97 protein-coding genes (1 of these 97 cut by a window edge) are annotated in these 114,337 nt (G+C 66.2%); 50 read left to right on the top strand and 47 right to left on the bottom strand.

Features of this window, described 5'->3' with window-relative positions; genetic code table 11:
• A protein-coding gene (locus A3AG_RS0126460; RefSeq protein ID WP_018008303.1) for a methyl-accepting chemotaxis protein crosses the window boundary here: on the top strand, positions 1-339 show its 3' end. 753 nt of this gene lie to the left of the window's left edge; 339 of the gene's 1,092 nt are visible here — the last part of the coding sequence; the start codon falls outside the window, past its left edge; it ends in the stop codon at positions 337-339.
• A 169-nt stretch (positions 340-508) separates the two neighbouring features.
• Here the strand turns inward: A3AG_RS0126460 and A3AG_RS0126455 are convergent, their stop codons facing one another.
• The gene (locus tag A3AG_RS0126455; RefSeq protein ID WP_018008302.1) at positions 509-1,846 is read right to left on the bottom strand and encodes an aspartate aminotransferase family protein; all 1,338 of its coding nucleotides are present in this window, start codon (positions 1,844-1,846) and stop codon (positions 509-511) included.
• Positions 1,847-2,488: 642 nt separating this feature from the next.
• Entirely contained in the window at positions 2,489-3,505 is a 1,017-nt protein-coding gene (locus A3AG_RS32045) for a helix-turn-helix domain-containing protein (protein ID WP_018008301.1), read from the bottom strand.
• Between the two features lie 235 nt (positions 3,506-3,740).
• On the opposite strand from A3AG_RS32045, the gene A3AG_RS0126445 reads away from it, so the two are divergent.
• The 14 genes from A3AG_RS0126445 (at position 3,741) to A3AG_RS0126375 (ending at position 19,383) form a co-directional block, all read left to right on the top strand.
• The gene (locus A3AG_RS0126445; protein WP_018008300.1) at positions 3,741-4,859 is read left to right on the top strand and encodes an aromatic ring-hydroxylating oxygenase subunit alpha; all 1,119 of its coding nucleotides are present in this window, start codon (positions 3,741-3,743) and stop codon (positions 4,857-4,859) included.
• Positions 4,860-4,887: 28 nt separating this feature from the next.
• On the top strand, positions 4,888-6,552 hold the full coding sequence (locus A3AG_RS34895) for an aldehyde dehydrogenase family protein (protein WP_051073572.1): 1,665 nt from the start codon (positions 4,888-4,890) through the stop codon (positions 6,550-6,552).
• 179 nt (positions 6,553-6,731) lie between these two features.
• Positions 6,732-7,631, top strand: coding sequence for a TorF family putative porin (locus tag A3AG_RS0126435; RefSeq protein WP_018008299.1), 900 nt, complete (start codon positions 6,732-6,734; stop codon positions 7,629-7,631).
• 46 nt (positions 7,632-7,677) lie between these two features.
• Positions 7,678-7,989 carry a CBU_0592 family membrane protein gene (locus A3AG_RS0126430; RefSeq protein ID WP_018008298.1) on the top strand — a complete coding sequence of 104 codons (312 nt, stop codon included), beginning with the start codon at positions 7,678-7,680 and terminating at the stop codon, positions 7,987-7,989.
• A 336-nt stretch (positions 7,990-8,325) separates the two neighbouring features.
• The gene (locus tag A3AG_RS0126425; RefSeq protein WP_018008297.1) at positions 8,326-9,984 is read left to right on the top strand and encodes a trimethylamine N-oxide permease; all 1,659 of its coding nucleotides are present in this window, start codon (positions 8,326-8,328) and stop codon (positions 9,982-9,984) included.
• An 88-nt stretch (positions 9,985-10,072) separates the two neighbouring features.
• Entirely contained in the window at positions 10,073-11,026 is a 954-nt protein-coding gene (locus tag A3AG_RS0126420) for a PDR/VanB family oxidoreductase (RefSeq protein WP_018008296.1), read from the top strand.
• 102 nt (positions 11,027-11,128) lie between these two features.
• Positions 11,129-11,593 (top strand): SRPBCC family protein, encoded by a 465-nt coding sequence (locus tag A3AG_RS0126415; protein ID WP_018008295.1) that lies wholly within the window; start codon positions 11,129-11,131, stop codon positions 11,591-11,593.
• The gene (locus A3AG_RS0126410) at positions 11,574-11,933 is read left to right on the top strand and encodes an ArsR/SmtB family transcription factor (protein WP_018008294.1); all 360 of its coding nucleotides are present in this window, start codon (positions 11,574-11,576) and stop codon (positions 11,931-11,933) included. The genes A3AG_RS0126415 and A3AG_RS0126410 overlap by 20 nt, the downstream gene beginning before the upstream one ends.
• 155 nt (positions 11,934-12,088) lie before the next feature.
• Complete coding sequence (locus tag A3AG_RS0126405) at positions 12,089-13,303, top strand: efflux RND transporter periplasmic adaptor subunit (RefSeq protein ID WP_026164490.1); 1,215 nt, start codon at positions 12,089-12,091, stop codon at positions 13,301-13,303.
• 11 nt (positions 13,304-13,314) lie between these two features.
• Positions 13,315-14,007 (top strand): ABC transporter ATP-binding protein, encoded by a 693-nt coding sequence (locus A3AG_RS0126400; RefSeq protein WP_026164489.1) that lies wholly within the window; start codon positions 13,315-13,317, stop codon positions 14,005-14,007.
• 12 nt (positions 14,008-14,019) lie between these two features.
• On the top strand, positions 14,020-15,174 hold the full coding sequence (locus tag A3AG_RS0126395) for an ABC transporter permease (RefSeq protein ID WP_018008291.1): 1,155 nt from the start codon (positions 14,020-14,022) through the stop codon (positions 15,172-15,174).
• A 16-nt stretch (positions 15,175-15,190) separates the two neighbouring features.
• A complete protein-coding gene (locus tag A3AG_RS0126390; RefSeq protein ID WP_018008290.1) occupies positions 15,191-16,357 on the top strand; it encodes an ABC transporter permease in 1,167 nt (388 codons plus the stop codon).
• Between the two features lie 271 nt (positions 16,358-16,628).
• Positions 16,629-17,819, top strand: coding sequence for a sodium/glutamate symporter (gene gltS / locus A3AG_RS0126380; protein WP_018008288.1), 1,191 nt, complete (start codon positions 16,629-16,631; stop codon positions 17,817-17,819).
• 13 nt (positions 17,820-17,832) lie between these two features.
• A complete protein-coding gene (locus A3AG_RS0126375) occupies positions 17,833-19,383 on the top strand; it encodes a TAXI family TRAP transporter solute-binding subunit (protein WP_018008287.1) in 1,551 nt (516 codons plus the stop codon).
• Positions 19,384-19,401: 18 nt separating this feature from the next.
• Here the strand turns inward: A3AG_RS0126375 and A3AG_RS0126370 are convergent, their stop codons facing one another.
• Entirely contained in the window at positions 19,402-19,635 is a 234-nt protein-coding gene (locus tag A3AG_RS0126370) for a hypothetical protein (protein WP_018008286.1), read from the bottom strand.
• Between the two features lie 162 nt (positions 19,636-19,797).
• Between A3AG_RS0126370 and A3AG_RS0126365 the strand changes: the two genes are divergently transcribed.
• On the top strand, positions 19,798-20,271 hold the full coding sequence (locus A3AG_RS0126365; protein ID WP_018008285.1) for a DM13 domain-containing protein: 474 nt from the start codon (positions 19,798-19,800) through the stop codon (positions 20,269-20,271).
• Positions 20,272-20,463: 192 nt separating this feature from the next.
• Here A3AG_RS0126365 and A3AG_RS0126360 read toward each other — a convergent pair whose 3' ends face one another.
• Complete coding sequence (locus A3AG_RS0126360; RefSeq protein WP_026164488.1) at positions 20,464-21,531, bottom strand: porin; 1,068 nt, start codon at positions 21,529-21,531, stop codon at positions 20,464-20,466.
• A 323-nt stretch (positions 21,532-21,854) separates the two neighbouring features.
• Here A3AG_RS0126360 and A3AG_RS0126355 point away from each other — a divergent pair, with 323 nt between their 5' ends.
• Complete coding sequence (locus A3AG_RS0126355) at positions 21,855-24,464, top strand: penicillin-binding protein 1A (RefSeq protein WP_018008284.1); 2,610 nt, start codon at positions 21,855-21,857, stop codon at positions 24,462-24,464.
• A 36-nt stretch (positions 24,465-24,500) separates the two neighbouring features.
• On the opposite strand, the gene A3AG_RS0126350 is transcribed toward A3AG_RS0126355, so the two are convergent.
• Entirely contained in the window at positions 24,501-25,841 is a 1,341-nt protein-coding gene (locus tag A3AG_RS0126350; protein WP_026164487.1) for a DUF1501 domain-containing protein, read from the bottom strand.
• Positions 25,842-25,858: 17 nt separating this feature from the next.
• The gene (locus tag A3AG_RS0126345) at positions 25,859-27,463 is read right to left on the bottom strand and encodes a DUF1800 domain-containing protein (RefSeq protein WP_026164486.1); all 1,605 of its coding nucleotides are present in this window, start codon (positions 27,461-27,463) and stop codon (positions 25,859-25,861) included.
• 200 nt (positions 27,464-27,663) lie between these two features.
• Here A3AG_RS0126345 and A3AG_RS0126340 point away from each other — a divergent pair, with 200 nt between their 5' ends.
• Together A3AG_RS0126340 and A3AG_RS0126335 are read left to right on the top strand one after the other, a co-directional pair.
• Entirely contained in the window at positions 27,664-28,587 is a 924-nt protein-coding gene (locus tag A3AG_RS0126340; RefSeq protein WP_018008281.1) for a DMT family transporter, read from the top strand.
• Positions 28,571-29,335, top strand: coding sequence for a helix-turn-helix transcriptional regulator (locus A3AG_RS0126335; protein WP_018008280.1), 765 nt, complete (start codon positions 28,571-28,573; stop codon positions 29,333-29,335). The genes A3AG_RS0126340 and A3AG_RS0126335 overlap by 17 nt, the downstream gene beginning before the upstream one ends.
• 32 nt (positions 29,336-29,367) lie before the next feature.
• Here A3AG_RS0126335 and A3AG_RS0126330 read toward each other — a convergent pair whose 3' ends face one another.
• The gene (locus A3AG_RS0126330; RefSeq protein ID WP_026164485.1) at positions 29,368-29,817 is read right to left on the bottom strand and encodes a group I truncated hemoglobin; all 450 of its coding nucleotides are present in this window, start codon (positions 29,815-29,817) and stop codon (positions 29,368-29,370) included.
• A 215-nt stretch (positions 29,818-30,032) separates the two neighbouring features.
• Here A3AG_RS0126330 and A3AG_RS0126325 point away from each other — a divergent pair, with 215 nt between their 5' ends.
• Complete coding sequence (locus A3AG_RS0126325) at positions 30,033-30,836, top strand: BPL-N domain-containing protein (RefSeq protein ID WP_018008278.1); 804 nt, start codon at positions 30,033-30,035, stop codon at positions 30,834-30,836.
• 12 nt (positions 30,837-30,848) lie between these two features.
• On the opposite strand, the gene A3AG_RS0126320 is transcribed toward A3AG_RS0126325, so the two are convergent.
• A complete protein-coding gene (locus tag A3AG_RS0126320) occupies positions 30,849-32,012 on the bottom strand; it encodes a hypothetical protein (RefSeq protein ID WP_018008277.1) in 1,164 nt (387 codons plus the stop codon).
• A 188-nt stretch (positions 32,013-32,200) separates the two neighbouring features.
• Here A3AG_RS0126320 and A3AG_RS0126315 point away from each other — a divergent pair, with 188 nt between their 5' ends.
• On the top strand, positions 32,201-32,515 hold the full coding sequence (locus A3AG_RS0126315; RefSeq protein WP_018008276.1) for a DMT family transporter: 315 nt from the start codon (positions 32,201-32,203) through the stop codon (positions 32,513-32,515).
• A gap of 21 nt (positions 32,516-32,536) precedes the next feature.
• Here A3AG_RS0126315 and bcsS read toward each other — a convergent pair whose 3' ends face one another.
• The 3 genes from bcsS to A3AG_RS0126300 all read right to left on the bottom strand — a co-directional run bounded on the left by bcsS (position 32,537) and on the right by A3AG_RS0126300 (position 37,683).
• Positions 32,537-33,208, bottom strand: a complete 672-nt coding sequence (gene bcsS / locus A3AG_RS0126310; protein ID WP_018008275.1) for a cellulose biosynthesis protein BcsS — start codon at positions 33,206-33,208, stop codon at positions 32,537-32,539.
• Between the two features lie 63 nt (positions 33,209-33,271).
• Positions 33,272-35,416 (bottom strand): glycosyltransferase, encoded by a 2,145-nt coding sequence (locus A3AG_RS0126305; RefSeq protein WP_018008274.1) that lies wholly within the window; start codon positions 35,414-35,416, stop codon positions 33,272-33,274.
• Between the two features lie 461 nt (positions 35,417-35,877).
• A complete protein-coding gene (locus tag A3AG_RS0126300; protein WP_018008273.1) occupies positions 35,878-37,683 on the bottom strand; it encodes a sulfatase family protein in 1,806 nt (601 codons plus the stop codon).
• A gap of 339 nt (positions 37,684-38,022) precedes the next feature.
• Between A3AG_RS0126300 and A3AG_RS0126295 the strand changes: the two genes are divergently transcribed.
• Complete coding sequence (locus A3AG_RS0126295) at positions 38,023-39,879, top strand: ABC transporter ATP-binding protein (protein WP_018008272.1); 1,857 nt, start codon at positions 38,023-38,025, stop codon at positions 39,877-39,879.
• A gap of 32 nt (positions 39,880-39,911) precedes the next feature.
• On the opposite strand, the gene A3AG_RS0126290 is transcribed toward A3AG_RS0126295, so the two are convergent.
• From A3AG_RS0126290 to A3AG_RS0126275, 4 genes are all read right to left on the bottom strand, one after another.
• Positions 39,912-40,718, bottom strand: coding sequence for a sterol desaturase family protein (locus tag A3AG_RS0126290; RefSeq protein ID WP_018008271.1), 807 nt, complete (start codon positions 40,716-40,718; stop codon positions 39,912-39,914).
• A 127-nt stretch (positions 40,719-40,845) separates the two neighbouring features.
• Positions 40,846-42,225, bottom strand: a complete 1,380-nt coding sequence (locus A3AG_RS0126285; RefSeq protein WP_018008270.1) for an MFS transporter — start codon at positions 42,223-42,225, stop codon at positions 40,846-40,848.
• Positions 42,226-42,385: 160 nt separating this feature from the next.
• Positions 42,386-43,660, bottom strand: a complete 1,275-nt coding sequence (locus A3AG_RS32030) for an iron-containing alcohol dehydrogenase (RefSeq protein WP_035849716.1) — start codon at positions 43,658-43,660, stop codon at positions 42,386-42,388.
• Positions 43,661-43,722: 62 nt separating this feature from the next.
• The gene (locus A3AG_RS0126275; protein ID WP_018008268.1) at positions 43,723-44,448 is read right to left on the bottom strand and encodes an alpha/beta fold hydrolase; all 726 of its coding nucleotides are present in this window, start codon (positions 44,446-44,448) and stop codon (positions 43,723-43,725) included.
• A 139-nt stretch (positions 44,449-44,587) separates the two neighbouring features.
• Between A3AG_RS0126275 and A3AG_RS0126270 the strand changes: the two genes are divergently transcribed.
• On the top strand, positions 44,588-45,301 hold the full coding sequence (locus tag A3AG_RS0126270; protein WP_018008267.1) for a GntR family transcriptional regulator: 714 nt from the start codon (positions 44,588-44,590) through the stop codon (positions 45,299-45,301).
• 133 nt (positions 45,302-45,434) lie between these two features.
• Here the strand turns inward: A3AG_RS0126270 and A3AG_RS0126265 are convergent, their stop codons facing one another.
• Positions 45,435-46,790 carry a c-type cytochrome gene (locus A3AG_RS0126265; RefSeq protein WP_240619972.1) on the bottom strand — a complete coding sequence of 452 codons (1,356 nt, stop codon included), beginning with the start codon at positions 46,788-46,790 and terminating at the stop codon, positions 45,435-45,437.
• A 235-nt stretch (positions 46,791-47,025) separates the two neighbouring features.
• Here A3AG_RS0126265 and A3AG_RS0126260 point away from each other — a divergent pair, with 235 nt between their 5' ends.
• Both A3AG_RS0126260 and aspA read left to right on the top strand, forming a co-directional pair.
• Complete coding sequence (locus A3AG_RS0126260; protein ID WP_018008265.1) at positions 47,026-47,760, top strand: RNA polymerase sigma factor; 735 nt, start codon at positions 47,026-47,028, stop codon at positions 47,758-47,760.
• 231 nt (positions 47,761-47,991) lie between these two features.
• Positions 47,992-49,413, top strand: coding sequence for an aspartate ammonia-lyase (gene aspA, locus A3AG_RS0126255; protein ID WP_018008264.1), 1,422 nt, complete (start codon positions 47,992-47,994; stop codon positions 49,411-49,413).
• Between the two features lie 246 nt (positions 49,414-49,659).
• Here aspA and A3AG_RS0126245 read toward each other — a convergent pair whose 3' ends face one another.
• The 6 genes from A3AG_RS0126245 to A3AG_RS32025 form a co-directional block, all read right to left on the bottom strand.
• Positions 49,660-49,881: a DUF2188 domain-containing protein gene (locus A3AG_RS0126245; protein ID WP_018008262.1), complete on the bottom strand. Its 222-nt coding sequence runs from the start codon at positions 49,879-49,881 to the stop codon at positions 49,660-49,662.
• A 476-nt stretch (positions 49,882-50,357) separates the two neighbouring features.
• Positions 50,358-51,317, bottom strand: coding sequence for a Bug family tripartite tricarboxylate transporter substrate binding protein (locus tag A3AG_RS0126240; protein ID WP_018008261.1), 960 nt, complete (start codon positions 51,315-51,317; stop codon positions 50,358-50,360).
• A 152-nt stretch (positions 51,318-51,469) separates the two neighbouring features.
• Positions 51,470-52,342, bottom strand: coding sequence for a citryl-CoA lyase (locus A3AG_RS0126235; protein WP_018008260.1), 873 nt, complete (start codon positions 52,340-52,342; stop codon positions 51,470-51,472).
• Positions 52,339-53,538: a CaiB/BaiF CoA transferase family protein gene (locus A3AG_RS0126230; RefSeq protein WP_026164483.1), complete on the bottom strand. Its 1,200-nt coding sequence runs from the start codon at positions 53,536-53,538 to the stop codon at positions 52,339-52,341. The genes A3AG_RS0126235 and A3AG_RS0126230 overlap by 4 nt, the downstream gene beginning before the upstream one ends.
• A gap of 22 nt (positions 53,539-53,560) precedes the next feature.
• A complete protein-coding gene (locus tag A3AG_RS0126225; RefSeq protein ID WP_018008258.1) occupies positions 53,561-54,580 on the bottom strand; it encodes a Bug family tripartite tricarboxylate transporter substrate binding protein in 1,020 nt (339 codons plus the stop codon).
• Positions 54,581-54,699: 119 nt separating this feature from the next.
• Positions 54,700-55,749, bottom strand: a complete 1,050-nt coding sequence (locus A3AG_RS32025) for an amidohydrolase family protein (protein WP_081610778.1) — start codon at positions 55,747-55,749, stop codon at positions 54,700-54,702.
• Between the two features lie 154 nt (positions 55,750-55,903).
• Here A3AG_RS32025 and A3AG_RS0126215 point away from each other — a divergent pair, with 154 nt between their 5' ends.
• On the top strand, positions 55,904-56,722 hold the full coding sequence (locus A3AG_RS0126215) for an IclR family transcriptional regulator (RefSeq protein WP_018008256.1): 819 nt from the start codon (positions 55,904-55,906) through the stop codon (positions 56,720-56,722).
• Between the two features lie 107 nt (positions 56,723-56,829).
• Here A3AG_RS0126215 and A3AG_RS0126210 read toward each other — a convergent pair whose 3' ends face one another.
• The 5 genes from A3AG_RS0126210 to A3AG_RS0126190 form a co-directional block, all read right to left on the bottom strand.
• A complete protein-coding gene (locus A3AG_RS0126210; RefSeq protein WP_018008255.1) occupies positions 56,830-58,371 on the bottom strand; it encodes an MltF family protein in 1,542 nt (513 codons plus the stop codon).
• Between the two features lie 331 nt (positions 58,372-58,702).
• Entirely contained in the window at positions 58,703-59,731 is a 1,029-nt protein-coding gene (locus tag A3AG_RS0126205; protein WP_018008254.1) for a tripartite tricarboxylate transporter substrate binding protein, read from the bottom strand.
• Positions 59,732-59,777: 46 nt separating this feature from the next.
• Complete coding sequence (locus tag A3AG_RS0126200; protein WP_018008253.1) at positions 59,778-62,249, bottom strand: CaiB/BaiF CoA-transferase family protein; 2,472 nt, start codon at positions 62,247-62,249, stop codon at positions 59,778-59,780.
• A 43-nt stretch (positions 62,250-62,292) separates the two neighbouring features.
• The gene (locus A3AG_RS0126195) at positions 62,293-65,610 is read right to left on the bottom strand and encodes an acetyl-CoA carboxylase family protein (RefSeq protein ID WP_026164482.1); all 3,318 of its coding nucleotides are present in this window, start codon (positions 65,608-65,610) and stop codon (positions 62,293-62,295) included.
• 62 nt (positions 65,611-65,672) lie between these two features.
• Positions 65,673-67,223, bottom strand: coding sequence for an acyl-CoA carboxylase subunit beta (locus tag A3AG_RS0126190; protein ID WP_026164481.1), 1,551 nt, complete (start codon positions 67,221-67,223; stop codon positions 65,673-65,675).
• Positions 67,224-67,407: 184 nt separating this feature from the next.
• Here A3AG_RS0126190 and A3AG_RS0126185 point away from each other — a divergent pair, with 184 nt between their 5' ends.
• Positions 67,408-69,162: a sigma-54 interaction domain-containing protein gene (locus A3AG_RS0126185; RefSeq protein WP_018008250.1), complete on the top strand. Its 1,755-nt coding sequence runs from the start codon at positions 67,408-67,410 to the stop codon at positions 69,160-69,162.
• Between the two features lie 59 nt (positions 69,163-69,221).
• Here A3AG_RS0126185 and A3AG_RS0126180 read toward each other — a convergent pair whose 3' ends face one another.
• The 3 genes from A3AG_RS0126180 to A3AG_RS0126170 are packed head-to-tail and all read right to left on the bottom strand — an operon-like array spanning position 69,222 to position 71,670.
• Entirely contained in the window at positions 69,222-70,070 is an 849-nt protein-coding gene (locus A3AG_RS0126180) for an SDR family oxidoreductase (protein ID WP_018008249.1), read from the bottom strand.
• Positions 70,071-70,117: 47 nt separating this feature from the next.
• A complete protein-coding gene (locus tag A3AG_RS0126175; RefSeq protein ID WP_018008248.1) occupies positions 70,118-70,879 on the bottom strand; it encodes an SDR family NAD(P)-dependent oxidoreductase in 762 nt (253 codons plus the stop codon).
• A gap of 50 nt (positions 70,880-70,929) precedes the next feature.
• Positions 70,930-71,670, bottom strand: coding sequence for an SDR family oxidoreductase (locus A3AG_RS0126170; protein WP_018008247.1), 741 nt, complete (start codon positions 71,668-71,670; stop codon positions 70,930-70,932).
• A gap of 282 nt (positions 71,671-71,952) precedes the next feature.
• On the opposite strand from A3AG_RS0126170, the gene A3AG_RS0126165 reads away from it, so the two are divergent.
• The 5 genes from A3AG_RS0126165 to A3AG_RS0126145 all read left to right on the top strand — a co-directional run bounded on the left by A3AG_RS0126165 (position 71,953) and on the right by A3AG_RS0126145 (position 78,276).
• Positions 71,953-72,846, top strand: a complete 894-nt coding sequence (locus A3AG_RS0126165) for an AraC family transcriptional regulator (RefSeq protein ID WP_051073574.1) — start codon at positions 71,953-71,955, stop codon at positions 72,844-72,846.
• A gap of 294 nt (positions 72,847-73,140) precedes the next feature.
• On the top strand, positions 73,141-74,772 hold the full coding sequence (locus tag A3AG_RS0126160) for an FAD-binding oxidoreductase (protein WP_240619971.1): 1,632 nt from the start codon (positions 73,141-73,143) through the stop codon (positions 74,770-74,772).
• 28 nt (positions 74,773-74,800) lie between these two features.
• Positions 74,801-76,024 (top strand): CaiB/BaiF CoA transferase family protein, encoded by a 1,224-nt coding sequence (locus A3AG_RS0126155; RefSeq protein ID WP_026164479.1) that lies wholly within the window; start codon positions 74,801-74,803, stop codon positions 76,022-76,024.
• A 70-nt stretch (positions 76,025-76,094) separates the two neighbouring features.
• The gene (locus A3AG_RS0126150; protein WP_018008243.1) at positions 76,095-77,078 is read left to right on the top strand and encodes a Bug family tripartite tricarboxylate transporter substrate binding protein; all 984 of its coding nucleotides are present in this window, start codon (positions 76,095-76,097) and stop codon (positions 77,076-77,078) included.
• A 175-nt stretch (positions 77,079-77,253) separates the two neighbouring features.
• A complete protein-coding gene (locus tag A3AG_RS0126145; protein WP_018008242.1) occupies positions 77,254-78,276 on the top strand; it encodes a LacI family DNA-binding transcriptional regulator in 1,023 nt (340 codons plus the stop codon).
• A 133-nt stretch (positions 78,277-78,409) separates the two neighbouring features.
• On the opposite strand, the gene A3AG_RS0126140 is transcribed toward A3AG_RS0126145, so the two are convergent.
• Positions 78,410-79,189 (bottom strand): FadR/GntR family transcriptional regulator, encoded by a 780-nt coding sequence (locus A3AG_RS0126140; protein WP_018008241.1) that lies wholly within the window; start codon positions 79,187-79,189, stop codon positions 78,410-78,412.
• Between the two features lie 248 nt (positions 79,190-79,437).
• Here A3AG_RS0126140 and A3AG_RS0126135 point away from each other — a divergent pair, with 248 nt between their 5' ends.
• The 7 genes from A3AG_RS0126135 to A3AG_RS0126105 are packed head-to-tail and all read left to right on the top strand — an operon-like array spanning position 79,438 to position 87,143.
• Positions 79,438-80,421 (top strand): 2-hydroxyacid dehydrogenase, encoded by a 984-nt coding sequence (locus A3AG_RS0126135; RefSeq protein WP_026164477.1) that lies wholly within the window; start codon positions 79,438-79,440, stop codon positions 80,419-80,421.
• Between the two features lie 37 nt (positions 80,422-80,458).
• The gene (locus tag A3AG_RS0126130; protein ID WP_018008239.1) at positions 80,459-81,919 is read left to right on the top strand and encodes an NAD-dependent succinate-semialdehyde dehydrogenase; all 1,461 of its coding nucleotides are present in this window, start codon (positions 80,459-80,461) and stop codon (positions 81,917-81,919) included.
• 29 nt (positions 81,920-81,948) lie between these two features.
• Positions 81,949-82,833 carry an NAD(P)-dependent oxidoreductase gene (locus tag A3AG_RS0126125; RefSeq protein ID WP_018008238.1) on the top strand — a complete coding sequence of 295 codons (885 nt, stop codon included), beginning with the start codon at positions 81,949-81,951 and terminating at the stop codon, positions 82,831-82,833.
• A gap of 20 nt (positions 82,834-82,853) precedes the next feature.
• The gene (locus A3AG_RS0126120) at positions 82,854-83,930 is read left to right on the top strand and encodes a tartrate dehydrogenase (RefSeq protein WP_018008237.1); all 1,077 of its coding nucleotides are present in this window, start codon (positions 82,854-82,856) and stop codon (positions 83,928-83,930) included.
• Complete coding sequence (locus A3AG_RS0126115; RefSeq protein WP_026164476.1) at positions 83,927-84,940, top strand: hydroxyacid dehydrogenase; 1,014 nt, start codon at positions 83,927-83,929, stop codon at positions 84,938-84,940. Before A3AG_RS0126120 ends, A3AG_RS0126115 begins: the two co-directional genes overlap by 4 nt.
• The gene (locus A3AG_RS0126110) at positions 84,937-86,085 is read left to right on the top strand and encodes a mandelate racemase/muconate lactonizing enzyme family protein (protein ID WP_018008234.1); all 1,149 of its coding nucleotides are present in this window, start codon (positions 84,937-84,939) and stop codon (positions 86,083-86,085) included. Before A3AG_RS0126115 ends, A3AG_RS0126110 begins: the two co-directional genes overlap by 4 nt.
• Before the next feature lie 59 nt (positions 86,086-86,144).
• The gene (locus A3AG_RS0126105; RefSeq protein WP_026164475.1) at positions 86,145-87,143 is read left to right on the top strand and encodes a tripartite tricarboxylate transporter substrate binding protein; all 999 of its coding nucleotides are present in this window, start codon (positions 86,145-86,147) and stop codon (positions 87,141-87,143) included.
• Between the two features lie 584 nt (positions 87,144-87,727).
• On the opposite strand, the gene A3AG_RS0126100 is transcribed toward A3AG_RS0126105, so the two are convergent.
• The 4 genes from A3AG_RS0126100 to A3AG_RS0126085 form a co-directional block, all read right to left on the bottom strand.
• Positions 87,728-88,702 (bottom strand): Bug family tripartite tricarboxylate transporter substrate binding protein, encoded by a 975-nt coding sequence (locus tag A3AG_RS0126100; protein ID WP_018008232.1) that lies wholly within the window; start codon positions 88,700-88,702, stop codon positions 87,728-87,730.
• Positions 88,703-88,725: 23 nt separating this feature from the next.
• Positions 88,726-90,411, bottom strand: coding sequence for a dihydroxy-acid dehydratase (gene ilvD, locus A3AG_RS0126095; RefSeq protein WP_018008231.1), 1,686 nt, complete (start codon positions 90,409-90,411; stop codon positions 88,726-88,728).
• On the bottom strand, positions 90,408-91,742 hold the full coding sequence (locus tag A3AG_RS0126090) for an FAD-dependent oxidoreductase (protein ID WP_018008230.1): 1,335 nt from the start codon (positions 91,740-91,742) through the stop codon (positions 90,408-90,410). Before A3AG_RS0126090 ends, ilvD begins: the two co-directional genes overlap by 4 nt.
• 108 nt (positions 91,743-91,850) lie before the next feature.
• A complete protein-coding gene (locus A3AG_RS0126085) occupies positions 91,851-92,858 on the bottom strand; it encodes a LacI family DNA-binding transcriptional regulator (protein WP_018008229.1) in 1,008 nt (335 codons plus the stop codon).
• Positions 92,859-93,077: 219 nt separating this feature from the next.
• Here A3AG_RS0126085 and A3AG_RS0126080 point away from each other — a divergent pair, with 219 nt between their 5' ends.
• Together A3AG_RS0126080 and A3AG_RS0126075 are read left to right on the top strand one after the other, a co-directional pair.
• Positions 93,078-93,575 carry a DUF2306 domain-containing protein gene (locus A3AG_RS0126080; protein ID WP_018008228.1) on the top strand — a complete coding sequence of 166 codons (498 nt, stop codon included), beginning with the start codon at positions 93,078-93,080 and terminating at the stop codon, positions 93,573-93,575.
• Positions 93,576-93,789: 214 nt separating this feature from the next.
• Entirely contained in the window at positions 93,790-94,725 is a 936-nt protein-coding gene (locus A3AG_RS0126075) for an alpha/beta fold hydrolase (protein WP_018008227.1), read from the top strand.
• Between the two features lie 134 nt (positions 94,726-94,859).
• Here A3AG_RS0126075 and A3AG_RS0126070 read toward each other — a convergent pair whose 3' ends face one another.
• A complete protein-coding gene (locus A3AG_RS0126070; protein ID WP_018008226.1) occupies positions 94,860-95,684 on the bottom strand; it encodes an alpha/beta fold hydrolase in 825 nt (274 codons plus the stop codon).
• A gap of 96 nt (positions 95,685-95,780) precedes the next feature.
• A complete protein-coding gene (locus A3AG_RS0126065; protein ID WP_018008225.1) occupies positions 95,781-96,356 on the bottom strand; it encodes a cysteine hydrolase family protein in 576 nt (191 codons plus the stop codon).
• A 186-nt stretch (positions 96,357-96,542) separates the two neighbouring features.
• On the opposite strand from A3AG_RS0126065, the gene A3AG_RS0126060 reads away from it, so the two are divergent.
• Positions 96,543-97,493, top strand: coding sequence for an AraC family transcriptional regulator (locus A3AG_RS0126060; protein WP_018008224.1), 951 nt, complete (start codon positions 96,543-96,545; stop codon positions 97,491-97,493).
• Positions 97,494-97,617: 124 nt separating this feature from the next.
• On the opposite strand, the gene A3AG_RS0126055 is transcribed toward A3AG_RS0126060, so the two are convergent.
• Positions 97,618-98,247: an HAD hydrolase-like protein gene (locus tag A3AG_RS0126055; protein WP_018008223.1), complete on the bottom strand. Its 630-nt coding sequence runs from the start codon at positions 98,245-98,247 to the stop codon at positions 97,618-97,620.
• Positions 98,248-98,421: 174 nt separating this feature from the next.
• Positions 98,422-99,036, bottom strand: a complete 615-nt coding sequence (locus A3AG_RS0126050) for a porin family protein (RefSeq protein WP_018008222.1) — start codon at positions 99,034-99,036, stop codon at positions 98,422-98,424.
• A 103-nt stretch (positions 99,037-99,139) separates the two neighbouring features.
• Between A3AG_RS0126050 and A3AG_RS0126045 the strand changes: the two genes are divergently transcribed.
• Together A3AG_RS0126045 and A3AG_RS0126040 are read left to right on the top strand one after the other, a co-directional pair.
• Positions 99,140-99,712 (top strand): DUF2975 domain-containing protein, encoded by a 573-nt coding sequence (locus A3AG_RS0126045; protein WP_018008221.1) that lies wholly within the window; start codon positions 99,140-99,142, stop codon positions 99,710-99,712.
• Positions 99,713-99,718: 6 nt separating this feature from the next.
• Complete coding sequence (locus A3AG_RS0126040; RefSeq protein WP_026164472.1) at positions 99,719-99,952, top strand: helix-turn-helix domain-containing protein; 234 nt, start codon at positions 99,719-99,721, stop codon at positions 99,950-99,952.
• 186 nt (positions 99,953-100,138) lie between these two features.
• Here A3AG_RS0126040 and A3AG_RS0126035 read toward each other — a convergent pair whose 3' ends face one another.
• The 3 genes from A3AG_RS0126035 to A3AG_RS0126025 are packed head-to-tail and all read right to left on the bottom strand — an operon-like array spanning position 100,139 to position 101,959.
• Positions 100,139-101,065: an NADP-dependent oxidoreductase gene (locus tag A3AG_RS0126035; protein WP_018008219.1), complete on the bottom strand. Its 927-nt coding sequence runs from the start codon at positions 101,063-101,065 to the stop codon at positions 100,139-100,141.
• Positions 101,065-101,493, bottom strand: a complete 429-nt coding sequence (locus tag A3AG_RS0126030) for a nuclear transport factor 2 family protein (protein ID WP_018008218.1) — start codon at positions 101,491-101,493, stop codon at positions 101,065-101,067. The genes A3AG_RS0126035 and A3AG_RS0126030 overlap by 1 nt, the downstream gene beginning before the upstream one ends.
• A gap of 25 nt (positions 101,494-101,518) precedes the next feature.
• Positions 101,519-101,959 carry a DoxX family protein gene (locus A3AG_RS0126025; RefSeq protein ID WP_018008217.1) on the bottom strand — a complete coding sequence of 147 codons (441 nt, stop codon included), beginning with the start codon at positions 101,957-101,959 and terminating at the stop codon, positions 101,519-101,521.
• A 92-nt stretch (positions 101,960-102,051) separates the two neighbouring features.
• On the opposite strand from A3AG_RS0126025, the gene A3AG_RS0126020 reads away from it, so the two are divergent.
• Positions 102,052-102,954 (top strand): LysR family transcriptional regulator, encoded by a 903-nt coding sequence (locus A3AG_RS0126020; RefSeq protein ID WP_018008216.1) that lies wholly within the window; start codon positions 102,052-102,054, stop codon positions 102,952-102,954.
• Positions 102,955-103,006: 52 nt separating this feature from the next.
• On the opposite strand, the gene A3AG_RS32020 is transcribed toward A3AG_RS0126020, so the two are convergent.
• From A3AG_RS32020 to A3AG_RS0126005, 3 genes are read right to left on the bottom strand one after another with little or no spacing between them, the layout of a single operon-like run.
• Positions 103,007-104,455, bottom strand: a complete 1,449-nt coding sequence (locus A3AG_RS32020) for an N-acyl-D-amino-acid deacylase family protein (RefSeq protein ID WP_018008215.1) — start codon at positions 104,453-104,455, stop codon at positions 103,007-103,009.
• Between the two features lie 16 nt (positions 104,456-104,471).
• Complete coding sequence (locus A3AG_RS0126010; RefSeq protein ID WP_018008214.1) at positions 104,472-105,554, bottom strand: asparaginase; 1,083 nt, start codon at positions 105,552-105,554, stop codon at positions 104,472-104,474.
• A gap of 32 nt (positions 105,555-105,586) precedes the next feature.
• Positions 105,587-106,576, bottom strand: coding sequence for a Bug family tripartite tricarboxylate transporter substrate binding protein (locus tag A3AG_RS0126005; protein WP_018008213.1), 990 nt, complete (start codon positions 106,574-106,576; stop codon positions 105,587-105,589).
• A 162-nt stretch (positions 106,577-106,738) separates the two neighbouring features.
• Here A3AG_RS0126005 and A3AG_RS0126000 point away from each other — a divergent pair, with 162 nt between their 5' ends.
• Positions 106,739-107,638, top strand: a complete 900-nt coding sequence (locus A3AG_RS0126000) for a LysR substrate-binding domain-containing protein (protein WP_115678512.1) — start codon at positions 106,739-106,741, stop codon at positions 107,636-107,638.
• A gap of 299 nt (positions 107,639-107,937) precedes the next feature.
• A complete protein-coding gene (locus A3AG_RS0125995) occupies positions 107,938-109,188 on the top strand; it encodes an MFS transporter (RefSeq protein ID WP_018008211.1) in 1,251 nt (416 codons plus the stop codon).
• Between the two features lie 171 nt (positions 109,189-109,359).
• Here A3AG_RS0125995 and A3AG_RS0125990 read toward each other — a convergent pair whose 3' ends face one another.
• Positions 109,360-110,235, bottom strand: coding sequence for a LysR substrate-binding domain-containing protein (locus A3AG_RS0125990; RefSeq protein WP_018008210.1), 876 nt, complete (start codon positions 110,233-110,235; stop codon positions 109,360-109,362).
• Between the two features lie 132 nt (positions 110,236-110,367).
• Between A3AG_RS0125990 and argH the strand changes: the two genes are divergently transcribed.
• Both argH and A3AG_RS0125980 read left to right on the top strand, forming a co-directional pair.
• Entirely contained in the window at positions 110,368-111,873 is a 1,506-nt protein-coding gene (argH, locus tag A3AG_RS0125985; protein ID WP_018008209.1) for an argininosuccinate lyase, read from the top strand.
• Between the two features lie 61 nt (positions 111,874-111,934).
• Entirely contained in the window at positions 111,935-112,903 is a 969-nt protein-coding gene (locus A3AG_RS0125980; RefSeq protein WP_018008208.1) for a Bug family tripartite tricarboxylate transporter substrate binding protein, read from the top strand.
• A gap of 286 nt (positions 112,904-113,189) precedes the next feature.
• On the opposite strand, the gene nfsB is transcribed toward A3AG_RS0125980, so the two are convergent.
• Entirely contained in the window at positions 113,190-113,843 is a 654-nt protein-coding gene (nfsB, locus tag A3AG_RS0125975) for an oxygen-insensitive NAD(P)H nitroreductase (RefSeq protein WP_018008207.1), read from the bottom strand.
• 158 nt (positions 113,844-114,001) lie between these two features.
• Here nfsB and A3AG_RS0125970 point away from each other — a divergent pair.
• On the top strand, positions 114,002-114,337 hold a 336-nt coding region (locus A3AG_RS0125970; RefSeq protein WP_018003754.1), incomplete at its 3' end, for a LysR family transcriptional regulator.

Below are 114,337 nucleotides of genomic sequence, written 5' to 3'. Positions count from 1 at the left end.
CTGGCACAGCGCAGCGCCGCGGCGGCGCGCGAGATCAAGCAGCTGATCGACGCTTCGGTGCAGCAGGTCGACAGCGGCTCGGCCCTGGTCGGCCAGGCCGGCGCAACCATGCAGGAAATCGTGCAGGCGGTGGCCAGCGTCACCGGCCTGCTGGGCGAGATCACCGCGGCGTCGGAACAGCAAAGCGCCGGCATCGCCGAGGTCAACCAGGCCGTGGCGCAGATGGACACGGTCACGCAACAGAACGCGGCACTGGTGGAGCAGGCGGCCAGCGCTTCCCAGGCGCTGGCCGGGCGGGCGACGGAGTTGCAACAGGTGGTGGGGGAATTCAGGCTGTAGAGTTTGCACAACCGTGGCGGGGCGGGAACTACAGGGAGGGATTGGGGAAACGGCGGGAGTCCCGACGAAGTCAGGCTTGCGGTATGCCACCCCCTGCCCTCTCCCCCGGCCCCTCTCCCGCAAGCGGGAGGCGGGCGCAAACACGCGGCAAACGCTGCGCTTCAGTGCCTCATGCCGTAACGCTCACCGGCAGCACCGACTGCACCGACGCCACAAAGCGGTCGACGATATTGTCGATATCCCGCGGCGTGCAGATAAACGGCGGCGCGAACAGCACGTGGTCGCCATGCACACCGTCGACGGTGCCGCCCATCGGATAAACCAGCAGCCCGTTCTGCATCGCCGCGGACTTGAGCCTCGCGTGCGTCTTCAGCGCGGGATCGAGCGTGGCCTTGCTGTCGCGGTCGGCGACGAATTCCACGCCGACGAACAGGCCGCGACCGCGCACATCGCCCAGGTTGGGGTGGTCGCCCAGCGCCTCCCGCAGCCGCTGGCGCAGCTGCTCGCCACGGGCCACCACGTTGGCCAGCAGCTTGTCCTCGGCGATCGCGCGCTGCACCGCCAGGGCCGCGGCGCAGGCGGTGGCGTGGCCGATATAGGTGTGGCCGTGCTGGAAAAAGCCGCTGCCGCCGACGATGGCGTCATAGATCCGGCGCGTCGACAGCATCGCGCCGATGGGCTGGTAGCCGGCGCCGAGTCCCTTGGCGATGGTGATGATGTCGGGCACCACGCCGTCCTCCTCGCAGGCGAACAGGTAGCCGGTGCGCCCCATGCCTGACATCACTTCATCGAGGATCAGCAGCACGCCGTATTTGTCGCACACGGCGCGGATGCGCTTCAGGTAGTCGCCCACCGGCGGCACCGCGCCAGCAGTGGCGCCCACCACGGTTTCGGCGACGAAGGCCGCCACGGTTTCGGGTCCGAGGTCAAGGATCCGGGCTTCCAGTTCGTCGGCCAGCCGCCGGGCGTATTGCGCATCGGTCTCGCCCGCCTGGCGGTCGCGGTACGCATAGCAAGGCGACACGTGGTGCGCTGGCACTAGCAGCGGCAGGAACGGCTCGCGCCGCCAGGCGTTGCCGCCGATGGCGAGCGCGCCGAGCGTATTGCCGTGATAGCTCTGGCGGCGCGCGATGAAGTGGCGGCGCGCGGGCTGCCCCACCTCGACAAAGTACTGGCGCGCCAGCTTCAGCGCCGATTCCACCGCCTCGGAGCCGCCCGAGACGAAGTAGACATGATCGAGATCGCCCGGCGCGGCCTGCGCCAGGGTCTCGGCCAGCGTCTCCGAGACCTCGGTGGTGAAGAACGAGGTGTGCGCATAGGCAATGGTGTCCAGCTGCGACTTGATCGCCTCGATCACGCGCGGATGGCCGTGCCCGAGGCACGACACGGCGGCGCCGCCGGAGGCGTCCAGGTAGCGCCGGCCGGTGCTGTCGATCAGTTCGATGCCCTGCCCGGCCACGGCAAGGGGCAGCTGCTGGCGCGGATTGCGATGGAATACATGGGTCATGATGGTGTGGTGGTGACAGTGTGGTCGGTGGCAACGCGGCGCAGCACGCGGCCTGGAAGATGCGGACAGCGCGCTGGCATCCCCCGCCTGTGCAGACTATTGCCAGACCTGCGCGCCGTTGACCCCACAAGGGTGGCGAGCGACCGCCGTCTTTGTGGCTGCCTTTGCTTTTGCATCTCGATATCCCATGCAGTAGCTGGGGTCCGCTCGGTCAGCCGCTGGCAGTATAGGGGCAGTTCCGCGGCTATTGCAACATTTGTTTCCTTGTCGAATGAAACGAGACAATTAAAACAGTAGCTCACTATCAACCTGTGAGCTGTGAAGCGATTTCCTCACCGAAACATTCGTTGCATAATGGGGAAGCGCCCTGCGGCACAGGCCCTGCATCTCCAGAAAGCGCCCTGCCGCCCAGGTTTTCCCCTCACGGCGGTGCCACGCCCCCCCCCCTGCAGCGCCCGTGGTCGGGCACGGCCACCAGGTCCCGCAGAACGCGGGCGGCGGCGGATCGAGCCATTGGTGTCCGAGCCCAGGGACAGGCGCGAGGGGCCGGCGCCAGGCGGACCGTCGCGCCGAAACAAAAAAGGGCGGCAACGCCCCCCTTCAATGACCCGGCCGCTGCCCGGCCAGCCTGCGCTACCAGCCCTATCCGGGCGTCACATCCTGTGACGCCCCCACCATGGTCAGCGCGTTGCCGTGCTCGTCCAGCGTGACCTCGCCTTCCTCGTGGATGTCGCGCAGGCTGCCGTCCGGCAGCTGGATGCGGTAGTCGACGCGATACGGCGCCTTGTCGACGATGGCGGCGCGGATCGCGGCCTGCACGCGCGGGCGGTCCGCCTCTACGATCGATGCGAGGTAGCGCTCCATGGTCACCTTGAATGCCTGCGGGGCCCAGCCGAAGATGCGGTAGGCCTCGTCGGTCCAGGCGCAGTCGTCGGTCTGGATGTTCCAGTACCAGCCGCCCAGATGGGCAATCTGCTGCGCCTTGGCCAGCAGCGCCTCGCTCTGGCGCAGCGCGGCCTCGGCGCGACGGCGCTCGGTGATGTCTAGGCTGACGCCGATCATCTTGACCGGGCGCTGGTCGAAATCGCGCACCAGCGTGGCCCGCGACGAGATCCAGCGCGTGTTGTCCTCATGCACCACGCGGAATTCCCATTCGTGCATCTCCTGCGCACCCAGCGTGCGCGCCAGCACTTCCTTCAGCCGCGCCACGTCGCCGGGATGCACGCAGGCCCAGAAGTCATCCATGTTGCGGATATGGCGGCCAAACAGAGAGACGTCGTTGGACGAATAGGTCAGGCCATCGGTCAGCACGTTCCATTCCCAGGTGACGATGCCCGAGACCTCCTGCGCAAACTTCATCCGCGCCTCGCTTTCCATGATCTCGGCGAGGTGCTTCTGGCGCAGTTCCTTGATATGCGGGTCCGATGCGGTGCTGGCCTCGAGGTCGGCGATGGCCTGCTCGCCGTAGCGCAGCCACAGCCAGTTGACGCCCAGGAAGCGTGCCAGCGCCAGCAGGCGTTCGTATTCGATCTCGCCGCCGCGCGTCCACTTGTGCACGGCCGACGGCGATACCGACAGGGCCTCGGCCACCTGCTTGAGCATGATCCTTTTGCCTTCCAGCACCCCCTTCAGGCGCGTGGCAAAAGTGTCTTCGGACATGGGCGCTCCTCCGCTTTTTTTCAACCGATGGTGAATTGAGTAACTCGAACCATACACCATCCCCGGATTTCGCGCGAATCGATAGTCAACATCAACTTTATTTGGAAATTTCATCGATTTTTTGAATTGCAACAACCCCGCTCGCCTCACTAGACTTCCCTTCACATCACCAATGGTAATTTAATTAACCATTAGTGAATTGATAAAGCATCAAGGCTAACGAGGAGACAATCCCATGCAAGAGACCGCCGCCCCCGCCTGTACTACGCCGCCGCTCGCCTACACGTTGCCGGCCCACTACTACACCTCGCAGGAAGTCTTCGAGCAGGAGAAGAAGACCATCTTTGCGCGCAGCTGGGTGTGCGTGATGCACAAGAGCCAGGTGGCCGAGAACAACCAGTACGCCACCGCCCAGGTTGCGGGCGAGAACATCTTCGTGGTGCGCGGCCGCGACGGCGTGCTGCGCGCGTTCTACAACGTCTGCCCGCACCGTGCGCATGAACTGTTCGCCGACGGCGCCGGCAAGGCGAAGAACGTGATCACCTGCCCCTACCACGCCTGGTCGTTCGGACTGGACGGCAAGCTGATCCACGTGCGCAACGCCGAGAACGTGCCGGGCTTCTGCAAGGACAACGCCGGGCTGACGCCGGTGCGCGTGGAAGAGTTCTGCGGCCTGGTATTCGTCAACCTCGACATGGACGCGCAGCCGCTGTCGGAGCTGGCCGCCGGGCTGAACGACGAAATCCGAGCGCGCTGCCCGGACGTCGACCAGCTGGTGCCGGCGCACAAGCTCAGCTACGAGATGAAGGCCAACTGGAAGGTGGTGGTCGACAACTACCTGGAATGCCTGCACTGCCAGACCGCGCACCCGGCGCTGGTCGAGTCGATCCGCATGGAGACCTACAAGCACGAAGTGCGCGGCCTCTACACCAGCCAGGTGGGCCAGACCCGCTCGGGCAGCGATGCCTTCACCTATGACAGCGACGCGCCCAACACCGACTTCGCCGCGTACTGGCTGTGGCCCAACGTGACGCTGAACGTGCTGCCGGGCGACGGCAACTACGGCGTGTTCTACATGTTCCCGGTGGATGCCGACACCACCATCCAGCACTTCGAGTTCTACTTCCGCGACAGCACGCCCACCGCCGAACAGGAACAGCTGATCGAGTACTACAAGAACGTGCTCAAGCCCGAAGACCTGAGCATCGTCGAATCCGTGCAGCGCGGCCTGAAGTCGCGTGGCTACCGCAACGGGCAGGGCCCGCTGCTGGTCACCGACGACAAGACCTCCGCCATCGGCGAGCACGGCGTGCAGCACTTCCAGCAGATGGTGCTCGACGCCCTGGCCGCCTGAAACCACCCGATCAACCGGAACCGCAGCAATGATCCAGACCCAGCTCTATATCGACGGCCAGTGGCAGTCGCCCATCGACCAAGGCACGCGCGCCATCGTCAGCCCGGCCGACGAATCGGTGATCGCCCAGGCCGCCGAAGCCACCCGCGCCGACGCGCGCCTGGCCATCGCGGCCGCGCGCAAGGCCTTTGACGGCCCGTGGCGCCAGACCACGATCCGCGACCGCGCCAGGCTGCTGAACAAGATTGCCGAACTGATCGACCGCGATGCCGAAAAGCTCGCCCACCTCGAATCGCTCAACACCGGCAAGACGCTGACCGAAAGCCGCACCGACATGGGCGACATCGCCGCCACCTTCCGCTACTTTGCCGGGCTGGTGGCATCGGAAGCAGGCGCCGTCAACGAAGCGCCGCACCACGTGATCAGCCGCACGCTGCGCGAGCCGGTCGGCGTATGCGGCCTGATCACGCCGTGGAACTATCCGCTGCTGCAGGCCGCGTGGAAGATCGCGCCGGCGCTGGGCGCGGGCAACACCGTGGTGATCAAGCCCAGCAACCTGACGCCGCTGACCACGCACCATTTCACGCAGCTGGTGGCCGAGCTGGACCTGCCGCCGGGCGTGTTCAACCTGGTGACCGGCGGCGCCGAGGTGGGCGCGGAACTGGCCGAAAGCCTCGACGTGGACCTGGTGTCCTTCACCGGCGGCGCCTTTGCCGGCGAGAGCATCATGAAGGCCGCCACCGGCAACTTCAAGCGTATCGGCCTGGAGCTTGGCGGCAAGAACCCGAACATCGTCTTCGCCGACGCCGACCTCGATGCCGCGGTCGACTACGCGCTCAACGCCGCGTTCTTCCACGCCGGCCACCTGGAGATGTACCTGCAGTACGAATGCACCAAGCCGGTCTCGCTGTACCCGGCGCTGCAGTGGTGGAACAAGCCGGCGATCGGCATCGAGTGGTACCTGCGCGGCACCGGCACGGCGGCCTCCAACCACTTCGAGGCCGGCGGCTTTATCCGCAGCAGCGACGAGTTCGCCTGGCCCAACCTGCAGTACCACTTCATCCCGCTGGCGATGAACTACGACGGCAGCAACCCGGTGAAGTCGCACGGCTTCCAGTGCCACGTGGGCTCGATGCGCTCGCCCAGCACCGGCTTCGTCAAGCTGGCCAGCCGCGATCCGCGCGTCAAGCCGCGGCTGCTGTTCAACTACATGGCGCACGACGTCGACTGGCGCGAGTTCCGCGCCGCGGTACGGCTGACGCGCGAGATCATCGGCCAGCAGGCGATGGACCAGTTCCGCGGCCGCGAGATCAAGCCCGGCATGATGGTGCAGAGCGATGCCGAGATCGACGCCTTCGTGCGCGCGCATGCCGAGACCGCGCTGCATCCATCCTGCACCTGCAAGATGGGCGACGCCTCCGACCCGATGGCGGTGGTCGACAACCAGGGCCGCGTGCACGGGCTGTCGGGCCTGCGCGTGGTCGATGCGTCGATCATGCCGAAGATCGTGACCGGCAACCTGAACGCGCCCACCATCATGATGGCCGAGAAGCTCGCCGACGTGATCCGTGGCCGTGCGCCACTGCAGCGTTCGACCGCGCCTTACTACAAGGCGACGCCCGCGCGCATGCGGACGGTGGCGGAGCGCGCGCAACCGCCTGCCGCGCGCATGCCCCTGCCCCTGCCTGCCTGACCCCAGCGGCGCGGCGCGCGGGCCTTGCGCCCGAATCCTGACTGCGGCACCTGTGCTGCCGGGACCTGCATCCCGGCGGGCAGCGTGCGCCCGGTCGGACGCGTCGCGCCACACCACCACCACCCAGGCCGGCAACCCAACACACAAACCCAGACCGGCTGCACGGAGGAGACAAAACCATGCCGAGCAAACGCTTTGCCGCCAGACCAACCCTGTGCCGCGCCCTGTCGGGCGCCCTGCCCCTGCTGCTGTGCCAGGCGCTGCCCGCGCTGGCGCAGGCCGGCGGCGACACCACGCTGGCGGTCGCGCCGGTGCCGCAGGTCGCCGCTACCGTTGCGCCCGCCGAGGCCACCGCGGCAACTTCGCCCTGGAGCGCCAACATGACGCTGACGTCCCAGTACGTGTCGCGCGGTTTTCGCCAGACCTGGGGCAAGCCCGCGGTGCAGGGCGGCGTCGACTACAGCCACCCGAGCGGCTTTTCCGCCGGCACCTGGATGTCGAGCGTCAGCGACAAGTTCATCGAGGGCGGCACCGTCGAATGGGACCTGTACGCCGGCTATACCGGCAGCGTCGGCGACTTCGTCTACGCGGGCCAGGTCTACTACTACCTCTACCCCGGCGCGAAGCTGCAATACGCGCAGACCAAGTACAACTACGGCGAGGCGGTCGCGTCGCTGACGTACAAGTGGTTCAACGTCAAGTACTGGCTGACGTATACCCCCGACTACTTCGGCTACAACAGCGCCTCGCTGCTGTCCGGCAACAACCTGCACAGCCGCGGCTCCGGCTACCTCGACATCAACGGCACCTTCGACCTGGGCCACGGCGTCACGCTGCTGCTGCACTACGGCCAGGAGCGCGTGCGCAACTTTGCCGCCTACAACTTCCGCGACGTGCGCGTGGCGCTGTCCAAGGCCTTCGAGGGCGGCTGGACCGTGACCGGCGCCTACACGCGCGGCTGGGGCCGCACCGACGTCTACGACAAGTACACCACCGGCGCGCTGGATTCTTCCGGCAACCCGTCCGTTTCCAATCCGCTGAAGAGCACGTTCCTGGTCTCGCTGACCAAGACGTTCTGACGGCGTTTATCCACCGTTGTATCACTGCCTGACGAAGCACACCACCATGGCCTCCCTGGGTCTTACCGACGCAACCGGACTTGTCGGCGTTGCCGCCTACGTTGCCGCGCACTTTGCCGTGCAGGTCCTGCACAAATCCCCGACCGGCAGGCTGGCCGTCGTTCTCAACGTGATCGGGCCTGGCTGCATCCTGATCTCGCTGGCCGGGGCGTTCAACCTGGCGTCGTTCCTGACCCAGTGCTTCTGGCTGGTCCTGACATTGCTGGGCTGGTGGCGCAATCGCCGGGCCGGACGCGCCGGACGCGCGATGGTGGAAACGCTGGGCGCGCCGCGCCCCGGACAGCCCGTGCAGCCGTAGCAAAAGAGGACGGCCGGCACTTTGCAACGCGATACAAAACTTCCGTTGCCTTGATCCGGCGTCGTTCCTATACTCACCAAAACACCATAGGTAATCTAATTTACCTACGGTAAATCGAAAGACCGGAGTATCAGGCGCCCTGTGAATCGGGCCACTGGCAACCCGGGACGACAACAGGAGACAACCATGAGAAACGCCCCCAGAATCCCCGCCAGACATTCCCGACCGTCGTAACCCCGGCAGGCAGTACCGCAACGTACCCACCCAGACCGCAGACGGCAGACCGTGACGGAGCCCCGCTCCGGCAACACGGCAACCGGGAAGCAAGGAGACATCGTGTATTCACAGAAAGACGTGCTGTCGCTCGGCGCGCAGGCGCCGCTCGCCCCCGCGCAGCAACCCCAGCAGCAAACCCAGCAACCCACCGCATCGCACGAACTGCAGCGCAGCCTGACCTGGAAGGACGCCTTCTGGGTCACCAGCGGCGTGCCCGCGGGCGTGCTCTTCACCATCGGCGGCGTGTCCGCCACCATCGGCAACCCGGCCTGGGTGATCTGGGTCCTCGCCATCCTGGTCGGCTTCGCCCAGTGCTTCGTCTACGCCGAGATCTCCGGCCTGTATCCGCACAAGTCGGGCGGCGCGTCGGTGTACGGCGCGCTGGGCTGGGTCCGCTACAGCAAGTTCGTCGCACCGGTCTCCGTCTGGTGCAACTGGGTGGCGTGGTCGCCGATGCTGGCGCTCGGCACCAGCCTGGCGGCCGGCTATATGCTGAGCGCGCTGTTCCCGGCCAATTCGGTGATCAACACCTGGCAGCTGACGCTGGTGGACCTGGGCTTCGTCAGCAAGGGCCTGACGCTGCGGGTGAATTCCACCTTTCTGCTCGCCACCGCGTTCCTGCTGATCACCTTCAAGCTGCAGCACAGCGGCGCCTCTGCGGCAGCGACCACGCAGCGCATCCTGGGCATCGCCTCGCTGACGCCGCTGGTGGTGATCGCGCTGGTGCCGCTGTTCACCGGCGACATGCCTTCGACCAGCTTCTTCCCGCTGCTGCCGCTGACGCATGACGCCTCCGGCGCCGCGGTGCTGGGCGGCTGGAACGCCGCCGGCATCAGCACGGCGATGGGCGCGATGTTCCTGGCGTGCTGGTCGACCTTCGGCTTCGAGACCGCGGTGTGCTACACCCGCGAGTTCAAGGACCCGCAGAAGGACACCTTCAAGGCGATCTTCTGGTCCGGCGTGCTGTGCCTGTTCATGTTCATCGCGGTGCCGATCGCCTTCCAGGGCTCGCTCGGGCTGCAGGGCATGCTGGCGCCCGACATCGTCGACGGCTCCGGCGTGGGCGCGGCGATGGCCAGGTTCGTCGGCGGCGGCGCGGTGGTGTTCAACGTGATCGTGGTGATGCTGGTGCTGGCGATCCTGCTGATCGTGATGACCTCGATGATGGGTTCGTCGCGCACGCTGTACCAGGCCTCGGTCGACGGCTGGCTGCCGCGCTACCTCTCGCACGTGAACGAGCACGGCTCGCCCACGCGCGCGATGTGGACGGACCTGCTGTTCAACCTGTTCCTGCTGCTGATGTCGAACTACATGGCAGTGCTGTCGATCTCCAACGTCTGCTACATGATCTTCGTGTTCCTGAACCTGCAGTCGGGCTGGATCCACCGCATGGACCGCCCCGACTGGCCGCGGCCGTACAAGTGCAAGAACTGGCTGCTGGCGCTGGGCGCGTTCCTGGGCTTCTTCGACCTGGCCTTCGTCGGCGCCGGCGCCAACTTCCAGGGGGAACACACGCTGCGCAACGGCCTGATCGCCGCGCTGCTGATCGTGCCGGTGTTCATCTACCGCCATTACATCCAGGACAAGGGCCGCTTCCCCGAGTCGATGCGCCGCGACATGGAACTGCCCAACGCGCGCGCCGGCGTGCTGCCCTATGTGGCGCTGGTCGTCGGCGGGCTGGTGGTGTGGATTGCCGCCAGGCTGACGGTCATTACCTGATGACCCGGGCGGGCCGGCGCCATGCCGGTCCGCCTTCCCGCCCGCATTTCCCGCGTCTCCCGCAATCCCTGAATTCCGAGGTACCGCCATGACTGACACGCTCCGCGTACGCGTCGGCCGCGTCGAGCCGCTGGCCGCCGGCATCAAGCGCTTCACCCTGCAACCCTGCGACGGCGGTGCGCTGCCCGCCTTCGACAGCGGCAGCCACGTCGTCGTCCACATGGACGGTGGCCGGCTGCGCAACGCCTACTCGCTCACCAGCACGCTGGGCGAGCCCGGCCACTACCAGATCGCCGTGCGGCTGGAAGAAGCCTCGCGCGGCGGCTCGCGCTTCATGCACGAGCAGGTACGCGAAGGCGACGAACTGCGCATCGGCGCCCCCGGCAACCTGTTCAGCCTGGACCACGGCGCCGGCCGCCACCTGCTGATCGCCGGCGGCATCGGCATCACGCCGTTCATGACGCATATCCAGGCGCTGGCCGCGCGCGGCGCCGCCTTCGACCTGCACTACTGCTTCCGCAACACGCAGTCCGCCGCCTTCCTCGATGTGCTGCCGGCCACGCTGCCACCCGGCCAGCTGCACCTGTATGAAAGCGACAGCGGCACCCTGCTCGACATCCCCGCGCTGATCGCCGCACAGCCCGCCGATACCCACGTCTACGTATGCGGCCCGGCCCCGCTCAACGACGCCGTGGTCAACGCCGCGCGCGCCGCCGGCTGGGATCCAGCGCGCATCCACTTCGAGCAGTTCCGCAACGAGGTCGACGCCACCGGCGGCGCCTTCGAGGCCGTGCTGCAAAAGAGCGGGATGACGCTGCAGGTGGGCGCCGACGAATCCCTGCTGCGCGCGATCGAAAAGGCCGGGGTCAAGGTGGACTGCATGTGCCGCGAGGGCATCTGCGGCTCCTGCGAAACCGCCATCCTCGAGGGCGAGGCCGACCACCGCGACCAGTACCTGTCCGACGCCGAGAAGGCGGCGCAGAAGAGCATGATGCTGTGCGTGTCGCGCTGCAGGGGGCAGCGGCTGGTGCTGGATCTGTGAGGGGATGGCAGACTTGCAACCTTTTGGTTGCATTTCACGGGCGGGGCGCCTACGATGCAACCATCGTGTTGCATGTTTGACACCTGAACCAGGAGACCGCCCATGCCTTCCGACACCGACCGCATCGAACGCAGCATCCTGATCGAAGCTCCCGTCGCGCGCGTCTGGCACGCCCTTGCCGATGCCGATACCTTTGGCAGCTGGTTCGGCGTGCGCTTCGACGGCGCCACCTTCGCGGCCGGCCAGCGCGTGGTGGGCAGCATCACCTATCCGGGTTACGAATACCTGAAGTTCGACGTCCACGTCGAACGCATGGAGCCGGAACGGCTGCTGTCGTGGCGCTGGCATCCGGCGCCGCTGGAACGCGGGCGCGATTACTCGGACGAGCCCGCCACGCTGGTGGAATTCATGCTGCGCGAGGTGGAAGGCGGCACCATGCTGACCGTGGTCGAGTCCGGCTTCGACCAGATCCCGCCCGAACGCCGCCAGGAAGCCTTCCGGCTCAACAGCGGCGGCTGGGACGAGCAGGTCAACAATATCCGCCAGCATGTTGCCGGCACTGCCTGAGGCGCTGCCGGACGCGCCGCAACTGCGGCAGTCCGCCGCGGTGTTTGCCGCGCTCGGCGACGAAACCCGGCTGCGGCTGGTGGCGGTGCTGTGCGCCGGCGGCGCGATGTCGATCGCGCAACTGACGGCGGGCAGCGCCATGACGCGGCAGGCGGTGACCAAGCACCTGCAGGTGCTGGCGCAGGCAGGGCTGGTGCACGACAGCCGCGCCGGACGCGAGCGCCTGTGGCAGTTCGAGCCCGGCCAGCTGGAAGCCGCGCGCCGGTCGCTGGAAGCGATCGGGCGGCAATGGGAGTTTGCGCTGGGCAAGTTGAAGGTGGCGGTGGAGCGCGAGCACTAGCTGGCTACCTCAATTGTGCAGCCGGGTTGCGCGCCTCTCCCGCTTGCGGGAGAGGGACCAAGCAAGCAGTCGTCGGCTGCCGCGCAGGTCACGAAGTCACGCCTTATCACCGCTATACTGACAGCCCCGCCCATTCCGGCAAAAGGAAGCGCGCAGTGGCTGACCACGACCTGTCCAGGCTCAAGATCGACCGGCAAGCCGCCGCGGCCGGCGTGCGTGTCCGCCCGCGGCGCCGGTGGCTGCGCTACGCGGCCATCGCGGTGGTGTTGCTGGCGCTGGCCGGCATTGCCATCCGGCTGGCCAGCCCGCGGCCGGTGCAGACCGCCACCGTCACCTCGGCCTACCCTACGCAGAACTTCACGCTACTGAACGCCACCGGCTATGTCGTGCCGCAGCGCAAGGCGGCGGTCGCATCGAAGGCGCAGGGCCGGCTGGAATGGCTGGGCGTGCTCGAAGGCTCGCGCGTGAAGAAGGACGAGGTCATCGCGCGGCTGGAAAGCAAGGACGTGGCCGCGGCGTTCGCGCAGGCGCAGGCGCAGGTCCAGGTAGCGCAGGCCAACCTGGCGCTGCAGCAGGCCGAGCTGAAGGACGCCGAGGTGAACCTGCGCCGCTCCAGGATTCTGATCGTGCCGAACGCGATCTCGCGCACCCAGTACGACGCCGACGTGGCGCGCTTCGACAAGGCGCGGGCCTCGGTGAACAGCTCGCGCGCGTCGGTGGCGTCGGCACAGGCCAATGCGCGCGCGGCCGAGGTCGCGGTCGAGCAGACCGTGGTACGCGCGCCGTTCGACGGCGTGGTGCTGGTCAAGCATGCCAACGTGGGCGACAACATCACGCCCTTCTCCGCCGCGGCCGACACCAAGGGTGCGATCGTCACCATCGCCGACATGGAGACGCTGGAAGTCGAAGCCGATGTCGCCGAATCCAATATCGCCCGGATCCGCGTCGACCAGCCCTGCGAGCTGCTGCTCGACGCCCTGCCCGGCCTGCGCCTGGCCGGGCAGGTTTCGCGCATCGTGCCGACGGTGGACCGCTCCAAGGCCACGGTGCTGGTCAAGGTGCGCTTTGTCGGCCGCGATGCGCGCGTGCTGCCGGACATGAGCGCCAAGATCGCCTTCCTGTCGCGCGCGGCCACCGCGCAGGACCGCCAGCCGGTGGTCGCGGTGCAGCCTGCGGCAATCGCCACGCGCGACGGCCGCCAGGTGGTCTACGTGGTCCGGGACGGCAGGGCGCACGAGATGACGGTCAAGCGCGGCGACAAGCTGGGCGAACTGGTGGCCGTGCAGGGCGTCAGGCCCGGCGACGTGGTGGTGCTGTCGCCCGGCGACCAGATCGGCGACGGCAGCCGCGTCACCACCGCCAAGCCATGAGCGAGAGCCGCATGCGCGCCGCGCCGCTGGTGCAGATCGACCACGTCGCCAAGTCCTACCGGCGCGGCGTGCAGACCGTGCCGGTGCTGACCGACATCTCGCTGGAGATCGGCGAAGGCGATTTCGTCGCGCTGATGGGCCCCTCGGGCTCGGGCAAGAGCACGCTGCTGAACCTGATTGCCGGCATCGACCGCCCCGACCGCGGCACGCTGCGCGTCGCCGGGCTGGACATCACGCAATTGCCGGAAGCGGCGCTGGCCGACTGGCGCGCCGCCAATGTCGGCTTTATCTTCCAGTTCTACAACCTGATGCCGGTGCTGACCGCGTTCGAGAACGTCGAGCTGCCGCTGATGCTGACGCGCCTGCCGCGCGCGGAGCGGCGCGCGCGCGTGGAACTGGTGCTGGACATGGTCAACCTGGCCGACCGCATGAGCCATTATCCGTCGGAGCTGTCGGGCGGCCAGCAGCAGCGCGTGGCGATCGCGCGCGCGCTGATCACCGACCCCGCGCTGATCGTCGCCGACGAGCCCACCGGCGACCTCGACCGCACCTCCGCGGCCGAGATCCTGGCGATGATGCAGCGGCTCAACGCCGATGCCGGCAAGACCATCATCATGGTCACGCACGACGCCCACGCCGCCGCCGCCGCCGGCTCGCTGGTCCACCTGGAAAAGGGGGAACTGATCCGTGGCGAGCCAGCGTAGCCTTCGTTCACCATGTACGCGCTCAAGCTGATCGCCCGCAATGCGCTGCGGCACAAGCTGCGCACCACGCTGACGGTGTTCGGGCTGGTGATCGCGGTGCTGGCGTTCGGGCTGCTGCAGACCGTGATCGATGCCTGGTATGCCGGCGCGTCGGCCGCCTCCAGCGCGCGGCTGGTCACGCGCAATGCGATCTCGCTGGTGTTCCCGCTGCCGCTCAGCTATGAAAGCCGCATCAAGGGCATCGACGGCGTGACCATGGTGGCGCGCTCCAACTGGTTCGGCGGCGTCTATCGCGATCCCAAGAACTTCTTCGCGCAGTTCGCGGTGTCCGACAACTACCTCGACCTCTACCCCGAGTTCATCGTGACCGACGCGCAGCGCGCCGACTACCAGCGCGACCGCAAGGGCGCGCTGGTGGGGCGCCAGCTGGCCGACCAGTTCGGCTTCAAGGTCGGCGACGTCATCCCCATCAAGGGCACCATCTATCCGGGCACCTGGGAGTTCGTGGTGCGCGGCATCATGGACGGGCGCGACGAGAGCACCATCACGCGCCAGATGGTGTTCCACTGGGAATACCTGAACGAGACCGTGCGCAAGCGCACCCCGCGCCAGGCCGACCAGGTCGGCGTCTATATATTGGGCGTCGGCAACCCCGACAACACCGCGGCGATCTCGCGCCAGGTCGACGGCGTGTTCCGCAATTCGCTGGCCGAAACCCTGACCGAAACCGAGCAGGCCTTCCAGCTGGGCTTTGTCGCGATGTCCAACCAGATCATCGCGGCGATCCGTGTGGTGTCGTATGTGGTGATCGTGATCATCATGGCGGTGATGGCCAACGCCATGGCGATGAGCGCGCGCGAGCGCACCGTGGAATACGCCACGCTCAAGGCGCTGGGCTTCGGCCCCGGCTTCCTGGCGCTGCTGGTGTTCGGCGAATCGCTGGCGCTGTGCGTGGCCGGCGGCGCGCTCGGCATGCTCGCCACGCCGCCGGTGGCAAGCGCTTTCAAGCAGGCGGTGGGCGGCGTGTTCCCGGTATTCACGGTATCGCCGCAGACCATGCGGTTGCAGGCGGCGTGCGCACTGGCGGTGGGCATCTTTGCCGGCATCGTGCCGGCGCTGCAGGCGGCGCGCGTGCGCATCGTCGAGGGCCTGCGGGCCATCGGCTAGCGCCAGGAAGACTGCCGTGGCGATCCCGCTGACCTATATCGCGCGCAACCTGTGGGCCCGGCGCCTGACCACCGCGCTGACCGCGGCCGGCCTGGCGCTGGTGGTGTTCGTCTTCGCCACCATGCTGATGCTCGACGCCGGTCTGAAGAAGACGCTGGTCACCACCGGCGAGCACGACAACGTGGTGGTGATCCGCAAGGGCGCCGAGACCGAGATCCAGAGCGCGGTCAACCGCGACCAGGCGAGCATCATCGAGATGCATCCGGCCGTGGCCATGAACGGCGACGGCCGGCCGCTGGCGTCGCGCGAGGCCGTGGTGCTGATCTCGCTGACCAAGGCCAGCACCGGCCAGCCGTCCAACGTGGTGATCCGCGGCCTCTCGCCGGCGGGCATGGCGCTGCGTCCGCAGGTGCGGCTGGTGGCCGGGCGCCTGTTCCGGCCAGGCTCGTCCGAGATCATCGTCGGCAGCAGTATCGCCGGCGGCTTTGCCGGCGTGCAGATCGGCGAGCACCTGCGCTTCGCGCAGCGCGACTGGACCGTGGTCGGACACTTCGACGCCGGCGGCAGCGGCTTCGACTCCGAGATCTGGGGCGACGTCGACCAGCTGATGCAATCGTTCCGGCGCAACGCGTATTCGTCGATGGTGGTCAGGCTCGCCGATTCCGCGCTGTTCGAGCGTTTTCGCGCCGATCTCGACGTCGATCCGCGCCTCGCCGACGAGGCCAAGCGCGAGCAGGCCTTCTACAGCGACCAGTCCAAGGCGCTGTCCGGCTTTATCAATATCCTGGGCTTTACGCTGTCCACCATCTTCTCGATCGCGGCGATGATCGGCGCCATGATCACCATGTATGCGTCGGTGGCCAACCGCGTGGCGGAGATCGGCACGCTGCGCGCGCTTGGCTTCCAGCGTGCCAGCGTGCTGGCCGCGTTCCTGGCCGAAGCGGCGCTGCTGGGCCTGGTCGGCGGCGCCGCGGGCTTGGCGTGCGCGGCGCTGATGCAGTTCGCCTCGTTCTCGACCACCAACTTCCAGACCTTTGCCGACCTGTCGTTCCGCTTTATCCTGACGCCGGCGATTGCGCTGCAGACGCTGGCGTTCTCGATGGCGATGGGGCTGGTGGGGGGATTCCTGCCGGCGGTGCGGGCGGCGCGGATGAATATCGTGGAGGCGTTGCGGGCGCGTTGATCCTATCCATCACGCGTTGGTTTGCTCCCCTCTCCCGCTTGCGGGAGAGGGGCGGGGGTGAGGGCCGGCGCCTCCACGACAGTTATGTCCTGAAAAACCACTGCCCCTGCTCGATGTGGTTCCCAGCCAGACCACCCCTCACCCCGGACCTCTCCCCATGAGGGGAGAGGGAGAACACCATCGCCCTTGCGCGACTCATCCTTTCCTTGCCTTCTCCCCGGTGTCCGACTACAACCCGTAGTGATGCTTGCTACGCGTCAGGACGCCCCCGATGAACCTTGACCTGCTGGCCTCATTGCTGACCGCCGTGGTGGTGCTGTTGATCGGTACGCTGGTCAACCGCAGCGTCGGCGTGCTGTCGCGCTACAACATTCCCGATCCCGTCACCGGCGGCCTGCTGTTTGCAATGGTCGCGTCGACGGCGCTGGCGGCGGTGAACTTCCGCGTGGCGATCGATCCCGCCATGAAGCCGGTGCTGCTGCTGATGTTCTTCGGCGGCGTCGGCCTCTGTGCGGACTTGCGCATGCTCCGGCGCGGCGGCAAGGCGCTGGTGATCTTCCTGATCATCCTGCTGCCTTACATCGTGGTGCAGAACGTGGTGGGCGTGGCCATGGCGCGGGTGCTGGACCTGCATCCGATCTTCGGCCTGGTGAGCGGCTCCATCACGCTGGTGGGCGGGCACGGCACCGGCGCCGCCTATGCCGAACGCTTTGCCGAGGTCAACAACCTGCAGGCGGTGATGGACCTGTCGATGACGGTGGCCACGGTCGGCCTGATCGTCGGCGGCATCATCGGCGGACCGGTGGCGCAATACCTGATCTCGCGCTACCGGCTGCGCTCGACCGCGCGCGAGGCCGGCGACACCGAGGAAGAAGCGGCGGCGGTCTCGCCCATCACCACCGTGGGCGCGCTGGCGTCGCTGGCCGGCATCCTGGCCGCGGTGATCGGCGGGCGCTGGATCGCCGCGCAGATGCCGACCGGCGCCATCACCATCCCGGGCTTCCTCTGGTGCATGATGCTCGGCATCGCCATCCGCAACCTGCTGCCCTTTGCCGGCATGCGCTTCGACGACCGCGCCACCGACCTGATCACCAACGTCTGCCTGTCGCTGTTCCTGGTGATGACGATGATGGCGCTGGACCTGGCCGACGTGGCGCTGTCCGCCGGCCCGTTCCTGCTGATCATCGCGATGCAGGTGGTGTTCATCATCCTCTACGTGGTGCTGGTGTGCTTCCGCTTCATGGGGCGCGACTACGAGGCCGCCGTCACTTCGGCCGCGTTCATCGGCTTCAACATGGGCTCGACCGCCACCGCCATGGCCAATATGCGCGCCATCACCGCGCGCTACGGGCCGGCGCCCACCAGCTACCTGATCACGCCGCTGGCCGGCGCGTTTTTCGTCGACCTGATGAACGCGTTCGTGCTGACCATGATGCTGGCGCTGCCGCTGATCGGGGGCTGAGATGGGGGCTGAGATGCGGCGCCACGCCCTGCTGACCCTGCTGTTCGCGGTGCTGGCCAGTGTTTGGCTGGCGGGATGCGGCGGCGGCCCGGCCGCCGACGGCATCCGCGCCGGCGTCGAAGAGCGGCTGGCGCTGGCGCTGCCGCCGGGCACGGTGCAGGTGGTGGAGCTGGAGCGCCGCGGCTCGCAGGCCGATACCAAGGCCCCCGCCGGCGAGACCCGCCGCATCGTCTATTTCGACGCGCAACTGAAACTGCTGCGCGACTATGACTTTGGCGCGTGGGATTCGCCCGGCGTGGCCGGGCTGGTGTCGGCGCTGGGCGCGGGTCCGCGCGGCATCACCGGCATCACCAGCGGCGGCAACAAGGCCGGCGACCTCATCCTTGCCCACGGCACCGCGCTGTACCGGCGCGACGGCGAGCGCTGGGTCGGCGTGCTGCCGGCCGGCTACCGCCCAGCCGAAGCCCCGGCCGTGGCCACCAATGCGCCGAGCGGCCCGGCGGCGATCCTCGACGCGATGCGCAAGGTGATCGACTCGGTGCAGAAGGATGCCTCGCCGGCACAGCGCGCGGTGATCGAGCAGGAGCTGACCACCGCGCACGCCAATATCCGCGCGCGGCTGGCGCGGGTCAACGAAGGCTATGCCATTGCCGCCGGCGCCGAGCACGGCCAGTACCTGCGCTTTGTGCAGGCGCTGGTGGGCGGCACGCGCGTGCGCGCGATCCCGCTGGTGACGCACGGCGGCGAAGAGAACCTGCGCCTGCTGCGCGCGGGCAAGGTTTCGGTGGCACTGGCGCAGGGCGATGCCGCGCTGGATGCCTACGAGGGCAAGGACGCGTTTGCCGAGGACGGGCCGCAGGCCTCGCTGCGCGCCATCGGCAGCCTCTATCCGGAACCGGTGCATGTGCTGGTGCGCGACGGCGATCCGGCGCGCTCGGTGTCGGACCTGCGCGGCAAGCGCATCGCCGTGGGCGAGCGCGGCTCGGCCTCGCGCCATACCGCGCTGCGTGTGCTGGCCGCGCATGGCCTGGCGGACAAGGACTTCAAGGCCGAGGAAGTGGGGCTGGGCACCGGCCTGGTGGCGCTGCGCCAGAACCAGGTCGACGCCGTGATCCAGGTGATCGGCGTACCCGCGGACAGCATCCGCGATGCGCTGGCGGAAATGCCGCTGCGGCTGCTGCCGCTGGATGAAAAGGCCATCACCGCGCTGGTGGACCGCAAGGCAGGCTATTTCCGCGCGGCGATTGCGCCGGGCACCTATCCCGGCCTGAGCCAGCCGGTGCGCACCATTGCCACCGCGGCCGTGCTGGTCACCGGGCCGGACCTGTCCGACGCCGAAGTGGCCGACCTGACGCGGCTGGTCTACCGCAACGGGCGTGATCTGGTCGCGCGCGGCAGCGCCCAGGGCGGACAGATTGCCGTGGCCACGGCGCGCCAGGGCCTGATGATTCCGCAGCACCTGGCGGCGGCCAAGGCGCTGGACGCCATGGGTCCGGCTGGCGCCGCGCCGGGCTCCGCCAGGCCTGGCCGGCCACCGGCAGCGTCCGGGACGCGGGTCAGATAAGGGATGCGCGGGCCGGTCTCAGCGCCGGCCCGAAACGCCGTAGAACGTTCCTGCGCGTGGATTAGACACCACATAAGCGTGGCGCTGCGCCCAGAACTGTGCGGTACGGAAGGCTTCGGCCTCGCGCTCGCTCCAATCCGTTGCCAGCAACGGCAGGGCCTCGGCATCGGTGGTCAGGTAGACGCGCGCCTGGTAGCGCGCGGCTTGCATCGTGCCGGTACGGATGGTGCGGATCGTGACATGGAGAGTCATAGGCAGCTTCTCGACAGGGCAACTACCAGATCATAACCACTTCCATGTGTTGGATTGGTGAAACCGTTGCGAATGTGCTAACGCCGCCAACCTGCGACAGCGCTGTCAGGTTCCGGCGCCGGCGCCGACATACCGCCATCACGTGCCCTTCCGGAGCCCGCCATGACCGCCAGGCCCGCCATCCTCGTCCTGACCCACCTCGCCATGCTGGCGGCCGGCTTTGCCGCGGGCATCTATGTGCTGCCGATCCTGACCGCACAGCCAGGCGCCAGTGCCGGGCAGGTACAGGCGGTATCGCAACAGGCGCGCTATGCCGGCACCTTCCGCAAGGACCTGGCCGGCAGCGACGCGCTGCACTGGGCCAGCGGCCGGCTCCATGTCTCGGCCGGGGCGCTCGCCTTCGAAGGCAGCGTGGCACCGGGGCCTGACTACCGGATCTACCTGGCGCCGGCATTCGTCGACAACAAGGCGGCTTTCCTGAAGATCAAGGACCATTCGCTGCAGGTCGGCGAACTCAAGACCTTTGGCAATTTCACCGTACCGTTGCCGGCCGGCGTTGACCCGGCACAGTATGCGGCGGTGGTGATCTGGTGCGAGCGGTTCGGGCAGTTTATTGGGGCGGCGCGGTACAGATAGGGACTGGGCGCGGGAGCACGGATGGCGAGCGCCGCCGGCGCGGCAGAGCACCGGCGCAAAAGAAAAAAAGGGCCGATCAAGGCAACCGGCCCAACGAACCCCGCAAGACCAGCCGCAGGTGTCGATATGAGAGTTGAGCACCCGCCCGTGCAGGCATGGGAGCCTGCCGGGCGGGCATCAGGCAGCCAATACTCAGAAGCGGTGACGCAGGCCGATGGTGGCGCCGGTCTGGTTCTCGCCGGCAACCACGGTGCCCACGCCGTTCAGGCCCAGCGCCGAGCCCGACTTGTTCTTCGAGTAGCCCACGTTCAGGTACACGTCGGTGCGCTTGGACAGCGAGTAGTCCGCCGACAGCACGAACATCCACGGGTCCGCGTCGCTGTTGCGGGTGTCGTTGTAGTACGCCGCGCCGGTCAGCAGGAACGCCGGGGTGAAGCGGTACTGGGCGCCGGCCCAGTAGACGTTGCTGCGAGTCTCGGCCGCGCTGGCGCTGGACACGCCGTCGTCCCGCAGCCAGCGGTAGCCCGCGAACACCTTGGCGCCGCCGAAGGCATAGGCCGCGCCCACGGCCGCGCGCTTGGCGGCGCGATCCTGCAGCGCCACCGTGCCGCCCTGGAACTGGTCATAGGCGGCGCCGACCGAGAAGCCACCCGCGGCATACGACAGGCCGCCGCCGAAGTTGCGCCCGACCTTGGTCTCGCCCGGGATTTCGTTGTTGTCGCGGCCGAAGCTGTAGAAGCCGGTGGCGGTCAGGCCGCCGAACTTGCCGGTGTACTTGACGGCGTTGTCGGCGCGGCCGTTGAAGGCCGAGTCGACGCTGTTGAGCGAGTAGCGCGGGCCCACGCCCATCGGGTCGAAGGCGCCGAACAGGTCGTACAGCGCGTTCTGCTGGCGGCCCAGCGTGACCGCGCCCCAGCCGCCCTGCAGGCCGACGTAGGCCTGGCGGCCGAACAGGCGGTTGCCCTGGCCCGAGGTGCCGGTGTCGACGTCGAAGCCGCTTTCCAGTACGAAGATGCCCTTCAGGCCGCCGCCCAGGTCTTCGGTGCCACGCAGGCCCCAGCGCGAGCCGGACAGGTTGCCCGAGTTCAGGCGCACGGCCGTGCCTTCGGCGCCGCCGCTGCCCGGCACGTTGCTGATCACTTCGACGCCGGCATCGACGATGCCGTAGAGCGTCACGTTGGACGTGGACTGGGCCGACGCCACCCCGGATGCGGCCGACGCGGCCGCTGCTGCCGTCATTGCAAGGAGAGCTTTCTTCACTGTAGTTTCTCTGTGTTCTGTTTGAGGCACGACACCGCACCGGACCCAGGGCAACGATCGCCATGGCGAGCCGTGGCGATCCGGCCCGGCCGGGCAACCCGGCAACGGCGCATCGTCCGCAATGAATTGCGGCCCGGGCATTGTGGCGGGGCAATATGAAAGCTTTGTGACCCATGCTCCGCAGCAGGAAGTGGCGCATCGCACCTGGGTGGGGGTTTTCCCTGTAACCGGCCGGAACGTTTTGGTAGGATGCAGGCTTTTCCGACGACGGTAATGCCAGTGTTCCGTGCCGCCCCGCGCCTGTGCCTCGACCGCTTCGCCTCATGAAGCTGGCTGAGATCAAGACCCGGCTTGCCCCCCTGCTTGCCTCGTTCCAGGCTTCACTGCCTGCCCCCGTTCGCCAAGGCCTGTCTCGACTCGCTGCGCGCGGCGCGCGCGCCGGCCTGACCCGGCCCGGCACGCTGCGCCCCACGCGGCGCGGCCTGCTGGCCGGACTGGCCGCGATCCCGGCGGCACTGCTGCTTTATGTGCTGGTGCTGATCCCGTTCACGCCGGGCATCAGCGATATCCGCAAGGCCAAGTCCGAGCAGCCGGCCCAGGTGCTGTCCGCCGACGGCAAGGAGCTGGCGGTGTTCAAGTGGGCCAACCGCGACTGGGTGCCGCTCAAGCAAATTTCGCCCAACGTGGTGGCGGCGCTGATCTCCACCGAGGACCACCGCTTCTACCAGCACCACGGCCTGGACTGGCGCCGCATCGCCTCGGCCGCGCTGCATACGTTTTCCGGCGACCGCCAGGGCGGGTCCACCATTACCCAGCAGCTGGCGCGCAATCTCTATCCCGACGAGATCGGCCGCGCCCCCACGCTCACGCGCAAGCTCAAGGAAGCGATCACCGCGCTGAAGATCGAGGCGCTCTACACCAAGGACGAGATCCTCGAGACGTATCTCAACACGGTGCCGTTCCTGTACAACGCCTTCGGCATCGAGATGGCGGCGCGCACCTATTTCGACCGCCCCGCCCGCTCGCTCGACGTGCTGCAGAGCGCCACGCTGATCGGCATGCTCAAGGGCAACAGCTACTACAACCCGGTGCTCAACCCCGAGCGCGCGCTGGACCGGCGCAATACCGTGCTCGGGCAGATGGTCAAGCGCGGCAAGCTCGACGCGGCGCGCTACGAGCAGCTGAAGAAGCGCCCGCTGCGCATCGACTTCGAGCGGCAGACCGAGCCGCCCGGCCCAGCGCCGCACTTTGCGCAGCAGCTGCGCAAGTGGCTGATTGGCTGGGCCGACCGCAACGGCTACGACATCTACGCCGATGGCCTGGTGGTCCACACCACCATCGACGCGCGCCTGCAGGCCATGGCCACGCAGGCCGTGGTGCAGCAGGGCAACCGGCTGCAGGCGGTCGCCAACGCCGCGTGGGCGCCGCGCGCGGGCTGGGCCGCCAACAAGCCGCTGGTGCAGGCCTTCGTGCGCGAGACGCCGGAATACCGCGCGGCGGTCGCCGCCGGCGCCGCGCCGGAAGAGGCGCTGCGCCACCTGATGGCCGACAGCGCCTTCCTGCGCGCGCTGCACCAGAACAAGACCCGGATCCAGGCCGGCTTCCTGGCCATCGACCCGCGCAATGGCGAGATCCGCGCCTGGGTCGGCAGCCGCGATTACACCCAGGACGCGTTCGACCACGTGCAGCAGGCGCGCCGCCAGCCGGGCTCGACCTTCAAGCCCTTCGTCTACGGCGCGGCCTTCGAAGAGGGCAAGACGCCCGACGACACGCTGGTGGACCAGCCGGTGGAAATCGAGCTGGCCGGCGGCGAGATCTGGCGCCCCAGCGACGAAGGCCGCCCCACCGGCCGCGCCATGACGCTGCGCGACGGCCTGGTCTATTCGCGCAACACCATCACCGCGCAGCTGATGCAGGAAGTGGGCCCCGCGCGCGTAGCGCGGCTGGCGCGCAGCATGGGCGTGCGCGACAGCCAGCTCGACGTGGTGCCGTCGCTGGCGCTGGGCACCAGCCCGGTCACGCTGAAGGAAATGGTGGCCGCCTACGGCACCATCGCCAATGCCGGCGACTACATCGCGCCGACCATGGTGACGCGCATCGAAGACCGCCAGGGCAATGTGCTGCAGGTGTTCCGCCCCGCGCGCGCCGAGCACGCGCTGCCCGCCGCCGCCACGCAAACCCTGCTGGACGTGATGCGCGACGTAATCGACCGCGGCACCGGCGCCGGCATCCGCTCGCGCTTCGGCATCCGCGCCGACGTCGCCGGCAAGACCGGCACCACCCAGGACAATGCCGACGGCTGGTTCATCCTGATGCATCCGGAACTGGTGGCGGGCGCCTGGGTCGGCTTCAACGACAGCCGCGTCACGCTGCGCAGCGACTACTGGGGCCAGGGCGCGCACAGCGCGCTGCCGATGGTGGGAGACTTCTACCAGCGCGCCCTGCGCGCCCGCATCATCGACAGCCGCGCGCGCTTTGCCGAGCACGAGGAAACGCACCTGTTCGCATCGCTGGGCACGCAGCTGCGTAGCTGGTTCAGCCAGCTGTTCACGCGCGACAAGGCCAGCGAGACCCCGGCACCGCGCCCGGCGCCGCGCCGCCCCGCCTTGCCGGCGCAGGAAGCCGAGAGCGCGCCGCCGGCAGGCGCGGCGTCCGCGGCAGCCGCGGCGGCGGAGGGTGACAACGATGAGTCCAGCCTGGCGCTGGACCGGGGCGAAACGGTGATGGCGGTGCCGCCCCTCGACGCCACCGCGGGGAGCGCGCCAGTTGCGCCGCCCCCGGCCAATGAACCGGCCCCCGCACCGATCCTACCCCCGTCGTCGGCTCCCACACCGGCTCCGACACCGGCTCCGACACCGGCTCCGGCGCCGACGCCAGCGGCACCGATCACGCCGCTCGCACCCACCGTCATCACCCCGGCCGGTCAACGGTAATCGCGGCAGCGAGTGTTCCGTCGGCCTGTGCGCGGTTCACACCAATCCGATATCCCGCCCCGCCACCCCCGGAAACACCTGCGCCAGCCGCTCCGCATCCAGCCCGTACAACCTGCGGAACAGCCCGCCCAGCAGCGCCCGGTATTCGTTGCGCACCGGCCAGTCGCGATCCTGGTTGAGCGTGGCCGCTTCCACCGCGACCTGTTCGCCGGCGATGCGGCCACCGCGCACGCTGCCACCCAGCACCCAGTAGACCGTGCCGTGACCGTGGTCGGTGCCGCGCGTGCCGTTCTCGCGGAAGGTGCGGCCGAACTCGGACAGCACCACCACGGTGGTCTTGCTCCATGCGGGACCCATTTCCGCGGCAAAGGCTGACAAGCCGCGGCCCAGATTGTCGAGCAGCCCGGCCAGCTGGCCCTGCGCGGCGCCCTGGTTGACGTGGGTGTCCCAGCCACCCACGTCGATAAAGCCCAGGTTGAAGCGCTCGCGCATCAGCCCCGCCATGCGCCGGGCCTCGACCTCGAAACCGCGCGCACTGAGCGCGCGGCGGCTGGCGGCCTGCATCTCCTGCTGGCGCGACGCCATCGTGGCCGGGCCGGCGCCGGCCATGCCGCCCATGCTGCCGCTTGGCGCTTCCGCCTGCGCCTGGCGCGCGACGGTCTCGCGCAGCTCGAAGCCCTCGTCGATCAGTGACTCGAAGCGCGTGCCGCGGTACATCTGCGCCAGCAGCCGCACCTGGCGCGCATCGAACGGGGCGCGGCCGCTGCCCTTGAGCGAGACATTGGGCACGTCGCGCGGACCGGACAGCACCAGCGGCAGCCCGTCGGTGAACGCCACCGGGGCGGCCTGGCCGCCCATGGCCTGGGCCAGCCGGTTGAGGAAGCCGCTGCCGCGCAGCGCGGCCACGGCCTGGCGGCTTTCGTCATGGCCGGGCAGGCCGGCCTCGATGCCGTCCTGGGTCTCGAAATGGCTGCGCGACAGGTCGTGCGTGCCGGCGAACGGCACGAAGGCCAGCTGGCCCTGCTGCCACAACGGCAGCAGGGTCGGGGCCAGGGCCGGGTGCAGGGCCCAGTCGCCGATGCCGCGCGCGGCGCTGTCGGCGCCAAAGGCGGCTGCCAGCGCCACCGCTGCATTGGGATCCGCATCGGCACCCGGCGCGGGCGGGCGGCGGATGGCGAGATTGGGCCGCGCCGCATAGTAGAAATCGCTGCCGGCGGGCACCAGCACGCTGGCGGCGTCATAGCCGCCGCGCAGGAATACCAGCAGGAAGCGCGCGTCGGCCTGCGCGGGCAGCGCGTAGACGCGCGAGGCGATGGCGGGCAGCGCCAGCCCGAGGGCGGCGCCACCCATCGTCTTGAGCCATTGTCGGCGTTGCATGGTGCTCTCCGTTCCCTTCAGCGCTGCATCCATTCGGGCGAAGCCAGCAGCAGGGTGTTCCATTCCGCCTGCGACTCGGCCTGGCTCAGCGCGGCGCGCGTGGCCGGGCCAAGGGTGGCTTCGATCGCGTCGTAGTAGAGCTTGTTGCCGATCGTCGGGAAGCGCGCGCCGCGCGGCACGGTGCCATCGCCCGCGAACAAGCCCGCCGGTCCCGAGCCGATCGCGCGCGCGATCTCGAAGCGCCGCACCATCTGCCCCGAACTGGCCCACGCGCTTTCCGCCGACGGGTGGCCGTCGGGCGCCACGTGGCCGTACAGCGGTTCGCCCAGCTGGTTCAGCCAGTTCATCACCGGGCGCAGGTTGGCCACCTGCCGGCCTTCATAGGCCAGCCGCAACGACGACACCACGTAGACCATCGGGTCCTTGAACTTGCGCGGCAACGCGGCCGCCTGCCGGTCCAGCTCGGGCGCGAGCAACATGGTGCGCAGCACCGCGGCGATATCGCCGTCGGTACGCGTGAAGGTCTGCGCCATGCGCTCGACCAGCGCGGGCGGCGGGTTGTCGGCGATGAAGTGGGCCGCCAGCCGGGCACTGACAAAGCGCGCCGTGGCCGGCTCGCGCGCCAGCATCGACACCGCGCGCGCCACTTCGTCGAAGCCGGACGGCTCGATGCGCTGGCCCAGCAGCAGCTTGGCGCCGAAGTCGTGGCGCGCGGGATTGAACTCGAACAGGCCATCGCTGCGGTACAGCCCGGCGCGCGCCGGCGGCAGCCTGGGCGGCGGCGCGCCGCGCAGGTTGACGCCTGCGCCGGTCAGCACGCGCGCCAGTTCCTGCACGTCCCGCTGCGTATAGCGCGAACCGCTGGCGCCGCCAGAGACGCCGAGCGTATGCAGTTCCATCAGTTCGCGCGCGTAGTTCTCGTTGACGCGGTTGGCGCTGCTTTGGGCATTGTCGAGGTAGACCAGCATCGCCGGCGCGGTCACCGTGGCCATCAACAGGTCGCGGAAACGGCCCAGCGCATGGGGGCGGATCGCGCGCTCTTCGTAATCGGCCAGCAGCAGCCCGACCTGGCCCTTGCCCGCATAGACGTTGAAATGGTTCATCCAGAACCACGTCATCTGTTCGCGCAGCTGCGCCGGCGAGTACAGCGCGCGCAGCAGGTGGCGCCGCGCCACATCGGCCACGATCTCGCGGCCCTGCTGGTTGAGCGCCTGGCGGGCCTGCTGCCGGCTGGCGTCGTCCGGCAGGGCATCGATGCGCTGGCGCGCCTCGCGCGCGGTCCGGACCTGCGCGGCGGCGTCGTCGCGCAGGTTGGGCAAGGCGGCGATGGCGGCCGCCAGTTCCGGCGGATCGGCCAGCGGCATCGCCAGCTGCTGCGCGAGAAAGTCCTTGCGGCCCAGCCGGCGCAGCGCGTCCAGCGAGGCCTGGTCGGCGCCGTAGGTGACGGTATTGAGCCAGCGCAGGTCGGCGGCAGCCGTGGCGCCACGGTCGTCGCCGTTGCCGGGCCCCGGCTGCAGCTGGGCACAGCCGGCCACGCACGCGGCCAGCGCCAGCCCCGCGGCCGTGCGCCAGGCGGCCAGGCGCCCAGTGCCGGGCGGTCTCGGATACTGCGCTGGATCCATGTGGTTCACCTCTTCCGGTTCGATCCCCATCCACATGTTACGTGGCAAGCCCCGGCCGGTTGACGTGGCGACGCCACACGAGTGTTACCAATGCTTTCAGCGGGCGATTGCCGGAATTGCCAAGACAGCGGCGCCGCGCCTCGCTAGCCTTGCATTTTTGCCTGCCCTTCCCCGCTCCCGCCGCGGAAACGCCCGCCTGCATGTCGCAACGCTCGTCCACCGTCGCCTGGCTGCCCGCCGTGGCCTTCGTCCTGATCTGGTCCACCGGCTTTATCGTCGGCAAGGCCATCGTGCCGCTGGCCGACACCAGCCTGTTCCTGCTGGGCCGCTTTGCCGTGGCCGCGCTGATGTTCGTGGGCTGGTCGCTGGCCGCGCGCGCGGCCTGGCCGCAGCTGCGCGAGGCCCCGCGACACCTGCTGGCCGGGGCGCTGATGCAGGGCCTCTACCTGTGCGCCGGCTACGGCGCCATCGCCAGGGGCCTGCCGCCGGCGATCATGGCCCTGCTGGGCGCGTTGCAGCCGCTGCTGACCGCGCTGCTTGCCATCCCCCTGCTGAAAGAGCTACCTTCCAGGCGGACCTGGCACGGCCTGGTGCTGGGTGCGCTCGGCGTCGCGCTGGTGGTCGCGCCGGCGCTGCAGGCCGGCCCGCAGGGCGCGGCCGGTGCGCTAGCGCCGGGGATCGTGCTTCTGGGCGTGCTGGCCATTGGCTCCATCACCATGGGAACCCTGTTGCAGAAGACTGCCATCGCCACCTGTGACCTGCGCGCCAGCTCGGCGTGGCAGAACCTGGGCGCCATGCTGGTCGCCGCCGCGATGGTGGCGCTGCAGGCAGCCGGCGCGCCGCTGCACTGGCACGGCGGGCCGGCGCTGTGGGCCGGGCTGGCCTGGGCCGCGCTCGGCCTGTCCGGCGCCGGCACCTGGCTGCTGGTCAGCCTGGTGCGGCGCGGCCAGGCCGCCAATGCCGCCGCGCTGATGTTCCTGGCGCCGCCGCTGGCGGCACTGCAGGCCTGGCTGCTGTTCGGCGAGCGCCTCGGCGCGGTGCAGGCGCTGGGCATGGCGGTGGCAGGGGCCGGCGTCTGGCTGTGCCAGAGCCGTGGCCGGATGCGGCATGCCGAAGCCCGCTGAAGCGCGCGCCGCGCCGCTGGTCGAGCACCGGCGCTACCGGCCGCAGCCGGAGGGCCACCAGCACGGCTACCACCAGCTGCTGTTCGGCCTGGCCGGCGCCTCCGAACTGGAGCTCGACGGCCACCTTTACCGCGTCGACGACCGCACCGGCCTGATCGTGCCGGCCGGCAGCCATCATGACTACATGGGCTACCACGGCAACCTGCAGCTGGTGGCGGACTTCCCCGCGCAATCGGTGGCGCTGCCCGCGCGGCTGATGGCGCGTCCGCGCGCGTTCGCGCTGGACGGCGCCTTTGGCAACCGGGTGCGGGCGCTGGCGGCCGGGCGCACGGCGTTCGCGGCACGCGCGCCGCAGGCAGACTGGCACCTTGCGGCAACCCTGGCCGCGACGCTGGCCGACAGCCTCGGCATGCCCGCCGACCGCGAGGTCTTTCCGCTGATGTCCGTCGACGCCTGCCTGCGCGCCAACCTGGCTGCGCCGCTGCGCGTGCCGGAACTGGCCGCGCATTTCGGCTGGAGCGTGCGGCGCTTCCAGACACTGTTCGCCGAGGCCTTCGGCGATACCCCGCACCGCTACCAGACCCGGCTGCGGCTGGACCGCGCGCTGCAATGGCTGTCGAACGCCCGGCTGTCGCTGGCCGAGATCGCGCTGATGTCAGGCTATCCGGACCAGACCACGTTCACGCGCAGCTTCACGCGGCGCTTCGGGCTGCCGCCGGGGGCATGGCGGGCGGCCACGCGCGGCTGAGACCGGGCGTGCTGACCGCCTTACGCTACCGGTTACCGCGAGACGATATCCTGCCGCATCGGCCCCAGAATCCCCAGCAGCTCCTTCTGCTCGCGCGCCGGCACCTTGAACTTGTCGAGCGATTTCGCCAGGTCGTCCACCAGCGCATCGAACTCGTCATTGCTAATGGCCATGCCGGCATGGGCGGTTTTCATATCGCGGCCCGAATAGGTACAGGGGCCGCCCGAACCCGCGCAGATCTGCTCGACCAGCCGGGTCTTCAGGCGCGGCATATCGGCATTGGCAAACTTTGCCTTGATGCGCGGGTCGGTCGCCAGGTTGCCGACGAAGTCGTCGACCACGGCGGTGATCGCCGGCATGCCGCCAAGCCGGTCGTATAACGACGAAGTTGCGGCAGGCGTGGCACGCTGGGGGGTTGCGCAACCGGCAAGCCCGAGCAGCGCCGTCAGAACAAAGCCGCACAGAACAGCAGAAATACGCATGGCTGCCTCCCTTCCGTTATCCGGTCGCTTGCGGATCGGAGCCAGTTGCGCCGCGGCGCAATTTGCATTGACAACGTGCGAGGATTGCGTGACAGCGCCGGCTTCGGCTGTTTCAGCATAGCAGGTTGGTCCGGCCTTGCTTTCAAGCCGACGGCGGCATGGCGTTTTCGATACCGAACGGCTAGAGTCGGAGACAACCAGACATAAAGGCGGCGATGCCCAGACCCCAGATCCTCACCTATGTCGACGCCGGCGCGTCGGACTGGACCGCATGCCTGATGCGAACCATCGGCCATCAGTTGCCCGCCGGCGCCTATGAAATCCGTGCGGTGATGGCCAGCGAGATCCGGCACGATGCCACGCTGTTCGACGATGCGGTGATGTTCGTCATGCCGGGCGGCGCCGACCTGCCCTATTGCGCCTTGCTCAACGGCGCGCCGAACGCGCGCATCCGCCAGTTTGTCGAACAGGGCGGCGTCTACTTCGGCATCTGTGCGGGCGCCTACTATGCCTGCCGCGAACTGGCCTTCCATGCCGGCACCCGCGGCGCAATCTGCGGCCCGCGCGAACTGCGCCTGGTGGATGCGGTAGCCGTCGGCTCGCTGCCGGAACTGACCGGCGGCAAGCTCTATGACGGCACGCCGCGCACCACGGCCGCGGTGGAACTGCTGACCACGGACAAGCTGACCGAAGTCCCGCAGTCGCTCTACACACATTACCACGGCGGCTGCCGCTTCGACTTCGCCGACACCCCCGCACCCGGGACCGAGGTGCTGGCCGTCTATGCAGGCATCACCAGCACGCCGCCCGCCATCGTCAGCGCGCAGGTCGGCAAGGGCCGCGCGCTGCTGACCGGGGTCCATCTGGAGATTTCGGAGCGGGAGTGCAAGGATGCGTTGCGCGGACACAGCGATATGTCCGAATACCTCCACGTGTGCGACAGGCTGGCGGAAACGGGCGATGCGCGGCTGGCGGTGTTTCGGCAGTTGCTGGCTCAGGGTGGACTGTCGCTTGCCTGATGGGGCGGCACCCTAGCGCGCCACCTTCCCGGCCGCATCCTCGGTAAAGTGATAGAGGTGCGTATTGTCCGCAGGCGTATTGTCCGGGGCCTCGCTGGCGCCCTCGCCGCCCGGACGGAATCCGGTATGACTCCGGAATTTTTCGCTGTCGGCGCGGGCGTCGCGCTCGGCGGCCTGCAGCGCCTCGGCATAGGGCATGGGGTTCTTCGATTTCTCGATTTCCAGCAGCAAGGTCTGTTCGTTGACCCGCACGCTGTATTTGCCAAGGTTGAACAGCAGGTACATCGCCAGCAGGTTGTCATAGTCCTGGTAGGCCCCGGCCTCGCGGCGGAAGTCCAGCGACAGCACCGAAGGGAAGCGGTCGGGCAGGTCCTTGAAGGCGACCTGCTCTTCCTCTTGCGGATCGACATAGGCCGAGCCGCGGTACTTCTTGTACAGCACCACATCCATGCCATAGTTGCGCTGGCCCCATTCCCGGATCAGCTTCATCGCCATCTCGGTCGGGATATTGGCGCTCGCAGCCGCGACCAGGCGCCGTCCTGAAAACAGCGTTGCGCCGGTCACCGCCAGGTCGCGGTAGCCGGCGCCATACTTGAAGGCGGCACCGATGGTCTTGGCGCAGTTCAGGCGCAGGTAGTCGTAGCGGATCGGGCCGTGATGATATTCGGTGTTGCTGCGTTGCTGGTGATAGTCGTCGTTGATGCGGCGGAAATACGCTGCCAGCGCGGCCTTGTCCGCTGCCGGCACGCCGTACACACGCACCCCGATGACCGAGCGCTTGTAGATCTCGCCGAAGTCGAGCCCGAACGATGCGGTCTCCGCGACCGTGGAAACGGTCTTGAACAGATATTCCTGCTTGGGGATGGCGATCATCAGGTCGGTGGTGTAGCGGCCACTCGCGTGCGCGGGGTCCCGGTCCGCGTAGAAATTGGCCGAATACACCACGTCGTCGCCCGCCGCATCGTCACGCAACGCCAGCGCGATATGGCCGGCGGATCCGCCCTTGGAGGTGCCGAAGCTGATCAGCAGTTCCAGGTCATAGGGGTCCTCGCGCAGCCGTGCCGCGATCTGTTCGAGGTTGGCAGGCTCCGGCCCGCCCTTGCCGCCGAACTCGCCGGCCAGGGCCAGCCGCGGCAGGAGCAACGCGATCGCGACGAACCACAGCAGCCGCCTCATTCCCATTATTTCCTCTGGTTCCGGATGCCCCGGGGCATGACCATGACAGGCCGACGATACCATGCTGCCCATCGCCACGGCGCACGCCTGCCCCGGCGATCCGGTACAATGCGCCACTTTCGAGGACGACCTCGCCCGCACCGGGTAAGAATGTCCGGGACGGCCCGGCTCTGGATCAAGGAGCCATCATGGCCTGGATATATCTCGTCATCGCCGGAGTCCTCGAGGTGCTATGGGCGTACGCCATGAAGCTGTCCGAAGGCTTTTCGCGCCCCGGCTACTCGGCCATCACCCTCGTGGCCATGATTGCCAGCTTCGCCCTGCTATCCCTGTCAATGAAGAGCCTGCCGCTCGGCACGGCCTATACCATCTGGACCGGCATCGGCGCCGTGGGAGCGTTCCTGGTGGGGCTGTTGGTGCTGGGCGAACCCGCCAGTGCCGGCAGAATCGTGGCCGCCGTACTGATCGTCGGCGGGCTCGTCATGATGAAGGCGAGTTCCTGAACCGCAGCGGTCCGGTCACGCTCAGAACGCCTTGCTCAGTTCCAGTCCGCCATAGAAGGAACGCGGCTCGCCCGCGGTCTTCCTGGCGCCGCCAAAGAATCCCAGGTTCACGCCCTTGCCGATGGCAATGCCGGTCACGACCAGGCCACCTTGCGTGGCATGGTAGAACGGGTCGCCGTGCTTGATGAATTCCACGCCCGCCCAGGCCTCGCCGAAGACCTTGTAGAGCAGGCGCCCGCGCGCCCAGTAGGCCTTGGGCCCGAAGTTGTAGCTGGCAATGCCGTTGATTGCCCAGTTCCGGGCGAACTCCTGTTGGCCCAGCACGGTCAGCGCAAGGCCCCACTCGCCGCCGTCAGAGCGGTTGTCCGCCCCCTCCGGCGACACGCGGTTATAGCGGTAGCGGGCGCCTGCCGAGAACTCGGCCCAGCCCGTCGACCAGCCCTTCTGCACGCCGAGCGCGGCCTCGGCCGCCTGTCCGTTCACCGTCACGGTGGTGCCGTTCGTACCGTACTTGTAGTGGTAGTCGCTGATCACGAACTTCTGCACCAGCAACGGCACCGGCAGCAGCTTTCCGCTGATGCCGACGTATTCGCTGCGCTCACCGCCGCCGGCCAGGCTGGCGCCGCCGAACACGAAGGGATCGGCCGCCGCCGGCCGCGAGGCCAGTAGCGCCAGCCCGCCGAAGAGTGTCATCGCTGCCAGCCGCCGGCACGCTGCGCCATGGCCTCCGTACGCCATCATCAATATCTTCCCGGGTTAAGCCGCGCTATGCGGTGCAATGTTGTACAGGTGGAAATCACCGGTCGGCGTGGTGACCCGGCCAGTGGGGGTGAGCCGGATCGCCTGTTCCTCCACCGCGTCCGCCGGCGCCGCCATGGTCTGGCGCAGGGTTGCGCCGGCGTTGAGGTCCAGTTCGATGCTGCTGAACAGCAGCGGCGCCGCGCCGTCGATGGTGGCAATGGCCACCGGCAGCATGCCGACGCGCAACGGCTGCATCAACAGCGCGGCGGCCCAGCTATATGCCGCGGACGGACGCCCCCCGTCACGCCCGAGGATCTCGGCAAGACGTGTCAGAGGCGGCGTCTCGGTCTCGCGCAGGGTTCCCATCTCGAGCTGGAGCCGGCTGCCGAACAGGAAGGTTTCCAATGCCCCGGTGTTGCCTTGCGCGCTCCAGTTGAAACGCAATCCGACCGACATGCCGTAGGCCGCGCCGGGCCGCGACGCCTTGACGAAGGTGGCGATGGCGGTGTCGTGGACGACGAGGTTGGGCAGATGCACCGCCACCTCGACCACGTCGCCCAGCGCCAGGCCCGGCATCGCTTCGCCCAGGTAGAGCGCGCCGTTCGGTGACAGGTCCGCGGTCAGTCCCAGACAGGTCTTGCCAGCGACGGTCAGGGTAGCCGGAACGCGCAGCGGAAAGCGGTATTCGGCGCGGCGGTTGCGCGAGTGCTTGTATGCGTATGCGCCCACCGCGATGGCCGAGCCCAGCGACATCAGCGTCCAGAACAGCGTCACCAGGCCGGCACCGAGCGGGATCCCGCCCGTGTAGATGCGGTACAGGCCTACCGGTATGCTCGCGGCGGCCACGGCACAGAGCACCAGCAGCGGCGACAGCCATAGCCACATCTTGCCGGTCTGAGACATCTGCTTGTCGGTCACGACAAACGGGATATTCTTGCGGAACAGCCCGACACTGGTCGACATGAACGCAAAGAAGCGCGCCATGGCGTACTGCTCGCTCAGGAACAGCGAGTTGTAGCCGCGCCCGAGTTCCAGGTGGACCAGGATCGCAAGCAGGTAATACAGGCAGAACAGCAGCAGGAAATTGTTCAGCGGCGAGATGATCGGCAGCACGCCGGTCAGGAACACCGCCGGCGGCGTCAGGAAAAAGATCAGCTTCTGCCAGCCTTCGAAGAAGAACAGTGCCGAGGCCAGGTAGTTCAGGCGCTGCCCGAATGTGAGCCCGCGGCTGAACAGGATGTTCTCGCGGCGGAATACCTGCATCGCCCCCATGCCCCAGCGCATGCGTTGCTTCAGGTAGGTATCGATGCTATGCGGCGCCAGGCCGAACGCCAGCGACTCGGCGTGGTACACGGACAGGTAGCCGAGCTTGTGCATGCGGATCGCGGTGTGCACGTCCTCGGTCACGGTTTCCGTGGCAAAGCCGCCGATCCGCGTCACCGCGGCGCGCCGGATCACGGCACAGCTGCCGCAGAAGAACGCGGCGTTGAGCGCATCCTTGCCGCGCTGGATCACCTTGAAGAACAGCGCCTGCTCATCCCACACCCGCTTCTTGCCCAGGCGGTGATTGAAGGAATCGATATTGAAGAAGTCCTGCGGCGTCTGCACGAAGGCGACCCGCTCGTCGCGGAAATAGCCCAGGGTCTTGACCAGGAAATCCTTGCGCGGCGCGTGGTCGGCATCGAAGATCGCAATCAGTTCGCCGCTGCTGTGCTTGAGCGCATGATTCAGGTTGCCGGCCTTGGCGTGGGCATTGTCGCTGCGCGCGAGATAGCGGCAACCCAGTTCCTGCGCCAGCGCGCGCATCGATTCGCGGCGGCCGTCGTCCAGCAGCCAGGTGACATGCGGATAATCCATGCGCATCACCGCCAGCAGCGTACGGCGGATCAGTTCGACCGACTCGTTATAAGTCGGAACGTAGACGTCGACGCTCAGGCCGGGTTCGGGCGGCGGTGCCTCCCGCACCGAAAGCCGGTACGTCATCAGCACGAACAACAGGCCGCTGATATAGCCGTAGACTTCCGCCGCATAGAGCGGGAAGGAAAACAGCGGCGCATCGAGATTGATCGTATCGACGCGCCAGGCCAGGTACGCCAGTCCCACCAGCACGTACACGACCACGAGCCACCTGATGGCCCGACCGGGCAATTCTGTTGTCATGCTCTCGTTCCGCTCAGGCGTTATTTTTCTTGGTCAGCACAACCATTGGACAAGAACGCAAGAGGTCAAAGGCGTTGACCGATACAGAGGACATTGGTGAAATTCCCCGCCATCGGGGGGGAATCCCTTCCGGATGCCCGATCGAGGCCGTCGTGCGGATGCGTCGATGCGCCCGACGGCGCAAGGCCGCCCCACCGTCCGGTTACAGCATATAAGGATTTGGCGCATTCCGTAAGTCGTGCGTCGGCACAAAACAGGGGATGCCATCCGAGCTGCCCCCCGCTGGAGCGCGCGGATATAAACAGCGCTAAATTCAGAATTCAGGATCTGCGCATCGCGTGCGCTCGCGCCGAGACCACGTGAGGCGTGGCCATGTGGTGGTGCTGGCCGCCGCGAGCGGTCGCCGGGCCGGCTCGATGCAAATCCCGGCGCGCCGAGCAGGCGCCCGCCGACAGCACGGCTCAGGCGCCGGCCATCGTTTCCGCGCTGACTTCCCAGCCCGCATCGATGCCGCCGGGAAGCATCTGGCCGCGATCCTCGCCCACCTCCGTGTCGATCAGGCGGTTCAGCTTTTCGTTCATGGCGAGAACCAGTTCGCGATGCTGCGCGCCGGTGGCAAGATTCACCATCTCGAACGGATCCGCCTTCAGGTCGTACAGTTCCAGGTCATTGAAGCGGACGAGTTCTTCCAGCGTGGTCGGACGGTTGTGCTGCTTGGGCGAAAAGTATCGCGCGAAGTTGTATCGGCCATCATAAACGGCGCGCACGGCACCGCGCTTCATCAGGTCGGGCCGGATACCCGCGCTCCTGATCTGGTCCGGCTTGCCGCCCTGCTGCACGAAGGCCGCAGCCTTGTGCAGGAAATCGCCATCCAGGTAGGCGAGCATGTTGTAGCAGAACAGGGCGCCATCGCGGACGGCGCTGACGCCTGCTGACCCGGGCGCTGCCAGCAGGCCGGACAAGTCCTTGCCCTGCAGCCCGCTCGCCAGGGTGCCGCGCTGGCCTGCCGACACACCGGTCATGGCGAGCAACGTCGTTGCAATATCGAGGTGGGAGGTAACCGCCCGGCATGTTCCGCCGCCGCGATAGCGCGGATGCGCGATGATCAGCGGCACATTGTTTTGTTCGCGGTACGAGACCGCGCCCTTGGCATGCAGTTGATGGGCGCCGTCCATGTCGCCGTGATCGGACGTCAGGACCACGATGGTTTTCTCCGTCAGGCCGGCCGCATCCAGTTCTTGGAGCACGGCCGCGATATTGCGGTCGACGTCCCGCATGCAGTTCAGGTAGTAGTTGTGCCGCCGACGCCAGCGCCCGACCTCGTTCGGGATCTCGCCGACCAGGGCGTCATGCGAGCGCAGGAAGTCCCGATGCGCCCGGGGGCGTCCCGGCTCATCCAGCGCCTGGGCGTGGCTGGCCGGCAGGGAGAACTTCCATTGCCTGGCATAGAGCGGATCCAGCGGGTCGCGTGCGACGTGGGTAATGCCGCGGCGAGACTGCACCGGATCGCCAGGCGGGTCGGTGTCGTAGAACATGACGTCGTGCGGATTCACGAGGTTGACCGCCAGAAACCATGGCTTGCCTTGAGCGCTCAGGTCGCGCCCCTGGCTGCGCAGCCAGCTGGTGCTCATGGCCGCGATCACGCCGTCGTGCGCGTATCCGCCGCGGGTGTGGGCAATGATGTCGCCAATGCCGACGTAATCCGAAAAGCCATAGGCCTCCATCTCGGCGGTGAAGATCCTGGTCGGGGTGCCGAGCTTGTTGACGGTCTCGAACTCCTTGGTCAGGTGCCATTTCCCCTTGTACGCCGTGTAATACCCGGCCTGTCGCAAGCGGTGGCCCAGCGTCGGGATGTCCGTCGACATACTGCCGATCCACGGAAAGTTCGTGTTGTCGAACATGCGCGTCTGCTGGATATGCTGGCCGGTGTAGAGCACCGAGCGGGACGGCGTGCACACGCAGGAATTGATACGGTGGTTCACGAACGTGGTACCCCGCTGCATCAGTCGCTGGTGCGCGGGCAACTCAAAGCCGGCAGGCAGTTCCCCGGGCCCAAAGAAACGCTCCTGGTCGACGAGGATCAGCAGGATATTGTAGGCGCCGGTGCCTGCGCCTGCCTGTCCTGGCGTTTGCGGCGATGCGCCGGGCGCGGCCGCCGCGAATGACGGGCTGTTACCAGTCCCGACGCCCAGCGCCAGGGCACCGGAACCTGCAACGCGGAGGAAATCGCGCCGGCTCAGTGGATTGCCCGGCTGTGCCTCGTTCATTTGTGCACCTGTTCCATTAGGGTGGCGCTCGCATCGGCCGTGAGGCGGAAGGGCGGCACCGCTGCGTCCGAGATGCACCCAGTCTATCAAGCGCGCCGTGGCTTCTCGCCGCTGCCAACGCCATAGTGTTGGCTACCGCACGCATGCAGGTACGCCGGACGTGACGCTGCGCCAGGGGCCCACGCACCGGCCCTGCCGCGGCCATACACCGCCGACGCTTGCGGGCCGGGCTCTGCACCGCGCGGCCTCCGGGGGTAGAATCTGCGCCTCGCACCGATGAAGGCCGCCCGGTCCGCATGCCGGCCGGATGACGGGCCTTCTGCCGTTTCGGAGGACCCCGTGCTGCGCGCGTTCGAACGTCTGCTTGATCCCTTCCCGCCCGACGAGGCACCGCCGCCGCCCAAAGGCCTGGCGGCCTTCCTGTGGGCCTGCACCCGCGGCACCCGCCGCTACTTCGTCGCGCTGGCGCTGCTGAGTGCCGGCGTGTCGATCTACGAAGCGTGGCTGTTCAGCTTCCTCGGGCAAGTGGTGGATCTGCTGGCGGCGTGGCAAGGGAACCGGGACGCTTCGGCACAGGAGCAGCGCGTGCTGTGGGGAATCGGCATCGTGCTGGTGACCAGCATCGGCCTGGTGGCGCTGCGCACCATGGTGCAGCACCAGGTGCTGGCGATCAACCTGCCGTTGCGGCTGCGCTGGGATTTCCATCGGCTGATGCTCAGGCAGAGCCTGTCGTTTTTCTCCGATGAATTCGCCGGGCGCGTCACCACCAAGGTCATGCAGACCGCGCTGGCGGTGCGCGAGGTGCTGTTCACCTTTATCGAGATCGTGCTCGCCATTGGCGTGTACTTCATCACCATCATCGCGCTGGCGGGCGGCTTCGATTTCCGGCTGATGCTGCCCTTCATCGGCTGGATCGTGCTGTTCGGCCTGGCCATGCTGTATTTCGTGCCGCGACTGGGCAAGGTCGGGCAGGAGCAGGCCCATGCCCGCTCGTCGATGACCGGACGCGTCACCGACGCCTACACCAACATCACCACCGTCAAGCTGTTTTCGCACACCCGGCGCGAGGCGCATTTCGCGCGCGCGGCGATGGAGGATTTCAAGGACACGGGGTTCCGGCAGATGCGCCTCGTCAGCCAGTTCGAGATCGTCAACCAGGCCCTGGTGGTGGCGCTGATCCTGGCGGCGGGCGGCTATGCGCTGTGGCTGTGGCATGGGGCCGAGATCGGCACCGGCGCGGTGGCGGCGGTGACCGCCATGGCGCTGCGCATCAACGGCATGTCGCACTGGATCATGTGGCAGATGGCCTCGTTGTTCGAGAACATCGGCACGGTGCAGGACGGCATTGCCACGCTGACGCACGTGGCCAAGGTGCAGGACGCGCCGGGCGCGCCGGCGCTGCAGATCCGGCGCGGCGAAGTGGAATTCGACCAGGTCCGCTTCAACTACAACGGCGAGCGCCAGGTGCTCGACGGCCTCAGCCTGACCGTGCGTCCCGGCGAGAAGATCGGGCTGGTGGGCCGCTCCGGCGCGGGCAAGTCCACGCTGATCAACCTGCTGCTGCGCTTCTACGACGTGGACAGCGGCCGCATCCGCATCGACGGGCAGGACATCGCCAGGGTAACGCAGGACAGCCTGCGCGGCGCCATCGGCATGGTCACGCAGGACACCTCGCTGCTGCATCGCTCGATCCGCGACAACATCGCCTATGGCCGCCCCAACGCCACCGATGCGGAGATCCGCGACGCCGCCGTGCACGCCCAGGCCGATGACTTCATCCGCCAGCTGAGCGACCAGCATGGCCATACCGGCTACGACACGCTGGTCGGCGAACGCGGGGTGAAGCTTTCCGGCGGCCAGCGCCAGCGCATCGCGATCGCCCGCGTGATGCTCAAGAACGCCCCCATCCTGCTGCTGGACGAAGCCACCAGCGCGCTCGACTCGGAAGTCGAGGCCGCGATCCAGGAAAGCCTCGACGAAATGATGGAGGGCAAGACCGTGATCGCGATCGCCCACCGCCTTTCCACCATCGCCGCGATGGACCGCCTGATCGTGATGGACCAGGGCCGCATCGTCGAGCAGGGCACGCACGCCGAACTGCTGGCGAAGAACGGCACCTATGCGCGGCTGTGGCGGCACCAGAGCGGCGGCTTCCTGGGCGAAGAGCAGGACGAGGTGACGGATTCGGTGGCGTAGCGCGGCGGGCGCTCGGCAGGCATGCAGACCGGCTAGGCGGCCATGGCGCGGCGTTCGTCTTCATCGAGCACGGGCCCGTCGAGCGTGACGCGCGAGTGATCGGTGCGGAATTTCCGGATGATCGGCTTCAGTTCTTCCTTGACGTGCGCTTCGCTGTATCCGTTGAACAGGTGCCCGAGCAGGCCGCGGCGCAGGTCGGACGTGCCCATGATGTAGTCGGCGATGGGGAAGGTGAGGTTCATGTTGTACTTCATCATGATGCCCATGTTGTGATGCGCGGTGTGGTGGCGCCGGATCGTGTTGATGAAGGGCATGTTGCGAACGAACCAGTTGTCGTGGACGTGGCAGCAATAGTGGAAGGTCTCGTAGATCAGGTACTGCGCCACCATCGTGATGAAGACGAAGTAGCCGGCGTTGGCGTTGAAGATCAGCGATGCCAGGTAGCCCAGGCCGCCGCCGCCCACGCCGAGCGTTGCCAGCACCCGCCACGGGAAGAACACGATGCGGAATTCGCGCGTGGTATCGATGGTGGGTTCCTGGTCGGTGAAGTACTGGTGGTGCTGGCGCGTGTGGCGCTCGTAGATGGCGCGCAGCGCAAAGACGTCGATGCGGCGGTGCATGACATAGCTGTGCAGGAACCACTCGACAAAGTTGCCCGCCAGGAATACCGGCAGGATCAGCGCCCACTCCCAGGTCACGCCCTGCAGCCGCTGAATGGCCCACCACATCGCGCCGGTGCCGACGCCGTAGATCACGGCGATATGCAGCAGGCCGTTGTAGAGCGGGCTGATATCGGCCTTGTATTGTTCCCTGAACTTGCGTTGGCGTTCCGTCATCATGATTGCAACTCCATATCACTGCGCCGCACTAACATATTAGTTGGATATAAAAATGCGGCAGCCCAAAAAATGCCCCTGTTGGCCAGGGGCGCCAATGCAGGCGCGGCCGACGCCGCGCGGCGAACCGTTAATGCGAGACTTCCTCCAGCGCCTTGCCGCGGGTTTCGACACCCAGCAGCAGGACCGCCGCCGCCGCCACCGCGAAGGACAAGGCGCCAAGCGTGAAGACACCGCCCTGCCCCGCCACCGGCAACAACACCCCGACCAGGTAGGGTCCGGCCAGCGAGCCGATGCGGCCGATCGACGAAGCAAAGCCGGAGCCGGTGGCGCGCGAGCGCGTCGGGTACAGCTCCGGCGTATAGGCATAGAGCACCGACCACATGCCGAACAGGAAGAACTGCATGCACAAGCCCGCGGCGATCAACTGCTCCACCGGCAGCCGGTGCACGGCCGCCTGGCCATAGGCATACGCGGCCACGGCGCTGCCGATCAGCATGAGCGCGCAGGTCGGCTTGCGGCCCCACTTCTCCAGCAGCCATGCCGAGAAGATGAACCCCGGAATGCCGGCCAGCGAGATATAGACCGTGTAGAGCACCGACTTGGTCACGGCATAGCCGGCCTGCTGCAGCAGCGCGCCGAGCCACGTGGTCAGGCCGTAGTAGCCCAGCAGCGCAAAGAACCAGACCGACCACAGCATGACGGTGCGGCGCGCATAGGGTCCGCTCCACAGCTCCATGAAGCGCGCCTTGCGGCTCGGCGCCTGCGTGGCGCCGAAGGTCGCGGACACCGCCGGCAGCGGACGGCCGCAGGCGCGCTCCACGCGCCGCTCGATGCCGGCCATTACCGTATCGGCCTCGGCCTTGCGGCCGATGTCCTCGAGCCAGCGCGGCGACTCCGGCACCATGCGGCGTACCACGAACACGAACACGGCCGGCACCGCCAGCGCGATAAAGATACCGCGCCAGCCAATCACGGGAAGCAGCAGGTAGGTCAGCGCCCCGGCCGCGATAAAGCCGATCGGCCAGAAGCCCTCCAGGATCGCGACATACTTGCCGCGGCTTTTGGCGGGCACGATCTCCGACACCATCGACAGGCCGATCGGAAACTCCATGCCCATACCGAACCCGAGCAGCACGCGATAGATCATCAGCGAGGTCACGCTGTCCGCCAGCCCGCACATCAGGCTGCCCACGCCCCAGAAGATCATGCTGACCTGGAACACCGGCTTGCGGCCGAAGCGGTCCGCCAGCAGGCCGGCGATGGCCGCGCCCAGGAACATGCCGAGGAAGCTGGAACTGGCCAGCAGGCCGGCCTGCGCCGCGCTCAGGCCGAACTCGGCCTTGATCGAGCCCAGCACGAAGGTCATCAGGCCCAGATCCATCGAATCGAAAAACCACGCCGTGGCGATGATGCCGAACAGCGAGCGCTGGTAGCCGGTCATCGGCAATCGTTCCAGCCGCGCCGCGATGCCGGCCTCCAGCTTGAGGGCGCCTGCAGACATGTCCATGGTTGTCTCCTGTGTCAATGAGACGCGCTCTGGGGCGGCGCGCTTTCTAATATATTAGTTGCACATTTCTGATGTGCAAGTAATGGTTTACCGCCAGGGCCGGGCCGCCGCGGGCGGGGAACCAGCCGGGAAAGCGTCGGATAAATCCCCTGTCTGTGCCCTACGCAACGCGGTGCCGCTGCGCCGGGACCGGGGTGTCAGCGGACAGCGTGCCCGTCCACGCATTGCGCACAATGGCGGCGTAGCGCGCGGGCACGTCCGGCACCGGGAAGGCCTTGGCCAGGCGCGTGACACCCAGGGCATCGCGCACCAGTGCATCGATGTCGCCCTGCCCGATGCCGCAAGCCTGGAGCGTGGTCGGCAGGCCGAGGGCCGCGACCAGTTCGCGCACCACGAGCGGCACGCGTGCCACCGCGATATCGGGATCGCCTTCGGCGATGTCCAGAAGGCGGGCAATGGCCAGCAATTCCTCGCGGCGCCTGTCGGCCAGCGCATCGAGCACATACGGCAGCATCACCGCGTTGGTGGTGCCGTGCGAGCGGTGCGTCAGGCCCGCGACCGCGTAGGCAATGCCATGCACGGCGTTAAGGCCGGCGCTTCCGTATGACAGCGCCGCATAGATGCTGGCGTAGCTCATGCCGATGCGCGCTTCGCGGTCAGCGCCGTCCTGGTAGCTGCGCAACAGGTAGCAGCCGCACAGGCGGATCGACTCGCGCGCGAACAGCATCGTCAGCGCATTGCGGCCGCTGTAGCCAGGGTCCGCTTCGCCGCCGCGGTCAAAGCTGGCGGAATCGAGCGTCAGGTAGGACTCGATCGCATGGGTCAGCGCATCGATGCCGGCATCCGCGGTGACCCGCGGCGGACAGGTGTAGGTGAATTCGGGATCGACCAGCGCCACCGCCGGGCGCAGCCGGTTGTCCATGACCGCCACCTTGGTCGCGTTGTCCGGATCGACCAGGATCGCCCCCGGGGTCGCCTCCGAGCCCGTGCCGGCCGTGGTGGGCATGGCGACCAGCGGCAGGATGGGGGTGCCGCCATCGATGCTGCCGATGAACGCGCGCACCGGCTTGCCGCCGGGCAGGGTCAGGCACAGCGCCTTGGCCAGGTCGATATTGCTGCCGCCGCCCAGCGCGATGACATGGTCGACCGGCACGCCGCCGAGCCGTTGCCGCACCGCCGCCGTGGCCGCGTCGCACAGCGCGGTGGTCGGATCGGGCATGCCGCCGTCATAGACCAGCAACTCGACCTCATGCGCGCGGGCGCCGGCGACGAGTTCATTCACCCACGGCGTGGCGCCGGTAAAGTAAGTGTCCGTCACCACCAGCCCCCGGCGATAGCCGAGCCGGCGCAGCAGCGCGGGCAGTTGCGCGCGGCATCCGGCGCCCATGACCAGCCGCGCCGGGGCGCAGAAATATACGAGGTCTTCCACTCTCATGCTGTCTCCTGTGGGGTAAGTTGGGCTGACGGGCAACGGCCGGGATGGCCGGGACCGCGCCGCTATGCCAATGGCGCGGACCAGCGCGCGCGCAGGTGGCACGCGATCTCGGGAGTGCGTTGCGTCAGCACGCCATGGCCCGCGCCCGGGAGCACGATCAGTTCGGCATCCGCAATGCCGTGGGCCAGCCTCTCGCCGTGCGCAAGCGGGCAATCCTCGTCTGCGCTGCCATGGATCACGAGCGTCCGGCAACGCACCTGTGCCAGCGCGCCGCGCTGGTCGGTGCGGCGGATCGACTCCCATGTCCACGCCACCGTGCGATGGTCCGCTGCCTCGCGCAGCCCCAGCCGCCGTTCGCGGCTGGCAATGGCTTCCAGCAATGCCCCCGGTGCCGCGGGCTCGAACCATCGCACCGCGTTCAGCTGCGGCGTGCCGGAAACCAGCAGCAATTCCGCGGGCACCGGCTGTCCCGGATGCTTGTGCGCACCGGCAAGATAATTCAGCGCCACGGAAACGCCCATGCTCCATCCGGCCAGCACGAACGGGCCGCGCACGTAGCTGCGGAGCGTGCGGCGCAGCACTTCGGCGCCGGCATCGAGCGAGCAAGCCCGCGCATCGGCCGGTGGCATCGCCTGGCCGCGTCCGGGCAGGTTGGGCAGGACGAAGGTGCAGCGGTCGGCCAGCTGCCGCGCCAACGGCATCCACGCGCTGCGCGTGCCTTGTATGCCATGCATCGCAACCACCGTCACCGGGCCCTGCCCTGCGACCAGTACGTCATCTTCCGCCACGACGCCTCTCCGAACACATCTAATATATTAGTAGGATAGTAGCAGAAAACACCGCGTGCGCAAGACTCGTTGATGCTGTGTACAAAAGCTGCGTATGGCTCATATACAATGGGTTTTCCGTGCTTCCAGACTTTTGGCCATGAACGCAAGAACCCCTACCCGTGCGCGCGCCGCGGCCGCACCAGAGCCCGAAGAGGCCGCCGGCCAGCGCGGCAAGCTGACCGACCTGGCCTATGAGCAGATCGAGGAAGCCATCGTGACGCTGCAACTCGCGCCGGGCAGCTCGGTATCCGAGCTGCAGCTGAGCGAAATGACGGGCATCGGGCGCACGCCCATTCGCGAAGCCATCCAGCGGCTGGCGCGCGAGCACCTGATCATGGTGCTGCCGCAGCGCGGCTTGCTGATCGCGCCGATCGACGTCGGCAGGCAGCTGCGCCTGCTCGAGACCCGCCGCGAGGTGGAACGCCTGATCTGCCGCAGCGCCGCCCGACGCGCGACGGCCGAGCAGCGCGATCATTTCAAGCGGCTGGCAAAGGAGTTCGAACAGTCCTCCCGCAACGGCGACGATGTCGCCTTCGTCCGCGCCGATCGTGAATTCAACGAACTTTGCCTGGTGGCGGCGCGCAATGAATTCGCCGAGGGCGCGATGCGGCTGATGCACGGCCTGTCGCGCCGGTTCTGGTACCTGCACTACAAGGAAGCCGCCGACCTGCCCACCATGTCGAAGCTGCACGCCGCCGTCGCGTCAGCGATTGCGCGCGGCGAGGTCGACGGCGCCGGCGCCGCGCTCGACGCGCTGCTGGACAATATCGAGGAGTTCACGCGGGCCACGGTCCTGGGCGACTATCGCTAGTTGCAGGGGTGAACGGGCAACGGCTGGCATCCTCGCCTCAAGCGCGGCGCACCGCTCGCTCCATGCCACGTGGAGCTTTCGCACGGCGCGCGCAAGCCGCGTGCGCGCAAGCCAGATCCGCCCGGACTTCAGGTCACAGCGACTTCAGGTACTCCGCCAGGTCGGCGATGTCCTGGCTGCTCAGCCCCAGTCCCCGCTTTGTGTTGTAGGTCGTCACGACCTCCGGCAACGTCGCCGCGGAGCCGTCATGGAAATACGGAGGGTGTTGCCATACCCCCTTCAGCGGCGTGGTCCGGTATTGCCTGGTCGCGGAACGCGCGGCGTAGCTGGGGTTCTCGGGTTCCGCCATCGAGTCGCCGGGTGGGTGGAGAAGCGAGTTGGCGTCGGTAAATGCCGGGCCACTATGGCACGTGGCGCATCGGCCCGCGCCTTCGAAGATGGCTTTGCCCCGCAGTGCCGCCGCGGGGTCGAAACTGCCTGCCGGTGGCGGCGGAGCGCCCAGGGATAGCTGATACGCTTGCAGGGCCGGAAGCTTGCTGGTGACAAGATCCACCGAGCCATTGGTGATGGCGATATTCAGGCGAGGCTCGGATACGGAGCCAAGGCCACCCATCTGGGACACGGCGACATACCGATTCCAGTACATGATGTCTTCGCCATCGCCGGTAAAGGTGATGCGATGAATGCCAGCCAGCCCGAAGGCGGGCGGTATCACGACCGGCTTGCCGAGGCCGTCGATATTGTGGCGGGGGTCGTACTTGCCTGCCCCCCAGGCGTTGAGGACCTTTTTCATGGCCTCGTCAATGGCCGGTGACAGCGCGATGATGGCGCCGGGATCGAGATCCCGGTTGGGCCATCCGTCCAGCCGCTTGCCGATGCCCGGCGCGAACGAGTTGTCCACGGTCGAATGACAGAGCGCGCAGGTAATGCCGACGCGGGTGAGCCTGTCTGCCCCATTGACGGTCTCGACGGTTCCCTTGATGCCGACGACCGCGTTCAGTTTCAGCAGCGCCACCGTCGTGGCCGGGCTCTTGAGGTCGATCGTGCCATTGCGGATTCCATTCGCGATCGCCTCGGGCAAGGCCTCGGCATCCACCTTGAGGCCGACCGAGAATGCGGTCAAGGGATCCACCACGCTGGCGATGACCTCGTGCATCCTCAGGGTATCGGTCCACTTCGCTTCGTCGCCGAAGGTATCGAAGCGAAATATCTGCTTGCCCTGCTCGACCAGGGCCTTCTGCGCCGCTTCCGTGCTGGCCGCATCCGTTCCCACCCCTGCAGAACCGCCGCCGCATGCCGTGGCGGCTCCCACCGCGACCGCCGTGACGAGTGCATTGGCGAGCCTCCGTCGGCGCATGCGCTGCAGCGCAGGCTGCCGCAGCGGTACCTGCTGCACTTCCGTGCCAGGGGGCAGTGCGAAGGATTGCCTTTTCATGATCGAGGTCCTTGCCAGGATGAGATGCAGCAACTGAAATGAAGCAACCGACATGTCCGCGACGGCAGTCGCTCGAGCTTTGTCCGTTCCCTATGCAGTTAGACGTTGGCAGCCGCTGGCAGGTGACACGAGGCCGAAGCCACATAGCGATGGGTCATGGCTCGTTGCGTTTGCCTAGGATTGCTCAGGCGTGGTTCGGCACCCGGCGAGGGACGGCAGCCGGATATGCGCCCCGGTCGACTGTCACCTTTTCGCTGCTGTGCCGTCCAATGGTCAGGAACTCTGCAATATGGACAAGAACCGGGATCTCGGGCCGCCCATGAGGTCTGGCGCCGATGCCAGCACCGATGCCGAACTGGTTGCCAGCGCCCGCGCCGGCGCCGCGTCCGCCTTCGAGGTCATCATGCGGCGTCACAACCGCCTGTTGTTCCGCACCGCCCGTGGCGTGGTCTCGGATGATGCCGAAGCCCAGGATGTCGTGCAGGAAACCTACCTGCGCGCCTTCACCAGCCTCGATTCGTTTCGCAGCGAGGCCGCGCTGAGCACCTGGCTGGCGCGCATTGCCATCAATGTCGCGCTGACAGCGCAGCGCAAGCGACGCCGGCTGGTCCAGATGGAAGTCCGGGGGGAAGACGAAATATTCCCTGGCGAACCTTTGCCGGAGGCCATGATGCCGTTGCGCGCCGCTGACGACGAATCACCGGAAGCCATGGCTGAACGCGGTCAGGTGCGGGAGTTGCTGCAGGCTGCGGTCGAAAACTTGCCGCCGATCTACCGCTGCGTGTTCATCCTGCGGGCCGTCGAAGACCTGAGCGTGGACGAAACGGCTTATTGCCTCGGCGTAAGCGGTGACGTGGTCAAGACCCGCTTCCTGCGCGCCCGCATCCTGCTGCGCAAATCCCTGGCCGAAGCGGCAAAGCCCTATCTGCGCAGCACCTTCAGCTTTGCCGGTGCACGCTGCGACGCGGTGGTCAATCACGTGTTCGCGGCCCTGGGCGCGCGCGGGCTGGTCCGCTCGCCATGACGCCGCTCTCCCTGAGCCTCTGCTCCGGATAGCCGGGCGGCCATCGCCTATCGTGAACATATCCCTGGCGCATTGCCGCCGGGATTCGCCTTCACCCCGCTGATGACCTGCAACCTCTGCGACACCACCGCTGCGGCGCAGGTCCGCGCCGGGTTCGACGCCGGTGCCTTTGCCGCCGCTCGACCACATTGCGGCCGTGCTGCCGGTCAACCCTAATCGGATCGCATCACCATGACCCATACCTATCGCACCGAAACCGACCTGCTTGGCGAACGCCAGGTACCGGCCGACGCCTACTACGGCATCCACACGCTGCGGGCCTGGGAGAACTTCCAGATCAGCGGCACGCCCATCTCCTCTTGGCCGGAGCTGATCATTGCGCTCGCCTCGGTCAAGCAGGCCGCGGCCGAGGCCAATGCCGAACTTGGCCTGCTGCCCGCGAACCTGCGCGACGCCATCCTGGCCGCCTGCCACGACGTGCGCGAGGGCATGCTGCACGACCAGTTCGTTGTCGACACGATCCAGGGCGGGGCCGGCACATCGACGAACATGAACGCCAACGAGGTCATCTGCAACCGGGCGCTCGAACACCTGGGGCACAGCAAGGGCGAATACCGCTTCCTGCACCCCAACGAGCACGTCAACATGGCGCAGAGCACCAATGACGTCTATCCGACGGCATTGCGCATTGCCACGTACCTTGCCATCGAGCACCTGCTCGAAGCGATGGAAGTCTTGCGCGCGGCGTTCGAACGCAAGTCGACCGAGTTCTCCGGCCTGCTCAAGCTCGGCCGCACCCAGTTGCAGGATGCGGTGCCCATGACCCTGGGGCAGGAGTTCTCGACCTATGCGGTCATGCTCGAAGAAGACATGGCCCGCCTGCGCGAAACCGCCTTGCTGATCCGCGAGATCAACCTGGGCGCCACCGCGATCGGCACCGGCATCACCGCGCATCCGGACTACGCGCCGAAGGCGGTGTCCGCGCTGCGCCGCATCACCGGCATCGACCTGTGCCTCGCGCCCAACCTGGTGGAAGCCACGCAGGATTGCGGCGCCTTCGTGCAGATCTCCGGCGTGCTCAAGCGCATCGCCGTCAAGCTGTCCAAGACCTGCAACGACCTGCGGCTGCTGTCGAGCGGGCCGCGCGCCGGCTTTGGCGAGATCAACCTCCCGCCGATGCAGGCGGGTTCGTCGATCATGCCGGGCAAGGTCAACCCGGTCATTCCGGAGGTGGTCAACCAGATCGCCTTCGAAGTGTTCGGCAACGACATCACCATCACCTTTGCCGCCGAGGCCGGCCAGTTGCAACTCAACGCCTTCGAGCCGGTGATTGCCGCCAGCCTGCTCCGCAGTTTCCGCCACCTGACCAATGGCTGCCTGACGCTGGCGCACAAGTGCGTCGACGGCATTACCGCCAACCCCGAACGCCTGCGCGAGACCATCGAGCGATCGATCGCGCTGGTCACGGCGCTCAATCCCGTGATTGGCTACAAGAACGCGACCTCGGTCGCCGCCGAGGCCCATGCCAGGGGCACCACCATCCGCGAAGTGGTGCTGGCACGCGGCCTGATGACCGCCGCGGCGCTCGACGAGGCATTGCGCCCCGAATCCCTGATCCGGCCGCGCGCCGACAAGCTCGGCGGCAAGCCATGAACGAGAGCGTCCTCATGCCGCGCCATCGCGCCGCGCTTACGCTGCAGGGGTTCGCTCGGCCGCGCGCTGGCCGAGGCCGGCTGCGTGTCGACGACATGATGGCAGCGGGCCGCTCCAGGGCCGTCTTTCCGCGCCGCACTGTCTGAAGCCGGCGCCGTCGTGCGGACCTCCCGGTCCTGTCCGACTACGCCCCTTGCGCCTCGTCGATCCATGCGGCAACCTCCGCGGTCTTCCCTGCCACAGACCTCACCCGCTCGCATCGGCCGGTTCGGTGCCGAACCGGTTTCGCTCGCGGACATGACCATCGCGTCCGTGGATGAGCAGGTCGACCTGCCTTTGCCTGGCCTGCTCCCAGCCGGCGGCGATTGCCTCCTTCTGCGTTCGGAAGGTTTCGCGACCGTGTCCTCCGTCGGCTACCACCGCCCAGCGATCTCCGGCCGCGACAACGTGAACATCCTTGCTTGCCATGATTGTCTCCTGCGGTTGCCACGAGCCAGTCAGCGAGCGCTATGCCGGCTTTACATGCCCAGCGCGCCGTGACGGTCATCCTGAAGACCAGAAGGCCCCCTTCCCTCCGTCGTGCGAGACCCGGTGATGCATGGGCACTTGCACGGCAACTGCACGCGGCCTTTCCGCATTGCCATAAGGCCGGTATAGACGATCAAGGCCGGCGGCGGTGTCCGGCAACGTCCTACGATAGCGATGGCGCCGGAGGGGAACAGGTGGCCTGGGCCGGGGCTGTGCCGGGGCCAGGTCGACCGGCTTCCCGGAGCCGTACCTCCGCGCCGATATGGGATCGCGGCATTGCGCCTGGGCGGATCGCGATCTCTCTGGCGAAGGCAGGGAGCGGAAAGAGAGCTGCCGTCGCACTGACGGAGTGCCGAGGCAGCCGCCCGGTTTGTGGTGCCCTGCTGCCTGCTGCCGGCGCTGTTATCGTCCTGGCTTCATTCCGGCTTGACGTTGGCGGCCTTCGCCACCTGGGTCCAGGTAACCGTATCCTGCCTGATCAGCTTTGCAAAATCCGCCGGCGGCATCCCGCCAGGCTTCGCGCCCATGCCGGCCAGCCGCTCCCTGAAGTCGGCGCCCTGCACGCTTTTCTGCACGGCGCCTTGCAGCGTCCTGATCAACTCCGGCGGGGTCCCCTTCGGCGCGGCCAGGCCAAACCAGTTTGTCACCTTGTAGTCCGGCAGTCCGGCTTCCGCAAAGGTCGGCACGTCGGGCAAGCCCGGCACACGGCTGGCGCCGGTCACGGCGAGTGCGCGCGCCTTGCCACCCTTGACCTGCGGAATTGCGGTCGGGGTCGCTGTAATCAGCAGGTCGACGTTCCCGGAAATCAGGCCCATCAGCGCTTCCCCCGCCCCCTTGTAAGGGATATGGGTCAGGCTGGCGCCTGCACGCTGCTCGAACACTTCGGCGGACAAATGCGTGGAGCTGCCCGCTCCGCCCGAGCCGAAATTGAGCTTGCCGGGATGCTGCCTGGCGAAGCCGATCAGCTGCTGCAGGGTCCTGAACGGCGACCCGGCCGGAACGATCAGGGTTACCGGCGTTTGCGCGATGGTAGTGACCGGCTCGAGGTCATGCTCATGGTCCCAGGGCAGCGCCTTGAACAGCGACGGCAGCATCGTGTATGTCGTGTCGTTGGCCAGCAGGGTGTACCCGTCCGGAGCGGCCCGGGCAACCTGCATCGTGCCGATCGTACCGCTGGCCCCGGGCTTGTTCTCGACGAAGAAGGACTTGCCGGTGCTTTCGGTCAGCTTTTGCGCAATCTGCCGCGCAACAAAGTCGGTGGTACCGCCGGCCGAGTACGGCACGACGATACGGACGGGCTTGGCTGGCCATGGTTCGGCATGGCCGGATGCGCTCGCGCAAACCAGCGCGGCGGTGGCGATCAGTCGGGTCAACATGAGGCTGTCTCCTTGGTGTTGGCTTGCCGCACGCGCGTGGTTGCGCCGCGTTCACGCGCGAGCGAGGTTTCGGCGGGGCGTTCATGCGCCCCGCGCTTTTTTTTGAATCCGTGCGGAAGTGGGATCTCTCCGGGGCGGGATGGATCAGCGCGTCAAGGCATGCCGGCGTCGGGCACGTCGCGCTGCGGCGCGCCGTCATAGGTCCACAGGAACTGGCGCGGGATGGGTCCCTTGTTGCGGCCGCCCTGGTTGGTCTGCTCCCACGCATGCGCCAGGATGCCGACCGATCGCGACAGGCAGAACAGCCCGCGCGCCAGCGGTGCGGGGAAGCCCAGTTCCGCATAAATGACGGCGGTGGCGCCGTCGATATTCATCGGGATCGGCCTGCTGCGGCCCGCCGACAGCGCCCGCTCGATGGCCACCGCGATGGCCGCGTAGCGACCGTTGACAACGCCGTCTGCCGCGGCCTGCTCCACCAGTGCGAGCAGGCGCGGCGCGCGCGGATCGAGGGGATGGAAGCGGTGGCCGAAGCCCGATACGAACTTGCCGTGCAGGTCGCGATAGTGCTGCAGCGCGGCGGCGACGGCCTCTTCCAGGTCGATGCCGGCGTCGATGCGCGCCGCGACGTCTTCATACAGCGCCACCGCCTGCTCGCCCGCGCCGCCATGCACGTCGCCCAGCACGTTGACGGCCGAGGCCATCGCATTGTTCAGCCCCACGCCGCACGTCGCCGCCATGCGGGCGATGGCGATGCTGGGCGCCTGCGGGCCATGGTCGACGGCGGCCATCAGCGCCGCATCAAGCAGTTCGCCCTGGCCCGGGCCGGGCAGCTCGCCACGCAGCATCAGCCAGATCATCTGCGCGAACGAGACACGGCCGATCAGTTGTTCGATGGGATAGCCGCGGTAGCGGATCTCGCCCGGACGCATGTCGATGATTTCCGTGCGCCACCAGTCCTGCGCCAGGCGCTGGCCCGGGTCCATGGCGCGATCCGCGCCGGTGGGTGCCTTGTCGATGTCGCTCATACCGCGCGCTCCTCGCTCAGTTGTTGGATGTCCGCGTCGCTGTAGCCCAGCTGGCCCAGGATCTCGCGCGTATGCTGGCCCAGCTCGGGCGGCGGCGTGTCGACTGCAGGCGCCTCCCGGTTAAGCTTGAAGCCGGTGCGCACCACCCGGATATCGCGCCCGACGCCCGGAGCATTGGCGAAGGCGCCGATCATGCCGCGGTCGCGCACCTGCGGATGCGCCAGCGTGTCGGGCACGCTCAGGACCGGCCCTGCCGGTACCCCGGCATCGTTCAGCAACGGCCACCATTCCGTGGCCGGCTTGCGGGCCAGTTCGGCTTCCAGCGCCGCGGTCAGCGCGGCGCGGTTGGCCAGGCGCGCCTGGCGTCGGGCAAAGCGTTCGTCGGTGGCGAGTTCGGGCCGGCCCACCACGCGGCACACGGCCTCGAACTGCTCTTGCTTGTTGGCGGCGATATTGAGCAGCCCGTCGCCGGTACGGAACGTCCCCGACGGGCTGGCGGTCATGTTCTCGTTGCCCATCGGCATCGGGTCGCGGCCGGCGATCAGGTGGTTGGACACCACCCAGCCCATGGTCGCAAGCGTGGCCTCAAGCATCGATACATCGATGAAGTAGCCTTCGGTGCGCTGGTGGTCCGCCAGCGACGCCGCCACGGCAAACGCAGCGGTCAGGCCGCCGATGGTGTCCGACACCGGATACCCGACACGGTACGGCGCGGTCTGCGCATCGCCGGTAATGCTCATCACGCCCGACATGCCCTGGATGATCTGGTCATAGGCCGGCAGTTCCGCCAGCGGCCCGTCCTGGCCAAACCCGGAGATGGCACAGTAGATCAGGCGCGGGTTGTCCTGCCTGAGCGTGTCGTAGCCCAGGCCAAGCCGGTGCATCACGCCGGGCCGGAAATTCTCGACCACTACGTCGGCGCCGCGCACCAGCTTGCGGAACACCTCCTTGCCACGCGCATGCTTGAGGTTGATGGTGATCGACCGCTTGCCAGGGTTCTGCGCCAGGAACGACACCCCCATCAGGCGCTGGTTGAGTTCGGCATCGGCGCCGAGCTGGCGCGCGAGGTCGCCGGTGCCCGGGGTCTCCACCTTGATGACCTCGGCACCCATATGGGCAAGCTGGTGGCAGCAGAAGGGCCCGGCCAGCACGTTGGTGAGGTCGAGCACGCGAATATTGCGCAGGGGTTTTTGCATGGCGGCTTCCGACGACATCGCGTTATTCGGCACGCGCGCCGGACTGGCGCACGATGTCGCCCCAGCGCGCGTTCTCGCTGTGGATAAAGGCGGCAAGGTCGCGGGCGGAACCGCCGCGCGGCTCGCTGCCTTCTTCACGCAGCTTGCTGATGGTGTCCGGCTGCGCCAGCGCCTTGTTGATCTCGGCATTCAGGCGCGCCACGACTTCAGGCGGCGTGCCGGCCGGCGCCACCAGTGCCTTCCAGTCTTCCGCCTGGAAACCGGCGTAGCCCGACTCTGCAATGGTCGGCAGTGCCGGCAGCAACGGCATGCGCCTGGCCGAAGTCACCGCCAGCGCGCGCACTTTGCCGGCCTTGATCATCGGCATGGCAATCGGCGGCGTGGCGAAGTAGAAATCGGTCTGCCCGCCCATCAGGTCCGTCAGCGCCGGCGAGGCGCCCTTGTATGGCACGTGCAGCATCTTGATGCCTGCGCGCCGCGCAAACATCTCGCCGGTCAGGTGTCCGACCGTGCCAGTGCCAGCGGATGCCATCGACAACTGCCTCGCCCTCGCGGCGGCAACCAGGTCTGCGACATTCTTGTAGGGCGCGTCATTGCGCACGATCAGCACTACCGGCTGTGCCGCCAACAGCGCCACCGGCGTGAAGTCCTTCTGCGCGTCGTAGGGCATCCTGGGGTACAGCGTGGGATTGATCGCCAGGTTGGCGGTCTGGCCCATGCCCAGGGTGTAGCCATCGGGCCGGGCCTTGGCGACGCTGTCCAGCCCGATATTGCCGCCGGCGCCCGCACGGTTTTCCACCACGATGTTCCACTTGGTGGCCATGCCGATCTTGTTGAACACCAGCCGCGACAGCACGTCGGTGCCGCCCGCGGGCGGGAATGGCACGATCAGCCGGACCGGCTTCGCGGGATAGGCCTCGGCCGCCGCTGCGCCCGCGGCGCCCGCGGCAAGCAGCGCCGACAAGGCGCAGCCCAGCAGCGCGCGGGCAAAGGTCTGCCCCTGCCCGGTGGCAACCCGGGGGGTGGCGAATGCGATAGTCATGTCGTCTCCAGTTCAGACGGCAACACGGCGCCGTCCGGCGAGCGTGTCGCTTTGGTCAGGAAATGTCGGGAAGCTGGCGCACCGTCCGTGGCTGTCACGGGGCGCGCCGGCTCCGCGGTTCAGGTGGGTTCGCCAAGCCGGTAGACGGCGCTTGCCGTACCGCGGAAAAGCGCATCGCGCTCGGCCGGGCTGGCCTGCGCGGTCAGGCGCTTGAAGGCGTTCCAGCCGTTGCTGTAGGGGTACGAACCCTTGTCCACCGGAAAATTGCTTTCAAACATGCAGCGCTCGGCGCCGAACGCCTCGATGCACGTGAGCATCCACGGCTTCCAGGCGTCGGCGAGATCGGTGGACGAAGGCGGACGCTCGCCCCGCTCGAAATCAAAGCCGTTGATGCGCATCCCCAGGCCACCCAGCTTGACGTAGACGTTTGGCAGCCGGGCCAATGCGCGCATCTCGAGCGACCAGCGTGCAAAGACTTCGGCCTGCTGGTCGCGATACGGGCCGATGCGGACCACGCCGCCGCAATGGTTGACGATGACCGTGGTGTCCGCGTTGGCTTTCGCCAGCGCAAACAGTTCCGGCAGCTGCGGAAAGAACAGCCAGGCATCGTAGGAGAGGCCCAGCCCCGCCAGCTCCGACACCCCGGCGCGGTACCGAGGATCGAGCAACAACCCCCGGGGCGCAGCGGTGAGCGGATTGGCCAGCGACGCGTCGGCATCCCAGGTGGCGAGGTGTCGCACGCCGCGGAAGCGGCCACGGCCTGCCTCGATGTGGGCGGCCAGCACGTCGCGCACGGCGGCGCCCTGCCGCAGGTCGGCGTAGCCAACAATGGCTTTCGCCACTTGCGGCTCGCCTTCTCCGGGCGCCGCGGTGGCGGCCGCGACGAATTCGGTCTCGCCAACCGGGCGCAGCGCCTCGGGGCCCGCCGGGCGGTAGCGCGTCAACGCTTGCATGTAGACGGAAGCGCGCACGTTATGTCCGCAGTGCAGGTCCTCGCTGTAGTCGTCGGGCAGATACGTCCAGCCCGGTCGCTCGTAGAAATGGTGGTGCGCATCCACGATCGGCAAGTCCGGCTCCAGCGCCGGCTCCGCCCCGGAGGCCAGCCACTCCGGGCGCACCGGAAGATAGTTGCTTGTCGTCGCAGTCATGTTGTGTGAGGGAAGGGACATCCGGGGCACGTCATGAAGTGTTCTATTAGATAGACCAATGTTCTATGTGAGAGAACTTTAGTACCGATACGGCGCGGCAGACATACGCGTATACCCCTATTTTTTGCGATTTCCTGTGGCGTATGTTCTACTAGACAGAACCGACCCCACCCCTATGGACGAGAACCAGACATCCCCCAACCGTGGCCTTCCACTGGCCGTGGCATCCGATGCCTCCAGCGGCGTGGCCGTACTGGACCGCGCTTTCGCCATCCTGGGCGCATTCGGCCCGGCCGACGAGCGCCTGAGCCTGACCGAACTGTCGCGTCGCACGAATCTGTACAAGAGCACGGTGCTGCGCCTGCTGGCTGCCCTCGAGCACGGCGGCTTTATACGCAAACTGGAGGACGGGCAATACGCGATCGGACCGGAGCCGCTGCGGCTGGCCGCGATCTTCCAGCGCTCGTTCCGGGTCGGCCCGGTCATCGAGAACCTGCTGGAGCAGCTCAGCCGCGAACTCGGCGAGACCGCATCGTTCTATGTCCGGCAGGGAGACCGTCGCCTGGTGCTGTATCGCGTCGAGCCCGCGCGGGCCGTGCGCGTGTCCATTGGTGTCGGCGACGAATTTCCCATCGACCGCGGCGCCTCGGGCAAAGTGCTGCTCGCCTTCAGCGAACCCGGCGATCCGCGCTGGCAGCAGGTGCGTGATCGCCTGTGGGCGGTGTCCTATGGCGAGCGTGAAGCGGAAACCGCTGCAGCATCCGTGCCGGTATTCGGCGCCACGGGCGAACTGGCGGGCGCCCTGACGTTATCGGGACCCAGGCAGAGATTCAGCGCCGCGCCAACGATGTTCGCGGCCATCGCGACGCTGCTGAAGGCAGCCGGGCAGGCCACCGAGATCCTGGGCGGCAGCCGCGCCCGCTTCGATGCGGGCATTGCGAATCTTCGGATGGAGCAGGTCATCGCCAGCGGTGCCGTTGGCGCGCAGAACTAATCGCGCCCGGGCATGCCGGCGGGGCAACGCTTTGGTGATGGCCATCGTGCTCAGAGCGCGAGAGCGCATGGGCTTGCTCCCGCGGTGCCGGCCACTGGTGCCGGCTGCTATTTCTGTACCTCTCGGATCGCGCGCTCGCGCGACGCCTGCATGTCCTGCATCAGCCGGTACGCCGCGTAGTACTTGAAGATATTGCGCACATAGGTGGTGGTCTCGATGCCGATCTTCTCCGCCACCACGATCTCGACGTTGTTGAACCACTTGTCGGGATCCAGCCCGCGCGCCGCCGCTTCCTTGCGCATCTTGGCGATATTGCCCGGCCCGGCGTTATAGCTGGCGAAGGCGAACAGCGGCCGGTTCGCTTCCGAGAAATGCGCGTCGGGGAAGTACTTCGTCATCAGCCGGTCCATGTACTTGGCGCCGGCGTGGACGTTGGCCTCGGCCATCCGGATATTGCCGACATTCAGCTCCTTGCCGGTGGCCGGCATGATCTGCATGATGCCGATCGCGCCGACATGGCTGCGCGCCTCCTGGTTCAGCTGTGATTCCTGGAAACCCTGCGCGGCCAGCATCAGCGGGTCGAAGCCATAGTCCTTGCCGTACTTCTCGAAGAAGGCGATGGTCTGCTGGAAGCGCTTGTACTCGGCATCGTCGGTATTGTTCTTGATCTGCTTGATGCGCAGCATGGTCTGCTTGAGCCGGTACTCCGCTCCGCCCTGCTTCTTGACGAAATTGAGGTAGAAGTCTTCGATCGCCTGCCGCAGTTGCGGGCTGTTCTTGCGGTAGGCCCAGCCGGTATAGCTGCCTTCGCGCACCGCAAGATCTTCGCGCACCTTGATGTTCGGCAGGATCTGCGCCCACATCGCGGCCTTCCAGTCATCGACCACCAGGATTTGCAGCACGCCCGCGTTGAGCATCTCGAGCGCGTCTTCGTCCTCGAGCGCGTCGGGCAGCATGACCAGCCTGATCGGCGCCTTGCCGGCGCGGCGCAGGCCGTCGTTCAGCACGGTCAGGCTTTCGAAATAGCTGCTGGCGCGACGTACATGCACGGTCTTCCCGGCGAGATCGTCGAGGCGCTGCAACGGCGGCGCCTTTGCCCCCGTGACCACCAGCTCGCGCACCGGCTTGCGGTCGCGCGGCGCGGTGAAGTCCACCTGCCTGAGCCTGCTTTCGGTCTCGGTGAGGTTGCCGGCGGCAATATCGCCAAGCCCCGCCATCAGGTCGGGCAGCAGCCGGTCGCGCGTGGTCGGGATGATGACGATAGTCAGCGGGCGCTTGCCGAGCTGGTCGGCGTATTTCTTGTTCAGGTAGCGCTCGAAGTCACGCACCAGCTCCGCGGTCAGTCCGCGCTCGCGGCCCTTGTCGCTGAAGTAAAGCGTGCGGCTGTACGGCACCAGCACGCGGATGACGCGGCTCTTGAGCATCACGTCGAAATCGCCGGTACGGGGCTTGTTGGCAAGGTTCAGGCCGCGCGGCTTGGCGGCAGTGGCCTGGTCTGTCGCGGCGGCAGCGCCAGGGGCCGACGCTGCCGGCTTTGGCGATGGCGGCGGTTGCTGGGCTGCCGCAGAGGGTCCGCCAGGGCTGAGCGCGCCCATCAGGCCGGACAGAAGGAGGCCTGCCAGCCAGCGGGAAGGGCGGACAGCGGACATGGCGGGGATCGCAAGCCGTGCAAGCAAGCGCGCGGTTTGCCCATATGGAGTCTAGGCGTGATATAGGGAGTTACAAGCGGGGGAGTTACAAGCGGGGGAGTTACAAGCGGGGGACCTGCAAGCGGAACGAAGCACGCGGCTGCCTGCAGGAAATGCAGACGTCGGCGCAGCAGGAACAAAACTGCCCGGGTGGGCCGTGGCCGACGCTTCGCGCAACACCGCCTGGCCACGCCAGGCTGCCGCATACCGACCGCCTGGCGCTGTCAAGCAACATACGCCAGCATGCACATTCCCCGCGGAATCCGCCACGCCCGTGGCGCCGTCCGCCGGCTCAATCGAGCGTGATGGCTTCGCGCTGGATCACCGCCGTCCAGTTGCCCTCCTCTCTTGCCACGCGCTTCGCGAAATTGGCCGGATCGATCATCACGACATCGCCTTGCTGGCCCAGCGCTGTCTTGGCCTTGCTGTCCTCGACAAGCCCTTGCGCGACCGAATGGAGCTTCTGGACGATCTGCGGCGGCGTGCCGGCCGGTACCAGCATGCCGATCCAGAAAGTCACGTCGAAGGGCGAGATGCCAAGCTCCTCCAGCGTGGGCACTTCCGGCAACTGCGCCATGCGCTTCGATGCGGTAACGGCGAGGGGCCTGAGCTTGCCCGCCTTGATCTGCGGCAGCGCCGTCCAGGTGTCGAAGGCGGTATCCAGCTCACCGCTGATCACGGCCAGTTGGGCCTGGGCCGCGGACTTGTACGGAATGTGCGTGGTCTTGATCCTGGCCCGGTTGTTCAGCATGGCAAAGCTGAGATGCGCGATATTTCCCGGGCCGGCCGAGCCATAGCTGACCTTGCCGGGGTGCTGCGCCGCGTAGCGCACCAGTTCCGGCACCGAGCCGACCGCGTTTTTCTGCGACCAGTCAGGGTTGGCGACAAGGATGAAAGGTGCCTCCAGGACCAGGGTGACCGGCGTGAAGTCCTTTGGCGAATAGGTGCCCTTCTTGTAGATCTGCGGGTTGATGGTAATGCTGCTGGAGTTGGTGACCAGCAGCGTATAGCCGTCGGGCGCGGCCCTGGCGGCCTCGCCCACGCCGATCAGCCCGTTCGCGCCCGCCTTGTTTTCGACCACTACAGGCTGGCCGAGGGACCTGGCCAGGCGCTCGGAAAGTACCCGGGCCACGGTATCCGTGAACGATCCCGCCGGAAAGGGAACAATCATCCGGATCGGCTTGTTGGGCCAGCCGGTATTCTGGCCCGCGGCCGGCGCGGCCATCGTCGTGGCCACGATGCCGAGCGCGGCTGCGGCCATGCCGCGTTTGCCGGCCTTTACGCCTGCCTGGCAGCGCTGGATCCATGTCGGCTTGTTCATGTCGTCTCCGTGTCGTAATAATGGTCTTTCTGAATACTTGCAGGGCTCACGGCATTGGCCTTGCCTGCTTTGGCTTCGCGACCGTGCCGGTGATGCCCTGTTGTGCCAGGCTTGCGATCTGGTCCGCGCTGAGCCCAAGCACGCGGCGCAGCACCGCTTCGGTGTGTTCGCCCAGCGTCGGCGCGACATGGCGGATCGGCACGGGGTCCGGCCCGGTCCTGAACCATGCGGTGCTGGCTGTGTAGGTGCCGACGTGGGCGCGCTCGACCTGGCGCCAGAACCCGCGCGCGCACAGATGGGGGTCCTGCAGCACCTGCGACATCGGCCGCACCACGCCGGCGGCGATGCCGGCCTGTTGCAGCTGCTGCATTGCCGCTTCGGCGTCGCGGCGCACGCACCAGGACTTGATCGCCTGCTCGATCCTGCCCTCCTGGCCGCGCCGTCCCGGGGCCCGCGCCAGGCCGGGATCGGCCGCGAGGTCCGCCCGGCCGATGGCCCGGCACAGCGCGGGCCAGTCCGCATCGGTCACCGTCAGCACGATCCACGCATCGTCGCCTGCGCAACGGAAGCACCCATGCGGCGAGTGCATCGGATGGCGATTGCCCTGCCGCGGCGAGACGGCGCCGGTGACGGATTGCTCCAGCATGAACGGTGCCGCCATCGGCAGCATCGCCTCTACCTGCGACAGATTGATGTGCCGCCCCTGCCCCGTCGCCTGCTGCGCCAACAGCGCCAGCAGGATCGCCGCGCCGCCGTTCAGGCCACCGATGGGATCGCCATAGGCGTATGACGTCATGGCCGGCGGACCATCCGGGTGCCCCGTATATAGCGGCAGCCCGCTGGCCTGCTCGAGCGTGCCGCCGTACGCGCGGGTATTGCTCCACGCGTTGCCAAGCCCGAAGGCCGGCATCGACAGCATCACCAGCCGTTCGTTCCTGGCGCGCAGCGCTTCGTAGTCCAGCCCGAGCTTGGGCAGGACCTCGGCGGAATAATTCTCGATGACCGCGTCGGCACCTTCGACCAGCCGCAGCAGCAACTGCTTGCCTTCGGGCCGTGTCAGGTCCAGCGTAATGCCGAGCTTGTTGCGGTTCATCAGGTTGAAGTTCGTGTTCTTCTCGTACAGCCTGTCCCGATAGAACGCCTCGGTGAAATTGGCGCCACGCCACCAGTCGGGATAACCGGTGCTTTCGACCTTGATGATCTCCGCGCCAAAGTCGGCCAGCGTGCGCGCCGCCAGCGGCCCCGCCCAGCCCATGGTCAGGTCGACGACGCGAATGCCGGCCAGCGGCAAGCGCTCGCCGGCCGTTCGCCTCAGCGTCTGGCGCGGCTGATGATCCAGCCCCGCGGTGCGGTAGTGCAGGTCATGCGCACCCTTTGCCGGCGCATCGCCCCCGGGCAGCGGGCCCGCCGCATCGAGGCGCAGCGGCACCACCGGGCCTTCGAACCAGGCGCCGCCCACGCCGACCGGCACGAAGGCGCCGCGCTGCCGGTGCACTGCCTGGCCAAGCAGGGTCTCCATGGTCGGCACGATCACGGCCGGATGCTTCTTGTCGCCAAGGATCTCGAACCACTGCCGCGCCGTGCGCGTCAGGAAGGCAGGCAGCAGCAGCGCGTCGATCTCGTCGGCGCGTTCCATCCGTTCCGGGCCGCTGGCGTAGCGCGGATCGCCGCCAAGATCCGGACGCCCGATGGCCTCGCACAGGCCCTTCCACTGCGGCAGGGTGTGCGTAAAGATGCCGATCCACCCTTCGGCCGTCTGGTAGATCCCGGCCGGATGCGTGCCGCAGAACCGGTTGACGCCAAGGCGCTTCAGCGGATGGCGCCTGTCCTGCACCATGCCCGCTTCCATCTCGACCACGCCGAAGATCGCTTCGTGGGCGCTCAGCACATAGCGGCGGCTGCCCTGGCCGCTGCCGATCAGCGCCGCGACGGCGGCTGAGAACGCACTCAGCCCCACCACGATCGCCGACTGCACGTCGTGCGGCATGTGCGGCGGCCCCGCCGCGGGACCGCTGCCGTGCACGGCGCCGGCAAGCGCGCGGCACACGGCTTCGGCGCCGGCGTAATGGCTGTACGGCCCGCTCTCGCCGAACCACGTGAGTGCCACCTCGATCGGCTCGTGCGGTGGCGTGTCATCGGCCGCCCGCCGCCAGACCGGCGTGCCGGGAATGCCCGGGCCTTCAGCCAGCGCACGGGCATCCAGCACCACGTCGCACGTCAGCGCCAGCTGTGCCAGCCAGGCGCCATCCTCTACGTTCCGGTCGTCGGCGCTAACGCTTCGCTTGTTGGTATTCAGCCACGCAAACAGCGCGCTTTCCGGCTGCCCGGCATCCGGTGCGCTCACCAGCGGCGGCATCCGCCGCCAAGCGTCGCCCGCGGGGCTCTCGACCTTGATGACTTCTGCGCCGAAGTCGGCAAACAGCTTGCCCGCGTACGCCAGCGCCGGGCCGCTGCCGACCTCGAGCACGCGCACGCCGCCCAGCGCCAGCTGCGCCGGGTCAAACCCATGCTTGATCATGGCAACCTCTTGGCTCTATGTGGGGGTTTGTCAGGCACGGCGCTTACCACGCGTCGACAAATCCGCGGCGCTCCCTGCGGCCGCGCAAGTCCGCCGAGGCGATGCCCTGTGCGATCCACTTGCGGGTCTGCGCCGGGTCGATCACCGCATCGATCTCGACTGCGGCCGCGGTGTTGATCGCGTGGCCGCGCTCGTAGGACTGGGCGACCAGCCTGTCGAACAGCGCCTTGCGCTCCGGGCCATCCGGCACGGCTTCGAGCTCCTTCTTGAAGCCCAGCCTGACCGCGCCCTCCAGGCCCATCGGCCCGAATTCGCCGGTCGGCCACGACACCGTGAAGCTTGCCGAGCGGAAGCCACCACCCGCCATGGCCATCGCACCCAGGCCATAGCCCTTGCGCAGCGTCACCGCCAGTAGCGCGACACGCAGCTTGGCCGCCGTCAGGAACATGCGCGACACGTGCCGCACCTGCGCCCGGGCCTCGCATTCCGGACCCACCATGAACCCCGGGGTGTCGATCAGCGAGATGATCGGCAGGCGGTGCGCATCGCACAGCTGCATGAAGCGCGACGCCTTGTCCGCGGCGTCCGCATCGATGGCGCCGCCAAGGTGATAGGGATTATTGGCCATGATGCCAACGGGCTGGCCTTCCACGCGGGCCAGCGCGGTGTGGATGCCCGCGCCGAAGCCGGCGCGCAGCATCAGCACGCTGCCGACGTCGGCGATGCCCTCGATGGCCTTGCGGGTGTCGTACACGCGCAGCCGGTTCTCCGGCACGACATGGCGCAGCGCCAGCGCTTGCGGCGCGCTCCAGTGCGCCACGCGCCCCTGGAACATGGACAGGTAGTGCTTCGCCACCTGCACGGCCTGGGCCTCGTTGTCGACCAGGATATCGACCACGCCGTTGGCAACCTGGACCGATGCGGGACCGACGTCCTCCGGGCGGAAGGTGCCGAGGCCGCCGCCTTCGATCATGGCCGGTCCCGCCATGCCGATATTGGCCGACTTGTCGGCAATGATGACGTCGCAGCAGCCGACGAAGGCCGCGTTGCCGGCGAAACAGCGCCCCGAGACGATGCCCACCACCGGCACATTGCCGCTCAGCCCGGCAAAGGCGGCGAACGACGGCTGGTACAGCCCGGACACCGAAGGGAAATCCACGTCCCCGGGCCGGCCGCCACCGCCTTCGCCGAACAGCACCAGGGGCAGCTCGTCGCGCAGCGCCACCTCGACGATGCGGTCGGTCTTGATATGGTTGCGCTTGCCCTGCGTGCCAGCCATCACCGTGGCGTCGTAGGCCATCACCGCGCTGCGCGCTCGTTCCGTGCCGACCAGTTCGCCGTTGATGTTGCCGATGCCCGTGATCAGGCCATCCGCCGGGGTGTTGGCAATGAGGTCCTGCTGGCTGCGGCGCGAAGCCTGCGCGGCGAGGGCCAGCGCACCGTACTCGACGAAGGTATCCGGATCGCACAGGTCGGCGACGTTCTCGCGCGCGGTGCGCTGCCCGCGCGCGCGGCGCCTGGCGACGGCATCGGGACGCGCGGCGTCATCCAGGCAGGCATGGCGGTCCAGCACGCGCTGCAGGTCGGCGCGAATCGCATCGGGATCGACCTGCCGGGCGGCAGCCACGGCGATGCCATCGGCCTCGATCTGCTCCAGCACGATCAGCACCTGGTTTTCCGAAGCCAGCGCGCCCGGCTCCAGCCGCAGGTCGACCACGCGGCCGCCGCATCCGGCGACGATGGCATGCTCCATCTTCATGGCGTCGAGCACCGCGACGGTCTGGCCGGGCTTGACGATTTCGTCCAGCGCCACGCCAATCTCCACCACCCTGCCCGTCAGCGGCGCACGGACCGCGACCAGGCCCTCGCCGATTTGCTCTTCCGCATCGGCGGGGCGCGGCGCGAGCGCCTGCGCAGGATGGGCCACGCCGCCCAGCAAGGCTTCGTGCGCGCGTCCGGCCTGCGCCATCGCCTCCGCCGCCGCGGTCAGTTCCTGCACGATCGCCTCGAAGTGCCGGGTGTGGACGTCCTGCGCGAGGAAATCGTCGCGCTGCACCAGCGCGCGCAGCAGGTTGAGGTTGGTCGGCACGCCGGCGATGCGGAACTCCGCCAGGCTGCGCTGCAGGCGCCGCACCGCCGCGTCGAACTTCGGCGCTGCGCTGGTGACGATCAGCTTGGCCAGCAGGGTGTCGAAATTGGGCGACGGTTCATAGCCGGTGTAGCCATGGGAATCGACGCGAACGTCCGGGCCCGAAGGCGCATCGAAGCGCTCCAGCCGGCCGTGCGCGGGACGCGCCAGGCCTTGCGCATCGGTGATCTCGGCGTTGATGCGCACCTGGATGGCATAGCCGCGCACCGGCGGCGGCGCAGCGGGATCCAGGCCGAGATCGGCGAGCGTCTGCCCCGCGGCGATGCCGATCTGCAGCGCGACCAGGTCGACGCCGGTGACCTGCTCGGTGATGGTGTGCTCGACCTGCAAGCGCGGATTGGCTTCGATGAAGACAAAGTCCTTCTGCTCGCCCGCTTCGGTTTCCTCGACCAGGAACTCGAAGGTGCCCAGGCTCTGGTAGTTGACGCGGCGCGCCAGCCGGAGCGCCGCCTTGATGATCTGCTCGCGCAGCTGCGGTTTCAGTACCGGGCTGGGAGCGATCTCGACCAGCTTCTGGAAGCGGCGCTGCAGGGTGCAGTCGCGTTCGCCCAGGGCAATCACGTGCGCGCCGTCGCCGGCGATCTGCACTTCGATATGGCGCGCGCGCGCAACCAGGCGCTCGGCGTAGACGGCATCGATGCCAAAGGCCGAGCCCGCCTCGGAACGGCAGCGCGCATAGGCTTCGGCCAGGTCCTCGCGCCGGCGTACCACGCGCATGCCGCGGCCGCCGCCCCCGCCGACCGCCTTGATCACCACGCCCGCGCCGCCTTGCTGGTCGAAGAAACTGGCGATGTCTTGCAGCGAGGCCGCGCCGCGCGTCGCCGGCATGACCGGCACGTCGCTGCCGGCCGCCAGTTCAAGCGCTCGCCCCTTGTCGCCGAATAGTGCAAGTTGCTCCACGGTGGGGCCGATAAAGCGGATGCCGGCATCCTGGCAGGCCCGGGCAAAGTCGGCCCGTTCGCTGAGGAAGCCATAGCCCGGGTGGATCGCATCGCAGCCGCATGCCCTGGCCGCGGCGATGATGCCTGCCATGTCGAGGTACGCCGCTGGCCCGGCGCCGTCGAGGGCGACGGCCTCGTCGGCCAGGATCCGGTGCAGCGCGGCCTGGTCGTCCTGCGAATAGACCGACACGGTCCCGATCTCGAGATCGCGTGCGGCGCGCAGCACGCGCAGCGCGATCTCCCCTCGATTGGCGATCAACAGCTTCTTCAACGCAGTCTCCTCTCTGTAATTCGATGTCCGTGGCATGCCCGGGATGCCGGGCCTGGCCGCTCTCAGGGCCGTATGCCAAAGCGGCTGATCCCCGCCTCGCGCAGCGGCGCCGCCAGGTTGGCGAACTCGCACAGCAGCGCGCGGGTGTCGCGCGGGTCGATGATGTCCTCGATGACGAAGGCTTCCGCGCTGCGGAACGGCGAGGTCAGGCTGCGCACGCGCAGCTCGATCTCGGCGCGCTTCTGCACCGGATCGTCGGCGCCTTCGATCTCGGCCTTGTAGGCGACATCGAGGCCGCCTTCGAGCGGCAAGGCGCCCCAGTTGGCGGAGGGCCAGGCATAGCGGAAATTGAAGCGGCCCATGTGCTGGTGTGCGGCCGCCGACACGCCATAGGCGCGGCGCAGGATCACCGAGCACCACGGCACCGTGGCCTGGTAGAGCGCCGACAGCGCGCGCACGCCATAGCGCATGATCCCTGCCCGTTCGGCCTCCAGGCCTACCCGGAAGCCGGCCGTATCGACCAGGTTGACCACCGGCAGATGGAAGGCCTGGGCCATGTCGACGAAGCGGGTGAATTTCTCGGCGCTGTCGCTGTCCCAGCTGCCGCCATGAAAGGACGGGTCGCTGGCGATCACCGCCACCGGCCAGCCATCCAGGCGGGCCAGCGCGGTGACGACGGCGCAGCCCCAGTGCCTGCCGATCTCGAAACAGGAATCGGCATCCAACAGCGCCTGCATGATCGGCCGGATCTCGTAGTCCGCCCGGCTGTCCCGCGGAATCGCCGACAGCAGCCATGGGTCGCGACGCGCGGCGTCGTCCCCGGGCTCGCTGCGCGGCGGCAGTGCAAAGACGGAGGGCGGCAGATAGGACAGGAACCGGCGCGCGCGCACGAAGGCCTCCTGCTCGGTGCCGACCTCATCGTCGACCACGCCGTTGCGGGTGTGGATCTGGCTGCCGCCCAGTTCGTTCTTGCTGAGCGCCTCGCCCACCCGGGCCACGACCGACGGCGGGCCCTCGCTGAACAGTTGCGAGGTGTCCCTGACCATCACCGAATAGTGGCTGGCGGCCACGCGCGCCGCGCCCATGCCCGCCACCGAGCCCAGGGCCAGCGACACTACCGGCACCACCGACATGTTCTCCACCACGTGCTGCCAGACCTTCATGGTGGGGATCAGGGTATGGCCCTTGATCTCGATATTGCGCACCGAGCCGCCGCCGCCGGTGCCGTCGACCAGCCGGATCATCGGCAGCCGCAGGTCATGCGCCATCTTTTCGGCGTGGATCAGCTTGTCGCCCACCGCGCCCTCGTTGGCACCGCCGCGCACGGTGAAATCATCCCCGACAAGCACCGCCGGCCGGCCGCCGACCTGCGCGCGTCCCATTACCAGGTTGGAGGGAACCAGGTCCACCAGCCGCCCGTTGCTGTCGTAGCGGCCGCTGCCGGTCAGGCCGCCGACCTCGCGGAACGAGCCGGGATCGGCCAGGGCATCGATACGCTCGCGCACCGTCAGCTTGCCGGCCGCCTTGTGGCGTTCCACCTTGCCTTCACCGCCCATGCGGGCGGCAAGCCGTCGACGGTGGGCCAGTTCATCGATTTCGGGCTGCCAGCTCACTGCCTTCTCCTGTTTTTTGCCTGGTACATGTGTTGCCAACTTATCGCAGGAGACATGCCAGCCCGCTAATCGCAACGGGTGCCTTGATTACATTGAATAATTTCTCCGCCCTCAGTACGATGTCCCCAATGACTACACGACGTGTCCACACAGGAGGCACGCACGGAGACACAATGTGCCCTCAATGACGACACAAGATGCAGACCGGTTCGGGCTCGGCGTGCTGGTCTGTGCTCGCGACGGCACCCGCGAGGCAGCGCTCGGTGCCTGTACCGATGCCGCCATCGCCGACGCGGCGTTCGCCGCATGCGCCCGCGCAGGCGCAGCGGAACCGGGACGCAGGGTCTTTCCCGTCGACGCAGCCGGCGGGCGATTCATTGGCTTGTCCCTGGAAGACGGCGAGCGCCGGCTGATCGTCCTGCATCGCGTCGACGCCCAGGCCGTGCTGCTCGACTTCCTCGGCACGGTGCCGTTCGCCGGCGCGATCCTGGACTACTTCCTGAACGACCCGTACCAGGCCATCACCGTGGTCGACAAGGCGGGACGGGTGCGTTTCATCAGTCCCGTCCATGAGAAATTCCTCGGCCTCGATACCGGCGGCGGCATCGGCCGTCCGGCGCCCGAGGTCATCCCCAATTCGCGGCTGCCGCAGGTGGTGGCCAGCGGCAAGGCGGAGATCGGGCAGTTGCAGCAGCTTGACGGTGCCACCCGCGTGGTCAACCGCATGCCGATCCGCCAGGACGGGGAGGTGGTGGGCGCCATCGGGCAGGTCATGTTCAAGGGGCCGGAAGCGCTGGTCCGCATGCACAAGGAACTGGTCGAATTGCGCTCCGAGGTGGCGCGCTACCAGCGCGAGGTCGATGGCCTGCGCCACGGCCTGCACGCACCGCAACCGACGTTCGGGCTGATCGGCGAAAGCGCGCCGATGCAGCGCCTGCGCCGGGAAATCCAGACCGTGGCCCGCCTTGACGTGCCGGTGCTGATCCTGGGCGAAAGCGGCACCGGCAAGGAACTGGTGGCCCGCGCCATCCACGGCGCCGGAACCGAGCCGGCCAGCGCGCGGCCGCTGGTCAGCCTGAACCTCGCTGCCCTGCCCGCCACGCTGATCGAGGCGGAGCTGTTCGGGCACGCGCCGGGCGCCTTCACCGGGAGCCAGCGCCAGGGACAGGCGGGCAAGCTCGAACTGGCGGCGGGCGGCACGGTCTTCCTCGACGAGGTCGCCGACATCCCCATGGAGATGCAGGTCAAGCTGTTGCGCGTGCTCGAAGACCACATGGTCGAACGGCTTGGCAGCCGCCGCGCGCAGCGGGTCGACTTCCGGCTGGTGTCGGCCACCAACCGCGACATTCCCGAGCTGATCGACGCCGGGCGTTTTCGCCTCGACCTGTACTACCGGCTGAGCGGCGTGGTGCTGCGCATTCCCGCGCTGCGCCAGCGGCGCGAGGACATCCCGGCGCTGCTGCAGCATTTCGTCGAAGCCTTCTGCACGCGCAACGCCATGCCGGCGCCGGGCATCGACCACGAAGTGGCGCGTTACCTCGCCGGCCAGCCATGGCCCGGCAATGTGCGCCAGCTGCGCCAGCGCATCGAGGAGGCATTGGTGTTCTGCGACGGCCGCTCGCTGCGCGTGGCGGATTTTGCACGCGGCGAGTCGGCGCGCGGGCTATCGGGACCGCAAAGCCAGAGCACCGTGCATGCGCCCGAAGCTGCGGGTCCCTGCGAGACGGCCGCGACGGACGACCTGCCATCACCCACGGCCGCACACCGCTTACCGGCCGAGGCCGCCGCGGGCATGCGGGAACTGGCCTATGCCGCGGTAATGGATGCGGTCGCGCGCCACGGCGGCAACAAGAAACGCGCGGCCGGGCAGCTCGGGATTTCCCGCTCGCATCTGTACAAGATCCTGGAGCGCGGGCCGCACGCGTCGCGATCGAAATAGGCGCGTATCCGGATCCCAGGGAAAATGTCCCGGCCAGGCGGGACATGCGCACTCATCGGTCAGTCTGCGAAATCGGTGGCCTCAGACGAGCCCCTCCAGGCGTCGAGGTCCTTGGCGACAGCGCTCGCCTTCGCGGCCGCCAGTTCGTTGGCAATCTTGCCCGCGAACAAGTGCAGCGGAGGGGCCTCGACCGTCGCGGCCTGGATGATCAGCAGCGCCAGCTTGTCGGGATCGCCGGCCTGGCGGCCATGCAAGGGGTCCAGGTGCAGGTCGAGCGAAGCCCTGGCCTGCGAGTAGTCGTCGATCTGCCGCCCGGCCACCGCGAGCGCACCCTCCGCCAGGAAATCGGTGCGCACCGGGCCCGGATACACCACCGTCGCGCGAATGCCCAGCTCGGCCACCTCGGCGGCAAGGGATTCCGTCAGTCCGGATAGCGCGAACTTGCTCGCCACGTAGCTGCCCCATCCCGCATACCCGCCCTGGTAGCCAACGATAGACGAGATGTTGATGATGTGCCCGCTGCGCTGGCGGCGCAGCTGCGGCAGCGCGTGGCGCAGGACAGCCACCGGTGCAAAGAAGTTGACCTCGACATTGCGGCGAAGCTCGTCGTCCGACAATGCCTCGACGGTGCCTTGCTGGGCGTAGCCGGCATTGTTGACGACCACGTCGAGAACGCCGAACCATTGCACGGTCTTGTCGATGGCCTGCCGGACGCTGCGATCATTGGTCAGGTCGACCTCGAGCGGCAGGAAGCGGTCGGACGCCGCACCGAATGCCTGCGTCAGCGATGCGGCCGTGCGGGAGGTTGCCGCCACCCGGTGGCCTTGCTCCAACAGACGGGTAACGAGCTTTTGGCCGACGCCCTTCGATGCGCCGGTGATGAACCATGTACGGGATGCTTGTTTCATGATGTTGAATCCTTGAGTCACTAAAAAGATGCGTCGGACCGGCTTATTCAGGGCAAGGCCACGCTCATGCCGCCGTCGGCCATGACCACCGCTCCGACGATGAAGCTGGCCTTTTCCGATGCGAGGAAGGCGATCACCTCGGCAATCTCCTTCGGCTGGGCCGCGCGCCGGATGGGTGCTTTCTTGCCATGCTCGGCAAGGAATGCCTGGCCATCCGCATGGATGTGATTGGTAATGTTGGTGATGACATCGCCGGAGCCCACCGCATTGACGCGAATGCCATGTTCGATGGCTTCCAGCGACAGCGCCCGCGTCAGCTGCGCCAGCGCGCCCTTTGACGCCGCATAGGCCGCGATCAGCGGAAAGGCCTGATAGCAGGCGTAGGACCCCACGTTGACGATGGCGCCGGTCTTTGCCGGCACCATCGCGCGCATGGCCTCGCGCGAGAACAGGAAGGCGCCGGTGGCATTGACGGCCTGGATGCCGTTCCAGTCTTCCAGCGACATATCCACCAGAGCCTTGTTGATGATGACCGCCGCGTTATTGACCAGGATGTCGAGCTTGCCAAAGCGGTCGATCGCGGTAGCGACGGCCCGGACCGCGCTGTCCTCGTGCGCCACATCGGCGACGACGGGGACGATGCCGGGACGGGCAAGGTTCTCCACGTTGCGGCCGCGCCCGACGGCAATCACATTCGCGCCCTCGGCGTGAAGCAGTTCCGTCGTGGCCAGGCCAATGCCACTGGCTGCACCGGTAACGATGGCGACCTTGCCTGCGAAAGCGCCACTGGCTGTGTTGCGTGATGTCATGATGTTTTCCTTGATCGGGTTGCGTGGGACGTATCGACGTAGCGGCTGGGTCAGAACGGGCTGGCGGTGGGACGTACGACGATCTCGCTGACGTCGACTTCAGCCGGCTGCGCCACCGCGTAAGCAATGGCGCGGGCGATGGCGTCAGGCGCGATGGCGACGCGACGGAACTCCTGCATGGCAGTGCGCGCGGTCTCGTCGGAGATCGAGTCGGCCAGCTCGGACTCCACCACGCCAGGGCAGATCACGGTGACGCGGATCTTGTCGGTCTCCTGGCGCAGCCCATCCGAAATGGCGCGGACGGCAAACTTGGTGGCGCAGTAGACCGCGGCAGTCGGCGACACGGAAAGCCCGCCAATCGAGGAAATATTGATGATCTGGCCCTCGCCTTGCCGTTCCATCGTCGGCAGCACCGCGGCTATGCCGTGCAGTACGCCACGGATATTCACGTCGATCATCCGGTTCCACTCGTCTACCCTCAGGGCGTTGAGCGGCGACAGCGGCATCACGCCGGCGTTGTTGATCAGCACGTCGATGCGACCGAAGGCATCGAGCGCGAACCGCGCGAATGCCGCCACGTCACTGGCCGAGGTCACGTCGAGTTCACGATAGCGAACCGTGCCGCCGGATGCTTCGATCGACTGCGTCAGCGCTGCGAGCCGGTCGGTGCGGCGCGCGCCAATCACAAGCCGGTGTCCCTGCGCGGCGAGCAAACGGGCCGCGCCCTCGCCGATGCCGCTGCTGGCGCCGGTGATCAGAATGACCTTGGATTCGTTGGATGTCTTTGCCATCTTGCATACTCCTATTGCAGGTTCGGATCTCGCCGCTGATGCCCGCGCTTGCAGCGCAGCGCCAGCGGCAGGGTTGCGGCCCCGAATTAAGCGATATGGTTCGTTGGCCGGTGAGTGAATGATAGGGATGGCCGTTCTTCCGCTGAATACACGGTTCGATGGCGTTATTGCCTATTCCTATCAAACGCGCTGGCGCCGGGCTCAAGCGGGGGCTAGAATGGCGCCTGTCGCCAACAACAGGAGACGGCGGTGTCGAAGGCCCGCTCCCCCGCTTCCGTCAGAATGGTCCGGCTCATCGAGAAGCTGGCGCCTAACGAGGGGTACACCCAGTCGGCGCTCGATAGCGTTCGGCTGATGCGCTCCGACCGGCCCCTCGGGCGCACGCCGGTGCTGTACGAGCCGAGCATCGTCATCGTTTGCCAGGGCCGCAAGCTGGGCTTCCTCGGTAACGACGTCTATGTCTATGACGCCCAGCATTACCTCGTGCTGTCCGTACCGCTGCCGTTCTCGACGGAAACGCAGGCTTCGGCCGAGGCCCCCATGCTCGCCGTTTCCATCCACCTTGACCTGATCGAACTCAGCGAGTTGATCACCCAGATCAGTGCCGCCGGGCATCTTCCCGACGAACCACCGAACCTGATGGTGTCTACCGAGCTCGACGAGAACCTGGCCGGCGCAACGGTCCGGCTGCTGGAGGCATTGACGGTGCCCATGGATGCCCGGATCCTGGGACCGGCCCTGGTGCGAGAGATCTGCTACCGCGTCCTGACCGGCGCACAGGGCGGCGCGATGCGCGCCGCCCTGGCTCACCATGGACGCTTCGGCCGCGTCGCGAAAGCGCTCAAGCGCATCCACGCCGACTATGCTTCACCGCTCAACGTAACGCGCCTTGCGGAAGAAGCCGGCATGAGCGTGCCGGCATTTCACGCAAACTTCCGCGCCGTGACGCAGACTTCGCCTATCCAGTACATCAAGTCCACCCGCCTTCACCATGCGCGCCTGATGATGATTCGCGACGGCGTCACCGCCGCGGCAGCGGCAGGACGAGTCGGCTACGAAAGCACCTCGCAGTTCAGCCGGGAATTCAAACGCCTTTTCGGCAGAACGCCGGTTGAAGAAGCGCGCGACATGCGCGAGTCTTTCTCGCTTTCGCCGGCGGTGGGCTTTGGTGCCTAGGCGATTTTCATCAGGCCGCTTGCAAGAGGACCTTGCCTCACTTGACGGCCCATGGCGTGGCTGAAGGCCTGGCTGGCGCAGCCGGGCTCTTCTGCACCCGTGCCCTGACCGCTTCATTCCTTGCCCCGCTCCCCCACGCCTTCCATCGTCGTCCTGCCTCTGCTGAAAGTCCTGTTTTTCTCCCTTGACATCGATCTTCCCTCGCCTACACTGATGTAATCGATTGCATTGCCGGTTTTGCCATAAACACTGCGGTTCCGCAGTATTTTTTACCCTGAAATGTAATCGATTACATTGCGCGAAAACCACACAGGAGACATCGACATGCAGGAACGCCGTCGCAAGTTTTATGGCTGGGGCTACGAAGGAGACACCGTCACGCCGCAGGAAATCTCGGAGTTCGAGGCCGCGTGGAGCCGGTTGCTGGGGGTCGAGCATTTCGAGGCCATGCCCTTCCCCAGCGCGGACGAAATCGAACTTCGCGCCCCGCGCGTGCAGCCGCCTGCAACGCTGCGTGAGATCTGCACGACCGACCACTACGACCGCCTTTATCACACCTATGGCGCCGGTACGGTGGACGTGGCGCGGGCCATTCGGAAAGAGTTCCCGAATCCGCCAGACGTGGTCGCGTATCCCAGGACCGAACAGGACATCGTCGATCTCTTCGACTGGTGCGGCCGCCAACAGCTTGCCGTCGTTCCCTACGGCGGCGGCTCCAGCGTGGTCGGCGGGGTAAACCCTCCGGAGCACGATCGCTACCGGGGCGTCCTCACGCTCGACCTCAAACACTTCGACAAGGTGCTGGAAGTCGACCAGACTTCGCAAGCCGCGCGCATCCAGGCCGGCGTGCTCGGGCCGAGCCTGGAACGCCAGCTCAAGCCGACCGGGCTGACCATGCGCTTTTTCCTGCAGGCATGGGAGTTTTCGTCGCTGGGGGGCTGGATCGCAACCCGCGCTGCCGGGCATTTCGCCACCGCATACACGCAGATCGACGACCACATCGAAAGCCTGAAGGTCGTAACCCCCGCGGGCAATATCGAGTCGCGCCGCTTTCCGGTATCGGGCTCGGGCCCCAATCCCGACCGGCTGTTTCTGGGCTCGGAGGGCGCGCTTGGCATCATTACCGAGGCCTGGGTCAAGCTGCACCGCCGCCCGGTCTACCGCAAGCAGACCACGGTGCGCTTCCGCGACTATGCCAAGGCCGTCGAGGCGACACGGCTGCTGTCCCAGTCTGGCCTGAACCCCGCGAACGCGCGCCTGGTCGAGCGCGAGGAGGCAGCCTACACCGGCTCCAGCGACGGCTCCTATGACATCCTCGTGCTGGGCTTCGAGTCGGCGGATCACCCGGTCGATGCGTGGATGGCGCGCGCGCTGGAGATCTGCGCGGCATGCGGCGGCGATTGGGAGACCGCTGCGGCAACCAACGAGGAAGGTGCCGATTCGGCCACGGCTAGCTGGCGCAACAAGTTCCTGCGCGGACCCTATCTGCGCGAGTACGCCATTGCACGCGGGGTCATGCGCGAAACCATGGAAACCGCCGTCACCTGGGACCGCTTCGCCGCACTTCACCAGCACGTCAAGAACGAGACGCATCGCATCATCCGCGAAGTGACGGGACGCCCGGGCTCGGTGACGTGCCGCTTCACCCACCTGTATCCGGACGGCCCCGCGCCCTACTTCACCTGGTTTGCCTACGGCGACAAGGCCCGCATACCCGAGCAGTACATGGCAATCAAGCGGGTGGCGGAACAGGCCATGGTGGACGCGGGCGGCACCGTCACCCACCACCACGCGCTCGGACGGGACCATCGTCCCTGGTATGACAAGGAGCGGCCCGAGCTGTTCTGCACCGCGCTGAAGGCGGCCAAGCAAGCGTTCGACCCCAAGCAGATCCTGAATCCCGGCGTGCTGTTCGACCCGAGCTGAAGCCCGGGCATTCACAGGAGGCAAAACCATGGCAGGACCTTTGGAAGGCATCCGGGTGCTCGACCTGAGCCGCATCCTTGCGGGACCGTGGAGCACCCAGTTGCTGTCGGACCTCGGTGCCGACGTGATCAAGGTGGAGCGACCCGGCAGCGGGGACGACACGCGCGCCTGGGGGCCGCCCTTCCTTGCCCGGGAAGACGGCACCCTGACGGCCGAGTCGGCCTATTTTCTCTGCGCCAATCGGGGCAAGCGCTCGATCACCGTGGACGTCAGCAGCGAGGCAGGACAGACCGTGCTGCGCGAACTGGCAAAGACGGCCGACGTCTTCGTCGAGAACTACAAGTGCGGCGACATGCGGCGCTATGGCCTGGACTACGACACGCTGGCGGCGCTCAATCCACGCCTGGTGTACTGCTCGATCACCGGCTTCGGGCAGACCGGGCCGTACAGCCACCGGGCCGGCTACGACTTCGTGGTACAGGCCATGGGCGGGCTCATGAGCATCACCGGCGAGTGCGACGACCGCCCCGGCGGCGGGCCGCAGAAATGCGGCGTACCGATCTCGGACCTGATGACAGGGATGTACGCATCGGTGGCCATCGTCAGCGCCTTGTTCGAACGGGTCGGGAGCGCACGCGGCCAGTACATCGACATGAGCCTGCTCGACACGCAGGTCGCGTGGCTTGCGAACCAGGCTTCCAACTATCTGGTAGCGGGTTCCGAGCCACGACGTTGGGGGAACGCCCATCCGAACCTCGCGCCCTACCAGTCGTTCGCGACCAGTGATGGCGCGCTGATCGTTGCCGTCGGCAACGACCGGCAGTTCGGCGCCCTGTGCGACGCACTGGAGCTGGGCGAACTGGCACGCGACGAGCGCTACGCGACCAACGCCGCGCGCCTGAAGCACCGCGAGAGCCTGGTGTTCTTGCTGGCGGACCGATTCCGTGGCCGCGACACGGCAGCCTGGCTGGTCAGACTGGAAGCCGCCGGCGTGCCGTGCGGACCGATCCATACGATTCCGCAGGCCTTGTCGGATCCGCAAGTGCGGTCGCGCGGCATGGTGTTCTCGCTTCCCCATGGAAGCGGAGCGATCGCGCCGCAGATCGCCAACCCGATCAAGTTCTCCCGCTCCACTGTCGAGTACCGGCGTGCGCCGCCGGTGCTCGGCGAGCATACGGACGACATCCTGAGCCGCGAGCTAGGCTGGTCGGCGGACCGGATTTCGGGATTGCGCCGGGAAGGCTCGATTTGAAGCGCAGGTAGCACAAGTAGCACAAGCGCGATCCCGAAGCAGGATCGCATCAGGAGACAGGAGACCCATCATGCATCGATATCTACGACAAGCTTCCGCCGCCCTGCTTTGCCTGGCAGCGATCTCCGCCTCACCGCACGCGGCGGCCAAGGACTGGCCCGCCCAGCCGGTCCGGGTGGTCCTGCCCTATCCGCCCGGTGGCGCTTCGGATGTCACCGCCAGGCTGCTGAGCGCAAAGCTCAGCCAGGCCTGGGGAGAATCAGTCGTTATCGAGAACCGGCCGGGGGCCAACGGCATCATCGCCAACGAACTGGTAGCAAAATCGGCCGCGGACGGATACACGGTGCTGATGGCCAACCTTGGACCGAATGCCATCAATCCCGCGGTCTATTCGAAATTGCCTTATGACTCGGTCAGGGATTTCGCGCCCGTGATCCTGGCGACCACGGTGCCGCTGGTCATCGTCACGGCGGCGAACTCCCCCATCAAGGATCTGAAGCAACTGATCGCCATGGCCAAGGATAAGCCTGGCGAAATCACCTTCGGCTCGGCAGGCAACGGGGCGAGCAACCACCTCGCGGGCGAGCTGCTCAATTCCATGGCGGGCGTCAAGATGGCGCATGTCCCTTACAAGGGCGACGCACCCTCGCTGACCGACGTGCTGGGCGGGCAGATCCACGTCGCGCTGCCGACGGCCCTGGCCGGCATGCCGCAGGTCAAGAGCGGCAAGCTGCGCGCGCTTGCGGTCACCAGCAAGAAGCGCCTCCCGTCCTTGCCGGATGTTCCCACGGTAGACGAAGCACTGGGCATTAGCGGCTATGAGGCCGTCTCCTGGGGCGGCTTCATGGTACCGACCGGCACCCCGGCGGCGATCATCACCAAGATGAATGCTGAGTTCAACAAGGCGCTGCAATATCAGGACATCCGGGAGAAGCTGCTGGCCCAGGGCGCCGAGATCGTGGGCGGCACGCCGGAGTCGTTTGACGCCTTCCTTCGCGCCGAACTCGCCAAATGGAAGAAGGTTGCGGACTCTTCGAAGGTGCGGCTCGACTAGCCGCGGCAAGCGCCGGTCGCATGGCCTCGACCGGCGCTTGCGTGGCGTTCCTGACCAGCGGACTAGCCCCTCGACGATACAATGCGGCGTCGGGCTGGGCCGCCAGGGCACCCCTGGACGGGCTCATCCTTCACTCCAACCTTGCTCTTCCCTTCGCTTTCGAGGCATGCCGAATATGGTCAACGTGAAACAGGTCGCTCTCCTTGCCGGCGTGTCTTCCGCCACCGTATCGCGCGCGTTGTCGGCGCCTGAACTGCTGCGGCCCGAGACGCTGAAGCGCGTGCAGGAAGCGATTGCCAGCCTCGACTACGTGCCTTTTGCCGCTGCGCGGATCCTGCGTTCGGGACGGACCATGTCCATCGGCATCATTGCCCCGACGCTGATGAACGAACTGTACGCAAGAGCCGTGGACACCCTGGAGAAGCAGCTCGAAGCGCTCGGCTATACCGTTCTTCTGACGTGCCATCGCGACAACAGCGACATCGAGTTGCGCTGCGCGCGGGAAATGCTGGAGCGGCGCGTGGACGGCATCGCCATCATCGGCTCGCAGCACCACCCCGACGTCTTCTCGCTGATCCATAAGCACAATGTCCCCTATGTGCTGATGTGGGCAACGGATCGCGAAGGCAGCCATCCGACGGTTGGCTACGACAACCGGCTCGCGATGCGGCGCCTGACCGCCTATCTGGTGAACCTCGGGCACCGCGAATTCGCCGTCCTGCCGGGGCCGCTGAACACCCAGCATCTGTCGGTCCAGCGGCTCGAAGGCGTCAAGGACGTGCTCAGCGAACATGGCATCGCCCTGCGCGAGGAACTGGTCCTGCCCACGCCCTATGAGGTCGAGCCGGTCCGCGCCGCGGCGCGGGCCTGCCTGACCAGTCCACATCGGCCTACCGCACTGATCTGCATAAACGACTTCATCGCGGTCGCCGCCATCGCCGAGTGCCGCGCCCTGGGCCGGTCCATTCCGGACGATATCTCCGTGACCGGTTTCGGGGACTGGGAGGTTGCGGAACTTATCACGCCTACCCTGACAACCATGCGGTCGAATCCCGTGCGTATCGGCGAACTGACCGCGCGCAACATTATTGCGCAGATAGAAGGCGCGGCACGGCGGGACGATCTGCAGGACGAATTCGAGCCGGAGCTGATCGTTCGGGAAAGTACTGCTGCGGTGAAAATCGTGGCGGCGCCTTAGTGTAGAGGGCGCACGCCGTGCCGGACCGCCGCCAGCCGTGACCGCGACCGCGCCCCTTCGCCGGCTGCACGGCGCAAGGAGGCTGTCAGCTCTGCCCCCGTGGAATGGTCGGGTTCGCGAAGCGAAGCGGCTTCTATTCGGCTTCGGTCCTGCCCCCCTCCGCAGCACGCCGTATCACTGTCGAAAGGTCGGCTCCCGCCAGTCTCTGCGCGGCAGTCCGGCTGTCGCCGGTCCAGAAGTCCCGTCCGGCGGTGAGAATCCGCTCCTCGGTATTGCGCATGTGCAGGAAGGCCGCCTGGCGGGCGCGTTGCGGATCCCGGGTTTCGATCGCGGCGCAGATCTCCGCATGCTCGGTGCGGACCTGCGCAGCCAGATCGCTTTGCCTGGCTTCATTGCCGCGGGTGAGACGGATGGCGTCTGTCAACGCCCGCGTCAACATGCCGAGTAGCTCGGTGTAGTGGGGATTGCCGGTGGCACGGGACACCGCAAGATGGAATGCCAGGTCTTCTTCGACGCCGTCGCCGCCTGCTCGCACTGCAGAGTCGATTTCGCGCAAAGCGTTCCGGATGTCGTCCATTTGCCTTTCGCTGCGGCGCTCCGCAGCCAATGCGGCCATTTCCGCTTCAATCCCACGGCGAAGTTCCAGGATTCGCACGACGCCCAAGGCCGGGTCGGAACCGCCACGCCCAAGGCGGAATACCTCTGCGGTCGCCGGATTGAGCACCACCGTACCGCTCCCCTGCCGGCTTTCCACGAGGCCCTCGGACTTAAGCCGGGAAATGGCTTCACGAATCACGGTGCGGCTCACGCCGTACTGCTCGGTCATGAACTTTTCCGTCGGCAGGCGGGCATTGACGGGGTACAGACCGCGCCGGATCTGCCCGGCGAGGTGTTCGGTGACGCGGTCGGCCAAGGTGGGCTCGACACCGCTTTTTCCCGCCGGCGGCTGCGCTGGTTCGGTCAGATTTCTCGTTGTGCTCTGCAAGGTAATTGCCCCACTTGTGCTTGCTTCGCCGCGCGTCGGCGTGCGGCATTCCTGGTTGACATCATAGCACTCAAATAAATTTGCTTGACATACTAATAATATGAATTTGTAATACAACTCACAAGAACACAACGATTTCGTGCGACGCTGTCGCAAACCCCGAGGAGACTACATCCATGACGGCCCAGGATCACCATCAGTCGCTTGAAAATGTTTACGTATGCAGACGCATGCCGGCGGAGATCGAAGCCGCGCTGAAAGAGCGCTTCGTCGTAACCCTGAACGAAAGCGACGAACTGACCGATTCCGCCACGATCATCGCGCGCGCCAGGGCCGCGAGCGTTCTGCTGGTGACCGCGACGGAGCGCATTGACGGCCAGGTATTGCGCGCACTGTCACCCACCCTCAGGACAGTGGCCACTCTCTCGGTAGGCTACGACCACATCGACTTGGCCACGGCTCGCGAACTCGGCATCGAGGTCCTGCATACGCCTGACGTCCTGAGCGATGCTTGTGCCGAAGTCGCGCTAATGCTCCTGCTCAATGCCGCACGGCGCGGTCATGAAGCAGATCGCATGGTCCGCAGCGGCCAATGGGCAGGTTGGGCGCCCACGCAACTGCTGGGCAAAGGCCTGGTCGGCAAGCGGCTCGGCATATTCGGGATGGGGCGCATCGGCCGGGCCATCGCCACGCGTGCCCGCGCATTCGGCTTGCAGATCCACTACCACAACCGCTCCCGGCTCGGGCCAGAGCTTGCCGAGGGCGCCATCTACCACGCGACTCTCGAAAGCCTCTGCCGACACAGCGAGATGCTGCTGGTCGCGGCACCGGGTTCCCCCCAGCTCAAAGGAACGCTCGATCAGGCGCACATCCGGGCACTGCCCCCTGGCGCGGTGGTCGTCAATATTTCCCGCGGCGACATCGTCGATGACGATGCGCTGATCGAAGCGCTGAACAACGGCCACGTCTTTTCTGCCGGCCTTGATGTCTTCGCCAACGAGCCGAACCTCGATCCGCGCTATCGCGCCCTCGACAACGTCTTTCTCAGTCCGCATATCGGCAGCGCGACAGAAGAAACGCGCAACGCCATGGGATGGCTTCTGCTCGACGGGATCGCGGCACTGCGCCGCGGCGAACGACCCGCCAACCTGCTTTCCTGATTCCCCCCTCAAGTCAAAGCGACCGGAGTTCCTTTTCATGCAGATCCAGAATCCTTCTCTCTTCCGCCAACAGTGCCACGTGAATGGCCAATGGGTAGACGCTGCTGACGGCGAAGTGGTGCCCGTCACGAATCCTGCAACGGGGCAGCAGCTCGGTACCGTGCCCCGCATGACGGCGGCAGACGTCCAGGCAGCCATCGCCGCGGCGGACCGCGCCCTTCCGGCATGGCGCGCGACCAGCTCGCGCGAACGCAGCCGCCTGCTGCGTCGATGGTTCGATCTCTGCATGGCCAACCAGGAGGACCTGGCAACGATCCTCACGCTTGAGCAAGGCAAACCGCTGAAAGAATCGCGTGGCGAGATTGCCTACGGGTCCGGCTTTATTGAATGGTTCTCGGAAGAAGCACGCCGGATCTATGGCGATGTGATTCCCGCGCCGTCATCGGACCGCCGCATCCTCGTCATCAAGCAGCCCGTCGGCGTCGTCGCCGCCATCACCCCGTGGAATTTCCCGAATGCGATGATCACCCGCAAGGCAGGCGCCGCCCTGGCTGCAGGCTGCACGATCGTGATCAAGCCTGCCTCGGCCACGCCCTTCTCTGCGCTGGCGCTCGCCGCACTGGCCAGGGAAGCGGGAATCCCCGACGGGGTACTGAATGTGGTCACTGGTTCCGCCTCCGTTGTGGGGCGTGAGCTCACATCGAGCCCCGTCGTGCGCAAGCTGTCGTTCACGGGCTCCACCGACGTCGGCAAGACTCTCCTCGAGCAATGCGCCGGTACGGTGAAGAAGGTTTCCATGGAACTGGGCGGCAACGCGCCATTCCTCATCTTCGACGACGCCGACCTCGACGCTGCCGTCGCCGGCGTGATGGCCTCGAAGTTTCGCAATGCCGGTCAGACCTGCGTCTGCGCCAACCGCATCTTCGTCCAGGACGGCGTCTACGACACGTTCGCAGAGAAGCTCAGGATCGCAGTGGAAGCTCAGGTCGTCGGCGATGGCATGACACCGGGCGTGGATCTCGGACCGCTGATTGACGACGCGGCGATCGAGAAGGTTCGCGAACACATCTTCGACGCCGTCTCTCTGGGTGCTCAGGTATTCACCGGCGGCAGGGCCCACGCCCTCGGCGGCCGCTTCTTCAAGCCGACGATCCTCACGGACGTGTCGCCGAAGGCGAAGCTCATGAACGAGGAGACCTTCGGCCCGGTGGCCCCCCTGATCCGCTTCAAGACCGAGGAAGAAGCCGTCGCCATGGCCAATGACACGCCCTTCGGACTGGCTGCCTATTTCTACACCACCGACTACGCGCGCTCCTGGCGCGTGGCAGAAGCGCTCGAATGCGGCATCGTGGGCCTGAACGAGGGACTGATCTCCACCGAGGTCGCCCCGTTCGGCGGTGTGAAGGAGTCGGGCATCGGCCGGGAGGGATCCAAATACGGCATCGAGGACTACATCGAGGTCAAGTACATCTGCGCTGGCGGCCTGGCATTGCGCTGAGCCGCGAGACAACGACAGGAGACAGCATCATGAAGAAAACAGTGGGCATGATCGGCATTGGCATGATGGGCCATGGCATCGCGACGAATGTGGCAAAGCATGGTTATCCGCTGGTGGTCCTCGAACATCCAGGCAATCAGCCACTCGACGCATTGCTGAAGGCGGGGGCGAAATCCGTACCGGCTATCCCGGAACTCGCGGGCCAGGTCGACATCGTCATTCTCTGCGTTACCGGATCCCCCGAGGTCGAGGAAGTGCTTTTCAGCGCCCAAGGCCTCCTCAGCGCCCTGCGGCCCGGTACCGTGGTCATCGATTGCTCGACGGCGATTCCCTCTTCGACCGAGCGCATCGCCGCCGCCGTGCACAAGGCCGGTGGCAGGTTCATGGACGCGCCAATGACGCGTACGCCCAAAGAAGCCGCCGAGGGGCGACTCAACCTGATCGTCGGCGGCGACGCGTCGCTTTACCAGGAATGCCTGCCACTGCTGCAGAGCTTCGCCGAAAACATCACCTTCGCCGGGCCTGTCGGTGCCGGACACCGGCTCAAGCTGCTGCACAACTTCGTGTCTCTCGGTTTCTCCGCAGTCCTGGCAGAGGCTGCCGCCTGCGCAGCACGCGCGGATGTCCGTCCCGAAATCCTTGTCGATGTACTGGCCAAGGGCGGCGGCGCCGGTGTCATCCTGGAACGCCTGCGTCCCTTCATTGAGCGGGGCGACAGCTCCGGGTTCCGCTTCACCATCTCCAACGCGCTGAAGGACATGACCTACTACGACACCATGGCGAGCGAAGCTGGCGCCAGTCATGCGACCGCGTCAGCGATCCGCGAGACCTACGCCGGCGCCTATGACCAACGGCCCCATGGCACCGTGCCGGAGCTTGTCGCACTGCTGGCCGAGCCGGCCTCCTTTCGCTGATGGTCCCGGAAACCGACACCATGATCACAAACCAGCAATACAGGATTGCCGTCATTCCAGGCGACGGCATTGGCAACGAAGTGGTCCCCGAAGGCATCCGGGTCCTGGAAGCCGCGAGCGCTAAGTTCGGCTTCACGCTCGCCTTCACGACCCATGACTGGAGCTGCGCCCGCTACCACGCCCAGGGAAGCATGATGCCGTCCGATGGCATCGAGCGGCTACGCGACTCTGACGCCATCTTTCTCGGCGCAGTCGGTTTCCCCGGCGTGCCGGACCACGTATCACTGTGGAACCTCCTCATCCCGATCCGCCGCGAATTCGACCAGTACGTGAACCTGCGACCGGTCCGGCTTCTGCCCGGGGTGCCCTGCCCGCTCGCCAACAAGAAGCCCGGCGACATCGACTTCTGGATCGTGCGCGAGAACACCGAAGGCGAATACTCGCAAGTTGGCGGCCGCATGTTCGCCGGCACGGAACATGAGTTCGTCACGCAGGAGGCCATTTTCACCCGTCGCGGAACCGATCGGATCATGCGCTATGCGTTTGATCTCGCCAGGAAGCTCGGCCGGAATCATGTGACATCGGCCACCAAGTCCAATGGCATCTTCCATTCCATGCCCTACTGGGACGAGCGGTTTGCCGCAGTGGGTGCCGACTATCCGGACATCCGCACCGACCAGTACCACATCGATATCCTGGCAGCGCGGTTCGCGATGTCCCCGGAGCGCTTCGACGTCGTGGTCGGATCGAACCTGTTCGGCGACATCCTCTCCGATCTCGGCCCCGGCATCACGGGAACGATCGCCGTGGCGCCGAGCGCAAACATCAACCCGGAGCGGAAATATCCGTCGATGTTCGAACCGGTGCATGGCTCCGCCCCGGACATCGCCGGACAAGGCATCGCGAATCCCATCGGGCAGATCTGGTCTGGGGCCATGATGCTGGAACACCTCGGTCAGCCCAAGGCAGCGGCCGCGATCATGAAGGCCATCGAAACTGTCCTGACGCATCCCGATCGCGTACTGACGCCCGACCTGGGTGGAAGGGCCACTACACAGGAAATGGGCGCCGAAATCGCCAGGGCGGTGCTCGCATGACACAAGCCGCCGCGGTCGCGCGTCGCCCGCTTGTGCTGCTGACCGATGCCATCGTCCCGGAGGCGCATGCTCGCCTGGCGGCTGACGCCGACGTCGAGTTACTGCCGCCAGGACTGATCGGCGCGGCCAGTGATCAAGCGTTGCGAGATCGCATTGCGCAGGTTGACGGCCTGATCGTACGGCGACAGCTCCCTGGCGATCTGTTCGAGCGCGGGCATCGTCTTCGCGCCGTCGTTCGTCATGGTGTTGGCGTGGATTTCATTCCGGTAGACCGCGCCACGGCTCACGGCATCCCGGTGGCCAATACGCCGGACACGAACTCGAACGCCGTTGCCGAATTTGCGGTATCCGCCATGCTCGCAATGACCAGGCGGCTGGCAGCCTTCGACGATGCCGTGCGCAAGGGCGACTGGAACCGCCGCACGATCGCGGCAGGGCAATCCAGGGAGCTGCGCGGCTCCACGCTCGGAATCATTGGCTTCGGGGCCATCGGGCGCCGGGTCGCGGAGATCGCAGGCGCGGGCTTCGGCATGAAGCTGCTTGCGCATACGTTGACACCATCCAGGCTCCCGCCGCACGTCGCCCCGGCGGAACTTTCCGCCTTGTTTGCCCATAGCGACTACATCGTAATCGCGTGCCCGCTTACCGCAGCAACAAGAGGCATGGTGAACAAGACGCTTTTGGCGCATGCGCGTCCGACTACGGTGCTCGTCAATGTGGCACGGGGCGCCATCATCCGGCAGGCGGACCTGGTCGACGCATTGCGCAGCGGCACCATAGGCGGCGCCGTACTCGATGTATTTGAACAACATCCGCTTCCGGACGACAGCCCGCTTCGGGACCTGCAGAACGTCCTTTTGACACCGCATATCGCCGGCCTGACCCAGCACGCCTCCATGGCCATGGGGCTGGCCGCCGCCGACACGATGCTCGCCCTGCTGCGAGGCGAACGACCGCGCAACATCGTCAACCCCGAATTCAACGCTGACAACCAGGAGACAATGCAATGAAGATCACCCGCATTACCGCAATCCCCCTGTCCTATCGTCTGCCCGAAGGCAAAACGGTCACCATGGGCGTGGGCAGTACGCTCAAGCGTGACGCGATCATCATCCGCGTTGAGACATCCGAAGGCATCGTGGGCTATGGCGAGTCGCATCCCGGGCGCAGTCCGGGCGCCATCACCAGCCTGATTCACAACACGCTGTCGCCGCTGCTGGTTGGCATGGACGCCACGGACGTGGTCGGCATCTGGCAGCGCGTGCACCGCATGCAGTTCTCCAGCCATGGTCTTGGCGCCGGCGCCGCGCTGGCGCATTCGGGCATCGACATGGCACTCTGGGATATCCGCGGCAAGGCGGCGAAGATGCCGCTCTACAAGCTGCTGGGCGGCTCGCGTCGACGCATTCCGGCCTATGCCGGCGGCATCGCGCTCGGATACCAGCCCGCGGCGTCGCTGGCCGAAGAGGCCCAGTCCTATATCGAACAGGGCTACCAGGCCGTCAAGCTGCGCATCGGCGACTCGGTCAAGGCGGATATCGAGCGCGTACGCCATGTGCGCCGCGTGCTCGGCGCTGACGTCGACATCCTGACCGATGCCAATACGGCCTACACGATCGCCGACGTGCGCCGTGTCATGCCTGTGCTGGCGGAAATCCAGGCGGGCTGGCTCGAGGAACCATTCGCCTGCAACGATTTCGCTTCGTATCGCGAGGCTGCCCGGATTTCCCCGGTCGTCCCGCTCGCGGCCGGCGAGAATCACTTCATGCGGTTCGAGTTTGCGCAACTGCTGGAAGCCGGGGCAGTCCAGGTCTGGCAACCCGACCTGTCCAAGACGGGCGGCATTACGGAAGGCATGCGCATCGCCGCCATGGCCTCGGCCTTCCGCATCCCCATCCACGCCCACAGCTCCGCTACCGGCCTCAATCATGCCGCGACGCTGCATTTCCTCGCGGCAACCGAGAACGCCGGCTACTTCGAAGCCTGCGTTTCGCAGTTCAATCCCTTCCGCGACATGTTCGGCAAGACCTTCGAAATCGGCAGGGATGGTTGCGTGGTCCCGCCGGAAGCACCGGGCCTGGGCGTCGAAGTCGACGAGGACATCTTCAAGCAGTACCCGTCGATCGACGGCCCCGGTTACGTCGTCAAGTTCTGAGCAAATCCGCTCAGCAGACACTGATCCACCCCATACAAAAGATGGTGAAGGAGACAAAGATGCCTAGCAGAAGAACCGCGTGCAAATGGATTCTGTCATCCCTGGCGGGCGCCGTCGGCGCCACCGCCTTCGGTGGCGCCATGGGCGCTACGAGCGATGCGTACCCGGACAAGCCCATTCGCATCGTCGTGCCATATACCCCCGGCGGCTTCAACGACACGCTCGCGCGCACCGTGGGCGAGAAGCTGACCAAGCTCTGGAAGCAACCGGTGGTCGTTGACAATCGACCCGGAGGCAACACATTGATCGGCAATTCGATGGTTGCGAAAGCCGCCCCCGATGGCTACACGTTGCTGATTACGCCGCTGCCGTTCGCCGCACTTCCCGCGTTGTACGGCACGAAGCTTCCCTACAACGCGACCAAGGATTTTGCTCCGGTCATCTGGGCTGCCAGCACCCAGAACGTGCTGGTGGCGCGAAACGACCTTGGGCTTGCGACCGTCAAGGACATGGTTGATTTTGCAAGGAAGAATCCCGGCAAGCTGAACTACGGCTCCACTGGGTCCGGTTCCTCCAATCATCTGTCGATGGAACTCTTCGAGAAGATGACCGGTACCAGGCTGACGCACGTCCCGTATAAAGGCAGTGGCCCGGCTGTTGCCGCCCTGCTCGGCGGTGAAATCGATGTGCTGTTCGACAACTTGCCCAATGTGATGAACCAGATCCGAGCCGGCAAGTTCAAGCCCGTAGCCGTCACCGGTCAGCAGCGATCCACGCTGCTGCCAAACGTTCCGACCGTCGCTGAATCGGGGGTGCCCGGCTACGAGGTCAACGTCTGGTTCGGCATTCAGGCACCCGCTGGCACGCCAAAGGAGATCGTCCAGAAGCTCAACCAGGAAATCGCGAAGGCCCTGGCCGATCCGGACATCGTGAAGCGATTCCGCGAACAGGGCGTGGAGGTCGTGGGTAGCTCCCCGACCAAATTCGCCACACTCGTGGAAGCCGAGATCCAGAAATGGGGAAGCGTGGTCCGCGATGCGAACGTCTCATTGGAGTAACGGCTGCGTCGAAAACGTGTCCGCACGGTAGCGGACACGCTCAGGTCCGCGTGCATGCTTCAAGATCCCGCCGTACCTCTGAACTGCACCCCAAAGGTTGGACACCGATCCAACCTTTGGGGTGTTTTTCATGGCGAAGTACGATGAGAAGTTCAAGCGCCGGGTCGTCGAGCGCTATTTGACTGTTACCACCACCGTATCAGGACCAAACTAAAAGGGCTGAGTCCTGTGCAATACAGGAATCAGCCCTCCATGGCTTAGCCCACCGTCTTAGCTGTCCAACTTCTTGGGGTCAGTTCATACCTCCGGCGGGATTTTTGTTGATCCGCCCGAATCTGTCGGCGGACGTTGGCAGCGCACCGTGTGCGCAAGCCTGCCCGAAGCGGCGTCAGAGATTCCCTGACCGGCCAGGAATCAGGCGCGATCCCCAAAAAAATGCCCTGCAATGATGTTTGCAGGGTCTTCTGCTTGCCGCTTCCTCTTTCCGCACCGCTTGCCGCAGTCCCGTACTGCGCGACGGGACAAACGCAATCGGCCCCTGAGACCAGACGAGGTCTCAAGGGCCGATCACATTCCGGGCTGGCTTATTCAGCGACCACGTTTGCCGACTTCGCGACAGCGCCCCACTTGTCGGCTTCGCTCTTGATATAGCGTGCAAACTCATCGGGCCCGGTTGCCACCACTTCGGCACCAAGCGTCGCCAGCTGGCTCTTCACTTCCGGCATGGCAAGCACCTTCATCAGTGCCCCACTCAGTTGCCTGATGATTTCTGGCGAAGTTCCGGCAGGTGCAACGAGACCGCCCCAGGAAGAGGCGTCGAATCCCTTCAGCACGGATTCATCGATCGTCGGTGCATTGGGAAACGCAGGCACTCGCTTCTTGCTTGCCACTGCGATGAGCCTGAGCTTGCCTCCGCTCACGAACGGACGTGCAGCGACGGCCGTAGTGAACATCATGGACACCTGCCCGGCCATCACATCGGTCAGAGCCGGGCCATCGCCCTTATAGGGCACGTGCATCATGTCCGTCTTCAGCCCGGCGTTGAACATCTCGCCCACCAGGTGATTGGAGGAGCCATTGCCAGCCGAGGCAAAGGTGTACTTGCCCGGGTTGGCCTTGACTTCTGCCACCAGCCCCTTGATGTCCGCCGCCTTGACCTTCGGTCCGGCCACCAGGACGATCGGCACCGTGGTGGTTTGCCCGATCGGGGCGAAACTCTTGTTGACGTCGTAGCCGAGGTGCGGGTAGATCGACTGGCTGATGGCATTCGGGCCGACGTTCGCCATCAGCAGCGTATAGCCATCTGCCGGCGATTTGGCCACCATCTCGGCGGCGATATTTCCGTTTGCGCCGGGCCGGTTCTCGACCACAAACGTGGCACCGGTAACCTCCTTCAGTTTTTCGCTCAGCACACGCGCGGTCGTATCGGATGCGCCACCCGGCGGATATGGCACAACAATGCGCACAGGCTTGTCCGGGTAGGCTGCCATGGCGATGCCTGAGGCCAGGGCCGAAGCCGCGATGGCCGCACGACACGCAGTTTTGATCAATGCTTTCATGATGTGTCTCCTCCAAGTCTAGTTTATCGGGGATGGATGGGTATCAGTACCGCGCCCCTGGCGAGCGGCTTCACCGTCTTGCTGTAGATGTTCAGCCAGCCTTGCTCCGTAGCTCCCTGAATGGGTGCTGCATCGACCCGACGCGAAGCCATCTCCTTCTCGTCGACAAGCAAGTTGATCTGCCTTGCGGGGATGTCGATCTCGATCTCGTCGCCATCCCGGACCAGAGCCAAGGGCCCACCGGCTGCGGCTTCGGGGCACACCTGACCGACCGCGACACCGCGGTTCAAGCCAGATAGCTGGCCATCGGTCACGACTGCGACCTTGCCGTTGAAGCCCGCGCCTTCGACGGCAGCGACGAATGACGACGCCAGGGCCACGCCCGGACCGCCAATCGGGCCCATACCACGCAGGCACGCTACGGTCCCCTCCGTGATACGGCCCTCCGCCAATGCCGCGAGAGCTTCCTCCTGGGAGTGAAACACCATCGCCTTGCCACGGAAGCTTTCGGCCTTCTCGCCGGCATTGCCGAGCTTGAGAATGCTACCCTCGGGCGCAAGCGATCCTTTCAGGATGACCAGCGACGGCTTCGTGGAGACGGGGTTGTCCAACGTGCGCAGGATCGACGGCGATGGCGCCTCGTATTCGTCCAGAATTGCCTGCCACGTCTTGCCGGAGGCCGTCAGGCACTCCTGCTCGATCATGGACGCCAGACGTTTGATCGTCGCAAGGGTGCCACCCGCCGCTTCAAGCTCCTCCGTACGGTGCGGACCGTTGGGCTTGACGGTTGCAAGCAACGGCACCTCGCGGCCGAGCCGGTCGAAGAGATCGTAGAGATCCACATCCGTTCCGGCCTCCTCCGCAACACCTTGCAGGTGGCGAAGCACGTTGATCGACGTCGACAGTGCCAGGGCGACGCGCACGGCGTTCCGGAAGGCCGCCGGCGTGAGAATGCTGCGGGGCGTCAGGCCTTCGTTGACCATCTCGACAATGCGTGCGCCGGCGGCTCGGGCCTGGTCGACCATCGCAGGAGAGTTGGCCAGCACCGGACTGGCGCCTGGCAGCGTCAGACCCAATGCCTCGCAGACGATGTGCATGGAGTTCGCAGTCCCCAGGCCCGCGCACACACCGGGGCTGCGCACGGCGCGCCTGCACATGCCGTCCAGGTCCTCGAAGGACAGTTGACCAGTCACGTGCATGCCGACCTTCTCGAACACATCTTCGATGTCCACATGCTCCCCCTTGTACTGACCACTGGCCTGATAGCCGCAAATCACCACCAGTGTCGGAATGTCCAGCCGCGCCGCGGCCATCATTTGTCCCGGCGTCGTCTTGTCGCAGGAAGCCAGGCACACCATGCCGTCGAGTTGTGCGCCCTCGACTTGCACTTCGATGTCGTTCACGATCAGGTCGCGGGACGGGAGGATGTAGCGGCCCTGCTTGCCTGCGCTGGTAATGAAGTCGCTGGGGGCGGCGGTGCGGACCTCGAAGGGTACGCCACCTGCCGCGCGGATCGCCGCCTTCACGTGAGCGGATACGCCATCGAGATGACTGAAGCAGCTCGACAGCTCCGACGAGGTGTTGACCACGGCAATCTTCGGCTTGTCCAGGTCGGCATCGCTCAGCCCCAGGGCTTGCCATTGGGCCTTGCGCAGTGCCCAGCGGGTCGTACCCGGGGCGAAATTGCTACGGTATTTCGGGGAATTCATTGCAAGGCTCCAAGGAAGGCACCATTGTTTTCCAGCACCTGCTGGATATCGGACGCCGGAACATGGTGAACGCTGATCCCCCGTCCCGCTGCCGTTGCAGCGGTATGCCCTGCCGCTTCGCCCATGGCGAAGCATTGCGCGGTGACTCTGATCGAGGCCTGCGCGCCATGCGTGGCCGATGCACAACGGCCAGCCACCATCAGGTTGTCGAAGCCTTCCAGCAGAAGCGAACGCAGGGGAATCTGGAAGTACGTGCCAGGCGGCAACCAGATCCATTTGGTCGCCCTGCCCGCAGCGTGGTCCTCCATTGGCCATGCACAGCACGCGATGGCATCGTCGAAGCGCGCTCCTTCGAGAACATCCTTGTCAGTGAGGACGTAGCTCCCGACGGTACGCCGACTTTCACGGATGCCGATCACCGCGCCGGTATCCATGACGAAGGCCGACTCGAATCCCGGCACGTACTTTCGGAATGCCTTCAGGTATGTGCAGACTTGTTCCCGCCCCGTAATCTCTGCCCGCGACATGACACTGAGGTCGAACGGGTTGGGCGATTTGCCGTCCACCGCCACTTTCGTGATGTTCAGATGCGCAAGGCCTGGCCGTTCGGCAAATACGCCGCCGGCGGTGCGAGGAAGGTCGTAGCCGTCGGCGACAGCCAGCTCAAGCCTTTCGCGAAGAGCCGGGCGGCTCAAGCGGGCCAGCGAGTCGGTGTCAACGCCGCCGAACCGTACCATGGTGGTAGGAAACTGAAGATCGCCTTCCGAAATTTCGCAAGGCCCGCCGGCGAAGTTCACCAGGTCGGCATCGCCAGAGCAGTCCACGAACGACTTTGCCCGGATGGCGAGTCGCCCTTCCTTGGTCTCGATCAGCACGGCGTCCAGTTCGCGCTCTTTCATGGCGACACCAACCACCAGCGCATGAAACAAGACCTCGACCTTTGCCTCCTGGACGAGCTGGTCGAGAGCGACCTTCATGGCGAACAGATCGTAGGGCAGCGAAGCCGTCTCGAGCCATCGCGTCGTTTCCCCGAGGCCGTCAAGTGACCGCAGTCGCCCGATGACTTCGTTGCAGAACCCACCCACAATCTGCTGTACCTCTGTATCGGTGACCGCGTAGAGGCCACAGATGCTGCCCAGGCTCACCGACGTCAGGGTGCCGCCTAAAAAGCCTTCGCGCTCCAGAAGCAGTACCCTGGCACCCGTTCGCGCCGCCGCAATCGCGGCAGCCACCCCGGCAGCGCCACCTCCCACGACGCAGACGTCTGCCGTGCGAAACACGGATGTAGACCGAGCCGGCTCGGACACCACATCCGATGAATACGTAGTCATTTTGTCTCCAAAAAAAATGCGTGATGCCGGGTCCACTCGGCCCGGCTCACGCTTCCCGTCCAATTTGGTTACGTAGTCATTATAGGCGGAAATAAAAAACTGCCAAGCTCAGGATGTTGTGCGCCGCAATACGAGATCATTAGGTAGCACAAACGTGTACGGGGCCAGGTCCGGCGTAGTCATACGACGCTGGAGCCGGTCTACTACCTGCTCCACCATGGCTGGCAAAGGCTGCTGGACAGTGCTAAGGCTGATGCACTCCCACCTCGCCATGGGAATATCGTCATAGCCGACGACCCAGAGCTCGCCCGGGACTTGCTTGCCACTGTGACGGGCGGCATCCAGCGCACCGATCGCAACAATGTCATTGGTGCAGAACACGGCATCGACATCAGGACGTTCGGCGAGCAGTGTCTGCATCGTCCGAAAGCCATACTCGTAGCTAAAGTCGGCGGCATCGGCCCGCACGAATGCGTTCCCCTGACTCAACGCGCCAAGCCCTTCCATAAAGCCCCGCTCGCGTTCGCGGATCGTGCTTGCCTTGGAACTCTTGCTGGACGCCGCCGAGATCAGTCCAATGCACTTTCTGCCCGCTGACACGAAATAGTCCGCAACCCGCCGGCCGCCGGCATAGTTGTCGCTCACGATGGTGTCGAACAAGTCGGTTCCGACAGAGCGATGGATCAGGATGATCGGCTTCTCGGCCGCGACCCGGGTCAGCATCTCCCTGGACTCATCCAGCGCGGCGGCAAAGATGACGCCATCGGTAGCGCTTTCGGCAAGCGCACGCACCGTGGCCTCGTCCATCTTTCCTTCGAGCTCCCAGACCGTTGTGCGGAAGCCGCGACTAGCGAGCCGATCGACCAACAGTTGGAGCAGCATCGGGTACAACGGGTTAGACAGGCTCGCGATCACCACCGCAACCGTCCCGCTGCGACGCGTCTTCATCTGTCGAGCTGCCGCACTGGGCGAATACTCGTAGTCCTGTATGACCTTCAAGACCCGCGCCTTGGTCTCCGGCTTCACCGACGGCAAATCCTGAAGCACACGGGAGACGGTGGTTTGTGAAACCCCTGCCAGGTTGGCTATGTCGATGCTGGTAAGCCGCTTGCTCATGGTGAGGTAGGAACTGCACACATTTCTGTCAATGCCCCGGATTCTAAACGAACCCTCGAGGCCGCCACGATACCGACAAGGCCGCTGGCCCAAGGCGGTCGTGGAATCTCTCAGTTTGCCGTTTTTACGTAGCGTTTGCGCTGAAGCGGGCGGATCATCTGCCCGATGCGCCGGCACTTGGCCCGGTGGCGTCAAAACCGTGAACCGGGAGTGCTTGCCATGCTCAACCTCAGCCCGATCGGAATGTTCCACACCGCCATTGCCCTCGTGGCGGTGGCTTGTGGCCTGGTGGCGTTGTTCAAGTACGGCGAGATTGGAACCCGCACCCGCCCCGGCCGTCTCTATGTATGGCTGACTGCAGCGACAGCATTTACCGGGCTCTTTATCTTCCACCATGGCGGATTCGGACCGCCCCACGCACTGGCAATACTGACACTTGTCGTACTGGCCATCGCCGGTGTTGCCGAACGTCGCGAGGGAACGGCCGTGGCGCGCTACACGGCGGTACTGGGCTACTCGCTCACGCTGTTCTTCCACCTGATTCCAGGATTGACCGAGACCGGCACGCGCGTGCCGGTGGGCGCTCCCGCGTTCACCGGTCCGGAAGACCCGACCCTTAAAGCAATAGTTGGCATCGCCTTCGTGATCTACCTGATCGGCGCAGCCATCCAGGTCTCGCGCATTCGGCGCTCGCGCCGAATGGCGGTCACCCTCTGAACTCGCCGCCGCGCCGACCGGGTGGATGTAACCGGTGGGTTGGTAACAGCGACGATCCCGAAATGGTGTTTGGCTGGCGTATTTGCCCAGTCTCCCGATGACGGATGCCATCGATGCCTTATTCGCCTGACATGCCGGCATTCTGTCCTGCATCCGCGCCCTTACCCATGATTCGGTGGTGAAGCTCGCCACCAGCTTCCCAGGAGATGCTGTCATGAATCAGCTGTCCACCGCTAGCATGTCGTCGTCTGGTGTCCTCCCTGAATCAGGCCCTTTGGCCGCCGGCGACCTCGCAGTCCCGGCGGCAGCCGCTGGCACGTTGTACGTGACGGTAGGAAACGACAGGATTGCCTATCGCAGGTTCGGTCAGGGTCCGATGATCATTCTCGCCAACCGCTTGCGCGGCACGCTTGATACATGGGATCCATTGTTCCTGGATGCGCTGGCGTCGCGATACACCGTCGTCACTGTCGACTATCCCGGCATCGCGTACTCGACTGGCAAATTGCCCGAGGCCATGGCGTTGGCATCGAAGTTCATCGACGACTTCGCCAATGCAATCAACGCAGAACGCTTTGTCCTCCTCGGCTGGTCATGGGGTGGTCTGGTGGCTCAGACCTACCTTTTAGAGCACACCCAACGCGTAACTCACGCCATCCTGATTGGCACCAACCCGCCGGGGCACAATGAGATCCCGCTGCAGCAGGTGTTTCTCGAGCGGGCATTCAAACCCGTGAACGATCTCGCCGATGAGGAAATTCTGTTCTTCGAGCCAGCCTCCGCGGCAAGCCGCGCTCAGGCCAAGGCCTCGCACGAACGGATCTATGCAAGGGCTGGCGTGACTTCCAGGATACCATCCACGCCCGAAGAGTTCGCACCGTACTTTAAGGCGGCGGAGGGCTTTCGCAACGACGAAGAGCGCCGACGCGAACGCATGGAGCAGGTCGATTTGCCTATCCTGGTTATCGCCGGAGACCACGATACAAGCACTGCCGGACAGAACTGGTTTCCTTTGATCGGAAAGATGCGGCAGGCACAGTTCATCTTCTTCTCCGAAACAGGGCACGCCCCACAGCACCAGCACCCTGCGCTTATATCCGACTACATTCACGATTTCTTGACCAGGACGTCTGCTGACCGCAGTAAGTGAGTTCTGCGCAAGGCGGCCCAGCGTTGACAGGCACTTTCTCTCCGAGCCGGCCGCCGGGGGCGGGCGCTAGGGGCAACGCCTGTTGCCCCTAGCGCATGGAAACGAGGCCGGCCATGGGCCTGGCCTGGTGTTGATCAGGACCGGAGAAATGCCAGCAGGTCCGCGTTGATGGTTTCCGCATGCGTGGTAGGCATGCCATGCGGGAAGCCCTTGTAGGTCTTCAGCGTGCCGTTGCGCAACAGCTTTGCCGAGAGCGGCGCGGAATCGGCGTAAGGGACGATCTGATCGTCGTCGCCGTGCATTACCAGCGTCGGCACGGCAATCTTCTTCAGATCTTCCGTAAAGTCAGTCTGGGAAAAAGCAACGATGCCATCGTAGTGTGCCTTGGCGCCGCCCTGCATGCCCTGGCGCCACCAGTTCGCGATCACCCCTTCGTCCGCCTTGGCACCTGGGCGGTTGTAGCCATAAAAGGGGCCTGCAGGGATATCGCGGTAGAACTGCGCCCGGTTTTGGGCCACCTGCGCCTGGAAGCCGTCGAAGACTTCCTTCGGCAAGCCCTCCGGATTGGCTTCTGTCTTGACCATCAGCGGCGGCACAGCGGCAATCAGGACGGCCTTCGCGACGCGGCTTTCGCCGTGTCGCGCCAGATAGCGCACCACTTCGCCGCCGCCGGTCGAATGCCCGACGTGGACAGCGTTTTTCAGGTCCAGGTGGGTCGTCAGCGTTGCCAGGTCGTCGGCATAGTGGTCCATGTCATGGCCGCTGGCGGTCTGGGTCGAGCGGCCGTGGCCGCGACGATCATGCGCAATCACGCGGAACCCCTGATTCAGGAAGAACATCATCTGCGCGTCCCAGTCGTCCGCACTCAGCGGCCATCCATGAGAAAAGACAATGGGCTGGCCGCTGCCCCAATCCTTGTAGAAGATATCCACACCATCCTTGGTTCTGACCGTCTGCATGGCATTACCTCCCGGTTGATTGCCCCTGTCCGCAGGAGCGTTGGTATATGTGGCTGCGCTCACCGCACGAACTGGCGCCGTGGTACGACGCCCGAATCACCCCAACGCCGCGCACAACTCCGCTGTCGTGACGATTGCATGGGCGAATGTCGGTCCGTTGATCTCATGCGCGGCATGCATGGCCTCGGCAGAAAATGCTGCCGTGGCATCGCGCACCAGCGTCACGTGATAGCCAAGCTCCGCGGCAAAACGCCCGGTCGCCTCGATGCAGGTATTGGCCAGCATTCCGATCAGAATGACTTTCTGAATGCCGTGCTGCTTGAGCTGCAAGTCAAGGTCGGTGTTGGCAAAGCCGCTACCGCCCCAATGCTCGTGAATGATGACGTCCCCAGGCAGCGGCTCGAAATCCGGATGCCACTGGCCGCCCCAGCTGCCCTCGGCAAAAACCTGCGCGCGGCTGGCGCCTAGCTGGTAAGGGCTAGGGTGTTTCCAGGCGGCGAAGTCACCTGACCTAGATCGATGGTGTGGCACATAAAGCACCTTGATGCGCGCGGCGCGTACCGTGGCCACGACCTTTTTCAAGTTGGCCAGCGTCCCGACCTGGTCCGCGACTGGCTTGGCCCGGCCATAGAGCTTGCCGCCCTCGCTCAGGAAATCGTTGTAGGGATCCACAAGCAGCAATCCTGTGGAAGCTGCGGAATATGGTCCTGGTTTGGCCGCGTCTGTCATATCGCCCTCATTTTCCATCCCTACTGCAGATCATCATTTCTTGAAACCTTGATCCGCGGCTACGTAAAATCGGCAAATCTCGCCTGGTCTTTGCGAGGCGCCGGGATGTGAAACGCGGGGAGCGATCCAATGACGCAACTGGTCTGCCCGGAATTCGATGAATTCGAGGCCGCGCTTTACGGCGTCCAGGGAAGGTATGTGTTGCGGTCCAGGCCGCAAAGGGATTGGCGGCTGAAGCTGATCGACCTCAACGGCGTGGCGATCATGATGGGTCGAGAGGGAGCGCCCACGGCCTATTCCGGCATCGGCATGCCTGGCTACTTCAATATCTTCATTCCTCTGAGTGCACAGCAATGCACTATCGTCGATGGCCATGCCTTCAACGCGCAGACCGTCGGATGGATGGCGCCCGACCTGATGTTCCACATCGTTGCGGAGCGAGCAGCAAGCTGGTTGACCGTGGCGATTTCTGCACCCTTGGTGATGCACTGGGTCCACACTCATGCCGACGAGTTCGACGCGACGCTGCTGTCCAACAACCTGGTGTGCACCGGACGCCGGGGCGTGATTGCGCTACTGACGACGATATGGCGAATCATGCGTGTCGAGCGCGATGATCCGGCCCAGTTGCGCTATCCAGGCGCTGAGCACGCAGCGCGAAACGAGCTGGTCGACCTGGTGTTTCGCGCCGTGCTGACCATCGATGAAGGCGCGGCCAGTATCCGGCAAAAGCCGCGCCATCGGCAGATTCTCAGCCGGGCACTGGACCTGCTCAATTTAATGGGGGAAACGCCGATCTTTGTGAACGATCTCTGCGCGGCTGCCGAAGCGTCCGAGCGCAGCGTCCGCAACGTATTCCATCGATACCTGGGCATGGGGCCGCACCGATATCTGGCGCTGTACCGCATGCACGCCATCCGTGCGGCACTATGCAACGCTGCGCCGGGCGATACGGTCTCCGGCATCTGCGGACGGTTCGGTGTATGGGACTTCGGTCGCTTCGCCGCTCTCTACAGCGCCCACTTCGGCGTTCTGCCATCGCAGACGCTCAGGGCTCGCCGCGCATCGGCGAGAGCGTGACCGCCGCAAACTTTCACTGCCGGCTGCGCCTTCTGCCTGCGAAAGGATTGCACCCGGGACATCGGGCGATGCCCCAGGTGCGCAGTGCTACCGTGCCATCACGACGTACACGCGGTCTGGCGGTTCAGGTGCGGGACAAATCAAGCAAGTCCTGCGGGCTTGCAAGCAGTGGCGTTGCACAGTGCAACTGCAACGCCGCCGCGGCCGTGTAACCCCAGGCTACGCCGCGGAACGCCATGCCGGCGGCGCTGGCGGCTTGCGCGTCGCGGATCTCGTCGCCGACATACAAAGCCTCGTCCGGACGCACACCGGCGGACGAGACCAACGCCCGCAGCTTGCGCGTCTTGCCGAACATCGAAATGCCGCAGCTGAAATGCCCGATCCGTTCGCACACGGCGGGACCGAGGATCGTGCGCACGACGGCTTCGTCGTTCGAGGTGGCAACGGCGAGGCTGATACCACGCCGCGCCAGCGCATTCAGCGTCTTGGCCACGTTCGGGAATAGCGACACCTGCGCGATGCGCTCGTGCATCAGCCGCCTCACCTCGATGGTAATGGCAGGCACCTTCCACAGCGGCACGCCAAGCAGCCGCATGATGTCTCGCGCTGAGCTGCTGCGCGCTTGCGCGAGCAGATCGCCCTGGAGCGACCGAAACCCATGTTTGCGGGATGCCACGTCGACAGCCTGCAGAAAGCATTCCATCGAATCGGCCAACGTACCGTCGAAATCAAACGCGATGAGTTTGTAAGTCATATAAAACTGTCGCGACGCCGCGAGGCATCGTAGAAGGCATTAATCGTGTTACCACTTCGTCCAGGTTCTGAGGCTGCCCCTTAGTCAGAGGCCGCCGGTGAGTGGGAGCGATAGTATCGAAGCTGGCACAACAGCTGATTGTTCGAGTGTTCACGCTGCGGGCCGGACCGCCTGCTATCGGAACATGTAGTCGACACCGAGGGTGAACGTCTGGGTCTTTACAGCGGCATCGTTGCTGCCTTTCCAGGTCAGCTTGCCGAAGTTCGTGTACTGGCCGCGCAAGCGCCAGTTCGGTGAGAACGCATAGACGGCGCCGACTCCCAGGGTGAGCAGCCCGGCTGACCGGTTTCTCGATTCCACGTCACCCGAGCGGTCACCCTCCACCCAGCCCACGGTCGCGATGCCCAGCAGCGAGAATCGCTCGGTCACGGGCAAATGGCCGACCACGCTGGCCGTCCACGCGCCGATGCTGAACTTGTCCTTGCTGCTGCCTGATTCCGCTTCCGCCGCACCGAGGCTGGAAACCGTGCTCTCGACCGACACATAGCGCGAGAATTGGTATCCGCCGCGGAAGGCTACCGCCAGGTTGTTGGACGATACGCCCGTCCAGCCCGGACGGTCGGTGCTGAATTTTTGTCGGGTGTAGCCAAGATCTCCGCCGACGTACCAGAATTCGTCAGCCGGCGAAGCCAGCTGCTGTGCCCGCGCCTCGGGCGCCGTGACACCGAGCAGCGCGAGCGTGAGAGAGACTGCGCCGAGGGATGTGCGCGCGTGTGCTAAAGTCCACATGCATTTACCTTTCGTATAAATAATTTAATGTAAAACGATAAAACATTGCCGTTTTACAATACAATGTGGACTTTCGCAACTCTTTTTCGAACGGAGTCTCTGCATGTTCGTTTCGTCTGCCTCCTCAATCCCTGAAGGCGCTGCGCTGCACCGGATTCGCGCGTTGTCGCGCACGATGCAGTGGTTGACGACATTGGGCGGCGCGGTGGCGCTGGTCAGCACCGCATGGATATGGTTCGGGTCGTCTGCAGCGAAGCTGGAGCGCGTGGTGCGCGGGATCACGCACGCGTCCACGGCATATCCCGTGCAGGTGTTGCCGATGCACCGGGCAGCCGGCTTTCTTGCCACCGGTATTGGGCTGACCCTGTTAATCTGCATGCTGCACCAGGCGCGGCGGATGTTCGTGGCTTTCGGGCGCGGTGAAGTGCTGACAATCGACACGGCCATTCGACTGCGTCGCATTGCGCTGGCATTGGCGGCAATGGGGCCAGCGGTCCCGCTGATCCGGCTGTTAACGGGCCTGGCGCTGGTGGGCGTGCCCGGCAAGCCCTATTGGATCATCGCCATCACGCTGAGCGACTACTTCGTCAGCCTGCTCGGTGGTCTGCTGCTCGCCATCGCGTGGGCGATGCTCGAAGCCGTTCGGATAGCCGAAGAAAACAAAGGATTTGTCTGAGGAACAATGACGGTATTGGTCAGACTTGACGTGCTTCTGGCGGAGCGCAAGATGAAGTCCCGCGAGCTGGCACAGCGTATCGGAATCTCCGAGCCCAACCTGTCGCTGCTGAAATCGGGAAAGGTGAAAGGCATCCGCTTCGATACGCTCGAACGCATCTGCAAGGCGCTGGATTGCCAGCCGGGAGACCTGCTCGAATACCGCGATGACGCGGCAACGGAAGGCGACGATGCCCCGTAGACATCGTCGCGCGGCTGGCGCACCAGGGTCTCTCTCAGGCCTGCTCCGGAAGTGCTGATCGCCGTTTGGGAATCTTGGCTGAGGATGCAGACGCCGCGCTTTTCGGCAGGATGCCGGTCGAGGCGGCGCGCGACATGCGCGAGTCGCTCACCCCGCCGGCGGTTCGCTCCGGTGCCTAAGCAATCCCTAGCGGGCCACGTCCACCACGACCTTGCCTCTGACGTGGCCGCCCATGCTGTGGCGAAGCGCCTGGCCAGCGGCTGAAAGAGAAAAGACCGAATCGATGTGGGTGCGCAGGTCGCCGGACGCGTGGAGCGCTGCCAGCTTCCCGAGCAGCGGCCCATCGCTACGGGTCGCAAAATGTCTGCCGCTCGCCTGCGCATCGTGGGCGCGTGCCGCGTCAGGCCTTGCAACGGTCGAAACCAGCGTGCCGCCGGGCTTCAGGACTGACCATGACCTCTGCTGCGTTTCGCCCCCGATCAGGTCCAGCACCAGGTCTACCCCCGCGACACGCCTGGCGAAATCCTCGGCACGGTAATCGATGAACGCGTCCGCGCCAAGGCTTTGCACATAGTCGCGATTCCCGGCCGAGCCGGTGCCGATCACACGGGCACCGGCCAGCCTGGCAAGCTGCACGGCTGCACTGCCGACGCCGCCCGCCGCACCGTGAATCAGGACGGACTGACCGGCTTGCAGGACGCCATGCTCGTGCAGCGCCTGCCATGCCGTCAGCGACGCCGCGGGAAGCGCAGCGGCTTGCGCGAAAGTCAGGCTCGCAGGCTTGCGCGCCAGCCGGGCCGCTTCCACGACAGCGCGGGTGGCGAAGGCTCCCACGATGCCGATAAAGCCCATGACCTCATCCCCCGGCTTCAGGGTGGTGACGTTGCGCCCCACCGCGATGACGGTCCCCGCGGCATCCACGCCTGGCGTAAATGGCAGGGGAAGCGGTATAAAGGCCTGCATGGCGCCGCTGACGATCTTCCAGTCGATGGGATTTACCGAGGCCGCCGCAACCTCGATCAATACCTCATTGTCGCCGGGCACCGGGTCGTCCATCTCGACCAGAGTCAGGCGGTCGGGGCTGCCATAGGCAGTTACTCGAATGGCTTTCATCAAATGCTCCTGGAAGAGACGCCCACCACCGGGGCATCGAGGGCAAGGGCGGCCTGGACGGGGTCGAAATACTCGCGCAGATGCACGATGCGGCCGTCCCGGGCGGTCAGAAACACGACGTACTCCTGGCGGTAGGTGCGGCCAGTCGCGGCAATCAAGCCCTCGCCACGGACCCGTGCGATCGCATGCAGCGGGTCATCGGTCGCCGTCACGATGGCATCGAAGAAGTGAAAGTCCCTGACCGCCCCCGCGAACCAGCTCGCGTGCCGCAACACGGATTCGCGGCCTTCGAGTCTCAGCGGATGGCCCAGGCTGGGGGCATAGGGCAAGTCCCATACGATGTTCTCGGCGATCAGTTCCTGCCATTGTTGCGGCGCGTCCACCAGCGATTGGAGGTGTTGCCGCAGAAGCGTTGTAGCGATGGTCATGATGTTGTCTCCAGCGATGCAATGGTCAGGCGACCGCACGCCCGGCCGGCGCGCGACGGTTGTCTAGGCTGAAGGCCCCCGCGCCAAATGCGACCACCTGGAGAAGGCCACCTGCCATTGCCAGGTTCTTCAGGAAATGGAACATCTGGTTCTGGTCGGCGAGAGCGTGGTGGAAAATCAGCGCGGTTGCGACAGCGTAGGCAGCAAGCAGGAGAGCAACCAGGCGCGTCTTGTAGCCAACGACCAACAGCGCGGCGCCCGCCAGCTCCAGCGTCAGTGCGCCAATCAGTCCGAGCGCTGGGGCGGGGAGACCCAGCGATCCGATATAGGCCATGGTCGCGCCGGGGGCCAGGATCTTGCCGATGCCGCTAATGAAGAAGATCGCCGCAATGAGCGTGCGGCCAGCGGCCGGAAGCGCCGAGTTTGCGTTCAGGGAGACATTGAGGTTGGGGTTCATGGTGATCATCCTTTCAAAGAGTGGATGACCGAAGATTAGGGGCTTGACACGTATCAAGGAAGCCTATATTTCTAGATGCAATCCATCTATTCCATAGATACATGCTCGACGCCGTCTCGCTGGACCAGCTTCGCACCTTCATCGCCGCCGCCGATGAAGGCAGCTTCTCCGCCGCTGGCCGCAAACTGCGACGCGCGCAGTCCGTGGTCAGCCATACGCTGGCCAACCTGGAGGGACAGATCGGCGTGCAGCTCTTCGATCGGGCCGGGCGCTATCCGCGGCTGACGGACGAAGGGGCCGCCTTGCTCGCGCAGGCGCGCGTGGTGGTCAGCGGCATGGACGGCTTCAAGGCCAAGGCGCGCGTGATATCCGATGGACTCGAACCCGAACTGTCCGTCGTGGTGGACGTGATGTATCCGATGGCGTCGTTGACCGACGCCGTAGGCGCGTTCCGAAACGAATTTCCGCACACCCCATTGCGGCTTTACGTCGAAGCGCTTGGCGCCGTCATGCAGCCCGTACTTGCCCAGGCGTGCCGGCTCGGCATCAGCGGCTCGATGCCATCGGTGCCGGAGATTCTCGACGCCGAGAAATTGCTGGATGTTCCAATGATCACGGTCACCGCGCCGTCACACCCGCTGGCGTCAAAGAAAGGGATCATCCGGCCGGGGGATCTAAAGGAACATGTGCAACTGGTGCTGACCGACCGCACGGCACTGACGGAAGGCCAGACTTTCGGCGTCTTCTCTCCACAGATCTGGCGACTTGCCGATCTGGGTGCCAAGCATGCATTTCTACGCGCTGGATTCGGATGGGGCCATATGCCGGTGGCGATGGTCCAGGATGACCTCGATACCGGGAACCTCGTGCCCTTGCGGCTCGAAGCCTTCGATCCGCACACACCCCCTATCGCCATGTTCGCTGTGTACCGGAAAGACACGCCACCCGGCCCCGCCGGCCGTTGGTTCCTCAAACGGCTTAAAACCGCGCGTGGTGTCGAATAGCGTTGGTTGTCGGACCGGGCGGCGAGCCCGGACCATTGATGCACCACACGTTCTATCTTGCGCCCCCGTGTCGCAGCACACTGCCGGCGTGCAGGTCCCTCGACTCGCCGTCCTGACAGGCCAGCTTTCCGTTAACGAACACCGCCTCGATACCAGTACTCACTGCCGTCGGCTGGTCGAATGTCGCCGAGTCGCCCACCGATTGCTCGTCGAACACGACAATATCGGCATAGTGGTTCTCAGCGACGATACCTCGCCCGGCAAGGCCAAAGCGACCGGCGCTCAGCCCGGTCATCTTGTGCACGGCGGTTTCCAGCGGAAAGAGCCCCCGATCTCGCGCATAGTGGCCCAGTACGCGCGGGAAGGTTCCCCACAGTCGAGGATGCGGACTCACGTCATGTGCCAGGCCATCGGACCCGACCATCGTGGCCGGGTACCGGAGAATGCGGCTCACATCGTCTTCGCTCATGGCGAAATAAATGGCGCCCGCCGGTTGCAGGGCCTCGGCAAGCGCCTCGGGCGATGTCCCCCGCTCCCGCGCCAGTGCAAACAGTGACCGCCCGGCAGCCGTGGGATCGGCCTTGGACCATGTCACCCGGACATCGTCGGACTGTGCAATCCTCGCCGGCAGCAGCATGGTTGACGAGGCGTTGTACGGGTAGCAGTCCAGGCAGACCGACTGCTTCCTGCCGGCCGCTTCGATCATGGCCAGCGTTTCCACGGATCGCCCGTGATTGGCCTTGCCGACCAGCTTGTGGTGGGACAGTACGGTCTCGATGCCAAGCGCATGGCCGATCTGCAGCGCTTCGGCCAATGCGTCGGCGATGGCGTCGCCCTCATCCCGGATATGCATCGTGATGATGCCGTGAGCCTTGGTCAGCGGCGCGCCGACCGCGATCACTTCGGCGGTGTCCGCCGCCCTGGCAGGCGGGTAATAAAGCCCGGTGGACATGCCGATGGCACCCGCCGCAAGCGCGGCGTCGAGATCTGCCGCCATGAACTGCTGCTCCCTTGCCGTGGCGACCCGGTCGAGCCGGTTCATGCGCCTTACCCGCAGCGTCGAATGCCCGACCAGGCAGGCCGCATTGACCGCCGGCCCGCACGCCTCCAGTTCGTCCAGATAGTCGCCAAAACTCTCGTATCGCCAGGCGCCTGTCCCGAGCAGGTCGAGCGGCGCGGGCGGCGTTCCGGACGATTGCAGCGGCGCCAGGCTGATCCCGCAATTGCCGGTGACGACGGTCGTTACGCCTTGCGACAGCTTCGGATGCGGACCTTGCGGCGCATCGAGCAGGAGCCGGTCATCATGCGTATGCACGTCGATGAAGCCCGGGGCCACGATGCGCCCGGACGCATCGAAGCGTCTGGCTGCGGGGACACCCGACAGATCGCCAAGGCGAACGATGCGGTCCCCCGCGATACCCAAGTCCAGGCGCCGACGGGGAGCGCCAGTGCCGTCGATGACGGTGCCGCCTTCGATAATCAGATCCAGCGTCGTAGTCATGCGCTTGTCCCGGATTTCATTGTTGCGCGAAGAACTCTGAGATCTGCCCCAGGTCGCTGGTCTGGCTCAGCGCGAGCATCAACAGGATGCGTGCCTTCTGCGCAGACAGGCTGCCGGTGGCCATGCTGCCCGACAGCTTGGGCGTCACGATGCCGCTCACCGCACGGGAGCTGCGGACAACCGGAATCCCCTTGCTGCCGAACTCCCGAATCAGGGCTTCGTGGTCGGCGCTGGCGTTGCCATTGCCGGTGAACCCGATGACCACGCCCCGCGCGCCCTCCGCCACCGCATCGCGCACGAGCTGCATTTCCTGCCCCTGGTAGCGATAGACCAGCTCCACCTGCGGCAGCTTGGTGACGGCAGACACGTCGAAGTACAGTTCGCCCTTGGCGCGTGCCGGCTCGAAGTAATAGATCACGCGCTCGCCGGCAATGGCGCCAAGGTAGCCTTGCTCCAGCGCGCCCATCGTGTCGACGTTCAGCGTGTTCATCTTGGTCACGTACCGCGCCGCGCTGATGCGGTCGTTCATCACGACCATGACGCCGCGGTCGCGCGAGCCTGGATCGGCGGCCACCATGACCGCGTCGAGCAGGTTGACCGGGCCGTCCGCGCTGAGCGAAGTAGCAGGCCGCATCGATCCCGTGATGACGACCGGCTTGCTCGACCGCGTAGCGAGGCTCAGGAAATATGCCGTCTCCTCCATCGTGTCCGTGCCGTGCGTCACGACGACGCCCGCCACCTCGGGTTCCGCGAGCAAGGCGTTCACCCGCTTGGCAAGGTTGAGAATGTTTTCGCTGGTAATGACGTTGCTGCCGACGTTGACGATCTGTTCGGCCCTCACGTTGGCGTAGTCGTGAATCTGCGGCACTGCCTTCAGCAGCGAATCGACGCCGGCCAGGGCGCCGCTGTAATTGGCCATGTCCGTGGGCGAGCGCGTGGAGCTGACGATCGTGCCGCCGGTGGCAAGGATGACCACGCCGGGCTTGCGGGCATTGGCGGATGGCTCGGACTGGCCTTTGGCCTGTTGGGCCGCCGCAGGCAGTGCGAACATGGGCGTCAGTGCGAGCCACGCCAGGCATGCGCGAATGGAAGTCTTCATGATGCGTTTCCCGAGGGGTAAGGTTTGACAGGTCAGTCCACTTGCGCGCCGGAGCGCTTGATGACGCCAGCCCAGAGCGGCGTCTCGCGCGTCACGCGCTCGGTCAGCCGCGCGGGCGGGCCGGTCAGCGTCTCGAAGCCGATGGCGGCATAGCGCTCGCGCACCGCCGGCTTGGCCAGGCTGGCATTGATGGCACGGTTCAGCCCGGCGACGATGTCTGGCGACGTCTTCGCCGGCGCCACGATGCCGCCCCAGGCCACAATGTCGTAGCCGGCCACGCCCGATTCAGCCAGGGTCGGAAGGTCCGGGAACAGGCCGCTGCGCTGTGCGCCGGTCACGGCCAGCGCCCTGATCCGGCCGGCCTTGATATGTGGCGAGATCGAGCTGAGATTGTCGAACATCAGGTCGACCTGCCCGCCCATCAGGTCCTGAATCGCTTGCGGACTGCCGCGATACGGCACGTGGGTCATCGATGTGCCGGTCATGCTCTTGAACAGTTCCCCGCTCAGGTGCCCGGTCGTGCCATTGCCGGCCGACCCCATCGTCAGCGTGCCAGGCTTGGCCTTGGCCAGCGCGACAAGCGCCTGGACGCTGTTCACGCCCAGGTCCTTGCGCACCACCAATGCGTTTTGGACATAGCCAAGCAAGGCTACCGGCACGAGTTGCCTGTCCGGATCGTAGGGCAGCTTGCGGAACAGCGACTTGTTGATGGCGAGCGTGCCGACATTGCCGTAACCGAACGTGTAGCCATCCGCGGCGGCATTGACCAGATCCACCATGCCGACGTTGCCTGCCCCGCCCGGCTTGTTGTCGACGATGAACGGCTGTCCCAGAGACACCGAAAGCTCTTCGGCCAGGATCCGGCATACAGCATCCGGCGAGCCGCCGGCGGCGGACGGCACGACGAGCCGGATTGGCCGCGCAGGCCACCCGGCGGCCCGTGACAGGCCCGGCAGGCCCAGTGATGCGGCGGCGAGTCCCAGCTTCATCATCTCGCGCCGTGTAAAGCGTGTCGTGGTCATTGGCCTTTCTCCTGCGTCGCTCTTGTCTTGAAAAACTCCCCGTGTGTCCGACAGATCGTAGAGTCGCAAGCGGCGTTGGACAAGCCATGTTTCCTGGGGCTGGCATGAGGTATTCTCATGGATGTCCGTACTGAACTCCAGTTGGCCAGCCCCCCTTGCCCCATGAACTTCCACGTACGCGCCCCCTCCACGATGTCACTGCTGTGCCTGGAGGCCAGCGCGCGGCTGCATTCCTTCACCGCAGCAGCAAGGGAGCTCCAGCTCACGCAGGGAGCGGTAAGCCGGCAGATCCAGACGCTGGAAGGCAGGCTCGGCGTCAGGCTGTTCACGCGCCGGCGCGATGCACTGGTGTTAACCGACGCCGGCCGCTACTACCTGAACGAGGTTGCGCCGTTACTGCAAAGGCTGGAACGCGCGACGGCGAATGTGATGGCGCTGAAGGGCCGCGGCGGAGCGCTTTCGCTTTCGGCCGGCGCCTCCGTCGGCACCTACTGGCTGATTCCCCGCCTGCCCGGTTTCACGAGAGACCACGGCGAGATCACACTGAATCTCGGCACGCGCGTCGGGCCAGTGGACTTCCGCACGACGGCCGTGGACGCGTCGCTGGAGTTTGGCGACGGACAGCGCGACGGACTTCACAATGAGTTTGTGCTGCCGCTGATGCTGTCGCCTTATGCCGCACCGGAATGGATCCGCAAACATGGCAAGACGATCAGCGCGGATACGCCCCGCTCGGCGCTGATTCACCATCAGACCTTGCCCGACGCGTGGGACGAATGGTTCAGGCTCGAAGGCATCGAGGGCGAAGCCACGCGCGAAGGCCCTCGCTACGAGATCATGTCGATGGCGTTAAATGCATCAGTTGCCGGAATGGGCGTAGCGCTACTCCCTCCGTACATGGCCGACGACATGATTGCGCTCGGCCGATTGAAACGCCTGTCGCGTCGTACATGGCGTTATCCGAAAGGCTACTATCTGGTGTACCCGGATGAGTCCGCGCAACTGCCATCGCTGCAGGTCTTTAGACAATGGCTCAAGGACCAGGCGAATGAGACGGCGTAGGGGCTGCGCCAAGCAGGACTTCAGCCAGAAATCCGAAGGTCCGCAACAGGGCAGCAAGAGCCAGTGAACAGCCGATAAGAAGCAGTCCGGCGATGCGCTCATGACTGCGTTCCCCTGGTGTTTGATCTTGCTGATCGTCATGCTATTCGACCAAACAAAGTGAGCACAGCAGCGATTGATCATCACATCGGACCGGATCGTGGGCAAGGCCAGTATGCCCGCCTGGCGCGCTGCCGCGGATGCGCCGACTTCCCCGGTCCTGGCCAGCAATCGGGCACGGTCAGCAGCGGGGCCTGAGCATGCGCTTCCTCCGGAAACCGACGGCAATTTCAGACGGATTCGCGCGCCTGGTGTTGCCTGTCGATGTCGAGCGGGAGGCCTTGCGACTGCTCTTTGGCCGTGCGCTTCGGGGCATATGCGACGGTTTCGTGGCCGTGCTGTTGCCGGCATACCTGCTTGCACTGGGGTTCGATCCGCTTGCGGTCGGGTTGATCAGCAGCACCACGTTGGTCGGTTCTGCCCTGGCTACGATGCTGGTCGGCATGGCCGCCCAGCGCTACCCGCAGCGCCGCATGCTGATGCTGGCCGCCGGGTTGATGGCAGCAACCGGAATGGGCTTTGCCGGGTTGTCCTCGCTGTTGCCGCTCCTGCTTGTTGCCTTTGTCGGCACGCTCAACCCCGGTTCCGGAGACGTCAGCCTGTTTCTGCCGCTGGAGCAGGCCCGGCTGGCGAACTCCGCCGCTCCCGCTGCCCGTACGGCGTTGTTCGCCCGCTACGGCCTGACAGGCGCTTTGTCCGCCGCCCTGGGTGCCCTCGCCGCGGCGTTACCTGACCTGCTCGTTGCCCGTGTCGGTGTGTCATCGCTCACCGCCATGCGCGCAATGTTCATCGTCTATGCGCTGACCGGAGTTGCCTTGTGGCTTCTCTATGCCCGACTGCCGGACCCCGAGCCGCACTCCGCACCCACGACCACCCCGCTTGGCCCTTCGCGTGCGATCGTCATTCGCCTGGCGTTACTGTTCAGCATCGATGCCTTTGCCGGCGGCCTGGTGGTGAACGCATTGCTCTCGCTTTGGTTGATGCAGCGCTTTGGCCTTTCGCCGGGTGCTGCCGGTCAGTTTTTTTTCTGGGCAGGGCTGCTGACGGCGGGTTCCCAACTGATCGCTGTGCCTCTGGCGCGGAAGTTCGGCTTGCTCAATACCATGGTGTTTACGCACATACCTTCCAGCCTGTGCCTGATCGCCGCTGCATTCGCGCCGGCCCTGGTTCCTGCTCTGGCATTGCTGCTCGTGCGCAGTGCGCTGTCCCAGATGGATGTGCCTACGCGGACGGCCTATGTCATGGCAGTGGTCACGCCACCGGAGCGTCCGGCGGCGGCGAGCCTGACTGCGGTCCCGCGGAGCTTTGCTGCGGCCCTGGGACCCACAATTGCCGGCGCGCTGCTGATCGCTGGTTGGGCTGGAGCGCCGCTGGTCGCGTGCGGCGTGCTCAAGATTGCCTACGACCTGGCGCTATTCCGGGCGTTTCGCCACGTCGAGCCCTCGGGATGACACAGAAGGTGGCGAGGCTGCGCGCGCACCGGCAGCCTCGCTTTCTTGAACAAAAAGGCGCGCCAGAAATTGCACTGTCTTTGCCACCGGCCGTCAATTCACTGGACAAGCCACCGCTACGGCGCCTTCCCCCGACGATGGGTTCGCCATATGGGAAGGACCGCCAAGTGTTTATCCGGTAACCTTCCGCAAGCACGCCAGGAACCACTGCGCCAGCGCCGGCACCGGCCGCTGCGGATTGAACAGGATGTGGCTCTCGAAAGCGATCACCGGCTCGAAGGGGATCGCCTTGACACCCGCCGGCTTCAGGCTGCGCACCACCAGCGGGTTGACCACGCTGACCCCCAGGCCCATCCCCACCATCGTGCAGATGGTGGCGGCGTAAGGGGTCTCCAGGGTCAGCACGCGCCGGTCTGCCGGCACGAACGCGGCGTCGACCGTGGCGCGGGTGCCGTCGCCATGCGTCAGCGAGATAAAGCGCTCGCCATCGAGGTCGCTGGCGTGCAGGCGGCGCTTGCGCGCGAGCCGGTGCGTCGCCGGCACGATGCACACGCCGTCCTCGCGGCGCAGCAACTCGCTGCGGATGCCGGTGGTCTCGGCCAGGTACGACACCAGCCCGATATCGCAGAAGCGCGCCGCGGTCCATTTGGCCACCGTGGGCGAGTCGTTCGTATGCACGGCGATCGGTACGTCGGGATAGCGCTCGCGGAACGCCAGGATTGCCTGCGGCATCACGCTCATCGCGATCGACGGCACGGTGCCGATGCGCAGCGTGCCCACGCCGGATTCACGGATCGACCGGGCCGACGCGCGCAGGCTGTCGAGGCCGACGAAGGAGCGCTCCACATCGAGAAACAAGGCTTCGGCTTCGTCCGTCGGCGCGAGCCGGTTGCCGACGCGCTCGAACAGCCGGAAGCCCGCCTCGCGTTCCAGTTGCCCGATCACGCGGCTGATGTTGGGCTGCGAGGTATGGAGCTGCGCGGCGGCTTCGGTCATCGAGCGCGTCAGCATGACGGCGCGGAACGCTTCGATCTGCTTGTAGTTCATGGCTGGCGGCGGTCGGGATCAGCGGCTTGCCCGCAAGCATATCAAAAACGTATGAGGAGGAACAAAATACTGATTTGACGATATATACAGCGGATTTCCATACTGGCTCCATCGTTTCGGAGATCACACAGCATGGAATCCAAAGTCAGCCGACGCCTGACCCAGCCCACCGCCGCCGAGGTATGCGAGCACATCTACCTGCCGCGCCTGATGCGCGAATTCGGCAGCGGCTTTCGCTACCTGACCGATATCAACCAGGCCCACCTGCTGATGCTGCATGGCACCGGGCTGGTCCCGGCGGACGTGGCCGCGGTACTGGCGCAGTCACTGCTACGCATCGAAGCCGAGGGGCCTGGCGCCGTGCCGCTGGATCCTGCGCGCGAGGACGCCTACTTCAACTACGAAGCCCACCTGATGCAGATGGCCGGCGCCGACGCCGGCGGCAGGCTGCATGTCGCGCGCAGCCGCAACGACATCCTGGCCACGCATGACCGGCTGCGTGCACGCGACCTGGCGCTGGATATCCTGGAAGCGATGCTGGCGGTGCGCACCGCGGCGCTGGAGCGGGCCGACGCCCATGCCGCGGTGGTGATGCCCGGCTATACGCACCTGCAGGCCGCGCAGCCGATCACTTATGGCTACTACCTTGCCGGCTTTGCCGAGTCGCTCGGCCGCGATATCGCGCGCATGGAGCAGGCGCTGGCGCGCCTGGATGCCTGCCCGCTCGGCGCCGGCGCGCTGGCCGGCACCGCCTTTGCGATCGACCGCGCGGCGACGGCGCACTGGCTGGGCTTCTCCACCCATGCGCCCAACTCGCTCGACGCCGTGGCTTCGCGCGACTTTGCCTGGGAGATGCTGGCGGCGATCACCGTGGGTGCGGTCAGCTGGGGCCGCGTGGCGCAGGACCTGTACGTCTGGGCCACGCCCGAGTTCGGCCTGATCGACTTCCCGGACAGCGTCGCAGGCACCTCCAGCATCATGCCGCAGAAGAAGAACCCGGTGGTGCTGGAGTACCTGAAGGGCAAGGGCGGCCACATGCTGGGCCTGCTGACCGGCGCGCTGGCGGCGCTCAAGGGCAGCCATTTCACGCACTCGGGCGACGGCAACCGCGAGAGCATGCGCGGTTTCTGGGAGGCCGGCGACGAATGCCTGCGCTGCCTGTCGCTGCTGCGGCTGGTGATCGCCAACGCCACGCCGCAACGCGCCGGCATGCTGGCGCGCGCGCGCCGCGATTTCTCCACCGCGACCGACCTGGCCGACGCGCTGGTGCGCGAGGCCGGCATGTCGTTTCGCCAGGCGCATCACATCGTCGGTGCCGTGGTGCGGGACGCGCTCGACCAGCACTTGCCCGCGGACGAGATCAGCGCCGACATGGTCGATGCCGCCGCGATGCGCGTCGCCGGCCGCGCGGCCGGACTGGATGCCGCCGCGGTCGCCCGCTGCCTCGACCCCGAACAGGGCGTCGCCGCGCGCATGGCCGCCGGCGGACCCGCGCCGGTACTGGTCCGCGACAACATCGCCGCCCAGCGCGCCGCCACGCACCGCGCACGCGAATCCCTTGACGCCACCCGGGCTCGCCTCGACGCCGCGCGCGCGGTACTGAAGCGCTCGGTCAACCACCTCGCATCACAAGGCTGAGCCGCGCCGCACATCGCAGCCGGCATTGCCCTTATCCTTGTCCCACGGAGATCCTGCCCCCATGAAGAACCTTGCACATGCCCTGGCTGCCACCTGTCTGACGCTGGCGACGAGCCTGGCCGCCGCCGGCCCCTACCCCGACAAACCCATCCGCATGGTGGTGCCCTTTCCCCCCGGCGGCACCACCGACCTGCTCGGCCGCGTACTGGCCACCCGCTTGTCCGAAACCCTCGGCCAGCAGGTGGTGGTGGACAACCGTCCGGGCGCCGGCGGCACCATCGGCTCGGATCTCGTGGCCAAGGCGCCGGCCGACGGCTACACGCTGATGTTTGGCACCGTGGGAACGCAATCGATCAACGCTACCCTCTACCGGAAGCTGCCGTTCGATCCGCAGAAGGATTTCTCGCCGGTGGCATTGTTCGCCGGCGTGCCCAACATCCTGGTGGTCAATCCGAACGTGCCGGCCAGGAACGTGCGCGAGCTGGTCAGCTATGCCAGGGCCAACCCCGGCAAGCTCAATATGGGCTCGGCCGGCAACGGCACCACCAACCATCTGTCGGGCGAGCTGTTCAAGTCGATGGCCGGCGTCCAGATCGTGCACGTGCCCTACAAGGGCAGCGGCCCGGCGATGGCCGACCTGCTTGCCAACCAGGTGCAACTGATGTTCGACAACCTGCCGGGCTCGCTGCCGCATGTGAAGGCCGGCCGCCTGCGCGCACTGGCCGTGACCAGCGCCACGCGCTCGCCGGCACTGCCCGATGTGCCGACCATGGCCGAGGCGGGCATTGCGGGCTATGAGGCCGATGTCTGGTTCGGCGTGGTGGGTCCGCGCGGATTGCCCCCCGAGGTCTCCAGCCGCCTGTCGCAGGAAATCACGCGCATCGCACAGGACAAGGCGATGCGGGACAAGCTGGTGCAGGCCGGCGCTGCGCCGCTGACTTCGACGCCGGAGCAGTTCTCGGCGCTGATCCGCCGCGATACGGACAAGTGGGCGAAGCTGGTGCAGGCGTCGGGGGCGAGTGTGGATTGAAGGGGTTGGTGGCGCTGCGTTGCCGGCGCCGGGCCTCATTCCTATATGCCGCCCGCCTGTGTGCCGGCATACAGGTTAGCGGCGTGATCGCAGCTATCGAGCGTGCAGGCAAGCCCGTGGTCACCAGTTCCAGCAAGGCGATACTGACGTTGCCGCTAATGGCTCTGCGAAGCAGACGGCGCGATCACCGAGCTGGCGGGCTGGAAGCTCGCCCAGGACGTGACACCTGAAGCACGATACCTGGCGCGGGCGTCGTCCCAACCAGGCAACGATGGCCCAATCCGCCTCAGATATTGGTGAACACTACCTCTTTCGGCAGACGCGACTTCGGCAGTCCGGCATTGAAGTCCTGTTCGCTGCGGCGGCCCAGCGACACCAGTACGACGCTGGTGAGGCCACGCTCGCGCAGATTGAGTGCCGCATCCAGCGCCGACGCGTCGAAGCCCTCCATCGGCGTCGCATCGATCCCCAGCATGCCAGCGCCCAGCAGCAGACCGCCAAGGGCAAGGTAGACCTGTTTCTCCATCCATTGCGGCACATCCCGCAGCTCGTAGCGATGCAAGTCCACATACGAACGCCGGGCCTTGTCCTGGCCTTCGCGAGCGCCTTCGACCTTGAACCGGCCGTCGCTTTCCTCCTGCGCCAGGATGGCGCGAAGATGCGCTTCGTCCAGGTCGGCACGCATGCACAGGGCGATCACGTGCGAGGCATCGACGATCTTCGGATGGTTGTAGGAAAACGTGCCAGTGGCCGCCTTGGCGATCGTCTCGCGCCCCTCGGGCGTCGACGCCACCACAAAATGCCACGGCTGCGAGTTCACCGACGACGGGCTGTTGTGCAGCCATGCCAGCAGCATGTCGACCTGTTCCTGGGGCAAGGTCTTACCGCCTTCGTAAGCCTTGACGGTATGGCGGGAAAGTACGGCGTCAGTGAAATTCATGTTCTGCTCCAGTTCATGGTTCGGAAACTACGGGGATTCGTTCAACGCGACTGCGTATCGTCCTGCCAGGGCGGCCCGGACTGGTTTGGCATTTTCGTCACTGCGGCGTTGTCGAAAAACTGGGAGAATCTGGCAAGACTTTCACTATCAGAGTGAAAATGATCAGACTCGACGATCTGCAACTGTTTTTGCGAACCGCAGCGCTTGGCAGCTTCTCGAACGCCGCTCGCGAGGCCGACCTGCTGCCCGGACAGGTCAGCGCAGCCATCCAGCGCCTGGAGAAAGAGCTCGACATCCGGCTGTTCGCACGGTCCACTCGCAGCCTGCGGCTCACTGCCGAGGGCGAACAGTACCTGCCGTATGCGGACGAAGTGCTGGCCAAGCTCAAGGAAGGCCGGGACCGCCTGCACGGCGAACAGCGTGCATTACAGGGCACGCTGAAGATCGCCGCCCCGTCAGACCTTGGCCGCAATATCCTGCTGCCGCTGCTGACC

It is taken from the genome of Cupriavidus neocaledonicus (genome assembly GCF_000372525.1).
GTDB lineage: Bacteria > Pseudomonadota > Gammaproteobacteria > Burkholderiales > Burkholderiaceae > Cupriavidus > Cupriavidus neocaledonicus.
This window is presented reverse-complemented; position numbering and strand designations above follow the sequence as displayed.

What these genes read in the sequence shown, in the direction of transcription:
- A3AG_RS0126325 (WP_018008278.1), top strand. Translation starts at nt 30,033, where the DNA reads ATGCCCAGACCCCAGATCCTCACCTATGTCGACGCCGGCGCGTCGGAC.
- A3AG_RS0126225 (WP_018008258.1), bottom strand. Translation starts at nt 54,580, where the DNA reads ATGACTATCGCATTCGCCACCCCCCGGGTTGCCACCGGGCAGGGGCAG.
- A3AG_RS0126445 (WP_018008300.1), top strand. Translation starts at nt 3,741, where the DNA reads ATGCAAGAGACCGCCGCCCCCGCCTGTACTACGCCGCCGCTCGCCTAC.
- A3AG_RS0125990 (WP_018008210.1), bottom strand. Translation starts at nt 110,235, where the DNA reads ATGAACTACAAGCAGATCGAAGCGTTCCGCGCCGTCATGCTGACGCGC.
- A3AG_RS0126100 (WP_018008232.1), bottom strand. Translation starts at nt 88,702, where the DNA reads ATGAAAGCATTGATCAAAACTGCGTGTCGTGCGGCCATCGCGGCTTCG.
- A3AG_RS0126000 (WP_115678512.1), top strand. Translation starts at nt 106,739, where the DNA reads ATGAACTTCCACGTACGCGCCCCCTCCACGATGTCACTGCTGTGCCTG.
- aspA (WP_018008264.1), top strand. Translation starts at nt 47,992, where the DNA reads ATGACCCATACCTATCGCACCGAAACCGACCTGCTTGGCGAACGCCAG.
- A3AG_RS0126435 (WP_018008299.1), top strand. Translation starts at nt 6,732, where the DNA reads ATGCCGAGCAAACGCTTTGCCGCCAGACCAACCCTGTGCCGCGCCCTG.
- A3AG_RS0126125 (WP_018008238.1), top strand. Translation starts at nt 81,949, where the DNA reads ATGAAGAAAACAGTGGGCATGATCGGCATTGGCATGATGGGCCATGGC.
- A3AG_RS0126205 (WP_018008254.1), bottom strand. Translation starts at nt 59,731, where the DNA reads ATGAACAAGCCGACATGGATCCAGCGCTGCCAGGCAGGCGTAAAGGCC.
- A3AG_RS0126410 (WP_018008294.1), top strand. Translation starts at nt 11,574, where the DNA reads ATGTTGCCGGCACTGCCTGAGGCGCTGCCGGACGCGCCGCAACTGCGG.
- A3AG_RS0126230 (WP_026164483.1), bottom strand. Translation starts at nt 53,538, where the DNA reads ATGCAAAAACCCCTGCGCAATATTCGCGTGCTCGACCTCACCAACGTG.
- A3AG_RS0126080 (WP_018008228.1), top strand. Translation starts at nt 93,078, where the DNA reads ATGCTCAACCTCAGCCCGATCGGAATGTTCCACACCGCCATTGCCCTC.
- A3AG_RS0126355 (WP_018008284.1), top strand. Translation starts at nt 21,855, where the DNA reads ATGAAGCTGGCTGAGATCAAGACCCGGCTTGCCCCCCTGCTTGCCTCG.
- A3AG_RS0126020 (WP_018008216.1), top strand. Translation starts at nt 102,052, where the DNA reads ATGCTCGACGCCGTCTCGCTGGACCAGCTTCGCACCTTCATCGCCGCC.
- A3AG_RS0126400 (WP_026164489.1), top strand. Translation starts at nt 13,315, where the DNA reads ATGCGCGCCGCGCCGCTGGTGCAGATCGACCACGTCGCCAAGTCCTAC.
- A3AG_RS0126060 (WP_018008224.1), top strand. Translation starts at nt 96,543, where the DNA reads ATGACGCAACTGGTCTGCCCGGAATTCGATGAATTCGAGGCCGCGCTT.
- A3AG_RS0126010 (WP_018008214.1), bottom strand. Translation starts at nt 105,554, where the DNA reads ATGAAGACTTCCATTCGCGCATGCCTGGCGTGGCTCGCACTGACGCCC.
- A3AG_RS0126285 (WP_018008270.1), bottom strand. Translation starts at nt 42,225, where the DNA reads ATGGACATGTCTGCAGGCGCCCTCAAGCTGGAGGCCGGCATCGCGGCG.
- A3AG_RS0126175 (WP_018008248.1), bottom strand. Translation starts at nt 70,879, where the DNA reads ATGACATCACGCAACACAGCCAGTGGCGCTTTCGCAGGCAAGGTCGCC.
- A3AG_RS0126235 (WP_018008260.1), bottom strand. Translation starts at nt 52,342, where the DNA reads ATGAGCGACATCGACAAGGCACCCACCGGCGCGGATCGCGCCATGGAC.
- A3AG_RS0126260 (WP_018008265.1), top strand. Translation starts at nt 47,026, where the DNA reads ATGGACAAGAACCGGGATCTCGGGCCGCCCATGAGGTCTGGCGCCGAT.
- A3AG_RS0126430 (WP_018008298.1), top strand. Translation starts at nt 7,678, where the DNA reads ATGGCCTCCCTGGGTCTTACCGACGCAACCGGACTTGTCGGCGTTGCC.
- A3AG_RS0126085 (WP_018008229.1), bottom strand. Translation starts at nt 92,858, where the DNA reads ATGAGCAAGCGGCTTACCAGCATCGACATAGCCAACCTGGCAGGGGTT.
- A3AG_RS0126005 (WP_018008213.1), bottom strand. Translation starts at nt 106,576, where the DNA reads ATGACCACGACACGCTTTACACGGCGCGAGATGATGAAGCTGGGACTC.
- A3AG_RS0126150 (WP_018008243.1), top strand. Translation starts at nt 76,095, where the DNA reads ATGCATCGATATCTACGACAAGCTTCCGCCGCCCTGCTTTGCCTGGCA.
- bcsS (WP_018008275.1), bottom strand. Translation starts at nt 33,208, where the DNA reads ATGACACTCTTCGGCGGGCTGGCGCTACTGGCCTCGCGGCCGGCGGCG.
- A3AG_RS0126290 (WP_018008271.1), bottom strand. Translation starts at nt 40,718, where the DNA reads ATGATGACGGAACGCCAACGCAAGTTCAGGGAACAATACAAGGCCGAT.
- A3AG_RS0126270 (WP_018008267.1), top strand. Translation starts at nt 44,588, where the DNA reads ATGAACGCAAGAACCCCTACCCGTGCGCGCGCCGCGGCCGCACCAGAG.
- ilvD (WP_018008231.1), bottom strand. Translation starts at nt 90,411, where the DNA reads ATGAATTCCCCGAAATACCGTAGCAATTTCGCCCCGGGTACGACCCGC.
- A3AG_RS0126335 (WP_018008280.1), top strand. Translation starts at nt 28,571, where the DNA reads ATGCCGAAGCCCGCTGAAGCGCGCGCCGCGCCGCTGGTCGAGCACCGG.
- A3AG_RS0126340 (WP_018008281.1), top strand. Translation starts at nt 27,664, where the DNA reads ATGTCGCAACGCTCGTCCACCGTCGCCTGGCTGCCCGCCGTGGCCTTC.
- A3AG_RS0126185 (WP_018008250.1), top strand. Translation starts at nt 67,408, where the DNA reads ATGACGACACAAGATGCAGACCGGTTCGGGCTCGGCGTGCTGGTCTGT.
- A3AG_RS32045 (WP_018008301.1), bottom strand. Translation starts at nt 3,505, where the DNA reads ATGTCCGAAGACACTTTTGCCACGCGCCTGAAGGGGGTGCTGGAAGGC.
- A3AG_RS0126180 (WP_018008249.1), bottom strand. Translation starts at nt 70,070, where the DNA reads ATGAAACAAGCATCCCGTACATGGTTCATCACCGGCGCATCGAAGGGC.
- A3AG_RS0126035 (WP_018008219.1), bottom strand. Translation starts at nt 101,065, where the DNA reads ATGAAAGCCATTCGAGTAACTGCCTATGGCAGCCCCGACCGCCTGACT.
- A3AG_RS0126075 (WP_018008227.1), top strand. Translation starts at nt 93,790, where the DNA reads ATGAATCAGCTGTCCACCGCTAGCATGTCGTCGTCTGGTGTCCTCCCT.
- A3AG_RS0126395 (WP_018008291.1), top strand. Translation starts at nt 14,020, where the DNA reads ATGTACGCGCTCAAGCTGATCGCCCGCAATGCGCTGCGGCACAAGCTG.
- gltS (WP_018008288.1), top strand. Translation starts at nt 16,629, where the DNA reads ATGAACCTTGACCTGCTGGCCTCATTGCTGACCGCCGTGGTGGTGCTG.
- A3AG_RS0126210 (WP_018008255.1), bottom strand. Translation starts at nt 58,371, where the DNA reads ATGTCCGCTGTCCGCCCTTCCCGCTGGCTGGCAGGCCTCCTTCTGTCC.
- A3AG_RS0126055 (WP_018008223.1), bottom strand. Translation starts at nt 98,247, where the DNA reads ATGACTTACAAACTCATCGCGTTTGATTTCGACGGTACGTTGGCCGAT.
- argH (WP_018008209.1), top strand. Translation starts at nt 110,368, where the DNA reads ATGGAATCCAAAGTCAGCCGACGCCTGACCCAGCCCACCGCCGCCGAG.
- A3AG_RS0126420 (WP_018008296.1), top strand. Translation starts at nt 10,073, where the DNA reads ATGACTGACACGCTCCGCGTACGCGTCGGCCGCGTCGAGCCGCTGGCC.
- A3AG_RS0125980 (WP_018008208.1), top strand. Translation starts at nt 111,935, where the DNA reads ATGAAGAACCTTGCACATGCCCTGGCTGCCACCTGTCTGACGCTGGCG.
- A3AG_RS32025 (WP_081610778.1), bottom strand. Translation starts at nt 55,749, where the DNA reads ATGTCCCTTCCCTCACACAACATGACTGCGACGACAAGCAACTATCTT.
- A3AG_RS0126245 (WP_018008262.1), bottom strand. Translation starts at nt 49,881, where the DNA reads ATGGCAAGCAAGGATGTTCACGTTGTCGCGGCCGGAGATCGCTGGGCG.
- A3AG_RS0126320 (WP_018008277.1), bottom strand. Translation starts at nt 32,012, where the DNA reads ATGAGGCGGCTGCTGTGGTTCGTCGCGATCGCGTTGCTCCTGCCGCGG.
- A3AG_RS0126120 (WP_018008237.1), top strand. Translation starts at nt 82,854, where the DNA reads ATGATCACAAACCAGCAATACAGGATTGCCGTCATTCCAGGCGACGGC.
- A3AG_RS0126130 (WP_018008239.1), top strand. Translation starts at nt 80,459, where the DNA reads ATGCAGATCCAGAATCCTTCTCTCTTCCGCCAACAGTGCCACGTGAAT.
- A3AG_RS0126090 (WP_018008230.1), bottom strand. Translation starts at nt 91,742, where the DNA reads ATGACTACGTATTCATCGGATGTGGTGTCCGAGCCGGCTCGGTCTACA.
- A3AG_RS0126110 (WP_018008234.1), top strand. Translation starts at nt 84,937, where the DNA reads ATGAAGATCACCCGCATTACCGCAATCCCCCTGTCCTATCGTCTGCCC.
- A3AG_RS0126025 (WP_018008217.1), bottom strand. Translation starts at nt 101,959, where the DNA reads ATGATCACCATGAACCCCAACCTCAATGTCTCCCTGAACGCAAACTCG.
- A3AG_RS0126170 (WP_018008247.1), bottom strand. Translation starts at nt 71,670, where the DNA reads ATGGCAAAGACATCCAACGAATCCAAGGTCATTCTGATCACCGGCGCC.
- A3AG_RS0126265 (WP_240619972.1), bottom strand. Translation starts at nt 46,790, where the DNA reads ATGTCGGTTGCTTCATTTCAGTTGCTGCATCTCATCCTGGCAAGGACC.
- A3AG_RS0125995 (WP_018008211.1), top strand. Translation starts at nt 107,938, where the DNA reads ATGCGCTTCCTCCGGAAACCGACGGCAATTTCAGACGGATTCGCGCGC.
- A3AG_RS0126115 (WP_026164476.1), top strand. Translation starts at nt 83,927, where the DNA reads ATGACACAAGCCGCCGCGGTCGCGCGTCGCCCGCTTGTGCTGCTGACC.
- A3AG_RS0126155 (WP_026164479.1), top strand. Translation starts at nt 74,801, where the DNA reads ATGGCAGGACCTTTGGAAGGCATCCGGGTGCTCGACCTGAGCCGCATC.
- A3AG_RS0126200 (WP_018008253.1), bottom strand. Translation starts at nt 62,249, where the DNA reads ATGATCAAGCATGGGTTTGACCCGGCGCAGCTGGCGCTGGGCGGCGTG.
- A3AG_RS0126070 (WP_018008226.1), bottom strand. Translation starts at nt 95,684, where the DNA reads ATGCAGACGGTCAGAACCAAGGATGGTGTGGATATCTTCTACAAGGAT.
- A3AG_RS0126240 (WP_018008261.1), bottom strand. Translation starts at nt 51,317, where the DNA reads ATGTTGACCCGACTGATCGCCACCGCCGCGCTGGTTTGCGCGAGCGCA.
- A3AG_RS0126305 (WP_018008274.1), bottom strand. Translation starts at nt 35,416, where the DNA reads ATGACAACAGAATTGCCCGGTCGGGCCATCAGGTGGCTCGTGGTCGTG.
- A3AG_RS0126040 (WP_026164472.1), top strand. Translation starts at nt 99,719, where the DNA reads ATGACGGTATTGGTCAGACTTGACGTGCTTCTGGCGGAGCGCAAGATG.
- A3AG_RS0126050 (WP_018008222.1), bottom strand. Translation starts at nt 99,036, where the DNA reads ATGTGGACTTTAGCACACGCGCGCACATCCCTCGGCGCAGTCTCTCTC.
- A3AG_RS0126315 (WP_018008276.1), top strand. Translation starts at nt 32,201, where the DNA reads ATGGCCTGGATATATCTCGTCATCGCCGGAGTCCTCGAGGTGCTATGG.
- A3AG_RS0126215 (WP_018008256.1), top strand. Translation starts at nt 55,904, where the DNA reads ATGGACGAGAACCAGACATCCCCCAACCGTGGCCTTCCACTGGCCGTG.
- A3AG_RS0126145 (WP_018008242.1), top strand. Translation starts at nt 77,254, where the DNA reads ATGGTCAACGTGAAACAGGTCGCTCTCCTTGCCGGCGTGTCTTCCGCC.
- A3AG_RS0126345 (WP_026164486.1), bottom strand. Translation starts at nt 27,463, where the DNA reads ATGGATCCAGCGCAGTATCCGAGACCGCCCGGCACTGGGCGCCTGGCC.
- A3AG_RS0126165 (WP_051073574.1), top strand. Translation starts at nt 71,953, where the DNA reads ATGGTCCGGCTCATCGAGAAGCTGGCGCCTAACGAGGGGTACACCCAG.
- A3AG_RS34895 (WP_051073572.1), top strand. Translation starts at nt 4,888, where the DNA reads ATGATCCAGACCCAGCTCTATATCGACGGCCAGTGGCAGTCGCCCATC.
- A3AG_RS0126300 (WP_018008273.1), bottom strand. Translation starts at nt 37,683, where the DNA reads ATGAACGAGGCACAGCCGGGCAATCCACTGAGCCGGCGCGATTTCCTC.
- A3AG_RS0126135 (WP_026164477.1), top strand. Translation starts at nt 79,438, where the DNA reads ATGACGGCCCAGGATCACCATCAGTCGCTTGAAAATGTTTACGTATGC.
- A3AG_RS0126105 (WP_026164475.1), top strand. Translation starts at nt 86,145, where the DNA reads ATGCCTAGCAGAAGAACCGCGTGCAAATGGATTCTGTCATCCCTGGCG.
- A3AG_RS0126045 (WP_018008221.1), top strand. Translation starts at nt 99,140, where the DNA reads ATGTTCGTTTCGTCTGCCTCCTCAATCCCTGAAGGCGCTGCGCTGCAC.
- A3AG_RS0126365 (WP_018008285.1), top strand. Translation starts at nt 19,798, where the DNA reads ATGACCGCCAGGCCCGCCATCCTCGTCCTGACCCACCTCGCCATGCTG.
- A3AG_RS0126370 (WP_018008286.1), bottom strand. Translation starts at nt 19,635, where the DNA reads ATGACTCTCCATGTCACGATCCGCACCATCCGTACCGGCACGATGCAA.
- A3AG_RS32030 (WP_035849716.1), bottom strand. Translation starts at nt 43,660, where the DNA reads ATGAGAGTGGAAGACCTCGTATATTTCTGCGCCCCGGCGCGGCTGGTC.
- A3AG_RS0126330 (WP_026164485.1), bottom strand. Translation starts at nt 29,817, where the DNA reads ATGCGTATTTCTGCTGTTCTGTGCGGCTTTGTTCTGACGGCGCTGCTC.
- A3AG_RS0126030 (WP_018008218.1), bottom strand. Translation starts at nt 101,493, where the DNA reads ATGACCATCGCTACAACGCTTCTGCGGCAACACCTCCAATCGCTGGTG.
- A3AG_RS0126375 (WP_018008287.1), top strand. Translation starts at nt 17,833, where the DNA reads ATGCGGCGCCACGCCCTGCTGACCCTGCTGTTCGCGGTGCTGGCCAGT.
- A3AG_RS0126415 (WP_018008295.1), top strand. Translation starts at nt 11,129, where the DNA reads ATGCCTTCCGACACCGACCGCATCGAACGCAGCATCCTGATCGAAGCT.
- A3AG_RS32020 (WP_018008215.1), bottom strand. Translation starts at nt 104,455, where the DNA reads ATGACTACGACGCTGGATCTGATTATCGAAGGCGGCACCGTCATCGAC.
- A3AG_RS0126350 (WP_026164487.1), bottom strand. Translation starts at nt 25,841, where the DNA reads ATGCAACGCCGACAATGGCTCAAGACGATGGGTGGCGCCGCCCTCGGG.
- nfsB (WP_018008207.1), bottom strand. Translation starts at nt 113,843, where the DNA reads ATGAATTTCACTGACGCCGTACTTTCCCGCCATACCGTCAAGGCTTAC.
- A3AG_RS0126455 (WP_018008302.1), bottom strand. Translation starts at nt 1,846, where the DNA reads ATGACCCATGTATTCCATCGCAATCCGCGCCAGCAGCTGCCCCTTGCC.